This window comes from Photorhabdus sp. P32 (genome assembly GCF_038085095.1).
Classification (GTDB): Bacteria; Pseudomonadota; Gammaproteobacteria; order Enterobacterales; family Enterobacteriaceae; genus Photorhabdus; species Photorhabdus luminescens.
The window spans coordinates 1-99,604 of sequence record NZ_JAZGJN010000285.1 but is presented as its reverse complement, the minus strand read 5'-3'; the positions used below and the strand labels follow the sequence as shown (position 1 = coordinate 99,604).

The following is a 99,604-nucleotide window of genomic DNA, read 5'->3' as shown; positions in this document are numbered from 1 at the left end:
ACGTGGCTCAATATGTTTACACCATGCATCGGGTCGGTAAAATTGTTCCCCCGAAACGTCATATTCTGAAAAATATCTCCTTGAGTTTCTTTCCAGGAGCAAAAATTGGTGTTCTTGGCCTGAATGGCGCCGGTAAATCGACCTTACTGCGCATTATGGCTGGTATCGATAAAGATATCGAAGGAGAAGCCCGACCACAACCAGGAATTAAAATTGGCTATCTACCACAGGAGCCTAAATTAAATCTTGAGCACACTGTCCGCGAAGCAGTGGAAGAAGCGGTTAGCGAAGTAAAACATGCGCTAACCCGTTTGGATGAAGTCTACGCAGCCTATGCTGATCCTGATGCTGATTTTGACAAACTGGCTAAAGAGCAAGGTGAGCTGGAAGCGATTATTCAGTCCCACGACGGCCATAACCTTGATAACCAGCTTGAACGCGCCGCTGACGCCCTGCGTTTGCCGCCGTGGGATGCAAAAATCGAGCATCTATCCGGGGGGGAACGCCGCCGTGTGGCAGTCTGTCGCTTACTGCTGGAAAAACCCGATATGCTGCTACTGGACGAGCCTACTAACCACCTTGACGCCGAATCTGTCGCCTGGCTGGAACGCTTCCTACACGATTACGAAGGTACCGTTGTCGCAATTACCCACGACCGTTACTTCCTTGATAACGTTGCCGGCTGGATTCTGGAACTTGACCGTGGTGAAGGTATTCCGTGGGAAGGTAACTACTCTTCATGGCTGGAACAGAAAGATGCACGTCTGGCTCAAGAAGCCGCAACAGAAGCCGCACGTCGTAAATCCATTGAGAAAGAGCTGGAATGGGTTCGCCAAAATCCGAAAGGCCGTCAAGCAAAAGGTAAAGCACGTCTGGCCCGTTTTGAAGAATTAAATAACGTTGAATACCAGAAACGTAACGAAACCAGCGAACTGTTCATTCCACCTGGGCCACGCCTGGGGGACAAAGTTCTGGAAGTGGAAAATCTAACCAAATCCTATGGCGATCGAGTTCTGATTGATAATCTGAGCTTCTCTCTGCCAAAAGGGGCGATTGTTGGGATTATCGGGCCTAACGGTGCAGGTAAATCTACCCTATTCCGTATGATCTCCAACCAGGAACAACCCGATGCCGGCACTATCACGTTAGGTGAAACCGTCAAACTCGCTTCTGTCGATCAGTTCCGTGACAACATGGATGACAAAAAAACCGTTTGGGAAGAGATTTCCGGCGGTCAGGATATTATGCGTATTGGTAACTTCGAGCTGCCAAGTCGCGCCTATGTTGGTCGTTTTAACTTTAAAGGCGTTGATCAAGGCAAACGTGTCGGTGAGTTGTCTGGTGGTGAAAGAGGACGGCTGCATTTGGCTAAACTGCTGCAAGTCGGCGGTAACATGCTGTTGCTCGACGAACCAACCAACGACTTGGACATTGAAACCTTACGCGCACTGGAAAACGCCTTGCTGGAGTTCCCAGGTTGTGCAATGGTTATTTCCCATGATCGTTGGTTCCTTGATCGTATCGCAACCCACATCATTGATTATCAAGATGAAGGTAAAGTCACTTTCTTCGAAGGTAACTTTAGTGAATACGAAGACTATAAGAAGCGGACTCTCGGAGCAGAAGCGCTGGAACCGCATCGCATTAAATATAAGAGAATCAGCAAATAATCATATTGAAAATGGCCTGGTAACAGGCCGTTTTCCACTCAATTATTTAGATATAAACTCATAGTCTTATTCATTATGTTATGCGTAAGATACGTATCATGGATAATCTTTCCTTCTTTCAAAGTAATAATACGATCTGCATGTTTGATAAGCCTATTATCCTGTGAAGCCACAACAACCGTCCCTCTTTGGTTATGAGCAATAAAACTTAAGATATCAATAGCTATTTGGCAATCATCATTATCAAGATAACGGGTTGGCTCATCAGCAAACAAATACCGAGGGCTTTTCACAATAGCACTGGCTATTGCCACCCGTTGTTTTTCATTATCACGTAATTCCTTGGGATATATATCTTTCTTGTGCTTCAGACCAACAATATTCAGTGCCTTGGTTGCCCTGACTATTGCTTCCTGATGAGAAATCGTGATTCCACAAGAGAGAGATAATAGCAAATTATCCAGGACCGTAAGTTCATTAGATAAATTAATTCTTTGAAAGATAAAACCACAATTCATCAAATGGAATCTATCTAATTCGAAGTTATTCATCCTCCCCAATTCGTTATCAGAAATTAATATTTTTCCTCCGTCGAGAGGCAATAACCCAGAAATCATTGCCAGCAAAGTACTTTTTCCTGAGCAGAGATCCCCATTAATCAAAGTAAATTCACCTGGAAAAATAGAAAAAGTGATGTCTGAAATCATTTTCTGGTTAGCTTTACTTTTCGAAAAACCATATGAAATATCAATGGCTTCAATCGTAGCGATTTGATTCAAATTCATTATCTCAGCATAATTAATAGTGTAAGAAATCTGGCATTATCAGTAACTCTTACAGCCAGAGCAATCCGTAAAAATACAGATATTCATCATTATAAGATTACACAAACGAGGGAAAATCATATAAGAAATATCTCAATTGAAAGTATATCAATATTTCTACCAGTGACTATTTCAAATGACTATCTGTATGCTAAAATCAAAATTTTACTAAACAAGATCAACCCATTCCTATCAACCATTCATTAACAATAGGCGACTATCTTGTTAGTACAAATAAAAAAATAACATCAGACAAATAATTTTTTATAGATAAAAACACCTTAATATCATAACAATATGTTAAAATTAATATTTAATTATCATAATAACAGCGACACATCGAACATTAAATTATTAATAAAAAAATCAACCTTATCTTATTCCCCTACCAATCAAAAATACAAAAACTTTTATTTATAAATCAACCGGGAAGTATTTAATTATTAATTTTGTTTTTATTCAAGAAATAAATAATCAATAGAAGTATCAAAAATATTAATAGCTGTTATATATTTTATTACTTACAGCAAACAAAAATATCCAGCCACCATGCATATTGTGATTGGATATATATTTATTAATTTATCATATAAAATATTATATATAAATCTAATTACAAACGATTCAACTGACGTGTCATTTCGGATTAGCCGCTAAAAGTTGCTGAATGAGTTCAATACAACGTAGGAAACGCTGATCATAATCGGGTGAATCCACATTAACATATTCAATATTATTACTTTTCAGCATATCCTCCAGCAGTTGCTGAAACTCTTTACGATCCTGCTCACTGCCAAGACTACGCAAACCGTCAGCAACCCAAGGGGTGTTGTTTTCCAGTAGAATGACCAAATCAAATCGGTATTCATCAATTAATGCCTGAACAAACGGGTGTTCACGTCCTTCATATCGCTTACAGAATGCTTGGGTAGTGACAAAATCGGTATCTATAAATGCAACCTTATTCGCATACTTTACAGCAAAATCAATATACTGGGCTTGCCCTAATGCTATCTTGTCATAGTCCGAATATTGTAGCGCCATCTCATCTCCCCCCAGATGAGAAAAAACATAATCACGACCATATTCCCAAGCACTTGTCGTATTAAAAATATTTGCCAATTTGTTAACTAACGTAGATTTACCACTGGACTCTCCACCAAGAATCGCTACGGTACGAACAAAGAAAGGTTTCACTTCCGTAGGAATATATTCCCAATGACGGAATGGGTCCTGGCGAATATGCCGACCACTAATTTTCATAAACGAACGTTGTGGATCGATAAGAATTGTCTCAATTCCTAAATGCTCTTTATATCGGGGAGCATCCTGAGTTTCACTGGAATATATATAAGTTGGATTAATACCTTTTTTCGACATAAAGGCTTTCATACCGTCACTCCACACATCCCAACCATGTGGATAGGGTTCAATTCCCTGTTCATTAAAAGAGTGAATATGAATATTTTTCTGATATTTAAACGTTTGCAGCAACCAGCGCAAACGATCGCTCACCGTGGGTTGCTGAGACATAGAACTGCTCATAAACAGCTCCCGATCTCTAGGTTCATCATGACAAAGAATAATATGCAACTCATCCACCTGACTACAGGCTCGCTGGATCAGATAGATATGCCCGGTATGCAATGGATAGAACTTGCCAAATACCACTCCAACAGTTTTATTTTGCATAGGATATTCCAACCTCAGATAGCGATGAAGAGCAGCCAACTTTTGGGCGCTGGGACTTTTAATTTTGTCATTAATTAATTGGCTGAGATAACCTTTGGTCATATCACTTGCATCAGCAACCTGTTGCAACGTATAGCCGGTCTGTTTAATCGCTTCTTTAAGGTAGTCAAATTGGCCCATATCTCCTCCCTGTTTAATCAAAATCATCCATAACAGATAACGCATCCGCCAACTTTTTCACACCAAAAACTTGCATCTCTGGCAGCGCTTTTTTCGGCATATTGGCATAAGGTACTATCGCCCGTTTGAAACCATGTTTAGCGGCTTCGGATATGCGTTCCTGCCCACTGGGTACAGGGCGGATCTCTCCTGCCAACCCGACTTCACCAAATACAACTAAATCACGGGGTAACGGCCTATCCCGAAAACTGGAGACTAAAGAGAGCAGTAAAGCGAGATCCGCGCTGGTTTCCGCGACCTTAACTCCCCCCACCACATTCACAAACACATCCTGATCGGACATTTGCAAACCACCATGACGATGAAGAACCGCCAACAGAATAGCCAACCGGTTTTGCTCCAACCCCACAGCCACCCGCCGTGGATTGGTCATCATTGAATGATCCACCAGCGCTTGAATCTCTACCAACAGAGGACGAGTCCCTTCCCACACCACCATGACAGAACTGCCAGCGGTAACTTCATCGCCACGGCTCAAGAAAATGGCTGATGGGTTACTGACTTCACGCAATCCTTGCTCTGTCATGGCGAATACCCCAAGCTCATTAACGGCGCCAAAACGGTTTTTATGACTACGTAAAGTGCGAAAGCGAGAATCCGCCTCACCATCAAGCATCACTGAACAGTCAATACAGTGTTCCAACACTTTCGGTCCCGCCAATGAACCATCTTTGGTCACATGACCAACCATAACAATGGCAACACCACGAGTTTTTGCAAATCGAGTAAGATAAGCGGCAGTCTCTCTGACCTGAGCGACACTCCCCGGCGAAGATTGAATATCCGCCATATGCATCACCTGAATGGAATCAATCACCATCAACTTTGGTTGCTCTTGCTCCGCAATTAGACAAATTTGTTCAATACTGGTTTCTGACAACATATTCAGATTATCAGCCGGCAACCCCAACCGGTGCGCACGCATTGCAACCTGTTGTAACGACTCCTCCCCGGTGACATATAAAGTTTTCATCTGCGCAGACAACTGACACATCGTCTGCAACAATAAGGTACTTTTCCCTGCTCCCGGATTACCACCAATCAGAATCGCGCTACCGGGCACAACGCCGCCGCCAAGCACCCGATCGAACTCTTTAAATCCCGTAGAAAAACGAGGAAGTTCTTCCAGACTAATCTCTGATAATTTCTGAACCCTGTTGACACCAGTATCTCCCGCATAACCACTAAACCGGTCATTACGGGAAGAAGGTGCTGCGGCTAAGCGCACCTCAGTAATGGTATTCCAGGCATGACATGCGCTACATTGCCCCTGCCAACGCGGATAATCCGCCCCACACTCATTACAGACAAATGCCCGCTTTGCTGCTTTCGCCACTCTGCACTCCTAAAGACTCTGTTAACGCTCTTCGTGTTTGAGACCGCCGCTTAACACACACAATACTCCCATGAGATCAGCATGACGGATGGTCACTTTCGACTGCGCATAAACTTTCGGTTTAGCATGGTAAGCGATACCTAACCCTGCTTTGCGGATCATCTTCAAATCATTAGCGCCATCACCAATCGCGATAGTTTGCTCCAATGGAATATCCAGTTTTTTCGCCAATTTCACCAATGTAGCAGCCTTATATTTAGCATCAACAATTGGCCCTATAACCTTACCTGTCAACTTGCCATTTTTGACTTCTAACTGATTAGCTACCGCAGCCGCCAAACGCAAGTTCCGGCGTAAATGGTCGGCAAAATAGGTAAAACCACCCGATGCGATTGCCACATGCCAATCAAAGGATTGTAACTTACGCACCAGACTGGTCAGCCCCGGCATGAGTGGTAAATTTTCTACAACCTGCCGCAGAATATCAGCATCAGTCCCTGCCAACTGAGTAACTCGCTCCCGCAGACTATCAGAAAAATCCAACTCTCCTTGCATTGCCCGCTCGGTAATTTCGGCCACTTTGTCACCTACGCCAGCCAAACGGGCAATTTCATCAATACATTCAACTTTAATTGCCGTTGAATCCATATCCATCACGAGCAAACCAGGTGATCGCAACCTTGGGATCTGTCCCAAAGGAACCACATCCAGACGACATTCATCCGCCAACCGCTTAATACGCGCAGTCAAATTCCCGGCAATACGGACTACCTGATAATCATCAATGCGCCATGAAGAGACGATGACAATAGCCGCGCCAAGCCGATGCTGAAAATTACTGATACGTTGTTTATCCAGGCCACGACCATATATCAACCAACCACTGTCGCCAGCCCGGTAATCCAATGGCATAACTTCTTCACCACTTAACGAAAGCGGCAATCCCGGCCACTTATGGACCTCTTCCGGCAAATAGTGATAAGCCAGGTTATTAGACATTAATCCCTACTCCTGTAATCCCACATGATTTGACAGCAAAAAATTGCGCTTCAAACTATCCTCTCTATATTGCATCTGGCAACATTGCGTTGGCCAAAGCTTGGAAGAGATAAATATGATCAAAGCTAAATTAAAATTCCGACTGCATAAAACAGCTATTATATTGATTTGCATTGCTTTATTAGTATTTCTAATGCAGGGCGTTTCTTATTTTAGCCGTTCTCACCAACAAGCCCAGATGGATCAATTTGAGGAATTGGCAAAAACCTTGGCAAAACAAGTCGCATTCAGCTTATCTGATTATATGGAGAGTGGCAGCAAAGATCTTAATAATGAGCAGATATTGGCTAATTTGCATCATCTGACGACAAACAGCCGCATACTTGATGCCAGTGTTTATCTTAACAATGGGACACAGGTTGCTCATAGCGGGGAAAACGTCTCAGTGCGGGATCGCCTATCTTTGGATGGTAAAAAAGCGGGCAGTTATTTTAACTACCAAATAGTCGTTCCCATCCCAGGAAAAGATGAACCAAAAGGCTTTTTGCGCCTGACACTGGATACCCACAAATTAGCAACAGAATCCAAGCAGGTGGATAACACAACTAACTTACTTCGGATCATGATTTTACTCGCTTTAGCAATTGGTTTTATTCTGGCGCATAATTTATTGCAATTAGCTCCAAGCCGCTGGCAACAATCGCCTTATTTGCTGACAGCCAACAGTAAATCAAGTGAAAAAGAAGAGAAATAAAGTAAAAATTTCTCGTTAAATCATTATTTCACCTTGGTGATTGATTTTGATAATCACCAAGATAGTGAACAAAACCAAAGGTAAAGCCAAACGAAAGGAGAATGATGACCATGACTTCCCAATCATAAATAATTTAACCCATCTGTATATTTTCTGAAAAAAACAATCAATCTGACCTGATAAAATAACATCTATCATTCATTTAATACCCAAGGAAATAGTTTTATATGTTATTTTAACATTAATTACATAATAATATTCTTAGTGACATATATCACATATTCATCAATATAGAGAATTAAATCAGGCCATCTGATTCAAAACACATAACTTATTCATTAATAAAGTATTTTCCATTATTGCTCATTTTCCAATAAATCATATCCAATTGTTTTTATTGAATATTTATAACAACCTGCATTTCTTAATCACATCAGTGATTAATATCTACATATTGATTATTAAGTCAAATTCATGACTAATAGCGCCCCAAAAATTATATGACGCGTGCAGGATGCCAAAGAATAATGAAAAAAAAGGTGATTATTTTTACTGGTTTTCTTATTGTTACTACCGATGTTAAAGCCGCCGAAATTTCAGATCAGCAACTCATTCATCAACAAGAACGACAGAAAGCACTGGAAGCCCAATTAGCTCCGCCGCCGGCGGATATTCGTCTGTCTGTTCCTGAAACAGCCGTCCCTTCTCAATTTCCTGACGATACGCCCTGTTTTCCCATTACACGTGTCGTCCTTGAAGGCACGGAACATTTTCCTCACTGGCTACCTTTAAAACGTTTAGCCCAACAGGGAGAAAACCACTGTCTGGGCACCCAGGGAATTAATATATTAATGACTCGGATACAAAACCGGTTAATTAATCATGGCTATGTCACTAGCAGAGTATTAGCGCCCAGCCAGAATCTTAATGCCAAAACATTAAAACTCATGATCATACCGGGCAAAATCGGGCATATTCGCTATACCGCTGAAAGCGGCAATTATATTCAACGGATAACCCCATTCCCGCCCCGCGAAGGAGAGTTGCTTGACTTACGGGATATCGAGCAGGGATTAGAAAATTTACAACGTTTTCCTACTGTTCAAGCCAGTATGGAAATTGTACCGAATGAACAGTTAGGAGAAAGCGACATTGTGCTGGACTGGCGCCAGTCAAGACATTGGCGACTGGCTAGCTACCTAGACGATTCAGGATCTAAAAGTACCGGGCGTTACCAAAGCGGATTAACTTTATATCTGGATAATCCTCTTGCGTTGAGCGATCTATTTTATATCTCCGGCGGACGCGATATTCGCTCCCCTTCCGGTCGCCGCAGCAAAAACTACACCCTCCATTACTCCCTACCGGTGGGATACTGGATGGCGGGCATCACGGCCAGTAATTATGATTACTACCAAAAGGTAGCCAGTCCAAATAAAGATAACAAATACAGCGGCGAAAGCAAAAACCTGAATATCCAACTCAGCCGACTTTTGCATCGTAACGCCAATCAGAGAACCTCGATTAACGGTGAAATTTATCGTCGCACATCCAAGAGTTTTATTAATGACCAGAAAATCGACGTACAGAGCCGGGAAACGGCTGGCTGGAAATTAGGATTATCTCATCGTCACTACATCGGTAGAGCGACCCTGGATGCCGGCGTAACTTACCAACAGGGAACCCGCTGGTTTGGCGCTCAACCCGCGCCAGAAGAGGTCCGGGGCGAAGCAACCGCCCTACTTAAAACAACCCAGTTTTCTGCGGCGCTGGCTGCGCCATTTACCCTATTTTCTCAGCCCTTCATTTACAAAACCCAATACCTGCGCCAAATAAGCGCCAGAACGTTGACAACACAAGATCAATTTTCAATCGGCAACCGCTGGACGGTACGCGGATTTGACGGCGAACGCACATTAAATGGAGATCACGGTTGGTACAGCCGTAACGAACTGGAATGGCAAACGCCGCTGAATGGTCACGCCCTGTATATGGGCATGGATTATGGCGAAATTGGTGGGCCGGGAAATGAGCGGCGTTTGGGAAAACACCTGGCGGGCGGCGTTCTGGGCTGTCGCGGCAGCCTGAAAGGCGTGAGCTATGACCTGTTTGCCGGTATCCCTCTATCCAAACCGGATGGCTTTCAAACCTCATCAGTCACAACCGGATTCAGTGTGTACTGGCAGTACTAATTCAGAATAACCACGTTGCCAAAGCGTAGTAGATAAAAAGTGTTAGCGGAGAGAAACAATGAACAAGCATCTGTATCGTATTATCTTTAACAAAGCCCGGAACATGCTAATGGTCGTGGCCGATATTGCAGCTTCGGGACAAGGTAGTACGGTACGCCGCCGCAGTCGTCGGCAATCCCCCCAATGCCTTTGCCGACTGACGGCGTTACGACTGAGTTTGTTATTGGCGACCGGCAGCATCTCCCTAACAGCGCAAGCCAATATTGCGGCCGACGGACAAGCGCCGGGTAATCAGCAACCGACTATCCTGAACAGCGCAAACGGTACGCCCCAAATCGATATTCAGACCCCTAACGCCGCGGGTATCTCGCGTAATACCTACAGTCAATTTGATATCGATGAACGAGGCGTCATCCTTAACAACAGTCACAATGCGGTCCAAACTCAACTGGGCGGTATGGTGGCAGGAAATCCGTGGCTTGCCAAAGCGGAAGCCAAAATCATTCTCAATGAAGTGAACAGCATTAACGCCAGTAAACTTAATGGCTGGATAGAAATCGCCGGACAAAAAGCCGACGTGATTATTGCCAACCCGGCAGGTATCACTTGCAACGGCTGTGGATTCATTAACGCCCATCGCGCAACACTCACCACAGGACAGGCCATGATGGAACAAGGCCGACTGAAAGGCTTTGATATTGACCGGGGAGAAGTCCGCATTGAAGATCTGGGACTGGACAGCTCACAACAAAATTACACCGAAATTATTGCCCGCTCGGTGGTCATCAACGGCAAACTGCACGCGAAAGATCTGAAAGTCACCACCGGACGTAATATCGTTGATGCCGCTCACCAAAACATTGAGAAAAAATCTGCTGACGGCAGCAAAAATCCCTCATTTACGCTGGATGTAGCAGCGTTAGGCGGCATGTACGCCAATAAAATCGTGCTGGTGGGCACCGAATTTGGCGTAGGGGTACGTAACGCCGGCCACATCGGCGCCACCGCCGGTGAAGTCCGCCTCACGGTTGATGGGCAGATTGAGAATAGCGGTACGATTGCTGCGCGAAGTAATACCATAATCAAGGCGGAATCGATACAGAGCGCCAAAGACAGTATTCTAGCCGCTGGCATTGATAGTAAAGGAAAAGCCTCTCTGCCTGGCTCACTAACACTGACCGCTAAACAACACATTCAGGCCAATGGACAAAACCTGGCGACCAATACGATAGCAGTACAGAGTAAAAAGATTGATCTCAGCGACAGCCAAACTTCGGCCAACAACATTCAACTCACTGCCAGCCAGCAAGAAGTTAGCACTGCCAACGCTACAGTCACCGCCGACCGCTTTACAGCTAAAACACCCGGCCAATTTAACAATGACGGCGGCACACTGGTCGCACGGGAAATCAACTTAACGACCTCAGACTTATCCAACAAGCAAGGGAAAATTAATCAAACCGGCAACGGCGAGCTGGTACTGAACACCCAAAAACTGAATAACCACAGCGGGACCCTTCTCAATGAGGGGAAACGTCTGGTTATCACTACAAGCAATCTGGACAACCGTCATGGAAAAATCGCCAATAATGGGGATGATCTGAACCTAACCGTCCACAAGGAAGCGAACAACACGGAAGGCGGGACAATTCAACTCGCCGGTAAAGGTAAACTGTCACTCAACACCCATCAGTGGATAGGTGACGGAGGCGAACTGCTCTCCAACGGTGCACTGGATATACAAGCCCACAACCTGCAACTGAATAAAAAAGCAGTCACTACCGCCGACAGAATTACAATAAAAGCAGACACATTGAGCCATCAGAGTGGCGTAATGCAGCAACAGGGCAAGGACAAAATGTCCCTGACTGCCAATATGCTGAATAACCACAATGGCGAGATTAAAGGCAATGGCAACCTGAAAATCGATGCCGCCACCTTGGATAACAGCAAAGGCAAAATCGCTGCAACCGGTGGCAGTACAGAACTGATCATTGGGAAAAACATTGAAAACGTTGACGGACGAATCGAAGCCAAAACAGAGCTCACTACAAAAAGTCAGGCGTTGAATAACCATCAAGGCTTATTACTGGCTCAGCAAATAGACAGCCAGACAAAAGGATATAAATTCACCAACACCGCAGGACAGGTGATTGCCCGAGAAAAACTCACCCTAAACAGCGGCGAGCTGGATAACACCGACGGTCTATTACAATCCGACAGTGACATGATAGTGAATACTCACGGGCAGAAACTGACTAATATTAAAGCCCCGAAAGACACCAAAGACACTAAAGACACTAAAGACACTAAAGACACTAAAGACACTAAAGACACTAAAGACACTAAAGACACTAAAGACACTAAAGACACTAAAAATGATGCCAAAAAAGAGCTCAAACAAGGCATCATATTAAGCAATGGCAATCTGGAACTTCGTACCGGGGATATCAACAACACCGCCGGCATTATTTCCGCCAAAGGAAAAACCACCCTTAACGCCGGTAACGTTAACAATACCGATGGTCAACTCTTATCACAACAGATGGCGGAACTGACCACGCTGGCATTAAATAACACTCGTGGACGGATCCAATCAGAGTCAAGCCTGTTGCTGGATACCCAAAACCAAGCCCTGACCAATACCGACAGTGGCAAAACGGGCGGTATTATTGCCAAAGACGCATTACACCTTTCCAGCGGTAAACTGACCAATGACGCGGGCGTTATCCTTGGTCACGGCATTCACATCGACACCCATGAACAGCAACTAAGCAACCAAAGCGGCGCCATCACGAGTAAGAAAAATCTGCAACTTGACAGTGGAGAACTCGACAGTACCGGCGGACAAATAAAATCTGATGGCGACATGACATTAGACACCCACGGGAAAAAGCTCACCACCGCCAAAAGCGGCGACACCAACGGCATTATCAGTGAGGGAACGCTCACCTTAACGACAGGCGAGATCGACAATCGCGATGGCGCCATTATGGGTACCGGAACAACAACTATCACCGGTGGAGAACTCCACAACCAACGAGGAAAACTGGTCAGTAAAACCGGTTCCCTGACATTAACGGTAAACAACACTGACAACAGCGGTGGACTACTGCAATCCGCGGGTGACCTAACATTGGATACGCAAGGTGGGCGGCTAACCAACACCCACAGCGGCAAAGACCGGGGCATCATCAGCACAGGCGACATCAAGCTGACGACCCAGGGCGTTAACAACGATGCGGGCCTAATCCATGCGGGTAAAAACCTGATCCTTGACGGGCAGAAAGGAACGATAACCAACCGCAACAGCCAGCCTGATCAGGGTATCCGTAGCTCAGGAGACTTAACACTGACGGCGAGCGCTATTGATAACCATCAAGGCGCTGTAGAAGCAGATAAACAACTCACCGTGACATCCGGGACCGTTGACAATACCGGCGGTCTGCTGAAATCCGGTACAACCCTGTCACTCAACACCCAAGGCCAAAAATTAATTAACGCACAGAGCGGAGAAAAACGCGGTATCCGCAGCGGCAGCGATCTGATACTGGAAGCCGGTGAAATTGATAACACCGCTGGCGTGATAGATTCACAAGGTGAAACCACGCTGACCAGCCAGAACCTCAACAACACCGGCGGTAAAATCCTCTCGCGGAAAAAAGCCGATCTGACAGCACAAGCGGTCAATAACCAAAGCGGACAAATACAATCCGCAACCAGTCTGAAATTAGATACACAACAGCATGAACTGACTAACACCGACGGCGGGATCATCGCAGAAGAGGCTTTAGAACTGGCTACTGGTAAACTGATCAACGACCGCGGCGATATTCGTGGTAATCAAACCCACATTAACACTCATCAGCAAGCGCTAAACAACTTGGCAGGCACTATATTCAGTAAGAAAAACCTACAGCTCGACAGTGGAGAACTCAACAGTACTGGAGGAAGAATAGAATCTACTGGCGATATGACACTGGACACGCATGGAGAAAAACTGACCACCGCCAAAAAAGGCAAAACCGGCGGCGTTATCAGTCAAGGAACATTGACGCTGACTACTGGCGAGATCGACAACCGAGAAGGTTTTATCAAAGGTACAGGAACCACGACCGTTACCGGCGGTGAACTGAAAAACCAGGGCGGAACCCTCGCCAGTGAAACCAGCGCGCTCACATTGACCGTGAAAAAAACCGACAACAGCGGCGGCCTGTTGAAATCCGCGGGTGATCTGACACTCGATACACAAGGTGAACTACTGACTAACCTCAACAGCGGCAAGACTGGAGGCATAATCAGTGCAGGCAATGTCAAGCTGACTGCTCAAGGCATCAATAATGAAGCGGGCTGGATCCATGCGGATAAAAACCTGACTCTGAATGGGCAACAAGGCACAATAACCAACCGCAACAGCCAGCCTAAACAGGGGATCTCAAGCCAGGGGGAGTTGGCAATAACTGCGGGTACCCTTGATAACCAACAGGGAAGAGTTATCGCCGATAAGCAGCTCAACGTGACATCAACAGGAGCTGTTGATAATACCAGCGGTAAAATAGTCAGCCAGAATCAACAACTCACCATGAATACCGGTGAACTGAATAACACCAGTGGTTTGCTGCAATCCAAAACAACCCTTTCTCTTAACACCCACGGCCAAAAGCTGATTAATACGCAAAGCGGGAATGACCTCGGCATACGTAGCGACAGTGACCTAACCTTAGAAGCCGGTGAAATTGATAACACCGCTGGCAAGATAGATTCACAAGGTGAAACTACACTGACCAGCCAAAACCTCAACAACACCGACGGTAAAATCCTCTCGAAGGGAGAGGCCGATCTGACAACACAAGCCGTCAACAACCAACGTGGGCTGATACAATCCTTAGCCAGTCTAAAATTAGATACCCAACAGCATGAACTAACCAACACCGATAGCGGTAAAAACAGCGGGATCGTCGCGGAAGATGCCTTAGAACTGACTACCGGTAAATTGATCAATGATCGCGGCGATATCCGTGGTAACGAAACCCGCATTAACACCCATCAGCAAGCACTAAACAATGTGGCTGGCACCATATTCAGTAAGAAAAATCTAAAACTCGATAGCGGAGAACTCAACAGTACTGGTGGGAGAATAGAGTCTACCGGCGATATGACACTGGACACGCATGGAGAAAAACTGACCACCGCCAAAAGCGGTAAAACCGGCGGCGTTATCAGTAAAGGGACAATGACCCTGACCACCGGTGAAATTGACAACCAAGACGGTGTGATTATCGCTACAGGAACAGCGACCGTTACCGGCGGTGAACTGAAAAACCAGGGCGGAACCCTTGCCAGCGAAACAGGAGCACTAACATTAAAGGTAAACAAAACTGACAACAGCGACGGCTTACTGCAATCCGCCGGTGACCTGATACTGAATACGCAAGGTGGTCTGTTGACCAACATCAATAGCGGCAAAACCGGTGGCATAATCAGTGAGGGTAATGTCAGTCTGACCGCTCAAGGTATCAATAATGAAGCAGGCCGGATCCGTGCGGATAAAAACCTGACTCTTGACGGGCAGAAGGGAACCATAACCAACCGTAACAGCCAACCTGAACAGGGGATCTCAAGCCTGGGAGAGTTAACAATAACCGCGGGCACCCTTGATAACCAACAGGGAAGAGTCATCGCCGATAAGCAGCTCAACGTGACATCAACAGGAGCCGTTGATAATACCAGCGGTAAAATAGTCAGCCAGAATCAACAACTCACCATGAATACCGGTGAACTGAATAACACGAGTGGTTTGCTGCAATCCAAAACAACCCTTTCTCTTAACACCCACGGCCAAAAGCTGACTAATACGCAAAGCGGGAATGACCTCGGCATACGTAGCGGCAGTGACCTAACCTTAAAAGCCGGTGAAATTGATAACACCGCTGGCAAGATAGATTCACAAGGTGAAACTACACTGACCAGCCAAAACCTCAACAACACCGACGGTAAAATCCTCTCGAAGGGAGAGGCCGATCTGACAACACAAGCCGTCAACAACCAACGTGGGCTGATACAATCCTTAGCCAGTCTAAAATTAGATACCCAACAGCATGAACTAACCAACACCGATAGCGGTAAAAACGGCATCGTCGCAGAAGATGCCTTAGAACTGACTACCGGTAAATTGATCAATGACCGCGGCGATATCCGTGGTAACGAAACCCGCATTAACACCCATCAGCAAGCACTAAACAATGTGGCTGGCACCATATTCAGTAAGAAAAATCTAAAACTCGATAGCGGAGAACTCAACAGTACTGGTGGGAGAATAGAGTCTACCGGCGATATGACACTGGACACGCACGGAGAAAAACTGACCACCGCCAAAAGCGGTAAAACCGGCGGCGTTATCAGTAAAGGGACAATGACCCTGACCACCGGTGAAATTGACAACCAAGAGGGTTTTATCAAAGGTACAGGAACCACGACCGTTACCGGTGGCGAACTAAAAAACCAAGGCGGAACCCTTGCCAGTGAAACCAGTGCGCTCACATTGACCGTGAAAAAAACCGACAACAGCGGCGGCCTGTTGAAATCCGCGGGTGATCTGACACTCGATACACAAGGTGAACTACTGACTAACCTCAACAGCGGCAAGACCGGAGGCATAGTCAGTGCAGGCAATGTCAAGCTGACTGCTCAAGGTATCAATAATGAAGCAGGCTGGATCCATGCGGATAAAAACCTGACTCTGGATGTGCAACAAGGCACAATAACCAACCGCAACAGCCAACCCGAGCAAGGGATCTCAGGCCAAGGAACACCAACAATAGCCGCAGGTACCATCAATAACCATCATGGGACCATAACAGCCAATCAGCAACTTAAAGTGGCATCATCAGGAACCGTTAATAACACTGGCGGTAAAATTGTCAGCCAGAATCAACAACTCACCATGAATACCGGTGAACTGAATAACACGAGTGGTTTGCTGCAATCCAAAACAACCCTTTCTCTTAACACCCACGGCCAAAAGCTGACTAATACGCAAAGCGGGGATGACCTCGGTATACGCAGCGACAGTGACTTGACCCTGGAAGCTGGCGAAATCGATAACACTGCGGGGGTGATAGACTCAAAAGGTGAAACCTCGCTGACCAGCCAAAACCTCAACAACACCGACGGTAAAATCCTCTCGGAGGGAAAAGCCGATCTGACAACACAAGCCGTCAACAACCAACGTGGGCTGATACAATCCGCTGCCAGTCTGAAACTGGATACCCAACAGCAAAAACTGACGAATACCGATAGCGGAGAACTTAACGGAATCCTCGCAGGGGATAGCCTAAAACTGCTTACAGGTGAACTCATCAATGATCTCGGATATATCCGTGGCGATGAAACTCACATCAATTCTCATCAACAAACATTAAGCAATCTAACCGGCACTATAGTCAGTAAGAAAAACCTGCAACTCGATAGCGGCGAGTTAAACAGTACCGGTGGCCTAATAAAGTCTGACGGCAACATGACGCTAGATACTCACGGAGAAAAACTGACCACCGCCAAAAGCGGCGATACCAAAGGCGTTATCAGTAAAGGAACGATGGCCCTGACTGCCGGTGACATCGACAATCAGGATGGAGCGATCATCAGTACAGGAGCAGCAACGGTTACCGGGGGTGAACTGAACAACCAGGGCGGAACCCTTATCAGCGAAAAAGGGGCGCTAACATTATCAGTGAACCAAACTGACAACAGCGGCGGTCTGTTGCAATCCGCAGGTAAACTTACTCTCGATACACACGGTCATTCACTGACGAATAAAAACAGTGGTGATCGGGGCGGTATCCGCAGCCAGGACGACATGTTAATTACCAGCGGTGATTTACATAATCAAGCTGGTACGATTACCAATCGCAAAATCGCAACCGCAAATAACACTCAAGACACCATTGTCGGCACCCAACAGATAAAGCTGATTACCCAAGCATTTAATAACCAACAAGGCCATGTCCATTCTGATGGCAACCTGAACCTCAACACTCAAGGCCAACGCCTGAATAACACCGGCGATAAAGATAAATCAGGCAAATTCTCTGCCCGGGGAGATTTGACACTGGATATCGGTGAGTTAAACAACGACGCGGGTTTTATCGCCGCGGATGGCAAAACTAAGATTACCAGTACAACCCTTACCAATAAAAAAGGACTGATTGCGGGCAACAGTGGACTGGATATTCATAGCCAGACGCTTATCAACAACAATGGAGCATTAAAGTCAGCAAAAACTGTCAATATTGACACCAACGGGCAGCTACTGGACAACCAACATGGCCGTATTATTGGCGACGACAACACCACCGTGACCAGCGGCAAACTGAATAACCAACACGGACACATTCAGGGCAAAAAACTCACCATCAACACTGGACAAGCCGATACGGATAACCAAGACGGTAAACTGTTGTCAACAGACACCATGAACCTGAATACCCTACAGCTCGACAACCGTCGCGGACAGGTCAGAGCCATAGGTGACGCGACGATTAACACCCCGAAACAAACGAACAATACTGGCGGCCTTATCCACAGTGACCAACAACTGACACTAAAAACAGCAGAACTTATTAACCGGGAGACTAATCACCCTGACCAAGGTACCGAAGCCCAAGACCTGATAATTGAAGCTCAACAGGTGGATAACACCCAAGGAACATTACAGGGAGCCAACCGTCTGCAAGCTATCATTAATCAGTCTCTGAAAAACGAACAAGGCCTAGTCTCCGGTGGAAAACAACTCACCATCGAAGATAAAACCCAGAAACTGACGGTGAATAACCAGCAAGGCACACTGACTGGGAGTGAAAAGGTCAAAATTAAAGCCAACGCCTTGAGCGGTGACGGTCAAATCTTATCGCAGGGCGATATAGAGGTGAAATTAAAACAAGACTTCCACAACACCGGTAACATCGCCGCCGACGGCAAGCTGTCTCTGGAAACCGACGGCAACATTATCAATGACAGTACAATTAAAGCCGAACAGGCATACCTGGAAGCCCAAAATCTCACCAACACCCAAGCTGCGGAAATCAGAGCTAAGCAAACCGAAGTCAACGTCCGAAACACGCTGACCAACACCGGGCTCATTGACGGCGAACTGACCCATCTCACCGCCAAAGTACTGGACAACACCGGAACCGGACGTATTTACGGTGACCAAATAGCCCTCAAGACTGGCACGCTCAATAACACAGCAAAAGATGATAAGGCCGCCGTCATTGCCGCCCGAGATAAATTAGATATTGGCACCGGAACCCTCAACAACAGTCACCATGCCCATATTTTCAGCGTGGGTGACATGCGCATTGGTGGACAATTGGATGAAAACTTGACTGCGACTAGCCAAGCTGGCCGACTCAACAACCACGCAGCAACCATTGAGGCCGGGGGTAACCTAAAGATTGATGCCGCTATTATCAAAAATACCAACAACGGTCTGGTCACCCAAATCGTCGAAACAGAAAAATCGCAACGTCATGAAGCAGTATTGAGCGGCCACACTACCCGCTATGACTGGTCACAAGTAGACACTTCCTACAGCAACAAATACGGCGTACACACCGCTGTTATGCCGGATGGTAACAGTGATGATGAATTTTACGAGTACCGATATACCCGTACCATCAATGAAACCCAGATAAAAGAGAGTGATCCGGGTAAAATCCTGTCCGGGGGTAATATGACCATCAATAGCGCGATGCTGACTAATGACGACAGTCAGATCGTAGCGGGTGGAATACTAGGGGGTGATATTGACGAGCTGCACAATAACGCCACCAAAGGCGAACGTATCATCACGGATGAAGGTAGCGAAATCCGTTGGTATGCCAAAAAGAAAAAACGTCGATTCAGGGGAACCAAAACCTCCCAAGGAAAAGACTGGGACGACTACAACCCAGCGCCGATAACCGAAACCATTGACCTAAAAGCCTTAGCCTGGCAGGGCAACACTCGTCCAAACTCTACCGGCATAACAATAGATGACAGGCAGACAAACCGTGTTCAAAGTGCGCCAACCGGGATTAACCTGACCTCAAGAATGGAGGAAGCCGGTGAAGTTACGTTCACAAATGCCACTATCAACGCCATCACACTACCGAATAGAGACATACCGACTGATCGCCCATTAGTTTCACCTACAGGCCAACAGACTGAGCAGATATTATCGTCCGGCGCAGTGGCAATACCAAACAGAGATGCACTCACTGAACACCCAATATTTTCACCTACAGGCCAACAGACTGAGCAGATATTATCGTCCGGCGCAGTGGCACTACCAAACAGAGATACACTCACTGAACACCCAATATTTTCACCTACGGGCCAACAAACTGAGCAGATATTATCGTCCGGCACAGTGGCACTGCCAGACAGAGATGCACTCACTGAACACCCGGTACTTCCACCAGTTCAACAAACTGAACGGGTGCTCCCCCCTGTGACTGTCACCTTACCAAACAGTGGGACATTAGATGATCGCCCCCTAGTGTTACCAACAGGCCAACAATTTGAACTGACGCTACCGTCTGATACCGTCAAAGGTCAAAACGTCGAACCCCTTATCCGTATCGTTGCTCCGGATACTCGCCTGCCGGATAACAGCTTATTTGTCGTACAGCCGGACAGTGACAGCCATTATTTAGTGGAGACCGACCCTAAATTCACCCAATACAAAAAGTGGCTGGGTACGGATTACATGCAACAACAATTAACCCGCGACCCGGCACTGGCACACAAACGCCTGGGAGATGGGTTCTACGAGCAGCGTCTGGTACGTGATCAAATTACCCAATTGACCGGTCAGCGTTATCTGACCGGCCACAACAACGATGAAACCCAGTTCAAAGCACTAATGGAAGCCGGCGTTGCTTTCAGCAAACAGCAACAACTCACCCCCGGCATCGCCTTAAGCCCATCGCAAATGGCGCTGCTCACCTCGGACATTATCTGGCTGACCAACCGCACCGTGACCCTGCCGAACGGCACAACGCAAGTGGTCACCGTGCCGCAGGTCTACGCTCGCGTGAATAAAGGCGACCTGACCGGTGACGGCGCCCTGCTCTCCGGTAAAAACGTGACCATAAATAGCCAAAAAGATATCACCAACAGCGGCACTATCCGCGGGCGTGAAGTCACCCAACTGACGGCGAACAATCTGATCAATAGCGGCTTTATCCAAAGTGGCAGAGTGGATTTAACCGCCCGACAGAACATCACCAACCACGGCGGACAAATTCAGGGCCGTGACCGCGTTTCTGCACAGGCAGATCGGGATATCACCAGCGCCTCTACCCTGCGCGGAGAAGGTGCTGACCGTTGGCTGGATCGGCCGGCGGGCATTTATGTCCAAAATGACAACGGCACCTTGTCACTGAAAGCCCTCAACAACATCCATCTCACGGCTAGTGACGTGGAAAATGCAGGCAAAGACGGTCAGACAGAGATAACCGCGGGCCTCGACCTGACTCTGGACACCCTGCGCACTCATCGCACGGAAAACAGTGACTGGGGGAGCGACAACTATCGCCATCTCACTCAGGAGCGTGACACTGGCAGCCAGATAACCACCGCGGGCAACCTGGCACTGCGAGCAGGTAACAACCTTAACGCTACCGCGGCTAACGTGAACGCCGATCAACAACTCACCGCCCAGGCCGGGAACAATATCACCCTGAATGCTGGCACCGCTTCATCAGACTTGATAGAACACAGCAAACAGACCAGTAAAGGCTTACTCTCCAAATCCTCCGTCGAAACCCACGATGAGGTGCATGAACGCCGGGCACAGAGCACCACACTCAGCGGCGACCGCGTGACCGTACAAACCGGGAATGACCTGAATATCATCGGCAGTAACGTGGCAGGCACTCAGAATGTTAATCTGGCTGCCGGCAATCAGCTCACCATCACGACCGCGGATGAAGCCCGTCATGAAACACACTTCAAACAAGAGAAAAAATCCGGTCTGATGGGGAGCGGGGGTATCGGCTTCACCGTCGGCAAAGCCAGCCAAAAATCCACTACCGACATCGACAGCAACCTCAACAAAGGCAGCACTGTAGGCAGCAGCCAGGGCAGTGTGACACTCAATGCCGGAAAACAGCTCAACCTTCACGGCAGTGATGTGGTAGCGGGCCGCGATATGCAACTTTCCGGTCAAAACGTTAACATCACCAGTGCGGAAAACAGTCACACCGCCATCACCAAAACCGAACAAAAACAAAGCGGCCTGACCGTGGCCCTGTCCGGCACCGCAGGCGGGGCCCTGAATTCCGCAGTTCAAACGGTTCAAGCCGCCAACAATGAAAGTGACAGCCGTATCAAAGCTTTACAAGGCACCAAAGCCGCTCTTAGCGGGGTACAGGCTGTTCAGGCAGCCAGTCTGGCCAACGCCAAAGGCGGTGACGACAAAGCCAACAACAATCTGGTGGGGGTCAGCCTCTCCTACGGCAGCCAGTCCTCCCGGTCAGAACTGAAACAGCACCAAACCACTCAACAGGGCAGCAGCCTGATGACCGGGGATAATCTCACCCTCACCGCTGCCGGCACACCAGACCAGAACGGCGATATTCGCATTCAGGGCGGCCAATTGCAGGCGGGTAAAGACCTGCAACTCAATGCCAGCCGGGATATCCAGCTCTCATCCAGCCAGAACACCGAACAGACCACCGGCAAAAACAGCAGCCGTGGGGGCTCACTGGGCGTCGGTTTCACGGCCGGACCGGGGGACACGGGTATTAACCTCTCCGCCAGCGCCAACTACGGCAAAGGCCGTGAAAGCGGCAATGGCGTCAGCCATAACGAAACTACGCTGGATGCAGGGCAAACTGTCACCCTCAACGCCGGCCGGGATGCCACACTCAAGGGCGCTCAGGTCAGCGGCGAACAGATTACCGCCGACGTAAAACGCCGCCTGACGCTCAGTAGCGAGCAGGACAGCAACCGCTACGATATGAAGCAACAAAATGTCAGTGCCGGCGTTAGTGCCACTATCGGCTCAGGTGGTTCATTGAACCTCAGCGCCAGCCGCGACAAAATCCACAGCAACTTTGACTCCGTACAGGAACAAACCGGACTGTTCGCCGGCCAAGGCGGCTATCAAGTGAAAGTAGGTGAACATACCCAGCTTGACGGCGCAGTGATTGCCAGTACCGCAGACAAAGACAAAAACACCCTCGATACCGGTACTCTGGGTTTTGGCGATATAAAAAACAAAGCGGATTTTAAAACCGAACACCACAGCGTAAGTGTCAGCACCGGCGGTTCAGCAGGCGGCATGTTCCTCAGTAACATGGCCGCCAATACCCTGGGCGGCGCTAACCGGGAAGGTCATGCTCAAAGCACCACCCATGCCGCAGTCAGTGACGGCGCCCTGATTATCCGGGATAAAGACAACCAGCAACAGGATATCACCACCCTGAGCCGGGATACCGACCACGCTAACAATGCTCTCAGTCCTATCTTTGACAAAGAGAAAGAGCAGCAACGACTGAAACAGGCCCAACTGATTGGCGAAATCAGTGCGCAGGTGATTGACATCGCCAGCACCGAAGGAGCCATTATCGCCACCAAAGCGGCCCACGCTAAACTGGAGAACATCAGTGACCCGGATAGAAAAGCGGCCATCAAGGCACTGGAGGATAAAGGTAAAACCGACATCACCCCGGAACTCATTAAAGACCAGATTTACAAGACCGCCTATAACCAGGCACTAAATGAATCTGGCTTTGGCACCGGTGGGAAATACCACACCGCTTTACAGGCTGCCACTGCCGCTATTCAGGGACTTGCGGGCGGCAATATTGGTCAGGCGCTGGCGGGCGGCGCTTCCCCTTACCTGGCCGGGGTGATTAAAGATTTGACCACCGACCCGAAAACCCATCAAGTGGATGTCGTGAGCAATACTCTGGCCCATGCGATTCTGGGGGCAGTAGCTGCCGAAGTCAGTGGTAGCAATGCGCTGGCCGGTGCGGCAGGCGCGGCGGGCGGTGAACTGGCCGCCCGAGAACTGATGAAGCATATTCACGGCGAAAATGTTAAAGTCAGTGACTTAAGTGAAGAGGAAAAACAGACCATCAGCACCCTCTCCACTCTGGCGGCAGGTCTGGCTGGCGGCATTGCCGGTGACTCCACCGGGAGCGCCGTTACCGGTGCCCAAGCAGGGAAGAATGCGATTGAGAATAATGCGCTGGCTTCCCGAAATCTGGGGGATTGCCGCACTATGTCACCGGAAGCCTGCGGCAAGGCCAAAGAACTGAGTCAGCGCATTCTGGATAAAGGTCTGCCGTCAGTGGAGGACATGCGCGATAAACTGGCGACTTGTCAGGATGACAGCTGTCGCAAAGGCATCTGGGCGGAATATCGGCAGGCCAGTGATGCGACCATCAACACCCTGAAACAGATGGCGTTGAATGGCGAGTTGAGCCGTGAAGAACTGGCCTTTATCAACCATGAACTGGGTAAAGAACTGGCGGTGTCGGGCTATCGTGCCAATGATAAGCTAGGCCGTTCAGAGCAGAGCAGCTGGCTAAATGGCGGTGGCGGGCCACTCTCCGGGTTCTTCAACACGGAATTGAGGCAGAAAGAGCTGGAGAACGCCGGATTATCTAAAGCCGATGCGGCGCAGTATGTGAAGGAAGAGCAGCGGAATCTGATGTTGTTGGAGACAGCGACGGGAATTATTGGGGCAAAAGCCAGTGATAAAATGCAGGCGAAGCCATCATCTGTATCGTCAAAAAATAATGTTGATAAAAGCGTTCCGGAGGAAGCTACTCAAGTACAGCCTAACCAAACGGCTAATGTGGGAGCAAAAGGAAATAACGCATCTGCAAATCAGCCTAATAATGCGTCAAAAGGTGCGACAGGCAACATCTCGACGTTTAATCCTAATGAAATCAGATTCTCACAGAACACGGTTTCATATAATAAAACCGAAAGAGGAAGTGGTGTGAAATACAGTTATGATGATCTTGTTTCAGGTATGAAAAAAGATGGTTGGAAAGGGGACCCTGTTGATGTTGTAAAAATGCCTGATGGGAAATTTACCAGTATGGATAACACTCGTATAACTGCTGCGAGAGAAGCAGGTATTGATATTAAGGCTAATGTTCGCAGCTTCGATGATAAATTAACTCCAGCAGAATCAATCAGGTTTTCTGACCCCAGAAGAGGACTTGAGCCTAAAACTTGGGGAGAGGCAATAACAGGGCGGATTAATAAGCAAACTGGTGGTTTTAGTAAAAATAACCCCTATGGTTCTGATGCTCCCCCTAGAATAACTGGAAAATCAAAGGATTAATTTATTATGTCATGTTACTTATATTCACCAGAAGAGCTACCAAAAGGATTCAATTTTCCATCGCATTTTTTGGAAATAGTAACTCAAGAATCTATTTTGGATTTAGAACCTTGGTGGTTTTTGTGCGAATTTGAAAAATTCGCTAAATACTGGTTGTCTGAAATGAATACGCAATATCCAGAAAGGCAACTCATACCATTTGCAAAAATATCTTATTCTGATGATATTGCTTGCTTTGATGGCTCTGATGTCTCAGGTGATCCAAAAGTATTTTTTATCCATGCTTTTGCGTCAACTGGGTGGGAAGATAGAGGGAGCCTTAATAATTTTGACGAGTGGCTAGAATTAGCAAAGGAAGAATCAGTTCGTTATAAAATAGATCAGCAAGCAGAGTAACAAGTGAGACTTTGCTAATTAAGGTTGTATAAATAGCGTTAAGATCCCAGCCAAGCGCTGGGATTTTCCCTTTAACGGTTAGCCGTTCTCAACGAGCCGGATAATCAACTGTCCGTGCTCAACACTGACCTGCACCGGCTGCCCGGTGGTAAATGAACTGCACCCCAAAAGTTGGGATCTTCCTTTTAGCCGCCAGTTGTTCAGAGCGTCGCAGGGGCGCCGCTTGCGGGCTCTGTGCCGCCCGCGCCCGCAGAACGGGCACCCGCCGCCCAAGCAAGTTGGGCGACGTTCGCCCGTTGCCGAAAAAGGGGCTCCCCTGACAAGGGCACGGCGGGAAAAACCGGCCTTCGGAAGCGAAAAGCGCGTCAGGGAGTTTTGGGTTCGGCAGTCAGCAAGGACTGGGGAAATCTGGTGATAACTGACTGAGTGTACAGGGAAAGTAGGCGTTCGGCGGTCAACTTCGCAATGGAATGCGTTATTGTTGAGAATAACCTCCTAACTGTCAAAAAGAATGATGCGTTGATTAAAGCCCTTGACGACCAAAAAGCAGGCAAAAACCTGCTGGAAGCATCACAAAATATCGTCAGACTCACCAATGAAGACAAAGACAGTAATGTACTTTTAGGCAAATATCGTTCAGGTAAATTAGACGAAAAAGGAAAGCTGGAGCTGGCTACCTTACTCAACCAATATGGGTCTGGGTTACAGACAGAGTACGGTTTCTCAGGGAAAGAAGCGGCTGCCGCAATTCAAAATTTAGTTAAGGGAGGGGCATTTGTCGCAACAGCCGCAGATGCGAAAGCCTATAATGAGGCACTAAGCTATCTGAAAATGCACAGTGTACACTCAGGACAAGCTGCTATCGGAACAGATGCATTAATGGCATTACCCGGCATGCCAGGGACGCTTGTTAGGGGAAGCCTCGTTGCCGGAGGTTCATATCAGGCGGGTACGGGTATTGGACAGGTTATCGATGGTGAATATAGCCGCGGGGTAGCAAATATGAGTCTGGGTTCACTGGCTATATTTGGAGGTGTTGCCGGTAATAAATCCATAACCAAGCCGACAGAAGGGATCGTCTCACCAGATAAACTCACAATTCAGGAAAGCAGTAGGGTTTTGGATAAAAAAACTCATACATCCATTCCTAAGGTCACAGCAGAGTTAACTGATAAAGAAACCGGGAAAAAATTTACTGACACCAATCAGGGGAATAGACCTGATTATTATCTTGGGGATAAAAGTAGACCTACACTGATTAATGGTCGGATACAAGCCAAAATAGAGAAATATCCCGGTAAAAATCTTCCTAATAGAAATATGGCATCAGCACATGCAGAAGTTGGAACTATCCAACAAGCTTATGAAGACGGGATAACTATAGGTCGAGAGATGACATTGAGGGTATCAAAAGAACCTGTTTGTGGTTATTGCCGTGGTGACATTGCAGCAATGGCTGACAAAGCAGGACTGAAGTCACTTACAATATATGAAGAAAATACAGGAAAAACATTATATTGGACCCCTGGAATGAAATCGATTAAGGAAAAGAATTAAGAATGAATTTTTCTATCAGCTGGACCTTGAATGGAAAAGGAGATAATTATAAATCTCCCACATGGTCTCATATTAAACAAATCATACTAGATTTAAAGGACCAATCAGGAACTGTAACATTAGATGTCACCGACAATATAACTAGTGCTGAAATGCTACAGGTAAGAACGGAGGATGGGTATTATTTACTTACATTAGGTGAAATATTAGAAGATGAATACAATGTTCGTTCTTACTGGAACCCTGAAGAACTTGATCAACAAATTGACATCTTAGGAGATTATTGGTCGGCTCGCCAACTCACAAAAGATTTCGATTTTGTAGTGAAAGTATTCAAAGAGTTTTTTGATACAGGCAATGTGTCAAAAGAACTTCTAAATTAAGCAATCAACCCCGGCCATTGCAAAACCGGGGTTATTTTTACCATCAGCATTAATTCGGCAGGGTTCAGGCACTGGCAGGCGGGGGAACTAACTGCACGGGAACTGATAAAGAATATTCACGGCGAAAATGCTAAAGACAGTGACTTAAGTGAAGATGATCGTAATGGCTATCAGCAATGTAAAGCTAGTAAATGTGGTAATCCGGGAGATGATGGCGGTCATTTGATAGCAACAATCTTCAATGGGCCGGATGAAAAACTTAATATTGTTCCGATGGATACTAACTTAAATCGCGATGCCTGGAAGAAAATGGAAAATAGCTGGGCAAACGCATTGAAAGAAGGTAAGCAAGTTAATGTTAAGATAGAGCCTGTTTACTCAGGTAATAGCCAGCGGCCTACCAGTATTAACGTTCGTTATTCAATAAATGGCAGCCGTAAGAAAGAAGAAACCTTTATAAATGCTCCGGGAGGGAAGTAATGAGAAGTGATCAAGAAATTTACAAAGATATAGGTCTTATCTTATATAGCATTGGTGCCTGGAAGCAGATGGAAAATGAGTGGGGTAGAGCGCTGAAAGAAGGTAAACAAGTTAATGTTAAAATAAATCCCATTTACTCAGGAAATAATACGCGCCCAGATAAATTCAACGTTAAGTATTCTATTGATGGAAGAAGGCCGGTGATCCTTAACTTTAATAATTCTCCAGGAGGAAAATAAGCGATGGGTGATCAAGAGTTATATCAGAAAATCGGACAGCTATTGCTAGATGCGGGCCCAACGGATGCAAAAAAAATGATTGTCCGGGCTGACCTTTTTCCAGAAAGAGATGGTTGTAAATATGAGTTTGACTATATAGATAAAAGCGAAAAATTAGATTGGTTTGATCCTGATGGTCGTGCTGTAAGTGATCTGACAGATCTACTAGAAGAACTTAGAAGCTTTTTTATTGAAAATATACAATCACAAGAAACACCATTTTGGCATAGTTGTACAATCACTCTTGATGTAGAACAAATGAAGATCAATATAGACTTTAAATATGACGACTAATCTGCAAGAGATCTCAACCATGTGAACTGCCTCCGAAAGTTGGATACCCAACAAGTAGGGGAAAGTTCTGTATGAAGAAATACAGGAAGCATTTGCTCAATATTATCTTTCTACCGCCAGATGAGATAACTAGATGCTTACACTTTATTCAGGGTGGGAAAAGTGGATTTAACCGTCCAACAGGACATCACCAACCTCAGGCGAACAAATTTAGGTCTTTTCTGCACTGGCAGTACAGGAATATCACTAGCGCCTTTACCCTGCGTGGAAAGATACTTTTTGTATGTCAAAAAGACAGAGATGGAGAAATAAAAAAATGTGGCCTTTAGCTGATAAATTATTATCTATTTGCAGTAATGACATTTCTTCTGTTAAGTCAGAAAAATACATTACTTCTGTTTATGGGCTACCATTAGTAGATGAATTAAGTTATCTATTAACGAAAAAAAATGGATTTTATGGATTTGAGTCAGCCTTACGAGTTTTTCCATATGAAACAGTGAGCGAAGAAATCGGCCTAATAGATTGGAATAACAGTGAACTATAGATTGACTCATATGAAAATATGGCTAAAGACGCTCTTTTTTTTGCAGAAGACATCTTTGGAAATCAGTTTTGTTTAAAAGATGATTACATCTATACATTCGATCCTGAAACGGGTTTATTTGATAAATTAGCTAAAAACATAAATGAATGGTGTGGAATTATATTACAAGATTACGAAGTCCTAACTGGGTATTCTTTAGCACATTCTTGGCAAAAAATTAATGGCCCTATTCAATCTGGTTATCGTTTAATACCTAAAGTTCCCTTTGTTGCAGGAGGAGAATATAAATTGGAGAATCTTTATTTAGCCCGCTCATTTGAAGCTATGAGGATTAGAGCTAATTTTGCTCTGAAAATACGGAATATCTCTGATGGAAAGAGTATAAAAATATACCCGTCATCTTTCAAGTTGCCTCTTTGTTGGCTGCGCTCACTCACCCCGGTCACATAGTTAGCTATGCTCCCGGGGATTCGCTCCCTTGCCGTCGCGATGCATCTTGAAATCCATTGGGTATAGGTATAATAGATTGAAGATAACATGCAATTTATAGCAAATTGAAATGGAACTCAAACCAATATGAAGCACCTCAAAAAGTTGAACAATTTACACTAAGTGTTTAATGATACCTAAGTTAGAAATTCCACTTAGCTCAGATCATTTAATTTTCAGCCATGCTCTAAATTTTCTGAAAAACTTATTTAAAATACAAGATGTCGTCACATCATCTAACATTTAAGATACATATTACCCGTTGAAAATATTATTAAAGTCGTCTCCTTTTGGAAAATAGATTATCTGATTAAATTATTCATATGATTATCTTCCATTTTTCATTGATAGATTTATGCTATACAGGGTCTTCACTATTAAAAGTCATTTTTAAATCTCTCCTCGTTAAACACGCACTCACACACTGATTTCTTCAATCAAGATATAATATTTAAATATTCAACCAAGCGTGTTTTCATGACAAAACAAAACGTAATAGAAACAAGGTTAAATCTGCGTATAAGTTAAAAATTTAAAATTGCGGTAAAAACCTCAGCGTCTATTTTTAATACTAAATATGACTGGTTTCATTAATAAAAACAGTAAGTAAAGAGGCTCAGAAAATGATTGAAGAAAACTCTAAAATCATCTTATCGCTAGAAGATAAGAAGTTAATCCTCTATCTATTGAATAATCCTCCAAATCCTAATGATAAATTAAAAACTGCCGCTTTGAATGAACTACTGGATACTAACGTGATTTCGCGAACGTGATCAATACCTAGGAGGATTAACAGACAACTTTATTAGGCACCGTGACTTTAGCATAGCCTCGGTGCCCGCCGCTGTAATCCTTCCGTTCTTTCGGAGAAAGCCTTTTAACTTCCACTTAGTTTTCAATGTATATTTTAGCTATTTTCTCGAATAAAGAGCTTTTACTAACTTCCCTTAACTTTAATATATCGTTGGTAAAAGAACGTAGGAAAATAGATGTGATATTTTGTTCCATAGCATTTATCTGTTTACCCTCTTTATCGATAGTCAGAATATTGTAAATTAAGTTCTCTTTTGCAATCGTTTGATTAGGTGAATTGCATGGTGATACAAAATACAATAAGTCATCGCCTCTCGGTTGAAGATAAATATGTTCATACTGACTATTCTGTTTAGGCGCTAAGTAATAGGGTAAAACTGTTTCAATCGGATTACATACTCTATTTACTAAACTTTCATCTTCCAAGGCATATTCAATATTATCTATTTTCTGATTACCGATGATCCTGGGAATTCTATTCGAGTTATATCGACTAAGACATATTTCCTCAATATTATCAAATAAATAAAAAGACTCATTATAAAGTTTTGGTATTTTTTTCATAAATTCGCACTTTTCTTTAAGGTCCGATTGACTCTCTACAAGTGAATGCTTATTAATAAAAATCGTTTTATTATGAATATCAACATCAACTATTGAAGCAAGTATTTTCTTACTTTTCTTAAACCACTCTGGAATCCTAATATATACAAGAGTTATCTTTAAATCTGGAAGGTCAATATTTTCAATTTTTTTCTCTTTGAAAACTCTCTCTTTTAGCCAAAGTTCACTCTTGATCTTTTGGATTTTTATAACTATTTTATTGCTTAATTTTTCTAAGCCAGTCTTCTTATCGTTTCCCACAATATTATCATCTAAATTTATACCCTGAATAACTGTTTCACCTTGCGATTCAAACCTATAATGTTTTAATTTCGAATAGTAATCCAATTCAGCATCTTCTATTCCCTTTTCTCTAATATGCTCAAATGCATCCCATATCGTGTTTTTAATTTCATCCTTAACCAATATACTGGTTTTAGATCCATCATCCAATGAATTGAGAACCAAATAGTTTTTATTTTTATCCAATGCATTAAAATCTTTAGCAGTGGAATAAGTTAATTTTTTTAGCTCAAATACTTCCTTGATCTCTTTTTCCAAAAACATTTTGGCTTTACTATCAACAGAATGCTTTGGAATTCTGGCATCTATTAATACCAGAGGATGTAATAAATTTTTATTAACCGTGATAAAGTCATGAAGGACATAATCAGCTTTAAAGTATCTTTCACTAAAAGAGATCTCAGCATGATTTAATAGTTCTTTTATTTTTTGTATAATCAAGTTTTGAACATAATTTTTACTATTTCGATATCCTTTCATGAATCGCATAAATTCTTTCTTAGAATGTTCATTGGTATTGATATTATCTGTGACTTGAAAATTATTTTCTTTAGTTCTAAAGAATAATTGAGTTTCTTCTGTATTGTATGAATCCACTTTCTTTTCAATTCTAAAAACCTTTCTATGTAAATTTACGACTAACTCTTTTTGATGAATGAAATGAAAACGCGGATAAAAAGTATCAATTATATTACCACGTTTTTCTGCTGATAAATAAATTCGTGAATTATAAAACACAGGTTCTATTTCATAATTCTCTTCAAGCTCTTTAAGAAAGATTCTTTTAATATGCAATCCCACAATCGCATAAAAAACATTACATAAAAAATTGCTATTTTCTTCAAATTTATCAATAAACCCTTTTATGTCATATTCCTGGTCGGAAAGATAAAAAAAGTGAACGGCTTTATTATGCCAAAAACTATCGTAAAACACTTTTTTTGATAGATTTAAATTTAGTTTTTTCCTTATGATTTTTTGTATTTCCTTATCTACTTTAGCATAGAAATCTTTGTCTCTCTCGCCCTCTTCTTTAATAAAACTTTTTTGACCGTGAGTAATATATAATCCACTACCATCATCTACTTCAAATAGCTTTTCTATATTATCAGAAATACTCCCGCCAATGTCTAAAATATTAGTTTTAGCTACAGGAGAAACGCCAGAACAATCCTTAGCAATATCAACTAATTTTATCATTATCAACCACCTTGCAATAAATTTAATATCTGTTTATTAATACGAACTTCTTTAACTAACTCACTCCCTGAACCTATACGAAAATCCTGATCATAATCTTGCTTTTTGTTTTCATACCCAAAGTATTCTTTAAATAAGTTAAGATAATAAATTTTACTATCTGGAGATACTTCTTGTTCAAGGTTTAATGGGTTATTCTCCATACGAGTATTTAAGTATACGAACTTAACCGATTCATATTTACGAGCAATATAACTTGAAATAGTGCTAGCTTTTCTTTGAGCATTATCATGTGTTTTTAAAGATTGATATCTTTTATCTAAAGTAGATGACCAATTTTTTGTATCAACACAAATTAAATGCTTATCCACCTCAATATAAAAATCAAACAATTCATAGGCTTTTTTTCCTATTTTTTCACTTAATAATTCAGGTTCTATTGGCTGACAATTAGGTAATCTAGCCAGAAGTAGGCTAAATAAATACTCACCAATATTCCCTTTGAGCAATGGAATAAAAAAGGGATGTGGAATGCAATCTTTAAATACATTCTTGTTTAGCATTGCAATTTCTTTTAAAATATGTGTGACATACTCATCTTTTCTACCGCCAACTCGATTACCAATCCCTGAAAATATCCATTCTTTAGGATGATATATTGAATAGCCATGCTCAATATCAGTTAACGTTATTATCCCATCTTCAAGATTTTTAATACTTAATTTCAACTGTGGAGCGGTAGATATATCAATATATAGTGCGTCAACCGCATCCATCATTGCCTGGTATTTTTGAACATGAGGATTTGATTTCAGTTTTTTTACATAGTTTGATGGCGATATCAAACTTTCAATAGATCGAAGCTGTTCATTAAAGATAATCGCTTCAACATTATCTTTCCTTGCAATTGAGAGTACCTCAGGAACAAAATCTTCAAAAAAATCTCTAAGTAAAGCCGAATTTCGAGCTATTTTTTTCTCAAATGATTCCCTCTCTGCACACGATTTAAAACTACACATCCTTCTTTCTTTTTCGCATAGCTGCATAAAATGATGATTTAATAAAGACATACTCTCTAATATCGGACGATTTTTTTTAATCCGAGTAAATTGATTAAACAGAACTATTCCATCCTCTACAGCATTATCCGGGATGAGTATCTCTGTGTTCATCTTCGTATCTTTACGCTCAACACGACCAATAGCTTGCATTAAATCTTTTAGTTTAGCGATCATATGCTCACGCATTAAGAACTGGTAATCTTCACCACTTGATAAATTGACATCAAAATCCTTTAGAAATTTTTCTTCATCTGAATCAGAACATTGTTTCATTAACAACAGATAGTTTTGCAACGAGTGAAGTGTCTTATCATTGGTTTTTTCATCCTTAATGATTGAACTCCAGAATGGCGCACTGGTTAATACTAAACGCTCAAAGTCTTCCTCAAATAAATCCTCTTCTTCTCCCGGATAAGTCAGAAAATAATTTAACCCTGTACCGGCACTTTTATAAGAGGAGAGTAATACAACTTTCGTATTTTCATCCTTTACATGGGTAAAATCTCTAATATTACACGCTTTACGTAATTCCGCATCAAATAAAATCACTCGGATCTTAGGTTTATTTGCAAAAGGCAAATACTCAAATATTTTCCATGAATCATGGATCTTTTTGATATTTTTAATCTTTACTTCCGAGTTGGAAAAATATCTTTTCAATTTACGCTGAAAACGATTACTCAATGCTAAACTGATCGTATGTTTGCCTTGATAAGCAGCAAGGAGCATAGAACAAAGCTGACGTTCGAACTCTATCTTTTGGTAGTTATTTAAACTCTTTTTAAAGTTTTTATCCAAACCGTAAAGCTCGTTCCTAAGAAAATCAAATTTTATTTTAAAACTCTCATCAAAATCTTTACAAAAATTAAATAAAGGAAGATCTGAATTAAATACACCAAAGTTAATAGTTCTTAGTTCCGCTCGTTTATCCCGTAGAGAAGTCAACAGGGCAATATCAGTACTACTTCGTTCAATGATTTGAATATCTAAATTATTTGGTTTACCAGAGCAAAATCGCCGTAAGAAATTACGATTATATTGCCCTGAATAGGTTTCAGCAAAACCTGTCGTCGCACTGAGACAAATTACGCTATTCCTTGTGTTATAGAGAGCACGGAGCAAAGCCACTTCGGGCTGCTCTTTAATAAGATCAAGAGTAAAGTTTATATACGTGAGATTACTTAATGTCTCGTCTTGAAACTCTAATTCGTTCATCCGCTCTATGGTAAATACTGTTTTAGACTGAAAATATGTATAGAAGTAAGAAATCAACATTTCTTCCGACGCAGGATGCTCAAACATTTGTTTCAGTTCATTCCTGATTTTTCCTGCCTTCTGGATAAATTTATACATCAAAAAGTTTTGGCTACTATCCCCCGCCTGCTTAAGTGATTTAGCAAATTGTGAGCGACTGGAAATCTTTGCAGCAGCAGCCAATACGGCCATCGCAAGTTGATAAGTATCATGCAGAGAAGGATTTTTATCTCCACTATCCGTAGAGTAATATAACTGACAACCACTCCCTCTATGTACAAATTCAATTTTCACCTTCTTGAGTGATTCTTCATTAAAAAAACGTTTGGGAGAAAAACTAAATACATTTCTTGTAATATTAATGACTTGTTCAATATCATCACTCTTAATTTGAACAAAATCGATATTGCCGGAAAAAAGTTTAAGTAAAGACTCCAAGTTTTGTTCAATAGTGCCTTCTAAAGATAACTCGCAATTCTTTTCCAAATATTCCTTGATATCATGAATAAATTCATTTTTCTCAGAGAAAAAAGGTAAATATGGTATCTTAGCAACATCAATATCTTTTACTTGTTGTAATAATCGGTAAGTTACCGCAAAAACATGAACAAGTTGTACTTTGTTATCAATTAAATTCACACTACGCGACGTTGAAAAAACTCGGTAAGCCTCATGTTCTTCATCAATCACTAATGTAAAACTAATATTGTGTTTTCTAAAATAGTTTTCGTCGTCGATCTTGAAAAACTCTGTCTTTAAATATTCAATTTGTTCCGCAACAGGGGATTCTAAAAAAGCACTTAATACACTGTCTGTGAGTTTCTTTTTTCCACCAATTAAGTAATCAAAAGGCATCGATTTTACAATATATTTACCTGCCTTATTTATCCGTGGCATTTTAATCGGTCTATCAAATTTGCTCGTCGTTGCCAGCAGAATACAAGGCGAAACCATTGCTGCTGCCATAGGTATACAATGAAAGATAATTTCTTTACGCAACTGCTCAATCTTGTTATCTGCCCGCATAATAGCAGGTAGATTAACTGCCAACTCTTGTCGGTTTAAAGCAGCCTCAGATAATTCATCAAGCGCCCTCGTTAAATTAGATTTATACTTTTTAAGCTGATCTTCGTAATCCTGAATAAAATCAAATTCATCAACCTGCCGTTTTTGTCTTAAAATTTGACTTTCAATATTATCTATCATTCTAACAATAACAGCTAAATTATTGGCTTGCGATGCCAGCGGTGATTTTTTCGCTCTTTTTTCCCATGTTAAATAACGTTTTCTATTCTCAATAATTTCTCCGTTGCAATCTTCAACCCAGTTTACAAAGTTCAAGTCTCTCAGATCTTCCTGACCATAAAGGCCAAGAAATTCAATTCCTTTTTTCTTCGCCTTTTTAATCAGCTTCTTGTCAAAATCAATCTGTGCTTTCTGGGGAGTAATAAATAGAAAATTGGTAAAATCACTGTTTTTCACATTAACAGCAACTGATTCAATGTAACGGCTAAGTACGCCATAGCTCTTACCAAAACCTGTTCCGTCATTTGAAAATACCAGTTTCGAGCTATTATTTTGATATATGTTATAAAGCTCAGATAATTGAGCTCTCAATGTGTTAATTTCATCTTTAACAGGTTGTGGGGCTCTCTTAGTCGCTAAATAATTAGCAAGGCCAAGTTGTTCTGACTTACGGCTTACGCTATATGGCTGATATTCTCCATCCAAGAGAATAATCAATTTTTGGCGATACAATTCTTGTATAATGTTTCTTTTCGATCGATTTAATTGCAAGGAAAAGTGAGCAACAACATCATTTACCAACCACCCCGCTTCAAAAAGCTGATTAGCTTTTAAAAATACCTCCCTCTCTTCCTTTTTCAGCGCTTTATAAGATACACGCAATGTGAAATCATCTTTAGATGCTGTTTTGTCTCTCATCGGCAAAGCGACTTTGCGTGCCTTATCTCTACTCCTTTGATATAGAAATCCCATCTTTGCAAGCTCAAACATAATCGCAGTAGCTGTCGCTTTATCATGTTTAAGATCTTGTCTAATATCCTCCAAAATTCGAGCATGTTCATCAATAGCATTATCTAACTCTTTAAATAACTCCAATTTCTTATCAGCGATATCAAAAAGTTTTTCTTTTAAGGTTTCAGACCACCTCATTCATAAAATCTCTTTTGTTTTATTTTTGCACGATCAAACTCTACACAAAATGCATATGATTTGCCAGAGTAAAAGCAGAAGACAGTAAGATGTTATTTTAGAATCACAACAGAGTTTCATAAAAACAAGATGAAAATAGTCGTCATCTTGTTCATGGGATATTTTTAAAACCTGAATACTTCTTGGATTAATAACTAAGTTATCAAAGTATAAATCATCGGATTTATTTTGATTAACATCTGGCAATAATTTAAATGATTTTATTTACCTCACACTTTAATAAGTCAGGAAATCTAAACGTCTATACTTCTTAACATCTAAAAGAAAACTAATATATTCCTTTTGGCTATATATGGTTGCTATTGATTCTTTCAAACAAATACATATACAGAGTTATCCTCCATAACTATCTGAATACAACGGATTATCTGGATATGATATGACCACATCACGCTCTGTTCTCGATATGATTGGTAATACCCCGTTGCTGGAGTTAACGCATCTGAATACTGGTCCATGTCAATTATTTATTAAGCTGGAGAATCAAAATCCCGGTGGTTCTATTAAAGATCGCGTTGCGCTTTCTATGATAGAACAGGCGGAAGAACAGGGGTTACTTCAACCTGGTGGTACGATTATCGAAGCCACGGCTGGTAATACCGGCATCGGATTAGCTTTGGTCGCCGCCTTAAAAGGCTATAAATTGATTCTGGTCGTTCCAGATAAGATGAGCAGGGAGAAGGTGTTTCATCTGCGTGCGCTGGGTACTGATGTGCGTCTTACCCGTTCTGATGTCAGTAAAGGTCATCCAGAGTATTATCAAGACTATGCCCTACGTCTGGCGCAGGAGATCCCCGGCGCTTTTTACATTGATCAGTTCAATAATCCGGCTAACTCCGCAGCGCACACGACCACTACCGGGCCGGAAATCTGGCAGCAAATGGACCACAATGTCGATGCAGTGGTGATCGGTGTCGGGTCCGGCGGTACGCTTGGCGGCTTGAGCCACTATTTCGCTCAAGTTTCGCCGGAAACTGAGTTTGTTCTGGCGGACCCAAATGGTTCTATTTTGGTGGACTATATCGAACGCGGCAAATATGGCGAAGCCGGGAGTTGGCAGGTAGAAGGCATCGGCGAAGATTTTGTCCCTCCCTTGGGCGATTTTAGTCGGGTGCGCCACGCATACCGTGTCAGTGATGCCGAGGCTTTTTCCAGCGCCCGTGATCTGTTGCTAAAGGAAGGTGTGTTGGCAGGCTCTTCCAGCGGAACTTTACTCGCCGCCGCGCTGCGCTACTGTCGAGCGCAAACTACCCCAAAACGTGTGGTTACGCTAGCCTGTGACAGTGGAAATAAATATCTGTCAAAAATGTTTAACGATTATTGGATGCTGGAACAGGGATTCCAATCGCGTATGCCACAGCACGATCTCAGCGATTATATTACTTACCGTTATCAGGATGGCGCTACGGTTTTTATATCGCCAGAAGATACGTTAAAAACCGCACATACCCGCATGCGCTTGTATGAAATTTCGCAATTACCGGTGCTGAAAGGGGAGCAAGTGGTCGGCATTATTGATGAGTGGGATTTGATGCACACCGTGCAGGCTGATCCACGCAATTTTAGCCTACCCGCTAGTCACGCCATGACTCATCAGGTGAAAACGCTGGATAGAAACGCTTCTTTGCAACAATTGATGGCAACTTTCGACGCCGGACATGTGGCGCTGATCGTCGATAATGGCCGTTTTCTTGGGCTGGTAACTCGCACAGATGTGCTGAACGCATGGCGTCAGCAACTTAATTGATTTTTAGGAATAATTCTATGACCAAGTTTGATACCAAAACTGTTCACGCTGGCTATACACCGGATCACACTGGCGCAATAATGCCGGCAATTTATGCAACATCGACTTACGCCCAATCAGCCCCCGGCCAGCATACTGGTTATGAGTATTCCCGCAGCGGTAATCCAACACGCGATGCTTTAGAAAGTGCGATAGCCGAACTGGAAAACGGTAGCCGAGGTTACGCTTTTAGTTCAGGGCTGGCTGCCAGTTCTACGGTGCTGGAACTCTTAGATAAGGATAGCCATTTGGTGGCAGTCGATGATCTGTACGGCGGCACCTATCGGCTACTCGAAAGAGTACGTAGCCGCACCGCCGGTTTGCGTGTCACTTATGTGGAAGCCAATGACATTGCCGGCCTTGAAGCAGCCATTCGTCCCGATACAAAAATGATTTGGGTGGAAACCCCCACCAATCCCTTGCTGAAACTGGCCGATCTGGCGGCTATCGCACAAATAGCGCAACGGCACGGTATTATTAGTGTGGCAGATAACACTTTCGCCTCACCATATCTCCAGCGCCCGCTTGATCTGGGATTTGATATCGTTGTGCACTCCGCCACCAAGTATCTTAATGGTCACTCTGATGTGATCGCAGGGCTGGCAGTCGTCGGAAAAAATGCAGAACTGGCAGAAAAACTGGGTTTTCTGCAAAACTCTGTGGGCGGCGTGCTCGATCCCTTTAGTAGTTTTCTGGTGCTGCGCGGAATACGGACACTTGCTCTGCGTATGCAGCGCCACATCGATAATGCAGAAAAAATCGCACACTGGCTAGAACAACAGCCTCAGATCGAAACCGTTTTCTATCCCGGCCTCGCTTCCCATCCACAGCATGAACTGGCGAAACGTCAAATGAAGGGCTTTGGCGGTATGATTTCTGTTCACTTAAAAGGTGATGATGATTATGCCCGCCGGTTAATTCAAGAGCTAAAATTATTTACACTGGCAGAAAGTCTGGGCGGGGTGGAGAGTCTGATCGGTCAACCATTTAGTATGACTCATGCCTCTATTCCATTAGAAAAACGTCTTGCTTCTGGAATCACACCACAGTTGGTACGTATTTCTGTAGGTATAGAGGATGCAGAAGATCTCATCGCCGATTTAGCTCAGGCGTTGGAAAAAGCCGCGCAATAATAAAAGAGCAATGCCAGCCAATTTTTTCAACTGGCTGGCATTTAAATAAACAGCGGTTCTTTTTATGCAGTCAAAAGCAAATGTAGAACCAGAATTATTTATCACCCAACAGAACAGATTCCAGGGCGATTTCAATCATTTCATTGAAAGTCGTCTGGCGTTCTTCGGCGATAATTTGTTCACCAGTACGAATATGATCAGAAACGGTACAGATAGTCAGTGCTTTTGCGCCATATTCAGCCGCAACACTGTAGATACCAGCCGCTTCCATTTCTACGCCCAAAATGCCATATTTTTCCATTACATCATACATTTGTTGATCAGGCGTATAAAACAGTTCAATAGAGAAGATGTTGCCTACATGCGCATTAATGTTTTTTGCTTTAGCGGCATCAACCGCATTACGGACCAGATCAAAATCAGCAATCGCCGCAAAATCGTGATCTTTAAAACGTATACGGTTAACTTTGGAATCAGTACATGCCCCCATGCCAATAACCACATCACGTAATTTAACATCTTGACGTATTGAACCACAGGAACCTACACGGATAAGGACTTTAACGCCGAAATCGGCGATCAGCTCTTTCGCATAGATAGAACAGGATGGGATACCCATACCATGCCCCATCACAGAAATCGGGCGGCCTTTATAAGTACCGGTAAAGCCCAACATACCGCGTACATCGTTTACCTGCCGCACATTTTCCAGAAAAGTTTCAGCAATATATTTCGCACGTAATGGATCGCCAGGCATCAGAACAACGTCGGCAAAATCACCCATCTCAGCATTAATATGAGGCGTGGCCATAATTAAATTCCTTATTTTTTTATTTAATGGTTATTTTTGTAATATATGGCTGCCCAAAAGCAGCCAATAAGTAGGCTCAGAACATTGATTTGCCATATTCCATTGGCGACAGTGCAAAATATTTAGCGACTGTCTGCCCAATATCAGCAAAAGTTTCACGATGTCCCAATGAACCAGGTTGTACTTTTGGTCCATAAATCAGCACCGGAATATGCTCACGAGTATGGTCAGTACCAGACCACGTTGGATCACAACCGTGGTCGGCTGTCAGGATTAAAATGTCATCATCTTTCACCAGTTTCAACATTTCAGGCAGACGACGGTCAAACAGTTCCAATGCCGCCGCATAACCCGGAACATCACGACGATGACCATAAGAAGAGTCAAAATCGACAAAGTTAGTGAATACGATGGTGTTGTCACCCGCTTTTTCCATTTCCACCAGCGTTGCATCAAACAGTGCATCAATGCCGGTCGCTTTTACTTTTTGCGTAATGCCGACATTCGCATAGATATCGGCAATTTTACCGATAGAAACGACTTCGCCATTTTTCTCATCGACCAATTTTTTCAGCATGGTAGGAGCAGGCGGCTCTACAGCTAAGTCATGGCGATTACCAGTACGCTGGAAGCTACCCGCCTTATCTCCAATAAATGGACGCGCAATCACCCGGCCAATGTTGTAACCGCCATCAGTCAATTCTTCACGGGCGATTTCGCACAGCTCGTACAGACGATCTAAACCGAACGTCTCTTCGTGACAAGCAATCTGGAATACCGAGTCAGCCGAGGTGTAGAAAATCGGTTTACCCGTTTTCATATGCTCTTCACCCAATTTATCCAGAATAACTGTCCCCGAAGAGTGGCAGTTACCGAGATAACCTGGCAGATTTGAGCGTTCTACCAGTTTATCCAACAATGCCTGCGGAAAGCTGTTTTCTTCATCTTTGAAATAACCCCAATCAAACAGCACCGGGACACCAGCAATTTCCCAGTGACCTGACGGTGTATCTTTGCCGGAAGAGAGTTCACTGGCGTAAGCGTAAGCGCCAATAATGTCCGCGTCTTTATCCAAACCGACAGGGAAAGTTCCACAAGACTCCTCAGTCGCTTTACCCAAACCTAAACGGCTTAAGTTCGGCAAATACAGAGGCCCTTTGCGACCGACATCAGCATCACCACGGGCACACGCTTCTGCAATGTGCCCCAAGGTGTTAGATCCTTTATCACCAAATTTTTCGGCATCTTCACTGGCTCCAATGCCAAAAGAATCCAATACCATGATGAATGTACGTTTCATAAATTTTCTCCTGCGTCAAATCACGCTCAATGCGAAAATGCCACCATTATCTAATAATAAGCATGGTTATTATTCGCTAATTTGGCGATAAACCATCGGTGCGGCTGGTTTGGCTTCTGTACCCAGAACGATAGCTTTACGTACTGCCTTTGCCGCTTCCTGCCATTCATTCTCATTGTTGGCATGAATAATAGCTAAGGGTGTACCTACATTAACTTCTGAACCCAGAGCAACGATATTGCTCAGCCCCACACTATAATCAATGCGATCTGTTGCCTTACGGCGCCCTCCACCAAGGGAAACTACAGACATCCCCAGAGCACGGGTATCCATATGCGTAATAAATCCATGTTGTTCAGCCAATACAGGTTTGCTGAAAACAGCGGTTGGTAAGTAATTGTCATAACGCTCAACAAAATCCGTCGGACCTTGTTGTGCAGCAACCATGCGACCAAAGATTTCGGCTGCTTTACCGTTATCTAAGACAGACTGGAGTTTATTGTGCGCGTCTTCACGGTCGGTCGCCAAATGACCGGATACCAGCATTTCAACACACAGCGCCATTGTCACTTCGAGTAAACGTGGATTACGATTTTCCCCCGTCAGAAATCGAACAGCTTCACGAACTTCAAGCGCATTACCCGCACTGGATGCCAGAACCTGATTCATATCCGTCAACAATGCGGTAGTTTTACAACCTGCCCCATTAGCCACGCTAACAATTGATTCCGCCAGTTGTTGTGACGCTTCATACGTTGACATAAACGCACCAGAACCCACTTTGACATCCATCACCAGTGCGTCCAAACCCTCAGCCAGTTTTTTGCCAAGGATTGAGGCGGTGATCAAAGGGATAGAATCCACCGTCGCGGTAATATCACGGGTTGCATAGAAGCGTTTATCTGCCGGTGCCAGCGAATGAGTCTGACCAATAATCGCCACGCCAACATCCTGAATAATGTCACGGAAACGTTGCTCATCAGGAAAAATATCAAATCCCGGAATCGCTTCCAGTTTGTCCAGCGTCCCCCCGGTATGGCCTAAACCACGGCCGGAAATCATCGGAACATAACCACCACAAGCCGCCGCCATCGGGCCAAGCATCAGGGAAGTCACATCACCCACCCCGCCGGTTGAGTGTTTATCCACAATCGGGCCATTCATATTCAGGCTTTGCCAGTTCAATACTGTCCCGGAGTCGCGCATAGCCAACGTCAGGGCGACACGTTCTTCCATCACCATATCCTGGAAGTGGATAACCATCGCCAGCGCAGCAATTTGTCCTTCGGAAACGGTATTATCACGCACGCCATTGATGAAGAAGCGGATCTCTTCTTCACTCAATAGGTACCCATCACGTTTTTTACGGATAATTTCCTGTGCCAGAAACAAAGCATTCTCCTAATTGTGATTAAAATCGGGAAAAATTCAGCCGTTACGCACCAGCTAATGCTCTCAGTAATTGCTGCTTTGCTCTTGATTTTGATGGCCCAGAGTGGTTAGTAAACTGCCCAACAAGCTGGAAGCTCCAAAACGAAAATGACGGGCATCAGCCCAGTTGTCACCCATGATACTATCAGCTAGCGCCAGATATTGTGCGGCCTCTTCAGCGGTACGCACGCCGCCAGCAGGTTTGAAACCAACCGTTTCACCCACTCCCATCTCATGAATCACCTTCATCATGATTTCAGCGCTTGCCAATGTCGCGTTAACCGGCACTTTACCCGTAGATGTTTTGATAAAATCAGCACCCGCGTTGATTGAAATTTCAGACGCCTTACGGATCAGAGATGCTTCTTTTAGTTCACCGGTTTCGATAATGACTTTTAGCAACACCCCCGCTTCTACGCAGGCGGCTTTACATGCTTTCACCATGTCAAAACCAACTTGTTCATTACCGGCCATCAATGCACGGTATGGGAAAACCACGTCAACTTCATCAGCGCCATAAGCGATAGCCGCACGGGTTTCAGCTAAAGCGATGTCAATATCGTCATTACCGTGTGGGAAGTTTGTCACTGTTGCAATGCGGATTTCAGGTGTGCCCTGTTCACGTAATACCTTACGCGCCAGAGGAATAAAGCGAGGGTAGATGCAGATAGCCGCAGTATTACCCGCCAGGCTTTTCGCCTGATGACAAAGCGCCGTCACTTTTTCATCTGTATCATTATCATTGAGTGTCGTTAAATCCATCAAACTCAGCGCACGCTGCGCTGCTGCGGTTAAATCGGTCATAAAACTCTCCAACGTTATTATCGCGGCTCGCTTCTGCTAGAGCCACACTGCTGTTAAACGATTGTTTGTTGGCGAGCGGACTTGGTTCCCTGAAGATGTCGCAATAGTATGCCTACAGCGACGATTGAATTCCTTTTCACCGCACTATGCTCTCTCCGGCTTATGGTCCTTAATGCGAGCCTCGCCTTGATCCTTGAAATTCGGCATATCTTATATTTGAACATTTCAACGTTCAAAAAATTGTGCCAAAAATCACACTAATTACATGTAATTTGCAAGATAATAATTTCAAATGTGATTTTTATCACATAAAACTATATTTATCGTGGGATTTACCGGCAAATCCAACTTGCTTATCATCAAATAATACACGACAAAAAATATAACTCACGAATTAAGGATCAACCGGTAGGAAAACAGATTGCAGGCGGGATTATCCCACCTGCCTATTTCAACAACGTTACAGAGCCAGGAAGAAACCGGCGATAGTTGCACTCATTAAGTTAGATAGTGTGCCCGCCATAACGGCTTTCATCCCCAAACGAGCAACATCCCCACGACGGTTAGGCGCCATACCGCCCAGACCACCTAGCAGGATAGCGACGGAAGAAAGGTTAGCAAAACCACACAATGCGAAGGAGATAATCGCTTTGGTGTGATCTGACAACACCTGCAAGCCCGCAGCCGCAACCACATCATCCGGTTTCAAATACTCACCGAAATTCATAAAGGCGACAAATTCATTCACAACCAGTTTTTGACCGATGAAAGAACCCGCAACTGTTGCTTCATTCCACGGCACGCCAATCAGGTAAGCAATCGGCGCACAAACCCAGCCTAACATCAGTTCAAGAGAAAGTTGTGGATATTTAAACCAACCACCGATACCGCCGAGAATACCATTTAACAATGCAATCAGGGCCACAAACGCCAACAACATCGCACCGACGTTTAAGGCTAATTGCATACCAGAAGCGGCGCCAGACGCGGCTGCATCAATGATGTTAGCAGGACGTTCCTCTGCCGCAACCAATGACATTGCATCAACGGTATCAGATGTTTTTTCAGTTTCAGGCACCATCAATTTAGCGAACAACAGGCCGCCTGGCGCCGCCATAAAGGAAGCTGCGATCAGATATTCCAAAGGAACACCCATTGATGCATAACCAGCCAGTACCGAACCCGCAACGGATGCCAAGCCGCCACACATGACCGCAAACAGTTCAGATTGGGTCATGGTAGCAATATAAGGGCGAACAACCAGCGGCGCCTCAGTTTGGCCCACGAAAATATTCGCTGTCGCAGACAAAGATTCTGTACGTGAAGTGCCGAGAATTTTTTGCAGACCACCACCCAATATTTTGATCACTAGCTGCATAACACCGATGTAGTACAACACAGCAATCAATGAAGAGAAGAAAACAATAATAGGCAGTACACGCAGGGCGAAAACAAATCCCCCGCCGCCAAACAGTTCAAACATTTTGGGGGAAACTAATCCACCAAAAATGAAATCCATTCCTTGTTGACCATACTGGATAACACTGGAAACTCCCTCAGACATACCCATTAATATTTTCTTACCTGCGGGAACATAAAGTACGAAAGCGCCAATAGCGACCTGAATCAAAAAGGCGCCAAGGACAGTACGAAGTTTAATAGCACGATAATTACTGGAAAAGAGTACTGCGATCAAGATCAGCACTGCCATCCCGACCAGGCTCATAAGGAGTTGCATTGGAAGAATCCCTGTTCACTTAATAATAAATTAAATATGTCAGTTGAACGTAAATCGTTCACTGACGATGAGTCGGCGCTGATTATACTCAGTCATCGGAATGAACAAGCTATTGACATCACAAATATCTACAGAAAAAAGCAATAAAAAAATGATAAATGTGATGTAAATCACATAAAATTACAAAGATAATCTGCAATAGATAATCCAATATCGGAATGGCAAAATAATCAACAATTAAGAAATAATTATCAGGTAAGCGCAATTAAAGTGTGGTGGTTATGATCCGCAGACAACCAATCTGCCATATATATTCACATCTATAGATAAGACGAAGCAATGTTTCAAAGATAAATCTAAGGGAATAAGCCCATATTTAAATTACGAGCCATTCCTCTATGGAGATAACAATTTATTTTCAAATAACCATTAAACAATCGTGCAAGAATAATTAACTTAATAACATCCAACCTACAACGGTTAATAAATTCCCGTTAACGCCTTAGATACTAATATTTAGTTATTTTTCTACTGCATTTCAACTTAACAGATAACAGAAGATAGATAACAGAAGACATATTACACCTTCAAGTAAGTGAAAATAATGAAAGCTAATATTCTAGAAAAACGTCTGAAAGAGTTTTTAAAACATCGACTCGCACAATCGAACGCCCAATATTTGGTTGACTTTTTGAGCAAACTATCGAGCGAAATTAAAGGCGATTTGATTTAATGGATTAACTTTTTGATCAGTATTTCTATCGCTCTTGTGGGAATAAGTTATCTACCATGAAATCGACAAAAGCTTTAACTTTAGGTAGGACCCAGCGGTTAGACGGCCATAGGACACGAAAAGTACTCGAAGTATCAGACCACTTATCCAACACGGTTAATAATGTACCGTTAGCTAATGCTCGCTTAACGGTAAAATCAGGCAAACAGGCGATGCCGTGACCTTGAAGCGTCATATAAAGTAATGTTTCGATATGATTGCAGGTCATCTTTGCTTGAAGATGGATATCTACTCCAAATTCTCCTAAGCATAGCGGCCATTTTTCCAAAAGATTTGTCGTTGGAAACCGGTGCATCAAGCATGCGTGATGGAGTAAGTCTTTCGGTTGTGATGGCTTACCATATTGTGCAAAGTAACTGGGAGCGCCAACGTATAAAAAACGGCTAGATCCGATACGTTTGTTCATCAAGCGTGAATCATTGAGCTCTCCTGTTCGCACCACAGCATCAAACCCTTCATCAATGACATCAACGATGCGATCACTAAAGTCCAAATCCAATTCTATCTGTGGATAACGCACAGTAAAGGCTGACAATACGGGTAACATCAGGCTGCTGACTAATGGCAGACTCACCCGCAAACGGCCTTGAGGCGCAGAGATAGAACTCAATAATTCGTTTTCTGCCGAGGTGATTTCGTCCAAGATACGTTTGCAACGTTCAAGGAATAGAGTGCCTTCCGACGTTAAACTGACGCTACGAGTGCTGCGTTGGAGCAGACGTACCCCCAATTTCTCTTCTAACCGGGAGATGCTTTTACTGATAGACGAAGGGGATAGCCCAAGTTGATTGGCTACGGCTGTGAAGCTACGAGCTTCGGCTACACGAATGAAGATCATGAATCTACTCAAACTATTCATCTGGGTTTCCTGGGCTTTTTTAGATCACAATTAATGACAAAATAGTCACTTCAGAAATGATTATATGCCTATTTATCTGCCATTAGTGAATCTGTAGTATGAAATAAAATACATCTTGCTCTAGCTGCTATACAGCGACAAGCCACACGTACTCAGGGCAGAAAATCGAAATGGTGATGAAATCTCAAATAAATATAGGATCAAACGCAAATAAAGCGCCGCTGGTCTTGACTGCCTGTCTTACAGCCGCTGTTATTCCTTTGAGCATTGCAGGACCTGCGGTCGTGGTGCCTTCAATCAACAAAGCGCTTGGTGGCAGCGCAGTAGAACTCAGTTGGATAATTAATGCTTATATTCTTACTTACGGCAGTGCAACAATGGCTGCGGGTAGCTTAGCCGACACTCACGGACGCAAGAAACTCTGGCTATTCGGTTTATTTCTCTTTGCTGTTGTTACTGCGGCGATACCTTATATGCCGTCCGTTTTTTGGGTTGATATTTTACGGCTTATACAGGGATTGGGAGCAGCGGCGGCCTTTGCCGGTTCAATGGCAGCATTGACTCAAGAATTTGATGGTCATCAACGTACACGCATTTTCAGCCTGATTGGCACAACATTTGGGGCCGGAGCAGCTTTTGGTCCCTTTTTGGCAGGACTGCTAATTGACTCGTTAGGATGGCCTTGGGTTTTTTGGCTACCTGCTTTGGTGGCATTAGTTGCCAGTATATTGGTGAGTATTTATGCACGAGAAACGCGCGATCCCGACGCAAAAGGGCTAGATTGGCCCGGCGCAATAACATTTACCTCATCTTTAGCCGCTTTTACTTATGGAATCATTCTGGCGCCTGAAAAAGGATGGGGAGACAGTACGGTACTGGCGACACTGATATGTTCCATTATTATTTTCATCATATTTATTATTATTGAACGACAGCGTTCAAGACCTATGTTAGATCTCTCGTTATTTGCCAATGTGCGCTTTGTCGGTGTGCAACTTCTTGCTATCGCGCCAGCGTATGCTTACGTTGTCTTGCTCGTTATATTGCCGGCACGTTTTATTGGCGTCGAAGGATACAGCGCATTTGAAGCGGGCCAAATGATGATCACCTTATCCGCACCTTTACTTATAGTCCCCTTTATTGCCGGTCAATTAGCTCGCTGGATTAATGTCGGCGTTATTTCAGGTATGGGGCTTATCATCGCTGCTGGCGGCTTATTCTGGCTAGGTTATGGGATTTCCGGCGCGACAACGGCGGAAAGATTATGGCCAATGTTGGTTATCGGAATTGGGATTGGCCTGCCTTGGGGATTGATGGACGGTTTGGCGGTGAGTGTCGTACCTAAAGAGCGAGCGGGTATGGCGACCGGAATTTTCAATGCTGTCCGTTTAGCAGGAGATGGGATCGCATTGGCGGTAGTAGGCGCTATTCTCTCTGCGCGTATATCTTCAGGTTTAAGTACATTAAACACTATTCCGGCTGATATTTTATCTGAAATATCCACACGGCTTGCAATGAGCGATCTAAATAATGCGGTTGCCATTTTCCCTTCATTAGATCAGTCATTGCTGCATAAAGTATACGAAGAAGCATTTCGATATCAATTCGTTGCACTTGCAGTAGCGGCGGCGATTACTGCAATGTTAGTATTTATTTTATTAGGTAAAGTAAAATCTCACAGTGAAAGTAAATAGAAAAAGAATTGATTTACAGTAAATGGTTTTTCTATTCTCTGAGTATTCGCTTTTTTACAGAAGCGAATAATAATGAAACTAAAATAATTGATAATAATAACATTACTGAATATTCATTATTCTGTAATTTAAGAAGTTTTCTTTTACCATCAGGAGAAATGCCGACACTATCTATTACCGCTGTAAACAGGGTGAAATTCCCCCGCACATTTCCTCACATTGGAAAAATAATAAAAAAAACACTTTCAGGAGGATATCATTACACACCATTTTAATATTATTAAATAAAAAATTTAAAGTTTGGGTGTTTATCGACACGAGAAAAACCGAAGATATGACAACAACTTATTGCCATTCATTTAAAAATGACTATTTGAAGAAATTATCTTGTATTTCACAGGGGATTTTTAATATGAGCAAAAATATCGTTAGCGTAGCAAAAGAGGCAGTTAGTATCGCGCCTGGAAATTTTGAGACGCCTGAAATGATTACCAAAAGAGCATCTATAAGATTAAACAGTCCAGGCAAAGAGTATAATTCTAAGCGTGAAGATTTAAATGGGCCAGTAATTTGGTTTGATACTGCAAAATTGTCAGCCCAGAGGCCAGATGATAGTATTTTCATCAGGGTCATAAATTCTCTTTATAGTGGTATAGTTTTATATCCAGATAATATCTCAACTTTCATTAATGCAATACCCAAAAGAATGCAAATAGTTCTGAAAGTGAGAACCCATGAAGAACTTAATAAATTTAAAGAGAGCGAACATTTCGCTTTATTTAAACCTTCTAATACAAACTCAAATAAATGTATTTGTTCCAATGACATAGCCACTTTGAAGAAACTTAAAGCAGAGTCTATTGCGACTTGTTATGAAAGTTATGTCGATGATCAAGATAGTCTTCTTAAAACAATCAATGAAGGAATGGAATTCAATTTTCTTTGGATTCTTTTTCGTGATCCAACCAATATTCCTCTTGAGCTGGTCATTGCATCATTACAGTCTACCGGAACTATTTTATTAAAAGAAATTAGCGATCCTGATGATGTTGATGATGCAATCGTCTCTTATGGCGTTATGGAATATGGCGCAGAAGGCGTTATTTTCTCACCCAATAAACATGATGTCATGAGCGACTTTATCGATCGTTTATCATATAACAGAAAAGAATCACTGCAACTACAAGTCGGAATCATTACAGAAAGTCGTCCTGTCGGTATGGGATATCGGGCTTGTATTGATACATCCACGTTATTCAGCGAGAACGAAGGCATGCTGGTAGGTAGTACTTCTCAAGGCGCCCTGTTGTGCTGCCCGGAAGTATTCTTTTTGCCCTATATGGAACTGAGACCATTCCGTATTAATGCCGGCGCAATACACGCCTATGTATATAACTTTAATAACCGAACAGATTATATGAGTGAATTAAAAGCCGGCTCATCAGTCATGGCGGTCAACTCAAAGGGTGAAGTACGGCATATAACGGTTGGTCGCGTAAAAATAGAACAACGCCCTCTTCGGTTAATTGAAGCAGAATTTCCAGGGAATAAACGGGTGAATGTTTTGATGCAAGATGATTGGCATGTGAGAATTTTTTCTAGCGAAGCAAAACCTTTAAACATCTCTGAACTTAAACCTGGAGACAAGGTGCTTGGTTATATTACAGAGCCTGGTCGTCATGTTGGCATTAAAATTAATGAATCTATTATTGAAAAGTAGGTGATGATTATGGGATACATCGGAAGAAAATTAAGAGAAAGCAGATTGTTATTTCCCAAATCAAGCCGAGGATTAATAGTGCCGATTGATCACGGGTTAACTATGGGCCCCATCTCTGGTTTACAAAGTGTTTATGCGGTTGAATCGTGGATCAATAGCAACTATGTGAGCGCCGTTCTGGCCCATAAGGGGATATTGGAAAAACTCATTATGCGTGGAATGTTGCGCCCATCGACTGGTATTATTCTTCATATGAGCGGCATGCCAACGATATCAGAATCACCGGACACAAAAATATTAGTGGCAAGTATAGAAGCTGCTCTTCAACTTGGTGTGGATGCCGTCTCTATACAGGTAAATTTCACTGAAACAAATTTCGAACATAATTTATCTATATTGGGGTCTGTCACAGACATCGCGCATGAAGCGGGGCTGCCTGTACTCACAATGCTATATGACAAAGTTATTTCCAAATCGTCAGAAATAAAGATGGAAAGGCTTCATCATCTTATAAGGATTGTCACTGAATTGGGATCTGACGCAATAAAAATAGGTTTCCCTGACTCGAAATCCGCTATTTCAGAAATCGTGGACCTTCATGGCTCTGATATTAAGATTTTCTTCGCCGGGGGAGAAAAAACGTCTGACGAAATACTGATTAATAATACCAAAGCCGCTATTTCGTCTGGAGCTTGCGGATTATGTGTTGGTAGAAATATTTTTCAAAATCTCAACCCACAATCCCTGCTGCGCCATTTATATGAATGTATAAATTCGGAGTCAATATCTTTGGCTTGATAAAAGCCTGTATATCATAGATTTCACGCAGTTGAATATGACTAAAAGGGTTTATCATGGAACTCGTTATCAATGCTCAAAACGAACCTAAAAAAGCAACAGGTTATTCTTTATCACCATTATGGGAAGACATTTTCTCTAAAGAGTTATTGGAAGAAATTAATACCAATGTATTTTTGGCGGCTTGCCGTTCTGGGAAAGCCAACCAGAATTTACTCAGAAAATTCATGATCCAGCACCAGTACTATTCACAATACTTCACCAGATATCTGTGTTCGTTGATGGGAAACTTAGTTGATCAAAATGACTTTACGCTTCTTTCTCATAATTTGCTGGAAGAGCTAACAGGAACTGATGCTGCAAAAATATCTCACGTAGAATTATATAAAAAGGCGATGGCGGCAATTAATGCGGTTCCTAAAAGTCAGCCGATTCTTAGCAGCACTCAGCAATTGATTAACACTATGTTTGACCATTGCCGGAGTGATAATTCTTTAAGGGGACTCGCTGCGTTGTGCTTGGGCGCTGAGGCAATTGTGCCTTTAATTTATGGCCCAATTTTAGATGCATTGCGAGCAATGAAAGCGCCTGATGATGCATTGCATTTCTTCAAAATCCATGTTGAAGAGGATGAAGAGCATGCCATCGTGATGAGGAAAATTATTGATCGCATGATTGAAGGAAATCCTCGCGGAAAAGCAGAAGTTATGGCTTTTGGTGAAGAAGTAATACGTGTTCGGATGGCGATGCTAAATGAGATATATCAAAGTAATATCGGGATAGCTCCAAACGTAACAACCCTTTTATCTGAACGTGATTTAATCTGTTTGCGTAATGATAACATGTTAGGTAGCGGTAATTTTCTCGACCGCTGTTTATCGCTAAGTCGTACCCCGACTGTGGATTTTATTTTTACAGATAAACCTATAACTATTGCCAGTCAACGTAATATCCATCAATTCAGCTTAGATACCCTGGCAAATATTAGACGGGAGCTTGCGGGTTGGTATTTGGCTAATGGGGTTAAAACCGGGGATGTGGTTGCTGTTTGTGTGCAAGATGGCATTGGTCCATTTCTGCATTACATCGCAGTCACGAGTATTGGCGCAACAATTGCATTAATTAATCCAGCGATGCCGTCGGACATTGGCATCGCTTATATCAAAGAGAACGGTTTTAATACACTCGTCACCGATGAATCTTCTTTTAATAATAATTCACTGATAAAGAGTTTACGGAATGCCGGTGATATATGTGAAATTCTCAATGTTTCAAATTTCAATACCGAGGTGGAATATAACTTGCCTTCCTGGTGGCCGTATATTCCGGTGGATACAACATTACTTATGTTGAGCCATACTTCTGGTACGACGGGCATACCCAAGGCAGTAAAATTTGAACATCGTCAATTCTTTATGGGAAAACGCGCCAGACTTGGGCGTTTTGTCGAATCACCAGATGAGCGTTTGCTGACCGTTTTGCCGCAGTCTCACTCCTCTGCTATTAGTCATCTTGAAACAGCGATATTGCATGGTCTCCCAACTTATGTACTCAGTAGCCAGGAGGGCGAACCGGTAAGGAAAGCGATAAAAGATTTTTCTCCTACAACGGTTGTTGCGTTTCCCAAAAGCTACGTTTCTTTGCTGGAGCGCGAGGTATCGTATGCTGAATTCCCGTCAATACGGCGATGGTTTAGCATGGGTGATGCTGCCCATCAGAGTCACATTAGCCGTTTACTGGTGGGTTCGCCGGGCGCACGTTTTATCGATGCATTTGGAAGTTCGGAGCTTGGTATGGCTCTGTTTCAAAGTGTATCCACAGCAGATCGAATTGCACCGTCTCGTTCAATTGGGCGTCCCGTTGATATCGTTACAGCCAAAATATTGGACATGACTGCTGGTGATGAAGTGTCGCCAGGACGTGTTGGAGCGCTCGCTGTGTGTTCACCAACAATTACTTCTGGCTATTGGAAGCAGAACCAAAAAACCGCCGATGCATGGCGAAATGGGTATTTCTTGACCGGAGATGTCGGATATTGCAAAGATAATGTTTTTTATCAAATTGATCGTGTGGTTGATGTTGTTCATACCCCGGTTGGCTCGTTGTATACCCTGCAACTGGAAGAGACGATACAGACAATCGAAAGTGTCTATGATGCAACAATTATAGGATTGAATTTACCCTGTGCTGAAAATGAAAAAATAACATTAGTTGCATTGGTTCTATTGAGTAAAAAATTAACGGAGGATGTCGATCTTGTTACAGACAAAACTCTTCATCTCATGCAGGAAAATAATGAAGTAGGGAATGCTATTGGCGAATATATTGTTATTGTTGTTAACAGTTTCGATCAGATTCCTATTGGCGTAACCGGTAAGGTTTTGAAACGCAGATTAAGGGATCTTCTGCCTAAAATTCTTGAGGAATATGAAACAAGTAGAGAAATTCCAAATGGAATTTTAAAAATCACTCGCCATATACCCACTAATTAACATTAATAATAGTTAACATTAATAATAGAAAAGGTAAATTACAGTGAATGAAGATCTTTATGAAAAACCGGTTATTGATGCTATAAAACAAAAACTGATTCTTGCTGAATCCTCCGGTATTTCTGAGTTTGAATGTATGGGCAGGTTATTTAACATTCATAAAAATGTGTTCCCTCCCACTCATTTCCAATCCACCGGTATTTTTACCCGGAATATTCCTTATGCACGAAATAGCTCTTTTTTGGAGTTAGGCTGTGGTGCGGGAGTGACAGCTATTACAGCAGCGCTAGCAGGGTGTTATCCCGTTGTTGCTTCTGATATTAGCGAAGAGGCAGTGAAAAACACCTTATTTAATGTGACTCGTCATCGGGTAAATAATTTAATTTCTGTCAGGCATGGGGATTTATTTGACATATTAAAAGATGGTGAAAGTTTTGATATTATTTTCTGGAACTCTAATTTCTTATTTGTTCCTGAAAATTACACTTTTAAAGAGGAAATTTATCACGCATTTTACGACCCAGGATATATAACCCATAAACGTTTCCTGCAAGAAGCAAGAAAATATCTTAATCCTCAAGGGAAGATACTCATCGGGTTTAGCAGCCAGGGAAATGAAGCCGCATTTAGTGAGTTACTCACAGAACACGGCTACAACTATTTTGTTTTATATGAGGAACAAGGAACAGGTAAAAATGCACAGATATATAAAATATTTCAACTGACATCTTTAATCTAAGTCGTTAATTGCCACGGGTCATGATTAAGGAGGGTTAATTTTGACTTTAGAAAATGAATCTCCAGTAGCCATCGTCGGCGGCGGACCCGTTGGCTTAATGCTGGCTTTATTTCTGGATTTATACGGTATTCGTTCGGTTATTTTTAATTTGGACGAGGAAACCCGATGGCACCCCAAGGGTAATACCCATAATGCTCGCACGATGGAACATTATCGTCGTTTAGGGATATCTCAAGCTATTCGGGCATTAGGATTGCCAAAAGAGTTTCCGCTGGATGTGTCATATTTTACCCGGCTTAATGGATGGGAACTCGCTCGTATCAATATGCCGTCAGGAATACAGAAAATATCCAGGCTCCAACATGCTATTTCGACCGATCCCGTTCCAGAACCCTTGATGCGGGTCAACCAAATGTATGTTGAAAAGTTTTTACTACAACATGCCCGTAGTCGTCCAAATATCACCATGAAATATGGCTGGCGCGTTAAAGATTTTATCCAGCTTAAAGATGACGTAAAACTTTATGCAGAGTGTATTCAGGGAAAACATCCCGATGAAGTCTGGCACACAAGCTATATGATTGGCTGCGATGGTGGACAAAGTTTTGTTCGTTCCAAGCTTGGTATCGCATATGAAGGAACGGTTGAAGCTAAAATAGGTTTTCTGACTGGCGGCATGATATCCAGTTATATCCGTATCCCTAGGCTTCACCAAGGGATATTAAAAGACAAAGAATCTTGGATGTACAATATCATCTGCCCGATGTTGAGAATGTTATTTATCAGCCTGGATGGCAAAGATGATTTTTTACTTATGACTCAAAGTGAACATGGAAAAGCTATCAATGAGTCGGAATTAATTCGCATAGCTCAGGCAGGAATAGGCTCAGATATTGAAGTATCCGTTCTGAGTAATTCGGTATGGAAAGGCGGCGTGGCGCTTGTCGCTGAAAGATTCTCTGACGGCAAAATATATTTAGCAGGCGACTCCGCTCATTTATTTTCGCCTACCGGCGGCTTTGGCATGAATACTGGCATTGATGATACGAGTAATTTAGCCTGGAAACTTGCTGCGTCTATCAAGGGTTGGGCAGGTAATGCGTTAATGGATTCTTATGAAAGCGAACGCCGCCCAATTGCATTGAGAAATACCGCTGCCGCCCGTTTTTTAACGCAGCGGGTCTCATCATTATCCATACCGACAAATCTAGAAGATGCAGATTCCGCAGGGAATTTGGCCCGCAAAAAAATGGGGATTGAGCTAAGTACTTTCCGCAGTCAATTTTCTTCTATTGGTGTTGAACTTGGCGCCAGATATGACCATTCTCCCCACATTATTAATAGTGCGCCAATACCGGATGATGACTTTATTCATTATCAGCCAAGTCATGTGCCAGGAGGCCGATTGCCGCATCTGTGGCTCACACCGGTTCCTGGAACAAAAATATCGCTATTCGATATTTTAGGCACTGGATTTAGCTTACTTCGGGTAGGGGCTTATTTCCCAGAGGTATCTGAACTATTAGATCAGGCATATCAACGTAAAATTCCGATCAAGATTATTGATCTTTCCGGTAGTGATGCTTGGCAATTATATCAAGCAAGGCTCCTTTTAGTACGTCCCGACCAATATATTGCCTGGAAAGGCGATAAGGTTCCGAACAATATAGGTTCAATGCTGGATAAGATTATAGGTAAATAAGAGATAATTTTCCGGGGATATGGTATTAACATGAATTAAATACGGAACATAATATTATGATTGAGACAGATGTTGTTATCGTAGGTAGTGGCCCTTCTGGCTCCGCAGCAGCTTTGTTTCTGAGTAGTTATGGGATTAATACAATGGTCATCACTAAACATCGGTGGTTGGCTAATACACCTCGTGCGCATATAACAAATCAGAGGACAATAGAAATATTATCGGAGTTTGGTGTTGGTGATGAATTAATGGCAAGTTCAGTACTAAATGAGGTAATGGGCAATAGTATATTCTGCGAGACATTGGCAGGAAACGAAATTGCGAGAATAAAATCATGGGGAGCGCATCCAGAACGTTTAAGTGATTATAAAATAGCGAGTCCATTTAGTATCTGTGATATACCGCAAACCTACCTTGAACCGATATTGATTGGCCGTGCTATTAAAAATGGAGCACATGTTAAGTTTTCGTCAGAATATATACAGGCCACACAAGATAAACAAGGTATTACGGTAACGGCTTTTGATCGCTTAGAAAAGCGCGAGTATCAAATACGGGCTAAATATCTTATTGGGGCTGATGGCGCCAGAAGTAAAGTTTGTTCCGATGCACAACTGCCGATGAAAGGCGAATTGGATCTTGCTGGCTGTATAAATATTTTCTTTGACGCTGATCTATCTGCTTTAGTTTCTCATCGGCCCGGCGCGTTATTTCTCATTTTCAATAATGAAGCTATTTCTGGTGGAATTGGCCTGGGTGCATTAAGAATGGTGCGTCCGTGGAAAGAGTGGTTGGGAGTATGGAATTACGACATCACTCAACCGCCGCCCATAATTACCGAGAATGATGCGGTCAATATTCTTAAAAAGCTTATCGGCGATTATGATGTGGATATAGATATTAAGTCAATATCGACCTGGACGGTAAATAATATGTATGCGGAGGAGTATTCTAATCAACGCATATTTTGTGTTGGCGATGCTGTTCATCGGCATCCACCCAATAATGGGTTGGGATCTAATACTTCTATTCAAGATTCTTATAATTTATGTTGGAAACTTGCCTATGTTCTCAAACATTATGCAGGACAGGAATTATTAGAAACTTATAGTCAAGAGAGAGTTCCAGTAGGAAAAGCAGTTGTTGCCCGAGCAATGCAAAGTATCAGTGAAAGCCAAGAACTGAGTCTTTCATTGGGGTTGGATAAACCTACAGTCTCTACCGCAGAATTTCTTTCCTCTGATGATGATATTGGCGTAACGAGAAGGAATAGATTTTATAAGGCATTAAGATTAAAGAACTATGAGCTTAATGGACACGGAGCTGAGCTAAACCAATGTTATAGATCGGCGGCTATTTTGAGCGAAAGAGTTTCTAACGAAGAAGAAAAAAGTGACGATCTATTTTTCATGTATCACTCTACATTTACACCTGGCGCACGAATTCCACATGTTTGGTTAAGCCAAAAGGGAAAAATTATATCTTCAATTAATTTGGTTGGTCATGGGAAATTTTCATTGCTCACCGGAATAGTAGGGAAAAAATGGATTTCGGCAGTAGAAAAATATAACCAAGAACATGCTTGCAAAATAAATGCATATATTATTGGTCCTGGCGAAGAAATTAACGACATTTATGGTGATTTTTATGGCCGCTGTCATTTTGATGAAAACGCCTGTGTTCTTGTCAGACCTGATGGACATATCGCATGGTATTGCCGGGATAATAGAGAGCATGATCAACGCCTGGCAAAAAATATGGCTAAGTTACTTTTAAAATAAAGTGTTTTTAACGTTATTTCAAAATAGTAAAAAAATGCAAATTTTGGAATAAGAGGCGATATTAGAGGTAATTATGGTGAAAATGAATCATTTCTCCTCGGGAGATTTTAATAAAGTTCCTGATGAATTAATTGAAGATAAACCAAAGCAATTAATTCATGAAAATGTATTAAATTCTGAAATTAGCCAAGATTTGAATTTCTCAAATGAAAGACGTCATAAAGTGGCTATGGTTAATTTACCCAGCAAAGTTTCGAGTATGACATTAGGAGGATTACAACCTGGAGAATACGCCCATGTTGCAAAACCTGGGTCTTGCAGTTCGTGAAGAACTTTGAATTTAGCAGGATATATATGCATCTTTTAAGAGGAATGAAACAATCATGTTTAGACTATCGGGGAAATATACCTTAATCACCGGAGGAACAACCGGTATTGGTTTCGAAACAGCAAAAAAATTCCATGCAGAAGGAGCTCATGTCGCAATTACTGGAAACAATCCGCAGACATTGGATTTTGCCCAGAGATTCTTTGGCAAGGATGTTTGGGTTATACCCAGTGACGCAGGGTCTTTGGCATCACAAGTAATCTTAAGGGATACCATTAAAGAGCGCTGGCCGCAGATTGATGCGCTTTTTCTTAATGCCGGAATTGTGACGAGTCATAAATTAGAAGAAGAAAGTGAAGAGGGTTTTGATCGCCTCATGTCGATTAATTTAAAAGGGCCGTTTTTCCTCTTACAATCCATGCTCCCTCTTCTTGCGAGACCCTCTTCTATCATTCTGTCCGGCTCAGTCAGTGGTCATATCGGTAAAAGTGGAACAAGTGCGACTTATTCAGCAAGCAAAGGCGCTTTATTAGCTATGGGACGCGCTTTAGCTGCGGAATTTGTAGATCGTCAGATTCGAGTTAATAGTATTAGCCCCGGCCCAATAATGACTCCGGCATTCGACAAATTAGGGATAAACAATACTCAACGTGTATATCAGGAAGTGAGCGCTATGATTCCAGCCGGACATCTAGGAACCCCGGCGGATGTCGCAGATGTGGCCGTTTTCCTCGCTTCAGATGAGTCTAAATTTTTGTTGGGAACTGACATTATTATCGATGGTGGTATGGTTAATATTTAAGTAAAAGCAGATTTTACGAATAACTGTACCGTTGGTTTATGCAATACACGGGTAAAATTTCTCAAGATTATTTAAAAAATGGACGGCGCCTCAAACGTTAGGTAACTAATACTCACGGTTGGGGTACCGTTTTTTTAATTGAAAATATCATAGCTTCGACGCCTTGAGTATTAATCCGCCATCATTTTATCCAATTTCAGTTAACCACACCTTTGCTAACGATGGTTAAAATCACTCTATAAATCATATAACCAATCGAAACAATTTAATACTGTTATGATAAAGTTGGTTAGCAATTTCATCAGGAGATTCGCAACGAAGCTCACATAATGAAGCAAAAACTCCGGCAATTCTTTCCGGTCGGTTAGGCTCTCCCTGAAAGCCGAAAAGCGGCATATCCGGGGCATCAGTTTCCAATACCAGAGACGTTAATGGAAGTTCAGCCATTACGCGACGTGTTTTCTGCGCTCTTGCATAAGTAATGGTTCCCCCTACCCCAATGTAATATCCCAAACTGATAAAAGCCTCTGCCTGCGATAAGCTACCCGCAAATCCGTGTACTACACCGGTACAGGGAAGGTTGATTTTTCTTAGCATCGCGGCCAGTTGATCATGGCTTTTTCGGGAATGAAGGATAACCGGTAATTCATACTGTTTTGCTAACCGCAATTGAGCACATAACAATGCTTTCTGCTTTTCAAACTGCGGTTCAGCCATATAGAGATCAAGCCCAATTTCCCCAACTGCCACCAGCCTTTCGTGTTTCTGTTGCAGAAATTGTTCCAGATCCGCAAGATGCGCTTCCTGATGTTGATCGACATAAAGAGGATGCAAACCCAACGCAGCATAAATTGCTGGATAAGAATGAGCCAATTCAGATACCCGCTGCAAATTTGCCCTACTGATAGCAGGAACAATAATTTTATCCACTCCAACCTGTGCCGCTCGTTGCAGGCTCTGCTGTTCATCACCACGAAACGGCGGGAAATCAAAATGGCAATGGGTATCAATAAACATGAAACTATCCGTTATTAATCTTGTTCTGACGATGCAGCTAAGGCGGTCGGTAACGCAGCCAATGTCCTGTTTTCTTCTTTCTGGCACAAAGTGCTACCGCTTAAATGGTCGTTGTTATCCTGAGTAAGGGTAAACTTATTACCAATAAATAAGTGACCAACTGTCTCCAAGAAATAGCGCCCACAACGACGCCCAAGGTAATAATCCCTATTCAGTGCCGGCAAACGGCTACCTAATGCACTGCTAGTTAAGGGGGCTGGCGGGTAGATCTCAAAAATCTGTACATCATCAGGTGGATTTTCAATAAATTTCTGGATGCGGTGGTAGCTTTTCGCATGTTGTTGTAGCATCCGTACCATCTTTTGCAAGCCACTATCTCCCAACCAACGTTCCATTCGTTGCACCCAATCAGGCGTGTAATAGAGCTGTGAAGGGACTGTGCGGATTACCACTATGGTATCAGCACCACGCCGATACGCCTCTTCTACTGGAATAGCATCACTGATGCCGCCGTCATAATAAACAACATCATTGATCGTCACGCCATTGCGATAAAACCCAGGAATGGCGCTTGATGCCTTAATCACTTCCAGCCAGTTATTTTCATCAGGTTGGAAATAGGTAGGTTCAAAATTATCTGAACGACATGCACACGTATAAAATTCACATCCTGCTGCAAATTTACGTAAAGCTGTCGGGATATCCAATGGCAGGTGCTGAAAAGCGGTCTGCACAAACCAATCTAAATCAACTAAATGACCACCACGTACAAAACGCAACGGGTTAAAGAAGGCTGGATTGGTTGTATAGCGACTGATAGCACGCCGGGCATATCCACGCTGCCCACAAATATAAGCTGAAAGGTTCTGAGCGCCTGCCGAAGTACCAAGCAGTAGATCAAACGGGTTGAATTCGACACGCATAAATTCATCCAGCACACCTGCGGTAAAAATACCGCGCTGCCCTCCACCTTCACAAACAAGCGCAACCTTTCCAGATTTAATAGACGACTTATATTTATAGGATAATAGATCAATATTCCCCAACGTTATCGGTATACGTTTCCCCACACAACCCCCAAGAAAATAAATGACGGATAGAGAGCATAACTTGGAAAGTTATTATCCGTCATTATATTATGGTGCTACGTGGTCAATATTTTGATAAAAGGCCCCTGGTGAGGGCGCATATCCGGTTAGTACTATTCGATTAGCGCTATTCGATTAGTACAACAAAAATTATTTGAATGGAAAACAACCACTCAATTAACAAAATATATTATTTTTTTATGGTCAGACCATTTTGAATCGACTTGACCCCTTTCACTTTAGAGATAATTTCTATAATTTCTCTGGATTGTTTCTCGCTTTTCACAAAGCCAGAAATATAAACGATTCTCCCCTCTGTTTTTACTGAGATATCACTACTGTTGATCCCTTTTGCCGCCAACAACTCACTTTTAATCTTCGCTGTGGTAGCACTATCACCCATATAACCATCGATGTTTTTCATTGAATCATCGATTTTCTGACCAGCACTGTCGAGTGCTTGTGTCGCTTTATTTTTAAAAGACTCCTCCGCCAGTACACTATTGCTAACTAAAGTGGTACCCAAGGCAATAGCCACCAACAAGTGAGCCAATTTAACATTCTTCATTCTATACCTTCCTTAATTGTCGGTTAGATTTCTGAATCTATAAAGCCATTCAAGCTGTCTTTACACATCTCTTTGCACAACATAACCTAAGTCATCTAAACAGAATCACAATCCTCGTTAGGATTAGAAAATAGGTTATCCCTTCCAATAAAATCGGAAAATAAAAACAGCATTACAGTAAAGACCGAGGAAATAATAACAGGAAAATAAAGCAAAGCGCTATAAAAGTAAGTCGGATCTTGCCGACTAAATTATAAATTATTCTTGTGTTACATATATTTTTGTAAAGAAAAAGGCTAACTCATTGTTAGCCTTAAAAATATTAATGTTCCCGCGTTTTACGGAAATTGACGTCAGGATAACGTTCACCCGTCAGATTTAGGTTAACCATCGTTGGAGCAATATAAGTCAGGTTGTCGCCACCATCGAGCGCCAGATTTTGCTCATTCTTACTCTTAAACTCTTCCAGCTTCTTAGCGTCATGACACTCAACCCAACGCGCCGTTGAGACGTTTACCGGTTCATATAAAGCTTCAACGTTATATTCGCTTTTTAAACGGGCAACAACCACATCAAACTGGAGAATACCAACGGCTCCCACAATCAAATCGTTATTTGTCAGTGGACGGAATACCTGTACAGCGCCTTCCTCAGATAATTGAACCAATCCTTTCAGCAGTTGCTTCTGTTTCAGAGGATCACGCAAGCGAATACGACGGAATAATTCCGGCGCAAAGTTAGGAATACCGGTAAATTTCAGATCTTCCCCTTGAGTAAAGGTATCACCAATCTGAATTGTCCCGTGGTTATGCAAACCGATAATATCTCCCGGATAGGCATGATCCACATGAGAGCGATCGCCCGCCATAAATGTCAGCGCATCAGCAATCACCACATCTTTCTTAATTCTGACCTGATGTAGCTTCATGCCCTTTTCATATTTACCTGACACAATACGTAAGAAAGCCACGCGGTCACGGTGTTTAGGGTCCATATTGGCCTGGATTTTAAAGATAAATCCGGTAAATTTATCTTCCTGAGCGGAAACTTGACGAACATCTGTCTGACGCGGCATCGGCGCAGGCGCCCATTTCACCAAACCATCCAGCATATGATTAACGCCGAAGTTACCCAGCGCCGTACCGAAAAATACCGGTGTCAGTTCACCTTGCAAAAATGCCTGATGATCAAACTCATGGGAAGCCCCCTGCACCAGTTCCAGTTCCTGACGCAACTGTTCAGCCAAATCTTCACCAATCACGGCATCCAGTTCAGGATTATCCAGCCCCTTAATTGCGCGGACTTCCTGAATCGTATGCCCCTTTCCGGTCTGATACAGGTAAGTTTCATCAAGATAGAGGTGATAAACCCCTTTAAAAGACTTACCGCAGCCAATCGGCCAGGTAATCGGACAACAAGCGATATTCAACTCATTTTCCACTTCATCCATCAGTTCCATTGGATCACGGATATCGCGGTCAAGCTTGTTCATGAACGTTAGAATCGGGGTATCGCGCAGACGGGTCACTTCCATCAATTTACGTGTCCGATCCTCAACCCCTTTAGCGGCATCAATGACCATCAAGCAACAGTCAACCGCCGTCAATGTACGATAAGTATCTTCGGAGAAATCTTCATGCCCGGGCGTATCCAACAGGTTAACCAGACAATCTTGATAAGGAAACTGCATCACAGAAGTGGTAATGGAAATACCACGCTGTTTCTCCATTTCCATCCAGTCAGATTTCGCGTGCTGGTTTGAACCACGACCTTTCACCGTACCGGCTTTCTGAATCGCCTGTCCAAACAGCAACACTTTTTCAGTAATCGTCGTTTTCCCTGCGTCAGGGTGAGAAATGATAGCAAAAGTTCGCCGTTTAGCGACTTCCTGCTGAAAAGGGGAATTTGACATCAATAACAATCTTCTGCTTTCTATACGGGCTTGTAGTCAACATCAGACGTTTCCCCGCAAGGAAAACCGTTGCCAAACCCGTGGGTGAATGAAAAATTGGCGCTCATTTTCGCTGAAATCGGCGTTATAAACAATCAATCAATTTTATAGCGCTTATTAGGCAAATAACGGCAGCGCCATGATGATGGCATCTTCTTTACCTGTCGCAGTAGGGTAGTAACGCTTACGAACAGAGACTTGGTTAAACCCTGATTGTTCATACAATCTAATAGCGGAATGATTCGATTGTCTGACTTCTAACCATAAGGTATTCACCCCTTTACCCGGCAGAATTGAGATTAAATATTCTAATAATGCTTTACCATAACCTTTACCTTGATAGTCAGGATGAACAGCAATATTAAACAGGGTTGCTTCATCTAATATCACTTGGGTTATCGCAAAGCCAATAAGTTGTTCCTTAATCGCAAGCTTATAATTCAAATACCGCTCACCCTGATTGCTGAAAAATGTTTTTTCACTCCACGGGAACGCATGACTGGCTTTCTCCACCAAAAAAGCGGGCGGGAGATCAGCGGGCATTAATAGAGAAATGTTGTTCATGTTGAGAAATCTGTTGCCAGAGAGAACGTTTTGCCTGTCCATCAAAATATAAATCATTTAATGCCGGGCTTCTCAAAGAAATTCCCGGCCATGATAGTGTAATATCCACACCCAACAGCCAATATGGACACTTGACCTGTTCCGGTAACATTGCAACATTATTTGCTGTAATGCAGTAAACAGAGGATTTATCCAGTCCCATAGCGGTGAAAATATCTATTAATAATGAATTAGTTAAATCAATGTGGTCATTGGTAATAATCAGCAGACGGGTGGCGTCAGGTAAGTGAACAGCTAATTCACCTTGTAAAACCGCCGGATTACGTAAGGTCCATTGGGTAATCCCCAATTGAGCTAATAACCTGTCGCGCCGGGTTACCATATTTATACCACCTGCTGTAAAAAATAATCGGCAACATGTTATCAGAGGCCACGATCTGCGCCAATATTGGGTGTTAGATTTATTATTCCCTGATACTTGGACACAAAACATGAAGGAGCTTATAGACAAATGTCTGCGTTAACCCCCGCCAGTGAAGTTATTTTGCGTCACCGTGAGCAATTTAGCTCTCATCATCTGCTCTTCGCCGGTGATATTCAGGATACACTGGCAACCCAAATTGATGCTGCCAGTGTGCGAGTGCACACTAACCAATATCATCACTGGCAATCACTGATCCGTACTCTAGGTGATCATGCCTGGTTTGGCCTGGTAGCCGAAAAAGCATTTACCCAGGGCTGTGACACCTTGATCTACTACTGGCCTAAAAGTAAACAAGAAGCTCGCTTTCAATTACGTAGCCTGTTCTCTGTTTTGCCAAAAGGCATCAATATTTTCATTGTCGGAGAAAACCGTAGCGGAGTACGTAGTGTAGACAAGCTGATGGAAGGCATGGCAACGTTTCGAAAAATCGACAGCGCCCGTCGTTGCAGTCTGTTCTACGGCCAGTTAGAACATGAAGTTCAGTTCGAACAGGATAACTGGTGGAACAGTTATCAGGTGGAAAATGTCATAGTGAATACGTTACCGGGTGTATTTAGCCAGGATGAACTGGATGTTGGCAGCCGTTTATTGCTTTCTACCTTTGACAAACCTCTCTCTGGCAATTTACTGGATATCGCCTGTGGCGCAGGTGTTCTGGCAGCGGTATTGGGTAAGAAAAATCCTGAGTTAGCACTGACGCTCAGTGATGTTAATGCCGCAGCCATTGCCTCCAGTAAAGCAACCTTAAAAGCCAATAAACTGGAAGGTCATGTGGTTGTCAGTAACGTTTATTCCAATATTGAAGATAAATTCAACTGGATTATCTCTAATCCTCCTTTCCATGAAGGACTAAAAACCAGTTTATTGGCCGCCGATGATCTGATCCGCCAGGCTCCCAACCACCTCAAACCCGGAGGAAAATTGCGGATTGTCGCCAATGCCTTCCTGCCTTATCCCGATTTACTGGATAAAACTTTTGGCTCTCATGAAGTCATTGCTCAGACAGGGAAATTCAAGGTTTATCAGGCGACAAAAAAATTCTAATTGACTCAGCCTGTCCTTGATTCAAGGACAGGTTCAAAATAATAGAAGGATGATGATTTTTACGGCAATCATGCAACGCTATAATAAATAATGATTGACGCCTGCTAAAAAACCACTAGAATTCGCCCCCATGCTGTCAATCCAACAGATTGGCACTGTCTGAATTTGCGAGGGTGGCGGAATTGGTAGACGCGCTAGCTTCAGGTGTTAGTGTTCTTACGGACGTGGGGGTTCAAGTCCCCCCCTTCGCACCAAATCAGACAGCCGCTGATTGAATTCGGCAACAAAAATGACAGTACCTGCGAGGGTGGCGGAATTGGTAGACGCGCTAGCTTCAGGTGTTAGTGTCCTTACGGACGTGAGGGTTCAAGTCCCTCCTTTCGCACCAATCTGTTCATTTTCTACATTTCATTTTCTACATTGCGCCTCTCATCCATTTTTCCTTCGATAAAACGTCAAAAACAGCCAAACTGATGCATTCCAGCCAATAAAGCGCACAACACAGCGAACCCTGATGGTATCAACAAAAAATGGCGTGATTTCTGGTTTAGCAGCATAAACAACGTCAACAACATCGCTAATACCACCCCAATTTTGAACTGCTCAATTCCAGGATTGACGATGACGAACAGCATGCCAGCCAGGCTAGATAAACCTATTCCCCACAAACTGGTCATACCCTGCCAGAAAAGCGATTTCTCTCTGTCTTTAATTCTGACCATAACTTGCACCCAGTCAAATGATAATGATTACCAATATCATATACAAAAAAGTGTGAAGTACAAGCCAGTTGCAATTGCCAGAGGGAAGAGAAATTAAGGCCGAAGAATATCCGGCCTTAACTCTTTATTCCTCAACCACGCCCAAAATTACTTTAACTGCATCGCATCACGTATCGTGAAGAACAGATCTGTCTGGTCAGTCAAACCCACAACATTGGCTGCCTGAGGACCATAAGCGGCCACCCTGAGTTGAGCGCCAGTATGTTCCTGTTCCTTACCCTCAGAAGTACCATAGTTAACCGCCATCACCCCACCATCTTTAGTGATTAATGCCTGAGTCAGCCCCGGAGATTTTATATGGGCTTCAATAATCTGACTGGCGTGAGCATGATCGGCGGTGACAATCACTAATGTATCACCGTGTTTACGCGCATACTGCAAGCCAATTTGTACCGCCTTATCCAATTCAACCGTTTCACCAATCTGACCACAAGGATTAGCTTCGTGATCCTGCTTATCAATAGAAGCGCTCTCCACTTGTAAGAAGAAACCATTCTTATGTTCTTTTAACAGATCAATGGCTTTCCCCGTCATCTGCGCCAACGTCGGCGCATCAGGATTCCGTTTCGAGTTGACTTTACAAGTCACTGGGGGATTATCAATATTACCGTGATAAACTGCTTTAGGCCCTTCCCAAGCAATGTCCATATTGTCTTCATGGAACAGGCCCAATAACGGTTTTTTCTGATCCGCTCTGGTAACGGATGCCAGTGATTTAGCATCCCTAACTAACTGATAACCCTGTTCCTGTGCCTGCTGTTCCAGCGTTTTATCTTTACCAGCGCCAGCAACCGATTTCTGGGCGAAAACCTTGGCGCCTCCACCTAATGTGATATCAGCACGAGCCGCTAATAATTGCTCTGTGATCGAACCACGCCCGCCATTTTCTAGCGCATTAGTTGGACATTTTTTTATTGTCTCTTGTGGGCCATAACAGTAACGGTCAGTGACATGCGCATACTGTGCCGCTGGCGTTGCATCCTGTATCCTAGCCGTCGTTATGTTGCCTGTTGCTTTACCATTCGCTTTTGCCAGCTCAAGCAGGGTTTGATGATCTTGACCAAATACATCGACACTCAACGCGCCATTATAGGTTTTTATACCAGAAGCCCAGGCGGTGGCAGAAGCGGCTGAATCCGTCGCATAATTTGGTTTACGCGTCTTTTTATCCAGAGAATAGTGAGTGTATTGGCCGGTAAATGGCAAGGCATCAATTCCTTTAAAAAATCCACCCGCGCCTTCCGCATAGTTACGGGCAATAGTAATCTCAGAATCCCCCATACCATCACCAATAAACAAAATAACGTTCTTAGCTTTATGATTATTTATTGCTGCTTTTAATGCCTCAGTCTGGTTTTGAGTCATACGGCGAGCGCCGCCAAATTCCGTAATATTACCTTTTACCGCCCGACTTTCCGCCATAATTTGATCGACATTTTGATCACCAGCCGCCGACACCGGTAAGCTAACACCTGAAATTAAGGCAGAAACCATAACTGCAACCAAACTTTTCGTATACTTGTTCGACATTAAGATTTCCTTATTAAAACGTAATCGGAATAAAAATCATCGCTATCTGGTAAAGGGATACTAAATAAACTATGTGACAGTTATGTGAAGAAAATAAAATTCATTCACCATTTCGCTACCAACGACCGGGTTCCGTGGTACAAGGTTTCACACCACGAAATATAATTATGACCACTAGAAACTTCACTGGATTCAACTGGATAACCCTTCTGTAATAACGTCTCTTTCAGGCGACGATTATGATATAAAATGCCCTCCAACTCCCCCACACGGGTTTCAAACAATCCCGCTTGTAAATAGAAACGCAGCGGTTTTTTCTCCGCTTTGGCAAATTCACGGGTCAACCATTCAGGCTTTTCTCCCTGAGGCGCCCACCAATACGAACCAGACATACTGAGAACATTGCCAAACAACTCAGGATGATTAAACGCCACCCATGAAGATGCCAATCCGCCATAACTGGAACCTGAAATAATGGTACGTTCTGCCGGCACTTTAATACCCTGAGCAGCCAGCCACGGTATCAACTCGCTCGCCATAAATTCAGCAAAATTAGGATTGGGCGGCAATTCCTGACCTCGACGCGCACTATCCAGGCTATCAATAAACACTACATACATCGGCGGGATCTTGCCCTGTTCAATCAGGGAATCGAAAAATCTATCAATATAATACTGTTTACGGTAAATCTTCCCATCAAACAGCACCAACATAGCAGGCTGTTTCATCGGAGTAATCGGTTGATAAATCGCAATTTCCCGACTATTACCCAAAATCTTACTCTCAAGCTGATGAAGTTTAGTGACTCCTTGAAAAGGCAATTGTTTGAATTGTGCGATATCACACAGAGTCGGTCTTAATGCCAGCAATGAATCATGGTTAAACGCATCTTCTGATATCGCCGGTACGACATTTTTATTCAACGGATCGGCTTGGGCAGTAATTAAAATCGACCTACGCTGTTCGTCAATCGTGCCTTCAACCTGCGGTAAATCCGGCGCCAATTTATATTGCATCAAAGTATCTGACGGAACGATATAACTGTGAAACCAAACATCAGTACCGGCCAAATGCGACATCGGATCATGATCGCCACTCGGCGCCCCCAGAATAAAGACATTCGCTTTTGCTCCACGCCACAGGAAAGTGACGCGCTTATTCTTATCATCATAATCTTCAATCAACGGAGCGCCCTTGCGAGTTATTTCTCGCCAGAAGGCATGGGTACTTTTTCCTTGTGCGACTTCAACTTGGAGTTGTTTCAGACGCGGGCTTTCTGGTTGTTGTCTGGCGTCATTATCCCTTGGGATATAAGGTGGAAATGACAATGTAAGCTGCCACGGCGCTCCTGCTTTGCCCTTGGCTGCCAACCGATATTTTCCCGTCCGAGGAACAGTAAAACCAATTGACTGACGAGCATCTATCGGATTATCAGTGAAAAGCGTACGAATATGTTGTTGATGACCCTTCTGCACTACCAATTTCTGCATACCCAATGCCGATCCCTGGACATAATATTCAGGCTGCATTTTAAATTCAATACACGATACTCCCTGAGTATTAAAATTCCCGCTTATTGCTTGCTGGTCTTGCTGAAATTTTATTTGGTGACACTCAGAGGCAAAGACATTAAAGGAAGCCATAAGAGCACATATCATTATGTTTATTTTCATTTTTTCTCTCTTTTAATGGTTGATTATTGATATTCAATTTTTTGACGCGGCAAATCATGCACTAAATCCTTATTTAAGAATAAGAACAATTACTATTATTAATAGAATAAATTGTGTATTAACTTCCATTAACAATATATAAACATGTTAAAACCTTTCAGAGAAATGATTCTCTAACATGATGAAATAATTTACGGATGGATATATACCCTATGGATTTCAAGATGCATCGCGACGGCAAGGGAACGAATCCCCGGGAGCATAGATAACTATGTGACCGGGGTGAGTGAATGCAGCCAACAAAGAGTCAACTTGAAAGATAACGGGTATATAAATAACCCCATATACTGAGATGATATTGGTTAAATCTCCCATCTTTTAAAAGATTAAATAACAAAAAAACGGGATGTAATCTATCCCGCTCCTTCAAATATTATAAAAATAAAACAAGTTAGTTGCATCTAAATTAAATACAAAACTCAGCTAACATCTATAGAATCTAAAATCCCTCTGCTCATACTCTTAGCAAAATCCCAATCATATTCATCATAAAGGCGAGACAAAGCAACATGATGCGCTCCTGAATAGAACATCTCATATTGAGTATGACGTGATGCAAATTCAGACCCGATAGCATCCCACACTAATTTCAGTAATTTCACGCGTTCAATAGGCGCCAGTAAAGTTGAATATTGTGTTTTTTCTATTAAGTCACGAATTTCTGGGTTTGCTAAGTCAATATAATTTGACGGTAACATAATCACGCCACCACCTGAAAGATTTCTGATGCTTTCTATCACCTTTGGATAAGTTGACTGCAATACAACCTGGCAAGCATATAGTTGTAATCGATTGGGAATATAATACTCATTATGTCGATCAGGATTACTAATCAAACCACGAAAGAGCCCTTCAATATTAGCGGCATAGCAAGCAAGTTCAGCTAATGACTCACGAACTGCGGGAAACTCATTGATGCCTGTAGCTTCAGTAAGTTGATGGGCCAAACCCGTTAAAAAATGCAGCTTAACGGCATACCGAGCCATACCCTGAACATCCATTAAAACGTCAGCGCCAGTTGCCTGAAATTGTCGGCGGCACATATCCGTATTTTTATAAACAAAAACTCTTTCCCACGGAACAAAAACATCGTCGAAATAAACGACAGCATCATTCTCGTCAAACTGATGCGCTAAAGGGGAATCAAATTTATTACTGCCTGTTTCATAGGATTTTCTGGAAAGAATTTTTATTCCCTTAGTATTCAACGGTAATGCAAAAGACAGAGCATATTTATCATCAACACCCTCTTTGAGTGGATTAAATACGCCAACAACAACTTCTTCCGCAAGGACGGCTGCTGTTCCTAACATCTTTGCCCCGCGAACAATTATTCCTTGCGGTTTTTCCTCCAACACACCAAGAGTATGAAATACGTTTTTTATATGTTCACTGGGCGTTTTGGATCGATCGCCTTGTGGATTGACTAATGTAAAAGCCAAATAAATATCTTTATCACGGGCATATGAATAGTAATTTTTTAACGCCTCGGCCCTATCCTTGGAATATTCCTCAAATACTTCCAGATAAGTCATCATTCCGGTAAGAGCGGCAGAAACATGATCTGGACTTCTACCTAACCAACCACAACTTCGCATCGCCCAGGCATACGCAGCCTCACCTCTGGCAATTAATTTCTCTCGAGTGGTAGGAAGTTCCCAATATAAACCAACGCGTTTACCGACAGAAGTTTCGAACGTCATTCGATCAGCGTGTTCTGCCTGATAATCATAAAGTGAAGCTACCGTTCTAATTGCATTCCGAAAAGCAGGGTGATCCACGTGATTAGTGATCTTTTCTCCATTCAGAAAAATGGTTCTTCCATCACGCAGACTTTCAATATACTCCTCACCTGTTTTAGATCTAGACATTAACTATTTCCTCCGAAATAGAATTGATTTTAGGTAAATCGATCTTCAAAAGCGCGACAACCCCTTGCCTTGCTATCGAGCATTGCCACTTAAGTTTTTCTATCTACTCTTTTTATTTTCCGCCTAGTAAGTATAGATTGGATAATAACAATTCGATGAAAGATTTCACTAAATTTGCCTGAGTATCTGTGATCTCTATCTTAATTTGATATATTATGCATACGATTCACCCTACCATTATTCTATCTTAACCATCAACTTATTAAGGACTGGTCGCCGGCTCCGGTATTATAATCCCACGTTGCACGGCGGGCCTTAAGGCAATACGTTCGTGCCATGCACTTAGATATTCATGGTGACTAAAATCAAAATCAATAATTCTGGCAATATGAATCCAGCCAAAATTGGCAATATCAGCAATGGAATACTCATCTCCGGCCAAAAAGGGACGATCACTAAGCCGTTTATTCAGCGTAGAGAAAGCTTCTTCCGTTAAGCGACGATAGCGCTGTATAGCCGTATGATTTTTTTCAGTCGCGAATATTTCAAAGTGAACCCGTTGTCCCAATATCGGCCCGACGCTAGAAGAATGAAACGTTAACCACATAATCGCCTCCCAACGGCTTTTAAATTCTTCCGGCAATAATTGGTTAGTTTTAGCAGCCAGATAAAGCAGAATCGCCGACGACTCAAAAAGCGTTACATCCGTACTTTCATCAACAAGTACAGGTATACGCCCGTGGGGATTTAACTGTAAAAACTCAGGCTCTCTATTTTCATCCTGATCAATTCGTACATGCTTTAATACATATGGCAACCCCAACTCTTCCAAAGCAATTGTGATCTTATATCCATTTGGAGAACTATCAGTGTATAAGTAGATCATCTCGCTATATCTCCCCTCAAGATAAATATTTAATAATTTAACTGCCAAAATATCACTCACATTTAAAATATTACTCTGTTATAGAGAATCAAAATTTAATTTCTCTCTATACCGCTAAGTAAATGAAAATATCATTAATTCTCAGAAATTGAAAATGAATATCACGGTGTCCATTTCTACACGCATAAATAAATTTTATTGATTTATTGTGTTGTCGGTAAAGGAAGTAAACATCAAAGTACGCAAGAAAGCCATTGATCTTCTTGCGGTCAATTAATAATAGGAAACCACAATGACATATCACAACAACTCAAATTAGTTCCAAGCCAATGAACATGATTCCACGCAGTCATCAGACAGAGCAGACTGCTCGACAAGCCAATCAATAATATTAACAATTTCAGGTCGAAACAGGGTTTCTGGTAATGTCACCGCATAATAAGCAAATCGGGAAGGCCATTTTTTTTCTAATGCGACTTTAAGCCGGCTGGAATGCAATTCCTCTTCAACGCAAAATTCGGGCACCAATAATAGGAAAACAGGTTATATTGCTTTTCGCCCGATACCTCCACCCTCATTAGGCCAAGATTTACAGCGAATTTTGCTAACAATAACCAATACCTGTGTAAATGCGTTCATCAATCAGACAATTTAGTTCAGCTCATTCAGAGCAGATAAAGCCGTCTGCCGGAAACAATCGTAAGCTTCTGCCCAAGGTATTCTACTATGCTCAAAGACCATCGGGATCACAAGTTGTTGATAACGTTGCTGATAGATAGGATTACTTCCCAACTCTTCCAACCCAGCTCTCAGCTCATCAATCGGCGAAATCTGAAACTGAGGATACTGGCGGCCATAACGCTGAATATCCTGTTCAATAGTTTGTTGTACAAAACCAGCAAGTTGACGGATATCCGTTCCTATTGCATTCACAATGCAGTAGTTATCATGCAGATGACGAACCAGTGACTCGTCATCTTTTCTATCAATATTACGCATAAACGCAGCAGTCCGTCTCAGCATAGCTATCAGCTTTTCAGCTTGAGTGCTGATAATCGTCGTGCAAGGGAATGCTTCAACCGCCTGACCTTTTCCTGTTAGTTGCGTGACAAATGAACGAATATCGCGCTGTTCTGCCGCTTGCAGCAAATCAGACTCTATCAACTCCAGTTTGATAAATGGCCTTAGGTAGGGAGCCTGTACAACACGTTGGGGATAGCGGACCGAAATATCATTGTAGCGATATTCATCCCGTGTGATCTTCGGGTTGTTATCATCAATCCCCAAAAAACCAGATGCTACAATAGTCGCTGATATCGTCTGAACAATATCCTTTCTGATATTTTTACGCTGAGATCGAGAGTACTGAACACCCACCAAAAATTCAGGCTGTGGAACCAGTTTGATATCCACATCTTCCGACATCCGGTCAAGCGAAATTCCGGCTTTTGCCAACGCTGTTCCACCAGCAAATACTAGTTTATGGGTATCAAACGCTAAAGGCTGTAGCAGACGAAGCAGTTCAACAATATAGTAATCTTTTTCTACAATAGAAACAGCACCGATACCTAGCACATCAGCAACATCTGCGAATAAACCTGATAAATCATCCATTTAACCGGCTGTTCCCCACCGATAGCACTCGTTTGAAACGGAGTGTGGTTTTGATTTGGGTATAAGCGGGAATCTGTGTTGATTTACCGCCAGTATAAGCAGCAGAAGCTCCATCCAAACGGTATTTCACCTTTAAACGCTCTAGTGCTTCAAGAATAACCGCATCAGAACCTCCCGGAGAAGCAGGCATTATTTTCCCAGTAATACTGTTTTTTCGAGCCTTGGTGTAAACACCGTATCCCACTTTCAGCAATTGACCTTCTTTGACCAAACTACGCAGTATCCTTCCTACCTGATCGTAACCAGCAATATCTTTAAAGTCGTCACGGATGAACACATAACGTTTTGATCGCTTCAAACGCGCCTGAATACGTTCTTTAATAATCATGAGGGACTCTCCAGAAATCATGCTCGATAAGCGTAGCAAACATACGACACTTTTACTAGCAAACAAACGACATCTCGCGCTGTAAAATATTAGATCTTTTCCATGAGTTGCTTAAACATCAGTAAGGTACTGAGCAACAAATAACGCTGCTCAGAAGTCAAACGCAAATAACGACGACTGGCCGGCAATCGGCTAACAACCTCAGAAGCGGCAAAATGTTCTACCTCAAATTGCCATTGCCCCTGATGAATATTCAAAACGAGATCCCGAAAATCCAGCTCTGCTAACGTTTCGCCAATTAATGGATACTGATTAAGTAAATCAATAATCTGTTGCCCAAATTCTGCACCATGACAACAGTAATAAGTCACAGTCTTTCGCCGAAATATTCCCTTTACCTTGGCTCTAATAACGATTCTTTCCTTGAGTGAAGTTATTCCCTGCAAACGAAAACAACAACTGACAATATAGGCCAGAAATAACGCCTTCGGCTTTTCATAAACCTCAATCTGCAATCCATCAGGTAACGTCACCTGCAAACTTTCTGCTGATAAGCGCTCACAACAGTAAGGCGACAAATTCTGTTCCAGACGATTTAACGTTATACCTGCCTGATAACCGACAGGAGAGCGGGGTTTATTCAACCGCCGCCAAATACCATCAATGAAGGGAACGAAGTGGCTCAAGTTGCGCCTCCGGCAATTCACCCTTAGTAAAAGTATGCGAAAGTACCTGTTCAACGGGTACGGGTTTAAACGGATTCACCCGTTGTACGCAAAGCGTCCAAAACAGGGCATAGCTGGCGGTCAAACCCAACATAATGGCGAATGGAATATACACATCACCGGGCTCCATTCCCGGAGGTGTAATGTGAATGATCGCCAAAATAATCCCTACACTAGAGATAATTTGAGGTAACGGGAAAAAGGGCGATTTATAAGCACGATGTAAATCAGGTCTGCGGATACGCAGCAATATCACGGAACACGTCACCAGTAAATAAGCAACGCACCAGGCACATACCGCAGCTAATACCAAAGGCATAATCCGGCTCAAATCGCCTTGAATAATAAAAGTATGTAAACAGGGGATCATTACCGCGACCAAAATCCCAAAGATTGGCGTTTTAAAGCGCGGATGTAGATAAGCAAAAATACGCGGTAATGCGCCATCCAATGCCATACCATAGAGAATACGCGGTACCGCCGCCATCAGGGTATTAATTGTTGCCGCTCCCGCCAGTAATAACCCAATACCAATCCAATATTTACCAAAATCCCCCATCACCTGACCGGCAAAAGCAGGAATGGCCATTGGCGTTTCCAGCAAGCGAACGTTATTCTCCACATCCACCAGCACATTTTCTACCTGATGGCTGATTGACGCGCCATATAGCCCCATACAGACAGCCACTCCACACAGGCCCGTTATCATTGCTCGCGGCAGAACTTTGGCAGAATTTTTAATTTCCGGCGCCATTGGCGTCACCAGTTCACAGCCGACAAACATAAACATCGCCATACCGACCAGACTCAGCACCGCCAAGGGCTCGCTCAGATTAAGCTCCTCGCCAAACCAACTCTCCAGCGGCACAGCAAACGGCATTAATAATCCGCAAATACTGAAAATAACCAAGGTACTCCACATGCAGAATGTCAGCACAATTTCAACTTTACCGAACGCTTCAATACCCAACGCGTTAAGTAATCCAAACGTAATCACTAACCCAACGCCAACCATCCATGAAGCGTTATGACTTTCCACCATCGTATTAAGGCTGTCAAAATTCACTAATGCCATAACTCCGGAGAGGATAGTTTCTGCTGTACCCGCAAAAATATGGACAATCAAATAAGCCGAGAGCGCGCCGGTAATCGCCCAGAATCGCCCCATGCCACAAGAGATATAGTCATAGACAGAACCGGAGGTAGGCAAAATAGCTGCCGCCTCAGCAAACGTCGTCACCTGGGCCTGCATCATGATAAAACTGATCAGCATTGCCAGTACGAAAGTATCACCGCCAATCCCAAAACCACTGGTTACGGTCAGAATAACCGGGCTTGCCATGATCACCCCGACAGAACTTGCCAGTGCGGTAGGAAACCCCACCACTCCCTTTTCAATATGCGAAGTCAGTCGTGTTGACATCTTCATTTATTTTCCCTCTTACATCTGGTCGTAAAAATAACGCTTACAACTATTCATTTGTGAATTTTTTGTAAATTTTATTGAGGATAAATACACTATAGAAAGTGAGACGGAATACCGACCATCGTCCTAAAGAACGATACCTAAAGAGGGATTAATAACTGAAAAAGTGTAACGAAAAATACCAGAATACAGAAAAAAGAAAAAATAATTACTTAAATATCAATCAATAAAAATAAAATCGCTTAGTTAATACATTAAGAAATTATTTCAGATATATACCAAAACATCTGTTCTTAGCAGATGATCATCACGTTGAGAAATTTCATTTATTGTAATCTATATCACGTTATTAATATGTTTATTTTGTGTTAATTCGGCATTTTAATTAGCATTTGATTAATTCTTAGTATCGATTTATCCAGTTAGATATTATTCTAAAGGGAGAACTTTCTTGTCTACTGTACTACCGAATAACCGTGAAAATGCTTTAATCTATAGTTGCTTAAATACCATTGCACATCTGGTTCCCATCTCAGCCGCAGCATTCTATCTGGTGAATAATGAATTACGCCCCGAAAATTACATTTTGTACGGCATTTCAGACGAAACCCACCAGAATTATCTGGCTTATTTTCAGCATTTAGACCCATTAAAACCAGCTAATTATCAACAAGATGATATTAATATGGTTGGTATGGATCAGAAAACACTTACTGAACATAATAAATATTACCATGAATTTATGCAGCCAAATAATATACAGGACATTGCCGAAATATTTATCCGTCAACACAACCGAATTATTGCCGGCGTCTCTTTATTACGAGATACCCTATTTACACCAAAAGACTTTAACCGCCTCAGTGCTATTTTGCCATTAATTGAATTAGCTGTCAGAGACTTGCTTCCTGAAACACCCACTATTCTGACCGCTAAAGAACAAGAAATTATTAATTTAATAAGAGAAGGATCAAGTAACAAACGTATTGCACAGATACTTAATATTTCCCTATCTACTGTTAAAACTCACTTGCGTAATATCTTTGCCAAAACCAAAGTGACTAATCGCACTGAACTGGTTTCCAGCGGGTTTATTACTCGGCATTTGTGATTCGCCCAATGTTGGCAAAAGTACAAGGTGAAAGACCCAGATTGAGCCAAATAACATTACTATTCGCCTCATTTGGTGAGTAGAATAGAAACCCTATTTGACTCATAGGTGACGCAGATGTGGATATGGGAACAACCAAACTGGCCTGAACTGCATTGGAATGCCGACACTATTGCACCATTACTGCGAGATGTGCATTTCAACCGAGGATTGTTATTAGGCAAATCGGACTACGAAGACACCAAGCATACTCTATTCAAGCGAAATTGAAGGCGAAAGATTGAATGCGGCTTCGATACGTTCGTCATTGGCAAACAGGTTAGGCATTACGGAAGAAAAACCTTATCCAATCGTAGAAAAGAGTGACGGCATTACAGAGGTCGCCCTTGATGTGATAGAAAATAGCCACTCCGATTTAACTCTTGAACGTATACTCAAGTGGCATCAGTTAATATTCCCCGCAGGCTATGCCATGTTCAATCCGATACAAGGAGGTAAATTACGCGCAGGGATGACAGAAGTCGTATCCGGCCGTTTGGATAAACCAACGGTTCACCTTGAAGCGCCACCACCAGAAAAAGTGGTTGACGAAATACTCCAATTTATAACGTGGTTCAATCAATCCCGAACAGATACCAGCCTTGATCCCATTATTAGGGCTGCAATTGTCCATTTATGGTTTGTAGCAATCCACCCTTTAGAAGACGGAAATGGACGCATTACCCGGTTTTTAACCGATCTTGCACTTGCTCAAGCCGAAAACCGCTCAATTCGTTTCTATGCAATGTCGGTAAGTATTTGCCATCATCGTAAGGCGTATTACGAAATTCTTGAAAACACTCAGCGTGGCGGCTTAGATATTACTGACTGGTTGGTTTGGTTTCTGAAAATATTGAATGAGACCTTAACAAACAAACTGCAAGAAATTAATCAGGTTGTGCAAAAAGCCAAATTTTGGCGGCGGATAGATCAAACACAACTTACTGAAGAGCAGACGAAAGTACTAAACCGTATGCTGGACGGCAATTTTGAGCAAGGCATTAGCAGCAGTCAATATCAAAAGGCGGCGAAGGTCAGCCGCGCTACTGCAACCAGACACTTGGCACATTTGGTTGAGCTAAGTTGTTTAAAAAGCACCGGAGCTGGTGGTCGTAGCACTCGTTACGTTATTAATCACAAAGGATAAATCCGCAACTTACAACAGTTATATTTTTATAAACCATTGTGTTGCTTTTAAAGGGACGAGTTTCCTCCACATCAGGTAAGTAATGAATACGACCATTAGTCTTACCAAAGTAATCAACAAATATTAAAACTATATACCCGTCATCTTTCAAGTTGCCTCTTTGTTGGCTGCACTCGCTCACCCCGGTCACATAGTTCTCTATGCTCCCGGGGATTCGCTCCTTTGCCGTCGCGATGCATCTTGAAATCCATTGGGTATATATTGAATAAATAATACATTTCTGTACATTTTAAACTATTCATAACGTTTCCAGTCTGATATGAAGCACCAAGCTCCACCAAACACACTGAGCAAGTTTCCAGTGTATTTATCACCTTCTCTACTTTCGATTAGTAGGATTCACATACTCTATTAGTTAACCTTTTTCTGCCAAACCTCAGGGAACCTATCTATTTGACTAACCCAACAAGATAAATCAGGAACTAACCAATTAAGTAGTTTATAACATTCGGCATGATACTCATCTATTGGTGGACTCAACCACAACACTGGCTCGTGGTGAAATATTCTATTTCTTAACCTCCTTATTTTATTTAGTGACGAAGAAATAGTTTTTCTTTTACGAAGCATTTTAGGGCAATAGGGAAAAGCTAATCGCAATGATTTCCACAACAATACTTCATATTTGATATTAAATAATGTTGTCCAAAAACCAAAGGTTAGTTCTGCTATTATCTTATTGACATCATCAGATCTGATTCTGTTCTTTACGTTAATGATTTCAGTATAAAGATCTTTGAAAACGGCATCGCCTTTCCAACTTTCATACCAATCACAGCGTTGATAAAACTTCTGTAAACTATAATTCAAACTATTCCTTAAACTTATTTCTATAACAGAAAAGACTGGGACAAAAGATTCAGATAGTTTTATATTTAAAATATAACACTGGATTGCTTGATGTTTATCACCTTGCGATTCTTGTAAGTAACGAGCTAACCTTGCTGTAGAGAAATATAACTGTAGTTTTTCCCACTCCATGATTCATCCGGCCCTTTCCTTATTGAGTTCTGGTGGTGGGTAGTATATAATCAACTCGCTGCCCTGAGAAGCCCTCTCCTGGATAAAATGCCAGTGATGACCTTAGGTTTGACAATGGCCCCTTTCAATCAAGGGGCCTTCCTTATTTTGATCCGAATATCAAATCAGTAACGAACCATCACGGATTTCAATTCAGTATAGTGCTCAATAAAAGCGCTACCGAATTCACGACCGATACCTGAGGATTTAGTGCCGCCGAATGGTAATGCTGGATCGAGGAATGTATGCATATTGACCCAAACGGTCCCCGCTTCGATACGCGGGATCATGCGCATGGCTTTGCTGAGATCATTGGTCCACAAACTCGCCGCTAAACCAAATGGCGTGCTGTTCATCAATCCAATCAGCTCTTCCTCATCGTTATAGCTGAGGAAAGTCCCAACAGGACCAAACGTCTCTTCCTTCATCAATGAATCTTCTGGGCTGTTAGCACGAATCGCTGTTGGCGCCACAAAGAAACCCGGTCCGGCCAGAGCATGACCACCGTAAACAATCTCACTGCCTTCTTGACGAGCTTGTTCAAACAAGGACAGGATCTTGTTATAGTGCGCTTTGTTTGCCAATGGCCCCATTTCTGTTGATTCATCCAGAGGCGAGCCAATTTTCATTGCCGCAAGTCTTTCAGACAACAATTTCAGCACATCATCCATATGGCTTGCAGGAATATAGAAACGTTCCGCTGCCGCACAAATCTGCCCTTGATTGAGATAACCGGCCTCCAGAACGCCATCGACAATTTTTTCAACAGACATATCCGCTAAAAACGCCGCGCCGTTTTTACCACCCAATTCCAGCGTGGCACGAGTCAATCCCTGCTCCATTGCTGATTTACCAACAGCAATACCCGTTGGCACCGATCCGGTGAAAGTCACCTTGGCACATAACGGGTGGCCTATCAGTGCAGGACCCAGCACCGAACCAGAACCATTAATCACATTAATGACACCATCAGGGATACCCGCTTCTTTAGCTAATTCAGCCACTCTGAGCATGGTCAATGGGGTGTATTCACTAGGTTTCAATACAATGGTACAACCACAAGTCAGGGCAGCCGCCATTTTCCAGATGGCAATCATGATGGAGAAATTCCACGGAATAATCCCTACCACAACACCAATTGGTTCACGACGGGTAAATGCCGTGTATTGCTCACCTTTAAAAGAGGGCAAGGAGACATTCAAGGTTTCACCGCTGATCTTACTTGACCATCCGGCAAAATAACGCAGGAACTGAGCGGAGGAATCAATTTCCAGCATTCGGGACAACTGGATGGTTTTACCAGAGCAGAGAGTTTCTAACTGCGCCAACTCTTCCCGATGCGCCAGTAATAGATCTGCCAGACGATTCAGGCAGTGACCGCGCTCCATCGGCGAAGTTTGGGCCCATACCCCATGAAATGCCGCCTGTGCCGCTTGCATAGCAGCATTGACTTCCGCTGCGCCGCCTTGATTAACAGTTGCAATGACTTCATCAGTAGTAGGGTTTATGACAGAAAATGTTTCACCCCCCTGACCAATGACTGATTGACCATTAATATAATGTCCATGATTATGCTGCAAAAAGGTCGTAACTGACTGTAATAAGTTAATATCACTCATTATTTACCTCTATCAAATAAGTGTTTTTTAACCTTTACAAGCCAGATAATGCTTCACAAAACGGTCAACGGTGATTTCCCACAACACTTCAGTTCCTTTCGGCGCAAACCAGGAATCTCCAGGATGATATTCAATGGTTTCACCGCTCTTCACATCGGTCAATTTTACTGAACCTTCTGTAACGGTTGCATGCTCATCAAACTGATACACCATACTGAACTTGCCACGAGTACAGGCGAAAATCCCACAACTCAGGCTATCCGTTGGCTCACCAAACACCATTGCTATACTGGCCTGCGGCTCGCCTTCCAACACAGTCGCTCCCAGATTGCTTACGCTACCAATATCCAATAATTCAGGCAGAGGTTTGTTCAATAAAAGTGATTTAATCATGATGTTCTCGTTCCAAATAAAATAATTTATGAGTTTTCAATGAATACTACTGATATCAATAAATTAACGGCGACCTTTCCAGAACCCTGACGTTTGATGCCAAATCTTGCCCGCAGACACCATAAAATGTCGCAATTTATCTTTGCCAATAATATTTACATGAGGAATTGAACTCATCAGATCATAACGCTCAGATCCTTCGCTCATCCCTTCGGCCAATACTTTACAAACGATATGGCTTGGCGTGACCCCGAAACCAGAATAGCCCTGCACATAGAACACATTATTGTGCTGCGGCAAAGAACCAATCTGTGGGAACAAATTCGCACTGCAACACAACGGCCCTCCCCATGCCAGTTCAACCTTCACGTCTTTCAGATAGGGGAAAACTTTCAGCATCAAGTGACGATTCCAGGCTTTCAAGTCAGATGGGATATGTTCAATGAAAGGGGTTGCACTACCGAACAAGAGACGGTTTTCCTTCGTCACACGGAAGTAATCAATAACCGGGCGAATATCACTGTATGCACCGCGAATCGGGCTGATTTTCTCAATTAAGTCATCCGACAACACTTCCGTCATTAACTGGAAGGCATAAGTGTTAACCACCTTTCTATAAATATATGGCTCAAGGCCACTGTTAAGAAAGGCGTTACAGGCCCAAAGCATCTTATTGGCGCGAACCGATCCCATCGCGGTACGAACCGTTACTCTAGAACCATATTCAATGTTCAGCGCCTCACTGTTCTCAAAGATTTTTACGCCCAAATCTGTCGCAGCTTTTGCCTCTCCTAACAGCAGGTTCAGGGAATGAACATGCCCGGCCCCCATGTGCTTCAACGCACAAGTATAAACATCAGAACCGATCACCTTTTTCACATCAGAGCCGGTGTAAAGCTCAATATCTTCATCAGGAGAAACCGTCTTAAAATCTTGCAACCAGCTACGTAATGTCTTTTCCTGTCTCTTATTCATGCCAAGATAGCTATAACCACGGCAGAGATCAGCATCAATATTATATTTAGCAATACGATCACGAATGATGCCCGCACCCAAGTTGCTGATCTGAAAGATCGTTTCCAACCCTCTCTCGCCAATATGGCGCTTGATCACCGCCAGATCATGACCGATACCCGCCATAACCTGACCACCATTACGACCTGTGCTGCCATAGCCAAGATAGCGACTTTCCAAGATTGCAATATTGGTGATACCCTTCTCTGCCAGTTCAAGCGCGGTATTGATACCGGAAAATCCACCACCAATAATCACGACATCGACATCCAGATCTTCTTGTAATGCCGGAAAACGAAGATCATATTTCTTAGTCGCAGCGTAATAAGTTAATGAATCAAGATGATTGTTCATGTGATAACCTAATTAACATCCAACATAATCACCGGATTATCTGTAGCGCAGAGTCACACCACCATGTCCCTTTAGGGATATTTGCAACACAGTTTTAACATTTGTGACTCAGGCAAAATAACGGACGGGAGTGGGAACCGTCATAAACAGACTAAAAAGCTCCGCTTGTGATCTGATTTGTAGTTTTTGATAAATATTTTTCCGATGATTTTTTACCGTCCCCGTACTGATAAAAAGTTTCTCGGCAATCTGTGGTGAACCTTTACCTTGCAATATTAACTCCACAATCTCACACTCTCTCGGAGTCAAGGCATAACGAGTCTGAGTATCCAGATAAACCATTTCAGCAGCAGGAGCTTGCTGCGTCATTTCATCATGCAATCGCGCCACACTGCGGACAATTTCCAACGCAGTTTTCAGGCTTTTCCAATGCTGCTTCTGGATGAAAAATGGCTGATTTTCCTTACCAAAAAACAGACCAAGTTGTCTTTGAGGAGAGAGCTTCAATAAAACCCCTGTTTCATCCTGCCAACCGGTCTTACGATAAAAATTCAGATAATAATCAGTATGATAAAATCCTGAAGGGATAAGTTCCCATAAGGTAAATAGATCGGTATCAGCACCATTCATCAGCGCCTGATAGAAAGGATCTTGCAGATAAGCGCCCTGTTGATAAATCTGATTTATCGCATCACTGTTTTTCCTCTCGGTTTTACTCAAACAGCGGGGAGGAAAACCTTGCTCGAAGGCATAGACAATAGCGTTATCGAAAGCAATAAATTGTTCCAGCCAAGTCAGTAAATTAGGATAAAATTCATTGGTTGCCACCGACTCAATCACTGCCGATAATCTATCTACATGAATATCCATTCAAGCCCTCGCAATTATTCATAAATTAATAATAAATCCGAAGCAGATATAGCCCGCCAATTCCATAGCGAAACTATATAAAAATCACACTCAAACTGGATGCACAACTCAATTATCGTTTATACGTTAATCAAATCACAATTATGAAACATTTTACTAATTATTTATGAGAACACTCACCCAGATCTAAGATTTTGTCACGGAATAGACGTTTTAACTGGATTATCCTCATTTTCTATATCACTTTCTCTAGCAAGGAGTAAAAATGACCACCAAAAAAATTATTCTTGATTGCGATCCGGGACATGATGACGCCATTGCGATGTTATTAGCGCATGGTAATCCTAATATTGAACTATTAGCCGTCACGACGGTTGTCGGTAATCAGACACTGGATAAAGTTACTCACAATGCGTTGGCGATAGCGCATATTGCTGGTATTACCGGCGTGCCCTTTGCCGCAGGTTGTCATCGCCCATTAGTCCGTGATATCGAAACGGCATCGGATATTCACGGTGAATCTGGTCTGGGCGGCGTAAAGTTGCCTAAACACTCTCGAACGCTTGATCCTCGCCACGCGACGGATCTGATCATTGATACGATTATGTCTCATCCACCCAAAACGGTGACACTGGTTCCCGTTGGCAGCTTAACCAATATTGCTCTCGCCGTCCGTAAAGCGCCGAAGATCGTTGAGCGGGTAAAAGAAGTGGTATTAATGGGCGGCGGATATCACACTGCTAACAGAAGCGCAGTGGCAGAATTCAATATCAAAACCGATCCGGAAGCCGCGCATATTGTTTTCAATGAAAAATGGCCGCTGACTATGGTCGGTCTGGATCTGACACATCAAGCGCGAGCCACATCAGAAATCACCAAAGCAATTTCACGCATCAATAATAAAGCGTCTCGGTTTGTCGTAGAACTACTGGATTACTATGGTCAAAGTTATCAGAAGAGGCATGGTTTCAATTGCCCTCCAATACATGATCCTTGTGCCGTCGCCTATGTTATTGATCCTACAGTAATGACAACACAAAAAGTCCCCGTCAATATTGAACTAAATGGTACCTTAACTGTGGGCATGACTGTAGCGGATTTCCGTCATCCAATACCTGAAGATGGCCACACCCAAGTCGCAGTTAAACTCGATCAACAACGATTCTGGCAATTGGTTATTGATGCGTTGAAAAATATCGACGATACCTGCGATTAAGCTGGCAAATAACCGCAGGTAGGGAACGATAATTAAAGCCGTTACTTTCAAAATATTAAACGGCTTTTAACGCCGCTCTAAGTCGCGGATATCGACGAGCCAAACGCCAGCGTAATCTAAACCCACGGGCATTTTTCCAGATCATTGACCAAATACCGCGCCCAAACAATTCATGAACCATTTGTTGTTTTACCGCCGAGGATTCTATCTCATTAATGGTATGCAAAATCCCTAGCCCCTCTTTCGCGATCTGCCAATGACACGCCGGCGCTTGCTTAACTTGCTGTGGATAACGCTGATTAATATCATTAAGCATCTCCAGGATTTTCATATAATGATGTGCTGTCCTCACCTTAATACGATCATCCGCAGGAGCATGGGACACCGAAGAAGAGTGGATCAGATAATCATAAAAAGATTCATCAATATATTGCACACGATTTGCCGTCAGCAACAGTTCTGTCGTCCACGGAATATCTTGATGATGCAACCCCGGTTCAAACTGATAATGATGTTTTGCCAGAAAAGCCCGTTTATAGATATTTAACCAAGTTACATGCAGGAATTTGCGTGAGCTCAGTGCTTGTTGCAACCATTCTGGTCCACTCAGAACTGCGGTAGAAGAGAGGCGATCGGAAGGAAAAATCTTTCGAGCCGGCCGACCATCATCATAAACATAATGACCGTTGCAAGTAGCAATATCCAGATCATTATTCTGAGCAATCTCTAACAATCGGTTATACATACCCGGATAAATGACATCATCAATATCAGGGAAAGCCACATAATCACCTTTGGCTTTCGCTAATCCCGTATTACGGGCAACAGAAACCCCTTTATTTTTCTGCGTGATAATTTCTGTCTTTGGGAGTTTTTCGGCATATTGTTCAATAATCTGGCGACTATTATCCGTAGAACCATCGTCAACCAAAATTAACTCAAAATCAGTTAGCTTTTGCCGAGATAAATTGACAAAAAACTGCGGTAAAAATCGTTCTCCATTATAAATAGGTACGACAATGCTGAGTTTTAGTGATATAGACATAAAATCAAATATATTCCTTTAGCCCAAAGGTGTTACTTTTTTATATTAATGTTATCTGGATATTTATCAGGGATAATAATTTCCATATATAAATATAAATCCAATAAATATTTATTAACTTTACATTACACCTAAAAATAAGATAGTAATGATTCATAGTGATTTTTATTTTAGATCGTTATCATTGATATACACTATATAATTAAATACATCCAGATAATTTATATTTTAATGCTACATCTATTACCAATTAATTATTATATCAATATCGCCATTAATAACTCTTACCGTTCAAATTTATCAATAGACGATATTTTCATCAACATTACCGTTGAAACTAATAATAGTTCAACCGCAATTAAACAATTACTCACTACATTTCACATCAACTAATATAATGATGTTATTGTTTACCTTTGGTTTTAGTAAGTTGGGTTTCACCAGCCCCTAGATTTTCATCTTCCACTCTCTAGAAAAGGAATCTAATATTATGAAAAAACAGGAAAAGATAGCCTGCCGGGCAATTATTACCGCCAGCTTGCTGACACTGATAACGGGCTGTAGCCATATGGAAAAAATTCATATGCCAGAAGAAAATAAACCCGTCCTTTCTACTAAGCTGAACATCCATCAGCCTACATCGATCATTGTTCCTGTCACAATCTCCGGTAAAAAATATCAATTCTTGCTGGATACTGGCGCCAGTTATACCTTCATCGATAATAAGCTGGCAAAAACGTTGACACAAATCACACCAGAATCAAAAATACCGGTTACATTCCACCGTATGTTGTCTGATGGACTGGTTACAACCAGTGAAAAACGTTTACACAAAGCTGACCTAACATTATGGCAACCCCTGGCGATTACCCTCGGCAATTATACGGCGCCGGGTTCCGATCCCTGGATTGGCATTGATATGAACCTTTTTAATCAGTCCCTTGGTCAGGATCTGGATGGTATTCTCGGAATTGACACTTTTCGTCAGCTAAATTGGGAAATAAATAACCTGAACCACACATTGACAGTATGGCGCCATGCCCCTTCAATCCTAAATTACCAACAATGCGAACCTTACAGTGATAACTATGGCAGATCTCCCGCAATCCAGGTTTCTAATGTTGTTTTTAATATAGATACCGGGGCCGATTACAGCTATGCTTCTCAGGAATTTATTGAATATCTGAAAAAAGAGCATAAAGATAAAATTTCTGAAGGAACCAGTGTCAAATACGCATCCGCGAGTGGGCTTGATAGTGGTAAAGAGTATCTGATTGACGGCTTTTATTTACAGCAACTGCCAGTAGGTCGTCTGAGAATTGGTGAAAATAAAAATGATCTCTACAATCTTGGTATGAGTTTCTTCTCGCGTTTTGATGATTATCTGTTTATCCCAAATAAAATGCTGCTCTGTTTTAACGCTAAAAATTTCACCCGTTATGACAGTCCATTATTACGCACGATTGCAATCCGCTATTTTAATAACAAAGTAGAAATATTTTACAACGACCCCAAAGATATTGAGAAATTTGGATTAAAGAATGGTGATATTGTGCTGGAAGTTAATGGTCAACCAGCCCTTCCTGAGGATATCACCTATCTTCGTAATCAATTGTCAGAAACACCGTCGGGCAAATTGACAATAAAAATTGAACGGAATGGCACCCAGAAAATTATAACCATTTAATAAAGCCATTTATTGAGGGAGAACTTATATCTCCCTCAATAAACTTACTCCCCAATTTGGTATTTATTCTGTTTATAAGCAAGATAGGTTTTAGGTAAATTCTTTTCTTTCAACGCCTGCCATATTGCCAACGCCTGTTTTTTTCCTTTCCCTTTATTTTCCGGATCAGCAATAAAATCACTGATAAAATTATTCAAACGAGCAGAAGGGATCTGTGGGAGCCTGCCTTCCTGCTGTTTTAAAGAAGCCAAGTGCTCGACCAAATCGCTATAGGTAATTTTATTATTATTGATAATTTGCGCCTTACGCCAATGATTCAGCCAATACCATTGGCCGGATTTATCTGGTAATGGTCCATATTGACGGTTCACCTGTTCTAATAAGAAATTTTTCGTTTGCTTGTCACTGACATAATTTATCACCAAACTTTTTAGGGTGAGTAAATCTCGACCTGCACGATCCCTTTTATTAGGAATAGCAATAGGCAAATCGCCAGAATAACCAAATAGCCGTGACCGAATATGTAGCTCAAGTTCATTCTTTTTTAAGTGACTTGCTGCAATTCCTAAAGATTTAGCAAACTGCCGAAGTTCAGTTACGTAAAAATAACCATTCTCAAACGCTTCCTGACTCATGCCTTTATGCAATTTACTCACAGTGACATTCCCTTAATCGTATTTGCCAGTTACCGTCAACCCATTTGCTCGACCTTATTAAGGTTAGCACGGTAATTCTCTCCAACAGTAAGAAAATTTCTAAGAAATGAAGGGGAAAGCAACTGTTAGCCTTTTGATTTAGTGCTGAAATCAAACAGATCTGTTAGCTCAATCTGTAAACCATTCGCAATAATATTGATGATTTCCAGCGTAGGATTTCTAACCCCACGCTCAATACCGCTGATATACGTCCGGTCGATTCCACATTTATCGGCAAAAGCTTCCTGAGACATGCCAGACGATTGCCTGAAATACCTAACTCTTTGTCCAAAAAGGAATTTTATAGCATTTGGCTTTTTCATCCGATAAGTATCGAATTATGTTACTTATCAGACCACGGACTATGAGTCACTTTTTGCGACAAGTTATGTTATCATATGTGACTTATAGTCTACTATGTAACGACTTACCTTTTCATATCAAAGCTATCCGTAATGCGGAGGATTAATAATGAGAAATCAGGACTGGCACCCAGCAGACATTATCGCCGAGCTGAAAAAACGCGGCACATCATTAGCCGCCGTTTCAAGAGAGGCAGGGCTAGCATCATCCACCCTTGCTAATACCCTGCAACGCCGCTGGCCTAAAGGTCAACGGCTTATTGCCGAAGCTTTAGATTGCGATCCCGCTGAAATATGGCCTTCTAGGTACATAAAGTAAGTGGCTGTAAAGCAAAAATGGGGCAGTTTATCAATAAGATAAGCTGCTCCGATCTACTTTATACTTAAAATGTGTTTTTGAGGTGTGCTATGAAGCATAGAATTAACGTAACCGTTGATAAAGAAAATTATCTGATCCTAAGTTCAGCCGGTGTAAACATTTCGGGTTTCGTTAATGAAATCATGACCAGAGAAGCTCAACGAATCAAAGCTGAAAGTTGGAAAGTAGATAATCGCAAAGGAATGGAAGAAGTTGCTCAATTTATTGAACAATATGGCTCATTTGCTGATGAAAACAGGAACTGGTAAATGCAATTTGTTGCTTATAAATACAAACGGAGCGAAAGCAAATACAGTATGTTTGTTGATGTACAAAGCGACATCATTGAGATACCAGGAAGGTGTAAAAACTCAATACCCAAATAAAGTCGACTAACTCTTTTTCTCTGCATCAAAGTCAAACAGATCTTTTAGTTCGATCTGTAAACCACTTGCGATGACATTGATAACTTCAAGCGTGGGATTTCTGACGCCGCGTTCAATACCACTGATATAAGTGCGATCAAGCCCACATTTATCGGCAAAAGCTTCCTGAGACATACCAGATGCTATTCTGATATATCTAACTCTTTGCCCAAAAATGGATTTTATAGTGTCAGGTTTTTTCATTCGATAAGTATCGAACGGCGTTACTTATCAAACCACGGACTATAAGTCACGTTTTCCTGTAACTCATGTTACTAATATGACTTACCGCAAAAATACGATGAATGATGTTTTTAATAACCACGTGATCAATCAATATCATGGCACAAAAGGCACATATAGCTTCTCTTATCATTGACTTCCTTGATCTCTATAAACACTATCGCCTTTGTCTGGAAAGACACCAAACAAACATAACGTTACAAACGAAAAATATGAAAAAATTTTAAATAAATTTACCAATCTAGCCGCAGGTATTATCTTAATCTTTATTTATTAAGCACGATTTTTGCGCGTATAAGCCGCTAATACAGTACGTTCTGACTGCTCCAGATAGCTTTTTAACTCAGAGGCCGCACTTTCTGGTTCACCTTTCTCAAGTAACGCCAAAATATAGGCATTCTGATCAATATAAGGAGCATAAAAAAGTTCAGGATCGTTCAGATAACCAAAAGCCAGACGCAATTCCGCGGAAATATGCCCATAGAATGTTATCAACCGTTCACTGTCAGTCAGTTCAACAATAGCGGAATGAAATGCCATATTTGCGGTGCCAACGCCGATCCAGTCCTGAATACCACGACACTGTTTCGCCATTTCAATTGCCCTACGCATGTGTTCAACCGCAGGATGCATAGGATAAGATTGCGCTAATGCCTGGCATTCAATGAGCCGTCGGACCCGATAAATATCAATAATGGAAGCAATACTCGGTGTGGCGACGAAAACACCACGGTTAGGTTCATATCGCAGTAACCCTTCTTGAGTCAGTATCCGAAAAACCTCACGTAATGTATTACGCGATATATCAAGCTGTTCGCTCAAAACCGTTTCTGACAGTCGTTGACCGGGTGATAGCTCTCCAATAATCAGCTTTTGCCGGATAATATCTGTTACTTTTTCACTTAATATCTTAGGAGCGGAATTATCTTTTTTCATAATGGTTAGTCGAAAGGGCGTATGATGACCCAATCCAGCCACGAATTACCAGTCTTAAAGCAATAAAAGGATGGCAGGAATCTTCACACATTCACCTACTGTCAGCAAGCATAGGGATCTAACCCGCTTACTGTTTTCTACGCCAGAATGATTATTGCCTCACGATAGTGCATTAAATGCACCATAATAGAGCATCATTATTGTAAACAGTGATCTGCATTTCATTTCTATAATAAAAAAATAATTTCATTTGCCTATTCTTTCGCCTCATTCTATTTATTGTTCAACAATATAAAAACAATTATTTAACAACAAATGCAAATCATCCAACGATGGTACGTATATTGCTTAGATATAAATTTATCTACCACACAGGAATTCAGCCTATGACAACACAGCAGGCAACAGCTATTTTCATGTACAGGGGTGACACAACATGCAACAGATCGTGAATCTATGGCCGTTGATTGGCATCGCAGTTATTGTCGTGGGTTTTTTACTTAGGTTTAACCCGGTATTGGTGGTGATTGTCGCAGGGATAATTACCGGGCTGGCAGCACATATGCCAATCACAACGATTCTGGAAAAGCTAGGTTCCGGCTTCCTTAATACTCGAAATTTGCCACTAATCTTACTGCTGCCGCTGGCAACTATCGGCCTTTTAGAACGGCACGGCTTAAAAGAACGAGCTCAAACCTGGATTAGCAATATTAAAACAGCAACCGCCGGGCGTTTGCTAATCATCTATCTGTTCATTCGTGAAATAACCGCTGCACTAGGGCTGACCAGTCTAGGAGGACATCCACAAATGGTGCGGCCATTGCTGGCGCCAATGGTCGAGGGGGCGATGGAAAACCGTCATCATGATCTGCCTGACGATGTACGTTATCGCTTGCGGGCCATGTCCGCAGCAACCGACAATGTTGGCCTGTTCTTCGGTGAAGATATCTTCGTCGCCTTTGGCGCAATCATCTTTATGCATAACTTTATGCTAGAGTCTGGCGGCATCCAGACAGAGCCGCTACATATCGCTATGTGGGGGATTCCTACCGCTATCTGTGCCTTTTTGATCCACGCTTTCCGCTTGTCTCGTCTTGATCACCATATCGCTACCGAGTTGGCAGCACTGAATGGTATGAACAAAAATCGAAGGAAGGGGGAGTAATGTTTCAGCAACAGTATCTTTATTGGTTAGCTGGCATCATCCTGCTAGCTGTAGCAGTCATGTCCTGGCGTGATCGCACCAACCCTCGCCGTCTGACCACCAGCTTGTTCTGGGCGCTATATGGCATCGTATTTCTAGTAGGTGACTGGACTTACCGCTTAATAGCACTATGGGCAGACAACGAAGCTGAGGCCCAAAAGATGTTGCATATCAGTGTGGGGCTGATCGTTGTGTTGATGGCGCTGACGGCAGGTTTTGGCGGGGTGCGACTAGGTAGTTACCATCAACGCACACCTCAGCAACGGCAGGAAAGCGCCTCTCGCTTGGGTAATCGTCTATTTCTTCCCGCACTGGCAATCCCTATCGTCACCGTAATAGGCGTATTACTGTTTAACCACGCCCCTGGATTACAACAGGCACTGTTCGGTACCGGCAATCATGCCACGCTGGTGACGCTATTTTCCATGACAGTGGGCTGCTTAGTCGGATATGGCATTGCACTAAAAATGACGCGTGAAGGCGTAGCTCAATCAACCCAAGAAGCGCGTCGCCTGCTGGATGCTATCGGCTGGGCGTTTATCCTGCCACAGATATTAGCAACGTTAGGGCTATTATTTACCGTAGCAGGTGTCGGTACCGCAATTTCTCACCTGACAGAACATTATCTGGCTGTGGATAACCGATTGATCGCGGTGACGACATACGTACTCGGCATGGCGTTATTGACGATGATAATGGGCAACGCCTTTGCTGCATTCCCGATTGTCACCGCCGGGATCGGCATTCCCATTCTGGTACTGCAACATGGCGGTAATCCGGCGGTCATGGCCGCCATCGGCATGTTTTCAGGCTATTGCGGTACACTGATGACCCCAATGGCCGCAAACTTCAATATCGTTCCTGCCGCACTACTGGAATTACCAAATCGCAATGCGGTCATTAAAGCACAAATTCCCACTGGAACGACGCTGCTGATTGCCAATGTTTTTCTGCTCTATTTTTTGATGTTTTTGTAAGGAGAGATCCCATGAAAACCGTTCTAATTACCGCTTTTGAACCTTTTGACGGTGAAGCCATCAATCCATCGTGGGAGTCGGTCAGGCAATTGCAAAACCAACAGCTCTCTGGAGCACATATTGAAACGCGCCAACTACCATGTGTATTCAATACTTCTCTCACCAACCTGTACGCAGCCATTGATGAGATACAACCTGAACTGGTCATTGCGGTGGGACAAGCAGGCGGCAGGCCAGATATCACGGTGGAACGCATAGCGATTAACATCAACGATGCACGTATTCCCGATAATCAAGGCAATCAACCCATTGATACGCCTATCGTGACAACCGGACCGGCGGCCTATTTCGCCACCTTGCCGATTAAAGCGATCGTCAGTGGCCTGCAAGCCGCAGGTATCCCTGCTTCGATTTCACAAAGTGCCGGCACCTATGTCTGCAACCATGTCATGTATGGCCTACTGCATCATCTGGCACTGACTTATCCCAAAGTACGCGGTGGATTTATCCATATTCCCTACCTGCCTGAACAGGCAGTGAAACACCCTGGTACACCCAGTATGGCTCTGGAAACAATAACAACAGCCCTGAAAATCGCTATTCATCAAGCACTAAAAAACCGTGAGGACATGGTTGCGGGTGGAGGAACGACACATTAATTCAGCATCTATCGGCGCAGCGGAAATTGCCTATCTGTAGAACTGATAAGCATCCTGAATTTTTTACTCCTTTTTTAAATATCACTCTATTGGGGTCATGACTATGAACATTATTGATTTAAACAGCGATCTTGGCGAAAGCTTTGGTCAATGGAAAATGGGCGACGATAACGCCATGCTAAGTATTGTCACCAGCGCCAATGTCGCGTGTGGATTTCATGCTGGCGATCCCGCCGGGATTCTTCAAACTTTAAAATCTGCCCATAAAAATCAGGTAGTGATCGGCGCTCATGTGTCTTATCCAGATCTTGTCGGATTTGGTCGCCGTAATATGGAGATCTCCAGTAATGAGCTGATCGCGGATGTTATTTACCAGATTGGCGCGTTGAAAGGTTTGGCGGCGGCGGCAGGAACCACCGTAAGTTATGTTAAACCGCACGGTGCGCTGTATAACACCATTGCCCATGATGAATACCAAGCCCTTGCCGTTATTACGGCGATTCGTGAAGTGGATGACAATTTAGCGCTGGTTGGATTAGCCGGCGCAAAAATATTGGATTGGGCGAGAGAAAAAGGTTTGCGTACCGTTGCGGAAGCCTTTGCTGACCGAGCTTACACGCCACAAGGCACGCTAGTTTCCCGCCGAGAAAAAGGGTCTGTGCTTCATGACGCTAATGTCGTTGCCCGGCGTATGTTGCAATTAGTGACCGAAGGGGGAGTTGAAGCCATTGATGGCAGTTTTACCCGTATTCAGGCGGATTCCATTTGTGTTCATGGCGACAGCCCAGATGCGGTAGAAATGGCACGTCAGGTGAAACTAACCCTGCAACAAGCCGGGATCACTGTACGCTCCTTTATTTAAGCAAAGTAGTATTTAATGCTCAGGAGTACCTAGTGCGTTTTTTACCTGTTAATTTAGATGCCATTATTGTCGAGCTTCATGATCTGAATGAAACGCTGGCGTTATTTGATTCACTTAACGCCCACCCTATTACAGGCATAGAAGAAATTATTCCGGCGGCCAGAACATTGTTGATTCGATTTCGCCCCAATGTTGTTTCCACAATCAAACTTGCCAGAGAAATCAATGGCCGCAACCTGAATACACTGGATAGGACAACAGGGAAACTCGTTGAAATTCCGGTGTATTACAAAGGTGAAGATCTGGCTGATGTGGCAGAAATCCTCGGCATCACCACCCAAGAAGTTATCAAGCGACATACAGAAAGTGAGTACACCGTTGCTTTTACCGGATTTGCCCCCGGATTTGCCTATTTAGTCACAGATTCAGATCGTTTACATGTCCCTCGCCGGATAACGCCAAGAACCCGCATTCCTGCGGGTTCCGTCGGGCTGGCCGGAGAATTCAGTGGGATATACCCTCAAGCCAGTCCCGGAGGATGGCAAATCATCGGCACCACGCCAGAGCGCATGTGGGATCTCTCTCGTTCTCCCTCTTCCCTGTTACAACCCGGTTTCCGGGTACGTTTCAGAGATCAACGCAAAGGCGCAACAATTGCTATCACTAAACCCGAAAACCCAATTGCGCCCATAGACGACATTCTATCTTCCCAAGTTGATCAACACTCCTCGCTGGAAATCCTAACCACTGGAATACAGACACTTTTTCAGGATTTAGGACGTTCAGGGCAGGCAAGTTCAGGTATTTCCGCAGCCGGAGCGCTAGATAAAACAGCGCTGAGAAGTGCAAACCGTATTGTCGGTAATCCTTCGGATAACGCATGTCTGGAAATTGTTCAAGGAGGGTTAAGCTTTATCTCTCATGGCAATGTCATTATCGCTGTCACAGGCGCTGATTGCCCAATCACTGTTCAAACAGCATCTGGCCGCAAGTTTCAGGTTAATGGCTATCAACCTGTTGATCTGAGTGAAGGTGATAAAGTAGCGCTAGGAATGCCCAAAACGGGAGTACGTTCTTATTTGGCAGTACGTGGCGGTTTCGCCAAGCAACCAATTCTCTCCAGCCTCTCTTACGATACGCTGGCACATATTGGCCCCAAACCAGTCGCTATAGGCGATATTTTGGATATCCTGACTGTCACTCAGGGCTTCGCGGTATCAATGGATGAAAGCCCGGCTTTCAATATGCCCACCACTGACGATATCGTTACACTGGATATCATTCTGGGGCCACGCACTGACTGGTTCACCCCAGAAGCGCTATCCCTGCTAAAAAGCCAACTTTGGCAGGTTACACCACAATCTAACCGAGTCGGTATTCGTCTATATGGAGACACATCACTATCACGTCTTAACCATAAAGAGCTACCGAGTGAAGGAACTGCCACTGGCGCAATTCAGGTTCCCGCCAATGGTCAACCGGTGCTGTTTTTAGCAGATCATCCTTTGACCGGCGGTTATCCAGTCATTGGTTCCGTTGCCAGCTATCATCTTGATCTTGCGGGACAAATTCCTGTCAATGCCCGTATCCGCTTCAACCCAATCACTGAATTTCACGAAATAAAAGAGAGCGATTGCCGCTCATGAGTACCGCAATGACCATGAATATTAAAAACCATCACACGAAAAAAGTTTTGATTGCTAACCGCGGTGAAATCGCCGTCCGTATCATCCGTGCCTGCCGGGATTATGGCTTACAATCTATCGCCGTCTACGCTGATTCGGACATCAATGCACAACATGTACAATTGGCTGATGAGGCTTATAGTTTAGGCGGAAACAGCCCCGCTGATACTTATCTTAATATTCCCCAATTATTGGCTATTGCGAAACGTTCAGGCGCCGACATGGTACATCCCGGATACGGCTTTCTGGCTGAGCGGGCAGAATTTGCCCGTGCAGTCATTGATGCAGGCTTGATCTGGGTTGGCCCTGAACCAGAGACAATTGATATTTTGGGTGACAAAGTTAAAGCACGTAAAATTGCCCAACGTGTAGGAGCGCCACAGGTTTCAGGCACAGAAGAACCGGTAAAAAACGCAGAGGAAGCTCTGGCGTTTGCCGAACAATATGGCCTGCCAATTGCAATCAAAGCAGCATATGGCGGTGGCGGACGTGGCATGAAAGTGGCATGGCGGCTCGATGAAGTCACCGAACTCTACAATTCGGCTGTCCGTGAAGCAACCGCGGCCTTTGGTCGTGGAGAATGTTTCATTGAACAGTTCCTGGATAAACCTCGTCATATTGAAGCGCAAATTCTGGCTGATAAACACGGCAATGTGGTGGTACTTGGTACACGTGATTGTTCACTGCAACGGCGTAACCAAAAACTGGTAGAAGAAGCGCCGGCCCCATTTTTGACCGAACATCAGCGCCAGCGTATTCATCAAGCGGCACAAGATATTTGTACCGCAGCCCATTATATCGGAGCCGGTACGGTGGAATTTCTACTCAGTGCAGACGGCGCCATTTCCTTTCTGGAAGTCAATACTCGCTTGCAGGTCGAACATCCCGTCACCGAAGAAACCACCGGGATCGACATTGTGATAGAACAATTTCGGATTGCAGAAGGTAAACCTTTATCATTGACCTCAACGCCCATTCCTTTAGGCCATTCTTTTGAGTTCCGTATTAACGCCGAAGATGCAGGGAAAGGATTTTTACCAACGCCCGGAACTGTGACGCTCTTTTCTCCCCCTTCCGGCCCAGGCATAAGATTGGATTCTGGCGTTGCAGCAGGTTCCACCATTCCTGACACCTTTGATTCGCTGATGGCTAAGCTGATTGTCACCGGAGCAACCCGTCAACAAGCTATTGCCCGTGCGCGACGTGCATTACAGGAATTCACTATTGAAGGCGTTGCATCAGTATTGCCTTTTCATCGAGCAGTGCTGGAACATCCTGATTTTATTTCCGATAACACATTTAACGTCCATACACGCTGGATCGAAACTGACTTTATCAATGATATAAAAATATCTCCGCGTCAGGAAAACCCTTACCCAGAAAAGGTAATACACACTTTTATTGAAATTAATGGCCGTCGGCATGAATTGGGACTCCCTGCCGAATTATTACAAAGGCTTTCATTGCCTGATTCTGGGCAAAACTCCATCACTGAGAATAAAGGTAGTGAAGCTGAGGAGACAATGACAGCATCTAATCCTGTCTCAGCACCAATATCCGGCGTCTTACAATCCTGGTATGTGCAGGAAGGCGATAAAGTTAAACAAGGTGATGTCATTGCTGTCATGGAAGCCATGAAAATGGAAACGCAACTCACCGCACATCGTTCTGGGAAAATCGTTATTTATGCAGAAGAAGGCAATTATCAACAGGCAGGCAATGTGCTGGCAAGTATTAACGATGATTAATAACGATAATAATCGCCAAATTAGTCACAATTAATTGGCTAATTTGACACATAAATTCACATTACCCAATACAACATCAAATTGTGCGGATAATTTCCGTACAATTTTAATAAGGATATTAAAGTTAAAATGCAAGCAATATCGTGAAAAAGAGGTTAATTACCTCCTTTATGAATAGGGAAAAATAACTATTAAGGACAATATTTATCATCATTTCGTTAATATTGACCATAAGAGGAATAAGTCATCACACGATTTAAAACCTGTTTGTTGGATTCAATAAGCTATTAATAAAATTATTTTTATCCAAAATAAATTTTTCATTAAATATTTTTAATATCATATGCTTCAATTTAAAATTGATAAATTATTAAAACCAATAATAAACGTGAAAACAAAATAAAGAATAAGAAAACATAATTCACTAATTATTACTCATTGATAACAGTTATATATATTTATCTAACGGATGAAAAACAGCATGATAATTTGTGACTATTTTTATATATACTTAAACAATAAGAAATCATTAACTCATTATAAA

Annotated in this window: 75 protein-coding genes, 2 tRNA genes and 2 pseudogenes; 40 read left to right on the top strand and 39 right to left on the bottom strand. The window is 42.9% G+C overall.

Translation table 11 applies throughout. From position 1 onward, the window contains the following. Positions 1–2 precede the first annotated feature (2 nt). Entirely contained in the window at positions 3–1,670 is a 1,668-nt protein-coding gene (ettA, locus tag V2H77_RS18020) for an energy-dependent translational throttle protein EttA (protein ID WP_341499898.1), read from the top strand. Between the two features lie 38 nt (positions 1,671–1,708). Here the strand turns inward: ettA and V2H77_RS18015 are convergent, their stop codons facing one another. From V2H77_RS18015 to serB, 4 genes are all read right to left on the bottom strand, one after another. Then, positions 1,709–2,455 carry an ABC transporter ATP-binding protein gene (locus V2H77_RS18015; protein WP_341499897.1) on the bottom strand — a complete coding sequence of 249 codons (747 nt, stop codon included), beginning with the start codon at positions 2,453–2,455 and terminating at the stop codon, positions 1,709–1,711. A gap of 675 nt (positions 2,456–3,130) precedes the next feature. After that, complete coding sequence (nadR, locus tag V2H77_RS18010; protein ID WP_265380037.1) at positions 3,131–4,366, bottom strand: multifunctional transcriptional regulator/nicotinamide-nucleotide adenylyltransferase/ribosylnicotinamide kinase NadR; 1,236 nt, start codon at positions 4,364–4,366, stop codon at positions 3,131–3,133. A gap of 13 nt (positions 4,367–4,379) precedes the next feature. Then, positions 4,380–5,762, bottom strand: coding sequence for a DNA repair protein RadA (radA, locus tag V2H77_RS18005; RefSeq protein WP_265380038.1), 1,383 nt, complete (start codon positions 5,760–5,762; stop codon positions 4,380–4,382). Between the two features lie 21 nt (positions 5,763–5,783). Further along, a complete protein-coding gene (gene serB, locus V2H77_RS18000) occupies positions 5,784–6,761 on the bottom strand; it encodes a phosphoserine phosphatase (RefSeq protein WP_341499896.1) in 978 nt (325 codons plus the stop codon). 115 nt (positions 6,762–6,876) lie between these two features. On the opposite strand from serB, the gene V2H77_RS17995 reads away from it, so the two are divergent. The 4 genes from V2H77_RS17995 (at position 6,877) to V2H77_RS17980 (ending at position 25,452) form a co-directional block, all read left to right on the top strand. Next, positions 6,877–7,515, top strand: a complete 639-nt coding sequence (locus tag V2H77_RS17995; RefSeq protein ID WP_341499895.1) for a YtjB family periplasmic protein — start codon at positions 6,877–6,879, stop codon at positions 7,513–7,515. Positions 7,516–8,042: 527 nt separating this feature from the next. Further along, the gene (locus V2H77_RS17990; protein WP_341499894.1) at positions 8,043–9,707 is read left to right on the top strand and encodes a ShlB/FhaC/HecB family hemolysin secretion/activation protein; all 1,665 of its coding nucleotides are present in this window, start codon (positions 8,043–8,045) and stop codon (positions 9,705–9,707) included. A 58-nt stretch (positions 9,708–9,765) separates the two neighbouring features. After that, positions 9,766–25,056 (top strand): hemagglutinin repeat-containing protein, encoded by a 15,291-nt coding sequence (locus V2H77_RS17985; RefSeq protein WP_341499892.1) that lies wholly within the window; start codon positions 9,766–9,768, stop codon positions 25,054–25,056. A 6-nt stretch (positions 25,057–25,062) separates the two neighbouring features. Next, the gene (locus tag V2H77_RS17980) at positions 25,063–25,452 is read left to right on the top strand and encodes a hypothetical protein (protein ID WP_040153636.1); all 390 of its coding nucleotides are present in this window, start codon (positions 25,063–25,065) and stop codon (positions 25,450–25,452) included. Between the two features lie 118 nt (positions 25,453–25,570). Here the strand turns inward: V2H77_RS17980 and V2H77_RS17975 are convergent, their stop codons facing one another. Then, positions 25,571–25,714: a hypothetical protein gene (locus V2H77_RS17975; RefSeq protein WP_341499890.1), complete on the bottom strand. Its 144-nt coding sequence runs from the start codon at positions 25,712–25,714 to the stop codon at positions 25,571–25,573. A 203-nt stretch (positions 25,715–25,917) separates the two neighbouring features. Between V2H77_RS17975 and V2H77_RS17970 the strand changes: the two genes are divergently transcribed. From V2H77_RS17970 to V2H77_RS17935, 8 genes are all read left to right on the top strand, one after another. After that, positions 25,918–27,009 (top strand): cytidine deaminase-like fold-containing protein, encoded by a 1,092-nt coding sequence (locus tag V2H77_RS17970; protein ID WP_341499889.1) that lies wholly within the window; start codon positions 25,918–25,920, stop codon positions 27,007–27,009. A gap of 2 nt (positions 27,010–27,011) precedes the next feature. Further along, positions 27,012–27,392: a DUF6911 family protein gene (locus V2H77_RS17965; RefSeq protein ID WP_341499888.1), complete on the top strand. Its 381-nt coding sequence runs from the start codon at positions 27,012–27,014 to the stop codon at positions 27,390–27,392. Between the two features lie 3 nt (positions 27,393–27,395). Continuing rightward, the gene (locus tag V2H77_RS17960) at positions 27,396–27,872 is read left to right on the top strand and encodes a DNA/RNA non-specific endonuclease (protein WP_341499901.1); all 477 of its coding nucleotides are present in this window, start codon (positions 27,396–27,398) and stop codon (positions 27,870–27,872) included. Further along, positions 27,872–28,111: a DNA/RNA non-specific endonuclease gene (locus V2H77_RS17955; protein ID WP_341499887.1), complete on the top strand. Its 240-nt coding sequence runs from the start codon at positions 27,872–27,874 to the stop codon at positions 28,109–28,111. Before V2H77_RS17960 ends, V2H77_RS17955 begins: the two co-directional genes overlap by 1 nt. Positions 28,112–28,114: 3 nt before the next feature. Beyond that, positions 28,115–28,444, top strand: coding sequence for an immunity protein YezG family protein (locus tag V2H77_RS17950; RefSeq protein ID WP_132347432.1), 330 nt, complete (start codon positions 28,115–28,117; stop codon positions 28,442–28,444). A gap of 283 nt (positions 28,445–28,727) precedes the next feature. Further along, entirely contained in the window at positions 28,728–28,991 is a 264-nt protein-coding gene (locus V2H77_RS17945) for a hypothetical protein (RefSeq protein WP_341499886.1), read from the top strand. 18 nt (positions 28,992–29,009) lie between these two features. Beyond that, on the top strand, positions 29,010–29,441 hold the full coding sequence (locus V2H77_RS17940) for a hypothetical protein (protein WP_341499885.1): 432 nt from the start codon (positions 29,010–29,012) through the stop codon (positions 29,439–29,441). 620 nt (positions 29,442–30,061) lie between these two features. After that, positions 30,062–30,253, top strand: a complete 192-nt coding sequence (locus tag V2H77_RS17935; RefSeq protein WP_341499900.1) for a type II toxin -antitoxin system TacA 1-like antitoxin — start codon at positions 30,062–30,064, stop codon at positions 30,251–30,253. 115 nt (positions 30,254–30,368) lie between these two features. Here the strand turns inward: V2H77_RS17935 and V2H77_RS17930 are convergent, their stop codons facing one another. Next, the gene (locus tag V2H77_RS17930) at positions 30,369–32,399 is read right to left on the bottom strand and encodes a hypothetical protein (RefSeq protein WP_341499884.1); all 2,031 of its coding nucleotides are present in this window, start codon (positions 32,397–32,399) and stop codon (positions 30,369–30,371) included. Between the two features lie 2 nt (positions 32,400–32,401). Further along, entirely contained in the window at positions 32,402–36,889 is a 4,488-nt protein-coding gene (locus V2H77_RS17925; protein ID WP_341499883.1) for a hypothetical protein, read from the bottom strand. A gap of 439 nt (positions 36,890–37,328) precedes the next feature. On the opposite strand from V2H77_RS17925, the gene V2H77_RS17920 reads away from it, so the two are divergent. Next, entirely contained in the window at positions 37,329–38,696 is a 1,368-nt protein-coding gene (locus tag V2H77_RS17920; RefSeq protein WP_341499882.1) for a cystathionine beta-synthase, read from the top strand. A gap of 17 nt (positions 38,697–38,713) precedes the next feature. Next, a complete protein-coding gene (locus tag V2H77_RS17915; protein WP_341499881.1) occupies positions 38,714–39,868 on the top strand; it encodes a trans-sulfuration enzyme family protein in 1,155 nt (384 codons plus the stop codon). A 94-nt stretch (positions 39,869–39,962) separates the two neighbouring features. On the opposite strand, the gene deoD is transcribed toward V2H77_RS17915, so the two are convergent. The 6 genes from deoD to V2H77_RS17885 form a co-directional block, all read right to left on the bottom strand. Next, positions 39,963–40,679 carry a purine-nucleoside phosphorylase gene (gene deoD / locus V2H77_RS17910; protein ID WP_265378955.1) on the bottom strand — a complete coding sequence of 239 codons (717 nt, stop codon included), beginning with the start codon at positions 40,677–40,679 and terminating at the stop codon, positions 39,963–39,965. Positions 40,680–40,755: 76 nt separating this feature from the next. Continuing rightward, the gene (gene deoB / locus V2H77_RS17905; RefSeq protein ID WP_341499880.1) at positions 40,756–41,979 is read right to left on the bottom strand and encodes a phosphopentomutase; all 1,224 of its coding nucleotides are present in this window, start codon (positions 41,977–41,979) and stop codon (positions 40,756–40,758) included. Positions 41,980–42,048: 69 nt separating this feature from the next. Next, on the bottom strand, positions 42,049–43,371 hold the full coding sequence (gene deoA / locus V2H77_RS17900) for a thymidine phosphorylase (protein ID WP_341499879.1): 1,323 nt from the start codon (positions 43,369–43,371) through the stop codon (positions 42,049–42,051). A 63-nt stretch (positions 43,372–43,434) separates the two neighbouring features. Then, positions 43,435–44,214, bottom strand: coding sequence for a deoxyribose-phosphate aldolase (deoC, locus tag V2H77_RS17895; RefSeq protein ID WP_341499878.1), 780 nt, complete (start codon positions 44,212–44,214; stop codon positions 43,435–43,437). A 460-nt stretch (positions 44,215–44,674) separates the two neighbouring features. Then, a complete protein-coding gene (locus V2H77_RS17890; RefSeq protein WP_341499899.1) occupies positions 44,675–45,940 on the bottom strand; it encodes a NupC/NupG family nucleoside CNT transporter in 1,266 nt (421 codons plus the stop codon). A 770-nt stretch (positions 45,941–46,710) separates the two neighbouring features. Then, on the bottom strand, positions 46,711–47,604 hold the full coding sequence (locus V2H77_RS17885; protein ID WP_341499877.1) for a LysR family transcriptional regulator: 894 nt from the start codon (positions 47,602–47,604) through the stop codon (positions 46,711–46,713). Between the two features lie 170 nt (positions 47,605–47,774). Here V2H77_RS17885 and V2H77_RS17880 point away from each other — a divergent pair, with 170 nt between their 5' ends. From V2H77_RS17880 to V2H77_RS17840, 9 genes are all read left to right on the top strand, one after another. Continuing rightward, positions 47,775–49,298, top strand: coding sequence for an MFS transporter (locus tag V2H77_RS17880; RefSeq protein ID WP_341499876.1), 1,524 nt, complete (start codon positions 47,775–47,777; stop codon positions 49,296–49,298). A gap of 412 nt (positions 49,299–49,710) precedes the next feature. Next, the gene (locus V2H77_RS17875; protein ID WP_341499875.1) at positions 49,711–51,018 is read left to right on the top strand and encodes a 3-dehydroquinate synthase II; all 1,308 of its coding nucleotides are present in this window, start codon (positions 49,711–49,713) and stop codon (positions 51,016–51,018) included. 3 nt (positions 51,019–51,021) lie between these two features. Continuing rightward, a complete protein-coding gene (locus V2H77_RS17870; RefSeq protein WP_341499874.1) occupies positions 51,022–51,816 on the top strand; it encodes a class I fructose-bisphosphate aldolase in 795 nt (264 codons plus the stop codon). Between the two features lie 56 nt (positions 51,817–51,872). Further along, complete coding sequence (locus V2H77_RS17865) at positions 51,873–54,308, top strand: AMP-binding protein (protein WP_341499873.1); 2,436 nt, start codon at positions 51,873–51,875, stop codon at positions 54,306–54,308. Positions 54,309–54,351: 43 nt separating this feature from the next. Continuing rightward, positions 54,352–55,047, top strand: a complete 696-nt coding sequence (locus tag V2H77_RS17860) for a methyltransferase domain-containing protein (protein ID WP_341499872.1) — start codon at positions 54,352–54,354, stop codon at positions 55,045–55,047. Between the two features lie 40 nt (positions 55,048–55,087). Continuing rightward, positions 55,088–56,749: an FAD-dependent oxidoreductase gene (locus V2H77_RS17855; protein ID WP_341499871.1), complete on the top strand. Its 1,662-nt coding sequence runs from the start codon at positions 55,088–55,090 to the stop codon at positions 56,747–56,749. Positions 56,750–56,805: 56 nt separating this feature from the next. Then, a complete protein-coding gene (locus V2H77_RS17850; protein WP_341499870.1) occupies positions 56,806–58,530 on the top strand; it encodes an FAD-dependent oxidoreductase in 1,725 nt (574 codons plus the stop codon). A 73-nt stretch (positions 58,531–58,603) separates the two neighbouring features. Beyond that, positions 58,604–58,858 carry a hypothetical protein gene (locus V2H77_RS17845; RefSeq protein ID WP_341499869.1) on the top strand — a complete coding sequence of 85 codons (255 nt, stop codon included), beginning with the start codon at positions 58,604–58,606 and terminating at the stop codon, positions 58,856–58,858. 55 nt (positions 58,859–58,913) lie between these two features. Beyond that, positions 58,914–59,660: an SDR family oxidoreductase gene (locus tag V2H77_RS17840; RefSeq protein WP_341499868.1), complete on the top strand. Its 747-nt coding sequence runs from the start codon at positions 58,914–58,916 to the stop codon at positions 59,658–59,660. A 243-nt stretch (positions 59,661–59,903) separates the two neighbouring features. Here V2H77_RS17840 and V2H77_RS17835 read toward each other — a convergent pair whose 3' ends face one another. The 6 genes from V2H77_RS17835 to V2H77_RS17810 all read right to left on the bottom strand — a co-directional run bounded on the left by V2H77_RS17835 (position 59,904) and on the right by V2H77_RS17810 (position 65,230). Further along, positions 59,904–60,677, bottom strand: coding sequence for a TatD family hydrolase (locus tag V2H77_RS17835; RefSeq protein WP_341499867.1), 774 nt, complete (start codon positions 60,675–60,677; stop codon positions 59,904–59,906). A 14-nt stretch (positions 60,678–60,691) separates the two neighbouring features. Continuing rightward, entirely contained in the window at positions 60,692–61,747 is a 1,056-nt protein-coding gene (locus tag V2H77_RS17830; protein WP_341499866.1) for a patatin-like phospholipase family protein, read from the bottom strand. A 208-nt stretch (positions 61,748–61,955) separates the two neighbouring features. Then, the gene (locus tag V2H77_RS17825; protein ID WP_341499865.1) at positions 61,956–62,333 is read right to left on the bottom strand and encodes a BON domain-containing protein; all 378 of its coding nucleotides are present in this window, start codon (positions 62,331–62,333) and stop codon (positions 61,956–61,958) included. Positions 62,334–62,655: 322 nt separating this feature from the next. Beyond that, positions 62,656–64,245 carry a peptide chain release factor 3 gene (prfC, locus tag V2H77_RS17820; RefSeq protein WP_341499864.1) on the bottom strand — a complete coding sequence of 530 codons (1,590 nt, stop codon included), beginning with the start codon at positions 64,243–64,245 and terminating at the stop codon, positions 62,656–62,658. A gap of 156 nt (positions 64,246–64,401) precedes the next feature. Continuing rightward, complete coding sequence (gene rimI / locus V2H77_RS17815; RefSeq protein ID WP_341499863.1) at positions 64,402–64,848, bottom strand: ribosomal protein S18-alanine N-acetyltransferase; 447 nt, start codon at positions 64,846–64,848, stop codon at positions 64,402–64,404. Further along, positions 64,817–65,230 (bottom strand): DNA polymerase III subunit psi, encoded by a 414-nt coding sequence (locus V2H77_RS17810; RefSeq protein ID WP_341499862.1) that lies wholly within the window; start codon positions 65,228–65,230, stop codon positions 64,817–64,819. The genes rimI and V2H77_RS17810 overlap by 32 nt, the downstream gene beginning before the upstream one ends. A 129-nt stretch (positions 65,231–65,359) precedes the next feature. Here V2H77_RS17810 and rsmC point away from each other — a divergent pair, with 129 nt between their 5' ends. The 3 genes from rsmC (at position 65,360) to V2H77_RS17795 (ending at position 66,764) form a co-directional block, all read left to right on the top strand. Continuing rightward, positions 65,360–66,376, top strand: a complete 1,017-nt coding sequence (rsmC, locus tag V2H77_RS17805; protein WP_265378937.1) for a 16S rRNA (guanine(1207)-N(2))-methyltransferase RsmC — start codon at positions 65,360–65,362, stop codon at positions 66,374–66,376. Positions 66,377–66,543: 167 nt separating this feature from the next. After that, positions 66,544–66,630 (top strand) — tRNA-Leu (locus V2H77_RS17800). A gap of 47 nt (positions 66,631–66,677) precedes the next feature. Further along, positions 66,678–66,764, top strand: a tRNA-Leu gene (locus V2H77_RS17795). 67 nt (positions 66,765–66,831) lie between these two features. Here V2H77_RS17795 and V2H77_RS17790 read toward each other — a convergent pair. The 10 genes from V2H77_RS17790 to V2H77_RS17745 all read right to left on the bottom strand — a co-directional run bounded on the left by V2H77_RS17790 (position 66,832) and on the right by V2H77_RS17745 (position 77,334). Then, positions 66,832–67,098, bottom strand: coding sequence for a DUF1435 family protein (locus V2H77_RS17790; RefSeq protein ID WP_341499861.1), 267 nt, complete (start codon positions 67,096–67,098; stop codon positions 66,832–66,834). A 147-nt stretch (positions 67,099–67,245) separates the two neighbouring features. Next, positions 67,246–68,688, bottom strand: coding sequence for an alkaline phosphatase (gene phoA, locus V2H77_RS17785; protein ID WP_341499860.1), 1,443 nt, complete (start codon positions 68,686–68,688; stop codon positions 67,246–67,248). A 104-nt stretch (positions 68,689–68,792) separates the two neighbouring features. Continuing rightward, positions 68,793–70,331, bottom strand: coding sequence for an alpha/beta hydrolase-fold protein (locus V2H77_RS17780; RefSeq protein ID WP_341499859.1), 1,539 nt, complete (start codon positions 70,329–70,331; stop codon positions 68,793–68,795). Positions 70,332–70,840: 509 nt separating this feature from the next. After that, complete coding sequence (locus tag V2H77_RS17775; RefSeq protein WP_265378925.1) at positions 70,841–72,292, bottom strand: 4-hydroxyphenylacetate 3-hydroxylase family protein; 1,452 nt, start codon at positions 72,290–72,292, stop codon at positions 70,841–70,843. Between the two features lie 262 nt (positions 72,293–72,554). Next, a complete protein-coding gene (locus V2H77_RS17770; protein ID WP_341499858.1) occupies positions 72,555–73,178 on the bottom strand; it encodes a glutathione S-transferase family protein in 624 nt (207 codons plus the stop codon). Between the two features lie 315 nt (positions 73,179–73,493). After that, on the bottom strand, positions 73,494–73,676 hold the full coding sequence (locus tag V2H77_RS17765; protein WP_341499857.1) for a hypothetical protein: 183 nt from the start codon (positions 73,674–73,676) through the stop codon (positions 73,494–73,496). A gap of 153 nt (positions 73,677–73,829) precedes the next feature. Next, the gene (locus V2H77_RS17760; protein WP_341499856.1) at positions 73,830–74,792 is read right to left on the bottom strand and encodes a nucleotidyl transferase AbiEii/AbiGii toxin family protein; all 963 of its coding nucleotides are present in this window, start codon (positions 74,790–74,792) and stop codon (positions 73,830–73,832) included. Next, the gene (locus tag V2H77_RS17755) at positions 74,785–75,180 is read right to left on the bottom strand and encodes a DUF6088 family protein (RefSeq protein ID WP_265378923.1); all 396 of its coding nucleotides are present in this window, start codon (positions 75,178–75,180) and stop codon (positions 74,785–74,787) included. Before V2H77_RS17755 ends, V2H77_RS17760 begins: the two co-directional genes overlap by 8 nt. 89 nt (positions 75,181–75,269) lie before the next feature. Further along, positions 75,270–75,866, bottom strand: a complete 597-nt coding sequence (locus V2H77_RS17750) for a DUF3156 family protein (RefSeq protein WP_341499855.1) — start codon at positions 75,864–75,866, stop codon at positions 75,270–75,272. Next, positions 75,841–77,334 carry an APC family permease gene (locus V2H77_RS17745; RefSeq protein WP_341499854.1) on the bottom strand — a complete coding sequence of 498 codons (1,494 nt, stop codon included), beginning with the start codon at positions 77,332–77,334 and terminating at the stop codon, positions 75,841–75,843. Before V2H77_RS17745 ends, V2H77_RS17750 begins: the two co-directional genes overlap by 26 nt. A 448-nt stretch (positions 77,335–77,782) precedes the next feature. Here V2H77_RS17745 and V2H77_RS17740 point away from each other — a divergent pair, with 448 nt between their 5' ends. Together V2H77_RS17740 and V2H77_RS17735 are read left to right on the top strand one after the other, a co-directional pair. Next, positions 77,783–78,442 (top strand): response regulator transcription factor, encoded by a 660-nt coding sequence (locus V2H77_RS17740; RefSeq protein ID WP_341499853.1) that lies wholly within the window; start codon positions 77,783–77,785, stop codon positions 78,440–78,442. Positions 78,443–78,559: 117 nt separating this feature from the next. Beyond that, positions 78,560–79,628: pseudogene (locus V2H77_RS17735) on the top strand (Fic family protein). 411 nt (positions 79,629–80,039) lie between these two features. Here the strand turns inward: V2H77_RS17735 and V2H77_RS17730 are convergent. The 5 genes from V2H77_RS17730 to V2H77_RS17710 form a co-directional block, all read right to left on the bottom strand. Then, entirely contained in the window at positions 80,040–80,669 is a 630-nt protein-coding gene (locus V2H77_RS17730; RefSeq protein WP_265378919.1) for a hypothetical protein, read from the bottom strand. A 164-nt stretch (positions 80,670–80,833) separates the two neighbouring features. Then, a complete protein-coding gene (locus V2H77_RS17725; RefSeq protein WP_341499852.1) occupies positions 80,834–82,327 on the bottom strand; it encodes an aldehyde dehydrogenase family protein in 1,494 nt (497 codons plus the stop codon). A 27-nt stretch (positions 82,328–82,354) separates the two neighbouring features. Then, complete coding sequence (locus V2H77_RS17720) at positions 82,355–82,720, bottom strand: cupin domain-containing protein (RefSeq protein WP_341499851.1); 366 nt, start codon at positions 82,718–82,720, stop codon at positions 82,355–82,357. A 63-nt stretch (positions 82,721–82,783) separates the two neighbouring features. After that, positions 82,784–84,088, bottom strand: coding sequence for an NAD(P)/FAD-dependent oxidoreductase (locus V2H77_RS17715; protein ID WP_341499849.1), 1,305 nt, complete (start codon positions 84,086–84,088; stop codon positions 82,784–82,786). 108 nt (positions 84,089–84,196) lie between these two features. Beyond that, on the bottom strand, positions 84,197–84,958 hold the full coding sequence (locus V2H77_RS17710; RefSeq protein ID WP_341499848.1) for a response regulator transcription factor: 762 nt from the start codon (positions 84,956–84,958) through the stop codon (positions 84,197–84,199). Positions 84,959–85,223: 265 nt separating this feature from the next. On the opposite strand from V2H77_RS17710, the gene uriH reads away from it, so the two are divergent. Beyond that, positions 85,224–86,174 (top strand): uridine-preferring nucleoside hydrolase UriH, encoded by a 951-nt coding sequence (uriH, locus tag V2H77_RS17705; RefSeq protein WP_341499846.1) that lies wholly within the window; start codon positions 85,224–85,226, stop codon positions 86,172–86,174. Positions 86,175–86,229: 55 nt separating this feature from the next. On the opposite strand, the gene V2H77_RS17700 is transcribed toward uriH, so the two are convergent. After that, positions 86,230–87,219: a glycosyltransferase gene (locus V2H77_RS17700; RefSeq protein ID WP_341499845.1), complete on the bottom strand. Its 990-nt coding sequence runs from the start codon at positions 87,217–87,219 to the stop codon at positions 86,230–86,232. A 490-nt stretch (positions 87,220–87,709) separates the two neighbouring features. Here V2H77_RS17700 and V2H77_RS17695 point away from each other — a divergent pair, with 490 nt between their 5' ends. After that, a complete protein-coding gene (locus V2H77_RS17695) occupies positions 87,710–88,906 on the top strand; it encodes an aspartyl protease family protein (protein WP_341499844.1) in 1,197 nt (398 codons plus the stop codon). 44 nt (positions 88,907–88,950) lie between these two features. Here V2H77_RS17695 and V2H77_RS17690 read toward each other — a convergent pair whose 3' ends face one another. Then, positions 88,951–89,562 (bottom strand): hypothetical protein, encoded by a 612-nt coding sequence (locus V2H77_RS17690; protein WP_341499843.1) that lies wholly within the window; start codon positions 89,560–89,562, stop codon positions 88,951–88,953. 125 nt (positions 89,563–89,687) lie between these two features. Then, positions 89,688–89,924 (bottom strand): cell morphology transcriptional regulator XreR1, encoded by a 237-nt coding sequence (xreR1, locus tag V2H77_RS17685; protein ID WP_265378911.1) that lies wholly within the window; start codon positions 89,922–89,924, stop codon positions 89,688–89,690. A gap of 148 nt (positions 89,925–90,072) precedes the next feature. Between xreR1 (V2H77_RS17685) and xreR2 the strand changes: the two genes are divergently transcribed. From xreR2 to V2H77_RS17670, 3 genes and pseudogenes are all read left to right on the top strand, one after another. After that, positions 90,073–90,282, top strand: coding sequence for a cell morphology transcriptional regulator XreR2 (xreR2, locus tag V2H77_RS17680; protein WP_341499842.1), 210 nt, complete (start codon positions 90,073–90,075; stop codon positions 90,280–90,282). Positions 90,283–90,371: 89 nt separating this feature from the next. Then, on the top strand, positions 90,372–90,590 hold the full coding sequence (gene ccdA / locus V2H77_RS17675) for a type II toxin-antitoxin system antitoxin CcdA (RefSeq protein ID WP_265378909.1): 219 nt from the start codon (positions 90,372–90,374) through the stop codon (positions 90,588–90,590). Beyond that, positions 90,591–90,683 (top strand): annotated as a pseudogene (locus V2H77_RS17670) (CcdB family protein); the annotation flags it as partial. It lies immediately after the preceding gene. Between the two features lie 30 nt (positions 90,684–90,713). Here V2H77_RS17670 and xreR1 (V2H77_RS17665) read toward each other — a convergent pair. Then, the gene (gene xreR1, locus V2H77_RS17665) at positions 90,714–90,950 is read right to left on the bottom strand and encodes a cell morphology transcriptional regulator XreR1 (protein ID WP_074525094.1); all 237 of its coding nucleotides are present in this window, start codon (positions 90,948–90,950) and stop codon (positions 90,714–90,716) included. A 312-nt stretch (positions 90,951–91,262) separates the two neighbouring features. Further along, positions 91,263–91,925 (bottom strand): GntR family transcriptional regulator, encoded by a 663-nt coding sequence (locus V2H77_RS17660; RefSeq protein ID WP_341499841.1) that lies wholly within the window; start codon positions 91,923–91,925, stop codon positions 91,263–91,265. 436 nt (positions 91,926–92,361) lie between these two features. Between V2H77_RS17660 and V2H77_RS17655 the strand changes: the two genes are divergently transcribed. From V2H77_RS17655 to V2H77_RS17630, 6 genes are all read left to right on the top strand, one after another. After that, positions 92,362–93,090, top strand: a complete 729-nt coding sequence (locus tag V2H77_RS17655; RefSeq protein WP_341499840.1) for a DUF969 domain-containing protein — start codon at positions 92,362–92,364, stop codon at positions 93,088–93,090. Further along, positions 93,090–94,106 carry a DUF979 domain-containing protein gene (locus V2H77_RS17650; RefSeq protein ID WP_341499839.1) on the top strand — a complete coding sequence of 339 codons (1,017 nt, stop codon included), beginning with the start codon at positions 93,090–93,092 and terminating at the stop codon, positions 94,104–94,106. Before V2H77_RS17655 ends, V2H77_RS17650 begins: the two co-directional genes overlap by 1 nt. 11 nt (positions 94,107–94,117) lie before the next feature. Then, positions 94,118–94,765, top strand: a complete 648-nt coding sequence (gene pcp / locus V2H77_RS17645; protein WP_341499838.1) for a pyroglutamyl-peptidase I — start codon at positions 94,118–94,120, stop codon at positions 94,763–94,765. Positions 94,766–94,868: 103 nt separating this feature from the next. Then, positions 94,869–95,627, top strand: a complete 759-nt coding sequence (locus tag V2H77_RS17640) for a LamB/YcsF family protein (RefSeq protein ID WP_341499837.1) — start codon at positions 94,869–94,871, stop codon at positions 95,625–95,627. Between the two features lie 32 nt (positions 95,628–95,659). Continuing rightward, complete coding sequence (locus V2H77_RS17635) at positions 95,660–97,273, top strand: 5-oxoprolinase subunit B/C family protein (RefSeq protein WP_341499836.1); 1,614 nt, start codon at positions 95,660–95,662, stop codon at positions 97,271–97,273. A gap of 8 nt (positions 97,274–97,281) precedes the next feature. Next, positions 97,282–99,060: an acetyl/propionyl/methylcrotonyl-CoA carboxylase subunit alpha gene (locus tag V2H77_RS17630; RefSeq protein WP_341499835.1), complete on the top strand. Its 1,779-nt coding sequence runs from the start codon at positions 97,282–97,284 to the stop codon at positions 99,058–99,060. Positions 99,061–99,604: the final 544 nt, after the last annotated feature.

Excerpts from the sequence above, each read along its gene's own strand:
- ccdA (WP_265378909.1), top strand. The coding sequence starts at position 90,372 with ATGAAGCATAGAATTAACGTAACCGTTGATAAAGAAAATTATCTGATC.
- serB (WP_341499896.1), bottom strand. The coding sequence starts at position 6,761 with ATGTCTAATAACCTGGCTTATCACTATTTGCCGGAAGAGGTCCATAAG.
- V2H77_RS17640 (WP_341499837.1), top strand. The coding sequence starts at position 94,869 with ATGAACATTATTGATTTAAACAGCGATCTTGGCGAAAGCTTTGGTCAA.
- V2H77_RS17835 (WP_341499867.1), bottom strand. The coding sequence starts at position 60,677 with ATGTTTATTGATACCCATTGCCATTTTGATTTCCCGCCGTTTCGTGGT.
- V2H77_RS17745 (WP_341499854.1), bottom strand. The coding sequence starts at position 77,334 with ATGAAGATGTCAACACGACTGACTTCGCATATTGAAAAGGGAGTGGTG.
- V2H77_RS18015 (WP_341499897.1), bottom strand. The coding sequence starts at position 2,455 with ATGAATTTGAATCAAATCGCTACGATTGAAGCCATTGATATTTCATAT.
- V2H77_RS17725 (WP_341499852.1), bottom strand. The coding sequence starts at position 82,327 with ATGAGTGATATTAACTTATTACAGTCAGTTACGACCTTTTTGCAGCAT.
- prfC (WP_341499864.1), bottom strand. The coding sequence starts at position 64,245 with ATGTCAAATTCCCCTTTTCAGCAGGAAGTCGCTAAACGGCGAACTTTT.
- V2H77_RS17715 (WP_341499849.1), bottom strand. The coding sequence starts at position 84,088 with ATGAACAATCATCTTGATTCATTAACTTATTACGCTGCGACTAAGAAA.
- V2H77_RS17655 (WP_341499840.1), top strand. The coding sequence starts at position 92,362 with ATGCAACAGATCGTGAATCTATGGCCGTTGATTGGCATCGCAGTTATT.
- V2H77_RS17955 (WP_341499887.1), top strand. The coding sequence starts at position 27,872 with ATGAGAAGTGATCAAGAAATTTACAAAGATATAGGTCTTATCTTATAT.
- nadR (WP_265380037.1), bottom strand. The coding sequence starts at position 4,366 with ATGGGCCAATTTGACTACCTTAAAGAAGCGATTAAACAGACCGGCTAT.
- phoA (WP_341499860.1), bottom strand. The coding sequence starts at position 68,688 with ATGTCGAACAAGTATACGAAAAGTTTGGTTGCAGTTATGGTTTCTGCC.
- pcp (WP_341499838.1), top strand. The coding sequence starts at position 94,118 with ATGAAAACCGTTCTAATTACCGCTTTTGAACCTTTTGACGGTGAAGCC.
- V2H77_RS17775 (WP_265378925.1), bottom strand. The coding sequence starts at position 72,292 with ATGTCTAGATCTAAAACAGGTGAGGAGTATATTGAAAGTCTGCGTGAT.
- V2H77_RS17880 (WP_341499876.1), top strand. The coding sequence starts at position 47,775 with ATGGTGATGAAATCTCAAATAAATATAGGATCAAACGCAAATAAAGCG.
- V2H77_RS17885 (WP_341499877.1), bottom strand. The coding sequence starts at position 47,604 with ATGAATAGTTTGAGTAGATTCATGATCTTCATTCGTGTAGCCGAAGCT.
- rsmC (WP_265378937.1), top strand. The coding sequence starts at position 65,360 with ATGTCTGCGTTAACCCCCGCCAGTGAAGTTATTTTGCGTCACCGTGAG.
- V2H77_RS17950 (WP_132347432.1), top strand. The coding sequence starts at position 28,115 with ATGGGTGATCAAGAGTTATATCAGAAAATCGGACAGCTATTGCTAGAT.
- V2H77_RS17995 (WP_341499895.1), top strand. The coding sequence starts at position 6,877 with ATGATCAAAGCTAAATTAAAATTCCGACTGCATAAAACAGCTATTATA.
- V2H77_RS17930 (WP_341499884.1), bottom strand. The coding sequence starts at position 32,399 with ATGATAAAATTAGTTGATATTGCTAAGGATTGTTCTGGCGTTTCTCCT.
- V2H77_RS17755 (WP_265378923.1), bottom strand. The coding sequence starts at position 75,180 with ATGATTATTAAAGAACGTATTCAGGCGCGTTTGAAGCGATCAAAACGT.
- V2H77_RS17840 (WP_341499868.1), top strand. The coding sequence starts at position 58,914 with ATGTTTAGACTATCGGGGAAATATACCTTAATCACCGGAGGAACAACC.
- V2H77_RS17790 (WP_341499861.1), bottom strand. The coding sequence starts at position 67,098 with ATGGTCAGAATTAAAGACAGAGAGAAATCGCTTTTCTGGCAGGGTATG.
- V2H77_RS17770 (WP_341499858.1), bottom strand. The coding sequence starts at position 73,178 with ATGATCTACTTATACACTGATAGTTCTCCAAATGGATATAAGATCACA.
- V2H77_RS17695 (WP_341499844.1), top strand. The coding sequence starts at position 87,710 with ATGAAAAAACAGGAAAAGATAGCCTGCCGGGCAATTATTACCGCCAGC.
- V2H77_RS17970 (WP_341499889.1), top strand. The coding sequence starts at position 25,918 with ATGGAATGCGTTATTGTTGAGAATAACCTCCTAACTGTCAAAAAGAAT.
- V2H77_RS17730 (WP_265378919.1), bottom strand. The coding sequence starts at position 80,669 with ATGGAGTGGGAAAAACTACAGTTATATTTCTCTACAGCAAGGTTAGCT.
- V2H77_RS17850 (WP_341499870.1), top strand. The coding sequence starts at position 56,806 with ATGATTGAGACAGATGTTGTTATCGTAGGTAGTGGCCCTTCTGGCTCC.
- V2H77_RS17980 (WP_040153636.1), top strand. The coding sequence starts at position 25,063 with ATGTCATGTTACTTATATTCACCAGAAGAGCTACCAAAAGGATTCAAT.
- V2H77_RS17810 (WP_341499862.1), bottom strand. The coding sequence starts at position 65,230 with ATGGTAACCCGGCGCGACAGGTTATTAGCTCAATTGGGGATTACCCAA.
- V2H77_RS17825 (WP_341499865.1), bottom strand. The coding sequence starts at position 62,333 with ATGAAGAATGTTAAATTGGCTCACTTGTTGGTGGCTATTGCCTTGGGT.
- xreR2 (WP_341499842.1), top strand. The coding sequence starts at position 90,073 with ATGAGAAATCAGGACTGGCACCCAGCAGACATTATCGCCGAGCTGAAA.
- xreR1 (WP_074525094.1), bottom strand. The coding sequence starts at position 90,950 with ATGAAAAAACCTGACACTATAAAATCCATTTTTGGGCAAAGAGTTAGA.
- V2H77_RS17875 (WP_341499875.1), top strand. The coding sequence starts at position 49,711 with ATGAGCAAAAATATCGTTAGCGTAGCAAAAGAGGCAGTTAGTATCGCG.
- deoD (WP_265378955.1), bottom strand. The coding sequence starts at position 40,679 with ATGGCCACGCCTCATATTAATGCTGAGATGGGTGATTTTGCCGACGTT.
- V2H77_RS17925 (WP_341499883.1), bottom strand. The coding sequence starts at position 36,889 with ATGAGGTGGTCTGAAACCTTAAAAGAAAAACTTTTTGATATCGCTGAT.
- V2H77_RS17700 (WP_341499845.1), bottom strand. The coding sequence starts at position 87,219 with ATGTCTATATCACTAAAACTCAGCATTGTCGTACCTATTTATAATGGA.
- V2H77_RS17940 (WP_341499885.1), top strand. The coding sequence starts at position 29,010 with ATGGCTAAAGACGCTCTTTTTTTTGCAGAAGACATCTTTGGAAATCAG.
- V2H77_RS17710 (WP_341499848.1), bottom strand. The coding sequence starts at position 84,958 with ATGGATATTCATGTAGATAGATTATCGGCAGTGATTGAGTCGGTGGCA.
- V2H77_RS17920 (WP_341499882.1), top strand. The coding sequence starts at position 37,329 with ATGACCACATCACGCTCTGTTCTCGATATGATTGGTAATACCCCGTTG.
- V2H77_RS17985 (WP_341499892.1), top strand. The coding sequence starts at position 9,766 with ATGAACAAGCATCTGTATCGTATTATCTTTAACAAAGCCCGGAACATG.
- V2H77_RS17965 (WP_341499888.1), top strand. The coding sequence starts at position 27,012 with ATGAATTTTTCTATCAGCTGGACCTTGAATGGAAAAGGAGATAATTAT.
- V2H77_RS17915 (WP_341499881.1), top strand. The coding sequence starts at position 38,714 with ATGACCAAGTTTGATACCAAAACTGTTCACGCTGGCTATACACCGGAT.
- V2H77_RS17760 (WP_341499856.1), bottom strand. The coding sequence starts at position 74,792 with ATGGATGATTTATCAGGTTTATTCGCAGATGTTGCTGATGTGCTAGGT.
- V2H77_RS17845 (WP_341499869.1), top strand. The coding sequence starts at position 58,604 with ATGGTGAAAATGAATCATTTCTCCTCGGGAGATTTTAATAAAGTTCCT.
- V2H77_RS17660 (WP_341499841.1), bottom strand. The coding sequence starts at position 91,925 with ATGAAAAAAGATAATTCCGCTCCTAAGATATTAAGTGAAAAAGTAACA.
- deoB (WP_341499880.1), bottom strand. The coding sequence starts at position 41,979 with ATGAAACGTACATTCATCATGGTATTGGATTCTTTTGGCATTGGAGCC.
- V2H77_RS17650 (WP_341499839.1), top strand. The coding sequence starts at position 93,090 with ATGTTTCAGCAACAGTATCTTTATTGGTTAGCTGGCATCATCCTGCTA.
- rimI (WP_341499863.1), bottom strand. The coding sequence starts at position 64,848 with ATGAACAACATTTCTCTATTAATGCCCGCTGATCTCCCGCCCGCTTTT.
- V2H77_RS17780 (WP_341499859.1), bottom strand. The coding sequence starts at position 70,331 with ATGGCTTCCTTTAATGTCTTTGCCTCTGAGTGTCACCAAATAAAATTT.
- V2H77_RS17870 (WP_341499874.1), top strand. The coding sequence starts at position 51,022 with ATGATTATGGGATACATCGGAAGAAAATTAAGAGAAAGCAGATTGTTA.
- V2H77_RS17865 (WP_341499873.1), top strand. The coding sequence starts at position 51,873 with ATGGAACTCGTTATCAATGCTCAAAACGAACCTAAAAAAGCAACAGGT.
- V2H77_RS17890 (WP_341499899.1), bottom strand. The coding sequence starts at position 45,940 with ATGAGCCTGGTCGGGATGGCAGTGCTGATCTTGATCGCAGTACTCTTT.
- V2H77_RS17945 (WP_341499886.1), top strand. The coding sequence starts at position 28,728 with ATGTCAAAAAGACAGAGATGGAGAAATAAAAAAATGTGGCCTTTAGCT.
- V2H77_RS17990 (WP_341499894.1), top strand. The coding sequence starts at position 8,043 with ATGAAAAAAAAGGTGATTATTTTTACTGGTTTTCTTATTGTTACTACC.
- xreR1 (WP_265378911.1), bottom strand. The coding sequence starts at position 89,924 with ATGAAAAAGCCAAATGCTATAAAATTCCTTTTTGGACAAAGAGTTAGG.
- V2H77_RS17720 (WP_341499851.1), bottom strand. The coding sequence starts at position 82,720 with ATGATTAAATCACTTTTATTGAACAAACCTCTGCCTGAATTATTGGAT.
- V2H77_RS17630 (WP_341499835.1), top strand. The coding sequence starts at position 97,282 with ATGACCATGAATATTAAAAACCATCACACGAAAAAAGTTTTGATTGCT.
- uriH (WP_341499846.1), top strand. The coding sequence starts at position 85,224 with ATGACCACCAAAAAAATTATTCTTGATTGCGATCCGGGACATGATGAC.
- deoC (WP_341499878.1), bottom strand. The coding sequence starts at position 44,214 with ATGACCGATTTAACCGCAGCAGCGCAGCGTGCGCTGAGTTTGATGGAT.